This is a genomic window from Mycolicibacterium vulneris (assembly GCF_002104765.1).
Classification (GTDB): Bacteria; Actinomycetota; Actinomycetes; order Mycobacteriales; family Mycobacteriaceae; genus Mycobacterium; species Mycobacterium vulneris.
In genome coordinates this window covers 1-115343 of the sequence record NZ_NCXM01000007.1, presented here as the reverse complement: position 1 = coordinate 115343, position 115343 = coordinate 1, and the positions used below count along the sequence as shown (strand labels likewise).

General features: G+C 65.6%; 84 protein-coding genes and 2 pseudogenes (1 of these 86 running past the window's edge). 47 read left to right on the top strand and 39 right to left on the bottom strand.

The features are described from left to right. The 7 genes in view from B8W69_RS08725 to tkt are tightly spaced (at most 53 nt apart) and all read right to left on the bottom strand, a layout consistent with a single transcriptional unit that may run on beyond the window. Positions 1-412: the 5' end (the start) of a histone deacetylase family protein gene (locus tag B8W69_RS08725; RefSeq protein ID WP_085289436.1), read on the bottom strand. 518 nt of this gene lie to the left of the window's left edge; only the first 412 of its 930 coding nucleotides appear in the window; its start codon is at positions 410-412; its stop codon lies beyond the left edge, outside the window. A 20-nt stretch (positions 413-432) separates the two neighbouring features. Continuing rightward, a complete protein-coding gene (locus B8W69_RS08720; protein WP_085289435.1) occupies positions 433-831 on the bottom strand; it encodes an ATPase in 399 nt (132 codons plus the stop codon). A 53-nt stretch (positions 832-884) separates the two neighbouring features. Further along, the gene (gene pgl / locus B8W69_RS08715) at positions 885-1640 is read right to left on the bottom strand and encodes a 6-phosphogluconolactonase (RefSeq protein WP_085289434.1); all 756 of its coding nucleotides are present in this window, start codon (positions 1638-1640) and stop codon (positions 885-887) included. Beyond that, entirely contained in the window at positions 1637-2548 is a 912-nt protein-coding gene (opcA, locus tag B8W69_RS08710; protein ID WP_085289524.1) for a glucose-6-phosphate dehydrogenase assembly protein OpcA, read from the bottom strand. Before opcA ends, pgl begins: the two co-directional genes overlap by 4 nt. After that, entirely contained in the window at positions 2548-4092 is a 1545-nt protein-coding gene (zwf, locus tag B8W69_RS08705) for a glucose-6-phosphate dehydrogenase (protein WP_085289433.1), read from the bottom strand. Before zwf ends, opcA begins: the two co-directional genes overlap by 1 nt. After that, positions 4089-5207, bottom strand: coding sequence for a transaldolase (gene tal, locus B8W69_RS08700; RefSeq protein ID WP_085289432.1), 1119 nt, complete (start codon positions 5205-5207; stop codon positions 4089-4091). The genes zwf and tal overlap by 4 nt, the downstream gene beginning before the upstream one ends. A gap of 15 nt (positions 5208-5222) precedes the next feature. Then, positions 5223-7322, bottom strand: a complete 2100-nt coding sequence (tkt, locus tag B8W69_RS08695) for a transketolase (protein ID WP_085289431.1) — start codon at positions 7320-7322, stop codon at positions 5223-5225. 255 nt (positions 7323-7577) lie between these two features. Here tkt and B8W69_RS08690 point away from each other — a divergent pair, with 255 nt between their 5' ends. Then, positions 7578-8504, top strand: a complete 927-nt coding sequence (locus tag B8W69_RS08690) for a heme o synthase (RefSeq protein ID WP_085289430.1) — start codon at positions 7578-7580, stop codon at positions 8502-8504. Positions 8505-8553: 49 nt separating this feature from the next. Here the strand turns inward: B8W69_RS08690 and B8W69_RS08685 are convergent, their stop codons facing one another. Further along, a complete protein-coding gene (locus B8W69_RS08685; RefSeq protein ID WP_085289523.1) occupies positions 8554-9528 on the bottom strand; it encodes a quinone oxidoreductase family protein in 975 nt (324 codons plus the stop codon). Positions 9529-9547: 19 nt separating this feature from the next. Between B8W69_RS08685 and B8W69_RS08680 the strand changes: the two genes are divergently transcribed. Continuing rightward, positions 9548-10213 (top strand): DcsG N-terminal domain-containing protein, encoded by a 666-nt coding sequence (locus B8W69_RS08680; RefSeq protein ID WP_085289429.1) that lies wholly within the window; start codon positions 9548-9550, stop codon positions 10211-10213. On the opposite strand, the gene B8W69_RS08675 is transcribed toward B8W69_RS08680, so the two are convergent. The 4 genes from B8W69_RS08675 to mptB form a co-directional block, all read right to left on the bottom strand. Next, on the bottom strand, positions 10163-11116 hold the full coding sequence (locus B8W69_RS08675) for a COX15/CtaA family protein (RefSeq protein WP_085289428.1): 954 nt from the start codon (positions 11114-11116) through the stop codon (positions 10163-10165). The two genes, B8W69_RS08680 and B8W69_RS08675, sit on opposite strands and share 51 nt — an antisense overlap. Before the next feature lie 57 nt (positions 11117-11173). Next, a complete protein-coding gene (locus tag B8W69_RS08670) occupies positions 11174-11884 on the bottom strand; it encodes an ABC transporter permease (RefSeq protein ID WP_245843184.1) in 711 nt (236 codons plus the stop codon). 77 nt (positions 11885-11961) lie between these two features. Further along, entirely contained in the window at positions 11962-12882 is a 921-nt protein-coding gene (locus B8W69_RS08665; protein ID WP_085289522.1) for an ABC transporter ATP-binding protein, read from the bottom strand. 41 nt (positions 12883-12923) lie between these two features. Further along, positions 12924-14630, bottom strand: a complete 1707-nt coding sequence (gene mptB, locus B8W69_RS08660) for a polyprenol phosphomannose-dependent alpha 1,6 mannosyltransferase MptB (protein WP_085289426.1) — start codon at positions 14628-14630, stop codon at positions 12924-12926. A gap of 80 nt (positions 14631-14710) precedes the next feature. Here mptB and B8W69_RS08655 point away from each other — a divergent pair, with 80 nt between their 5' ends. The 7 genes from B8W69_RS08655 to B8W69_RS08625 are packed head-to-tail and all read left to right on the top strand — an operon-like array spanning position 14711 to position 21118. Further along, positions 14711-15565, top strand: a complete 855-nt coding sequence (locus B8W69_RS08655) for a helix-turn-helix transcriptional regulator (RefSeq protein WP_110881870.1) — start codon at positions 14711-14713, stop codon at positions 15563-15565. Further along, on the top strand, positions 15562-17010 hold the full coding sequence (gene sufB, locus B8W69_RS08650) for a Fe-S cluster assembly protein SufB (protein ID WP_085289424.1): 1449 nt from the start codon (positions 15562-15564) through the stop codon (positions 17008-17010). The genes B8W69_RS08655 and sufB overlap by 4 nt, the downstream gene beginning before the upstream one ends. A 46-nt stretch (positions 17011-17056) precedes the next feature. Next, a complete protein-coding gene (gene sufD, locus B8W69_RS08645) occupies positions 17057-18256 on the top strand; it encodes a Fe-S cluster assembly protein SufD (RefSeq protein WP_085289423.1) in 1200 nt (399 codons plus the stop codon). After that, positions 18253-19035 (top strand): Fe-S cluster assembly ATPase SufC, encoded by a 783-nt coding sequence (gene sufC / locus B8W69_RS08640; protein ID WP_085289422.1) that lies wholly within the window; start codon positions 18253-18255, stop codon positions 19033-19035. The genes sufD and sufC overlap by 4 nt, the downstream gene beginning before the upstream one ends. 1 nt (position 19036) lies before the next feature. Beyond that, positions 19037-20299, top strand: a complete 1263-nt coding sequence (locus B8W69_RS08635) for a cysteine desulfurase (RefSeq protein WP_085289421.1) — start codon at positions 19037-19039, stop codon at positions 20297-20299. Further along, complete coding sequence (sufU, locus tag B8W69_RS08630; RefSeq protein WP_110881869.1) at positions 20296-20796, top strand: Fe-S cluster assembly sulfur transfer protein SufU; 501 nt, start codon at positions 20296-20298, stop codon at positions 20794-20796. The genes B8W69_RS08635 and sufU overlap by 4 nt, the downstream gene beginning before the upstream one ends. Further along, complete coding sequence (locus B8W69_RS08625; RefSeq protein ID WP_085289419.1) at positions 20771-21118, top strand: metal-sulfur cluster assembly factor; 348 nt, start codon at positions 20771-20773, stop codon at positions 21116-21118. The genes sufU and B8W69_RS08625 overlap by 26 nt, the downstream gene beginning before the upstream one ends. Positions 21119-21170: 52 nt before the next feature. On the opposite strand, the gene B8W69_RS08620 is transcribed toward B8W69_RS08625, so the two are convergent. The 3 genes from B8W69_RS08620 to B8W69_RS08605 all read right to left on the bottom strand — a co-directional run bounded on the left by B8W69_RS08620 (position 21171) and on the right by B8W69_RS08605 (position 24754). Beyond that, positions 21171-21935, bottom strand: coding sequence for a DUF5666 domain-containing protein (locus B8W69_RS08620; RefSeq protein ID WP_085289521.1), 765 nt, complete (start codon positions 21933-21935; stop codon positions 21171-21173). 127 nt (positions 21936-22062) lie between these two features. After that, positions 22063-22845 (bottom strand): DUF5666 domain-containing protein, encoded by a 783-nt coding sequence (locus B8W69_RS08615; RefSeq protein WP_181447358.1) that lies wholly within the window; start codon positions 22843-22845, stop codon positions 22063-22065. An 82-nt stretch (positions 22846-22927) separates the two neighbouring features. Next, a complete protein-coding gene (locus B8W69_RS08605) occupies positions 22928-24754 on the bottom strand; it encodes an acyl-CoA dehydrogenase (protein ID WP_085289416.1) in 1827 nt (608 codons plus the stop codon). Between the two features lie 186 nt (positions 24755-24940). Between B8W69_RS08605 and trxA the strand changes: the two genes are divergently transcribed. The 4 genes from trxA (at position 24941) to B8W69_RS08585 (ending at position 28177) form a co-directional block, all read left to right on the top strand. Beyond that, complete coding sequence (gene trxA, locus B8W69_RS08600; protein ID WP_085289415.1) at positions 24941-25294, top strand: thioredoxin; 354 nt, start codon at positions 24941-24943, stop codon at positions 25292-25294. Between the two features lie 55 nt (positions 25295-25349). Continuing rightward, positions 25350-26159 (top strand): enoyl-CoA hydratase, encoded by an 810-nt coding sequence (locus B8W69_RS08595; protein ID WP_085289414.1) that lies wholly within the window; start codon positions 25350-25352, stop codon positions 26157-26159. 27 nt (positions 26160-26186) lie between these two features. Further along, entirely contained in the window at positions 26187-27824 is a 1638-nt protein-coding gene (locus tag B8W69_RS08590; RefSeq protein ID WP_085289413.1) for an ABC-F family ATP-binding cassette domain-containing protein, read from the top strand. Positions 27825-27979: 155 nt separating this feature from the next. After that, a complete protein-coding gene (locus B8W69_RS08585; protein ID WP_085289520.1) occupies positions 27980-28177 on the top strand; it encodes a helix-turn-helix domain-containing protein in 198 nt (65 codons plus the stop codon). 38 nt (positions 28178-28215) lie between these two features. Here the strand turns inward: B8W69_RS08585 and B8W69_RS08580 are convergent, their stop codons facing one another. After that, the gene (locus tag B8W69_RS08580) at positions 28216-28797 is read right to left on the bottom strand and encodes a TetR/AcrR family transcriptional regulator (RefSeq protein WP_085289412.1); all 582 of its coding nucleotides are present in this window, start codon (positions 28795-28797) and stop codon (positions 28216-28218) included. Between the two features lie 24 nt (positions 28798-28821). Then, a complete protein-coding gene (locus tag B8W69_RS08575) occupies positions 28822-31653 on the bottom strand; it encodes an aconitate hydratase (protein WP_085289411.1) in 2832 nt (943 codons plus the stop codon). A 203-nt stretch (positions 31654-31856) separates the two neighbouring features. On the opposite strand from B8W69_RS08575, the gene B8W69_RS08570 reads away from it, so the two are divergent. The 6 genes from B8W69_RS08570 (at position 31857) to B8W69_RS08545 (ending at position 38132) form a co-directional block, all read left to right on the top strand. Next, on the top strand, positions 31857-32444 hold the full coding sequence (locus tag B8W69_RS08570; protein WP_085289410.1) for an Rv1476 family membrane protein: 588 nt from the start codon (positions 31857-31859) through the stop codon (positions 32442-32444). 239 nt (positions 32445-32683) lie between these two features. Continuing rightward, complete coding sequence (ripA, locus tag B8W69_RS08565; RefSeq protein WP_085289409.1) at positions 32684-34129, top strand: NlpC/P60 family peptidoglycan endopeptidase RipA; 1446 nt, start codon at positions 32684-32686, stop codon at positions 34127-34129. 25 nt (positions 34130-34154) lie between these two features. Then, positions 34155-34886, top strand: a complete 732-nt coding sequence (gene ripB, locus B8W69_RS08560; protein ID WP_085289408.1) for an NlpC/P60 family peptidoglycan endopeptidase RipB — start codon at positions 34155-34157, stop codon at positions 34884-34886. Positions 34887-35050: 164 nt separating this feature from the next. Next, positions 35051-36181, top strand: coding sequence for a chaperone MoxR1 (gene moxR1 / locus B8W69_RS08555; RefSeq protein ID WP_085289407.1), 1131 nt, complete (start codon positions 35051-35053; stop codon positions 36179-36181). Then, positions 36178-37128: a DUF58 domain-containing protein gene (locus tag B8W69_RS08550; protein WP_085289406.1), complete on the top strand. Its 951-nt coding sequence runs from the start codon at positions 36178-36180 to the stop codon at positions 37126-37128. The genes moxR1 and B8W69_RS08550 overlap by 4 nt, the downstream gene beginning before the upstream one ends. Further along, complete coding sequence (locus B8W69_RS08545) at positions 37125-38132, top strand: VWA domain-containing protein (protein ID WP_085289405.1); 1008 nt, start codon at positions 37125-37127, stop codon at positions 38130-38132. The genes B8W69_RS08550 and B8W69_RS08545 overlap by 4 nt, the downstream gene beginning before the upstream one ends. A 19-nt stretch (positions 38133-38151) precedes the next feature. Here the strand turns inward: B8W69_RS08545 and B8W69_RS08540 are convergent, their stop codons facing one another. Further along, positions 38152-39702 (bottom strand): hypothetical protein, encoded by a 1551-nt coding sequence (locus B8W69_RS08540; protein WP_085289404.1) that lies wholly within the window; start codon positions 39700-39702, stop codon positions 38152-38154. A gap of 96 nt (positions 39703-39798) precedes the next feature. Here B8W69_RS08540 and fabG1 point away from each other — a divergent pair, with 96 nt between their 5' ends. Genes fabG1 through B8W69_RS08525 form a run of 3 tightly spaced genes read left to right on the top strand, consistent with a single transcriptional unit; the run spans position 39799 to position 42474 of the window. After that, positions 39799-40554, top strand: a complete 756-nt coding sequence (gene fabG1 / locus B8W69_RS08535; protein ID WP_085289403.1) for a 3-oxoacyl-ACP reductase FabG1 — start codon at positions 39799-39801, stop codon at positions 40552-40554. A gap of 43 nt (positions 40555-40597) precedes the next feature. Next, positions 40598-41407 (top strand): NADH-dependent enoyl-ACP reductase InhA, encoded by an 810-nt coding sequence (inhA, locus tag B8W69_RS08530; RefSeq protein WP_085289402.1) that lies wholly within the window; start codon positions 40598-40600, stop codon positions 41405-41407. 23 nt (positions 41408-41430) lie between these two features. Beyond that, positions 41431-42474, top strand: coding sequence for a ferrochelatase (locus B8W69_RS08525; protein ID WP_085289401.1), 1044 nt, complete (start codon positions 41431-41433; stop codon positions 42472-42474). Between the two features lie 52 nt (positions 42475-42526). On the opposite strand, the gene B8W69_RS08520 is transcribed toward B8W69_RS08525, so the two are convergent. Then, the gene (locus B8W69_RS08520; protein ID WP_085289400.1) at positions 42527-43471 is read right to left on the bottom strand and encodes an Rv1486c family protein; all 945 of its coding nucleotides are present in this window, start codon (positions 43469-43471) and stop codon (positions 42527-42529) included. A gap of 57 nt (positions 43472-43528) precedes the next feature. Here B8W69_RS08520 and B8W69_RS08515 point away from each other — a divergent pair, with 57 nt between their 5' ends. The 3 genes from B8W69_RS08515 to B8W69_RS08505 are packed head-to-tail and all read left to right on the top strand — an operon-like array spanning position 43529 to position 45520. Next, positions 43529-43966: an NfeD family protein gene (locus tag B8W69_RS08515; RefSeq protein WP_085289399.1), complete on the top strand. Its 438-nt coding sequence runs from the start codon at positions 43529-43531 to the stop codon at positions 43964-43966. 45 nt (positions 43967-44011) lie between these two features. Then, entirely contained in the window at positions 44012-45154 is a 1143-nt protein-coding gene (locus tag B8W69_RS08510; protein ID WP_085289398.1) for an SPFH domain-containing protein, read from the top strand. Positions 45155-45163: 9 nt separating this feature from the next. Then, complete coding sequence (locus B8W69_RS08505; RefSeq protein ID WP_085289397.1) at positions 45164-45520, top strand: DoxX family protein; 357 nt, start codon at positions 45164-45166, stop codon at positions 45518-45520. Here the strand turns inward: B8W69_RS08505 and B8W69_RS08500 are convergent. The 3 genes and pseudogenes from B8W69_RS08500 to B8W69_RS08490 all read right to left on the bottom strand — a co-directional run bounded on the left by B8W69_RS08500 (position 45517) and on the right by B8W69_RS08490 (position 56685). After that, on the bottom strand, positions 45517-45933 hold the full coding sequence (locus B8W69_RS08500) for a nitroreductase family deazaflavin-dependent oxidoreductase (protein WP_110881874.1): 417 nt from the start codon (positions 45931-45933) through the stop codon (positions 45517-45519). The two genes, B8W69_RS08505 and B8W69_RS08500, sit on opposite strands and share 4 nt — an antisense overlap. Positions 45934-46149: 216 nt before the next feature. After that, positions 46150-56430, bottom strand: coding sequence for a non-ribosomal peptide synthetase (locus B8W69_RS08495; RefSeq protein ID WP_085289519.1), 10281 nt, complete (start codon positions 56428-56430; stop codon positions 46150-46152). Positions 56431-56465: 35 nt separating this feature from the next. Continuing rightward, positions 56466-56685, bottom strand: a pseudogene (locus B8W69_RS08490) (MbtH family protein). A gap of 510 nt (positions 56686-57195) precedes the next feature. On the opposite strand from B8W69_RS08490, the gene B8W69_RS30550 reads away from it, so the two are divergent. After that, positions 57196-57948: a 1-aminocyclopropane-1-carboxylate synthase gene (locus tag B8W69_RS30550; protein ID WP_165762578.1), complete on the top strand. Its 753-nt coding sequence runs from the start codon at positions 57196-57198 to the stop codon at positions 57946-57948. A 359-nt stretch (positions 57949-58307) separates the two neighbouring features. Continuing rightward, on the top strand, positions 58308-59351 hold the full coding sequence (locus tag B8W69_RS08475; protein ID WP_245843174.1) for a fatty acid desaturase: 1044 nt from the start codon (positions 58308-58310) through the stop codon (positions 59349-59351). A gap of 21 nt (positions 59352-59372) precedes the next feature. Here the strand turns inward: B8W69_RS08475 and B8W69_RS08470 are convergent, their stop codons facing one another. Both B8W69_RS08470 and B8W69_RS08465 read right to left on the bottom strand, forming a co-directional pair. After that, positions 59373-60350, bottom strand: coding sequence for a chymotrypsin family serine protease (locus B8W69_RS08470; RefSeq protein ID WP_085289392.1), 978 nt, complete (start codon positions 60348-60350; stop codon positions 59373-59375). A gap of 65 nt (positions 60351-60415) precedes the next feature. After that, positions 60416-61183 carry a TVP38/TMEM64 family protein gene (locus B8W69_RS08465; protein WP_085289391.1) on the bottom strand — a complete coding sequence of 256 codons (768 nt, stop codon included), beginning with the start codon at positions 61181-61183 and terminating at the stop codon, positions 60416-60418. Positions 61184-61363: 180 nt separating this feature from the next. On the opposite strand from B8W69_RS08465, the gene mutA reads away from it, so the two are divergent. The 12 genes from mutA (at position 61364) to B8W69_RS08405 (ending at position 78088) form a co-directional block, all read left to right on the top strand. Further along, positions 61364-63241 (top strand): methylmalonyl-CoA mutase small subunit, encoded by a 1878-nt coding sequence (mutA, locus tag B8W69_RS08460; protein WP_085289390.1) that lies wholly within the window; start codon positions 61364-61366, stop codon positions 63239-63241. Positions 63242-63246: 5 nt separating this feature from the next. Continuing rightward, entirely contained in the window at positions 63247-65520 is a 2274-nt protein-coding gene (scpA, locus tag B8W69_RS08455) for a methylmalonyl-CoA mutase (RefSeq protein WP_085289389.1), read from the top strand. Next, complete coding sequence (gene meaB, locus B8W69_RS08450) at positions 65521-66510, top strand: methylmalonyl Co-A mutase-associated GTPase MeaB (protein ID WP_085289388.1); 990 nt, start codon at positions 65521-65523, stop codon at positions 66508-66510. A gap of 63 nt (positions 66511-66573) precedes the next feature. Further along, a complete protein-coding gene (gene lipL / locus B8W69_RS08445; protein ID WP_085289387.1) occupies positions 66574-67860 on the top strand; it encodes an esterase/beta-lactamase LipL in 1287 nt (428 codons plus the stop codon). Between the two features lie 349 nt (positions 67861-68209). Further along, complete coding sequence (locus B8W69_RS08440; protein WP_245843173.1) at positions 68210-69247, top strand: acyltransferase family protein; 1038 nt, start codon at positions 68210-68212, stop codon at positions 69245-69247. 609 nt (positions 69248-69856) lie between these two features. Next, positions 69857-70855: a sulfotransferase family protein gene (locus B8W69_RS08435; protein WP_085289385.1), complete on the top strand. Its 999-nt coding sequence runs from the start codon at positions 69857-69859 to the stop codon at positions 70853-70855. Between the two features lie 180 nt (positions 70856-71035). After that, the gene (locus B8W69_RS08430) at positions 71036-72145 is read left to right on the top strand and encodes an NAD-dependent epimerase/dehydratase family protein (protein WP_085289384.1); all 1110 of its coding nucleotides are present in this window, start codon (positions 71036-71038) and stop codon (positions 72143-72145) included. Positions 72146-72381: 236 nt separating this feature from the next. After that, on the top strand, positions 72382-73185 hold the full coding sequence (locus B8W69_RS08425; protein WP_085289383.1) for a TylF/MycF/NovP-related O-methyltransferase: 804 nt from the start codon (positions 72382-72384) through the stop codon (positions 73183-73185). A 122-nt stretch (positions 73186-73307) separates the two neighbouring features. Further along, positions 73308-74585 (top strand): glycosyltransferase, encoded by a 1278-nt coding sequence (locus B8W69_RS08420; protein WP_085289382.1) that lies wholly within the window; start codon positions 73308-73310, stop codon positions 74583-74585. Between the two features lie 404 nt (positions 74586-74989). Continuing rightward, positions 74990-76276, top strand: coding sequence for a glycosyltransferase (locus B8W69_RS08415; RefSeq protein ID WP_110881868.1), 1287 nt, complete (start codon positions 74990-74992; stop codon positions 76274-76276). 92 nt (positions 76277-76368) lie between these two features. Beyond that, a complete protein-coding gene (locus B8W69_RS08410) occupies positions 76369-77175 on the top strand; it encodes a TylF/MycF family methyltransferase (protein WP_085289380.1) in 807 nt (268 codons plus the stop codon). A 109-nt stretch (positions 77176-77284) separates the two neighbouring features. Beyond that, a complete protein-coding gene (locus tag B8W69_RS08405; protein WP_439330598.1) occupies positions 77285-78088 on the top strand; it encodes a class I SAM-dependent methyltransferase in 804 nt (267 codons plus the stop codon). Positions 78089-78118: 30 nt separating this feature from the next. Here B8W69_RS08405 and B8W69_RS08400 read toward each other — a convergent pair whose 3' ends face one another. The 7 genes and pseudogenes from B8W69_RS08400 to B8W69_RS08370 all read right to left on the bottom strand — a co-directional run bounded on the left by B8W69_RS08400 (position 78119) and on the right by B8W69_RS08370 (position 86490). Further along, positions 78119-79375 carry a glycosyltransferase gene (locus B8W69_RS08400; RefSeq protein ID WP_085289378.1) on the bottom strand — a complete coding sequence of 419 codons (1257 nt, stop codon included), beginning with the start codon at positions 79373-79375 and terminating at the stop codon, positions 78119-78121. A gap of 86 nt (positions 79376-79461) precedes the next feature. Then, complete coding sequence (locus tag B8W69_RS08395) at positions 79462-80064, bottom strand: O-methyltransferase (protein ID WP_245843172.1); 603 nt, start codon at positions 80062-80064, stop codon at positions 79462-79464. 71 nt (positions 80065-80135) lie between these two features. Further along, positions 80136-81185, bottom strand: a complete 1050-nt coding sequence (locus B8W69_RS08390) for a polysaccharide pyruvyl transferase family protein (protein WP_085289376.1) — start codon at positions 81183-81185, stop codon at positions 80136-80138. Beyond that, positions 81121-82228 (bottom strand): annotated as a pseudogene (locus tag B8W69_RS08385) (glycosyltransferase). The gene B8W69_RS08390 and the pseudogene B8W69_RS08385 overlap by 65 nt, the downstream one beginning before the upstream one ends. Before the next feature lie 355 nt (positions 82229-82583). Then, complete coding sequence (locus tag B8W69_RS08380; protein ID WP_085289374.1) at positions 82584-83822, bottom strand: glycosyltransferase; 1239 nt, start codon at positions 83820-83822, stop codon at positions 82584-82586. Positions 83823-84100: 278 nt separating this feature from the next. Then, positions 84101-85081 carry a methyltransferase type 11 gene (locus B8W69_RS08375; RefSeq protein WP_245843170.1) on the bottom strand — a complete coding sequence of 327 codons (981 nt, stop codon included), beginning with the start codon at positions 85079-85081 and terminating at the stop codon, positions 84101-84103. A gap of 455 nt (positions 85082-85536) precedes the next feature. After that, positions 85537-86490 (bottom strand): class I SAM-dependent methyltransferase, encoded by a 954-nt coding sequence (locus B8W69_RS08370; protein WP_085289373.1) that lies wholly within the window; start codon positions 86488-86490, stop codon positions 85537-85539. Between the two features lie 731 nt (positions 86491-87221). On the opposite strand from B8W69_RS08370, the gene gmd reads away from it, so the two are divergent. The 5 genes from gmd (at position 87222) to B8W69_RS08345 (ending at position 92173) form a co-directional block, all read left to right on the top strand. Further along, on the top strand, positions 87222-88256 hold the full coding sequence (gene gmd / locus B8W69_RS08365) for a GDP-mannose 4,6-dehydratase (RefSeq protein WP_085289517.1): 1035 nt from the start codon (positions 87222-87224) through the stop codon (positions 88254-88256). After that, complete coding sequence (locus B8W69_RS08360; RefSeq protein WP_085289372.1) at positions 88253-89215, top strand: GDP-L-fucose synthase family protein; 963 nt, start codon at positions 88253-88255, stop codon at positions 89213-89215. The genes gmd and B8W69_RS08360 overlap by 4 nt, the downstream gene beginning before the upstream one ends. 174 nt (positions 89216-89389) lie before the next feature. Then, positions 89390-90034, top strand: coding sequence for a class I SAM-dependent methyltransferase (locus B8W69_RS30270; RefSeq protein WP_133057983.1), 645 nt, complete (start codon positions 89390-89392; stop codon positions 90032-90034). A gap of 215 nt (positions 90035-90249) precedes the next feature. Continuing rightward, a complete protein-coding gene (locus tag B8W69_RS08350; RefSeq protein ID WP_085289370.1) occupies positions 90250-90975 on the top strand; it encodes an FkbM family methyltransferase in 726 nt (241 codons plus the stop codon). Positions 90976-91210: 235 nt separating this feature from the next. Further along, the gene (locus tag B8W69_RS08345; RefSeq protein ID WP_110881867.1) at positions 91211-92173 is read left to right on the top strand and encodes a class I SAM-dependent methyltransferase; all 963 of its coding nucleotides are present in this window, start codon (positions 91211-91213) and stop codon (positions 92171-92173) included. Here B8W69_RS08345 and B8W69_RS08340 read toward each other — a convergent pair. The 8 genes from B8W69_RS08340 to B8W69_RS08305 all read right to left on the bottom strand — a co-directional run bounded on the left by B8W69_RS08340 (position 92170) and on the right by B8W69_RS08305 (position 103269). Continuing rightward, on the bottom strand, positions 92170-93000 hold the full coding sequence (locus B8W69_RS08340) for a glycosyltransferase family 2 protein (RefSeq protein WP_085289516.1): 831 nt from the start codon (positions 92998-93000) through the stop codon (positions 92170-92172). The genes B8W69_RS08345 and B8W69_RS08340 overlap by 4 nt on opposite strands. Before the next feature lie 204 nt (positions 93001-93204). Further along, positions 93205-94218, bottom strand: a complete 1014-nt coding sequence (locus tag B8W69_RS08335) for a glycosyltransferase (RefSeq protein WP_085289368.1) — start codon at positions 94216-94218, stop codon at positions 93205-93207. A gap of 73 nt (positions 94219-94291) precedes the next feature. Next, positions 94292-95083 (bottom strand): ABC transporter permease, encoded by a 792-nt coding sequence (locus B8W69_RS08330; protein ID WP_085289367.1) that lies wholly within the window; start codon positions 95081-95083, stop codon positions 94292-94294. After that, positions 95083-95823: an ABC transporter permease gene (locus B8W69_RS08325; RefSeq protein WP_085289366.1), complete on the bottom strand. Its 741-nt coding sequence runs from the start codon at positions 95821-95823 to the stop codon at positions 95083-95085. The genes B8W69_RS08330 and B8W69_RS08325 overlap by 1 nt, the downstream gene beginning before the upstream one ends. Next, complete coding sequence (locus B8W69_RS08320) at positions 95820-96767, bottom strand: efflux ABC transporter ATPase subunit, DrrA-related (protein ID WP_085289365.1); 948 nt, start codon at positions 96765-96767, stop codon at positions 95820-95822. Before B8W69_RS08320 ends, B8W69_RS08325 begins: the two co-directional genes overlap by 4 nt. Positions 96768-96952: 185 nt before the next feature. Next, positions 96953-99871, bottom strand: coding sequence for an MMPL/RND family transporter (locus B8W69_RS08315; RefSeq protein ID WP_085289364.1), 2919 nt, complete (start codon positions 99869-99871; stop codon positions 96953-96955). A 90-nt stretch (positions 99872-99961) separates the two neighbouring features. Further along, positions 99962-102853: an MMPL/RND family transporter gene (locus B8W69_RS08310; protein WP_085289363.1), complete on the bottom strand. Its 2892-nt coding sequence runs from the start codon at positions 102851-102853 to the stop codon at positions 99962-99964. Continuing rightward, positions 102850-103269 (bottom strand): MmpS family transport accessory protein, encoded by a 420-nt coding sequence (locus tag B8W69_RS08305; RefSeq protein ID WP_085289515.1) that lies wholly within the window; start codon positions 103267-103269, stop codon positions 102850-102852. Before B8W69_RS08305 ends, B8W69_RS08310 begins: the two co-directional genes overlap by 4 nt. 831 nt (positions 103270-104100) lie before the next feature. On the opposite strand from B8W69_RS08305, the gene B8W69_RS08300 reads away from it, so the two are divergent. The 3 genes from B8W69_RS08300 to B8W69_RS08290 all read left to right on the top strand — a co-directional run. Further along, a complete protein-coding gene (locus tag B8W69_RS08300; RefSeq protein ID WP_085289362.1) occupies positions 104101-104331 on the top strand; it encodes an MbtH family protein in 231 nt (76 codons plus the stop codon). Between the two features lie 43 nt (positions 104332-104374). Next, positions 104375-114616, top strand: a complete 10242-nt coding sequence (locus B8W69_RS08295) for a non-ribosomal peptide synthetase (RefSeq protein WP_085289361.1) — start codon at positions 104375-104377, stop codon at positions 114614-114616. Further along, positions 114613-115343, top strand: a 731-nt coding sequence (locus tag B8W69_RS08290; RefSeq protein ID WP_133057982.1) for an AMP-binding protein, incomplete at its 3' end; no start/stop codon positions are given. The genes B8W69_RS08295 and B8W69_RS08290, both read left to right, overlap by 4 nt.

Here is a 115343-nt window from a genome sequence, read left to right as displayed (position 1 = left end):
ACAGGCAGAAGCCCATGGCCCGCTCGGTCTCGGCGTGATGACCCGGCGGGCGGCACGCGACGAAGGCATTCTGGGCGTCCCCGGCCAGCACCCGGTCCACAGCCTGCAGCGTGGCGCCCACCCCACGCAACGCCGTGTCCCAGGTCGAGGGCTCCATCATGGTGTCGCCGCCGTCGAGGTAGACGTAACCCTCGTCGGGTCGCGCGGCTTCCAGCGCGTCCACGTAGCGATTGGAGTGCACGTAGCGGGTCGTCGCCAGGTCGGCCGGCTCGGCCTGCTCGCGCACCAGGGCGTCGAACTGCGGCCGGCTCAGCGCCGCCTCCACCGCGCGGTACCGGTCGGGCCGCTCCGGATGGCCGGGAGCCGTCCGATGGTCGGCGAAGGCGGAGTGATGCAGCAGCAAGGTGGCCATCGAGGGTCCTGCCGAGGCGGCTACTGGATGGTCCGGTTGCGCAGCCTGTCCACGAAGCCGCGCACCGCATGCTCGGTGATCGCCAGCGGGGAGATCATGGTCTCGCCCACCCGCACCATGTCGTCGACCCGCGCGACGATGGCTTCCACCGGCTCGACCAGCACGATCAGCCGCTTGGCCAGGTCGTCCAGGCTGGTCATGGTGCCGTCCAGGTGATCCAGGCCCGCCTCCAGGCGCTCGACCGTGGCGTTCAGGGCGGAAAGGGAACTGCTGAGCTCCTTCATGGTGGTGCTCAAACCGTCGAGGACGTCTTCGACCTGCTCCACCGTCTTGTCGGCGTTCAACGCGGCCTGGGTGAGCGTCTTGATCCGGCTTCGCTCTTGCCCCCCGCGCACGGTTCTGTCTGCCATGTCCGTCATTATGACCCGGCCCGGGTCGGGCGGGAGCCCGAAGGCAGCTACCGCGTCGAACGCTAGCTTTGGCTCGAAGACCGCGACGGCAGCTTGGCCGCGGCGTCCTCGTCGAGCAGCCATCGCGTGGTTTCCTGCCCGACAGCCCCGGCGGCCGGCACGTTGACCGGTGCGGCGCCACCGATGGCGGCGGCCACCGCGTCGGCCTTGCCACCGCCGGAGACCATCAGCCAGACTTCGCGCGAACGTGCAATGGCGGGCAGCGTCAAGGTGATTCGTTGCGGCGGCGGCTTGGGGGAGTCGTCGACCGGCACCACCATGCGGGTGTTCTCGAGTACGGCCGGGGTATCGGGGAACAGCGAATTGATGTGACCCTCGGGTCCCATGCCCAGCAGGTGCACATCGAAGTTCGGAGCCGGCTCGCCGGGCGCGGCATTGGCGGCCAGCAGCTGCTCGTAGGCCAGCGCCGCGGCGGCCAGGTCGTTGCCGAATTCCCCGTCACTGGCCGGCATCGGGTGCACCTGGCTGGACGGTATGTCGACCTGGGAGAGCAACGCGGCGCGTGCCTGCTTGTCGTTGCGCTCGTCGTCGTCCTCGGGGACGTAGCGTTCGTCGCCCCAGAACAGATGCACCTTCGACCAGTCGATGTCTCGTCCCACCAACGACCGCAACAGGCCGATGCCGTTGCCGCCGCCGGTCAGCACGACGAGCGCTCGACCCCGCTCCGCCACGGCGTTCGCGATGGTGTCGGTCAGCCGCGCGGCGGCGGCTTCCACCATGGTCTGGCTGTCCGGGAAAATTTCGATGCTGGTGCTCACACGTATTGCACTTTCTCAATGCCTTCGAGCGCTGATTGGTAAATTTCGTCGGGATCCAGTCGACGCAGGTCTTCGGCCAGGCACTCACCGGTTTCCCTGCGCGCCAAGGGGAGTAGGGCGTCCGGCCGGGAGGTCCGGCTCAACGTGGCCGTCCTTCCCTCCTGCGGCCGGCTCAAGACGATGGTCTCGCTCCTGCGTTGCAGTTCGACCTTGAGCTCGCCGACCGCCCGGCGCACCGGGCCGTCGATCCGGCTCGCCAGCCATCCCGCCAGGACGTCCAGGGCAGGCTCGGTTGCCAGACCGGACACCAACGCCGACTCGATCGGTTCGTGCGGCGTCAGGTCGACGGCGGAGGTGAGCAGCGCACGCCAGTAGGTGATGCGCGCCCAGGCGAGGTCGGTGTCACCCGCGGTGTATCCGGGCAGCCTGCTCTTGATCGCCGACAACGGGTCGACGCCGTTGGTGGCGTCGGTGATGCGACGAATGGCCAACCGTCCCAACGGGTCTTGTGCGGGCACCGCGGGCGCAACATCGGGCCACCAGACCACCACCGGGATGTCGGGCAGCAGGAAGGGGGTGACCACGCTGGCGGCGTGACCGGCCAGCGCCCCGGACAGCCGCAGCACCACGACTTCGCCGGCTCCGGTGTCTCCGCCCGCGCGCAGCTGCGCATCCAGCCGCGGTTTGTCCGCGTACGGATTGCCCCGCATCGTCACGATGATCCGGCTGGGGTGCTCATGGCTGGCGTCGTTGGCCGCCTTCAGCGACTCTTCGAAGATTGCCTCGCTGTCCGGCGCGATGATCAGGGTCAGCACCCGGCCCATCGCGACGGCGCCGACCTTTTCCCGCAATTCGTCGAGCTTCTTGTTGACCGCCGTTGTGGCGGTGTCCGGCATGTCGATGATCATCAGGGCCGCCGCCATTCCCGGCCGGTGCGGCGCAGCATCTCGAAGGCCGATTCCGGGCCCCAGCTGCCCGCCTCATAGGGTTCGGGCTTACCGCCGGCCGCCCAATTTTTGAGCACGGGATCGAGTATTTCCCAAGCCAATTCGACCTCTTCGTTGACCGGGAACAACGACGGCTCGCCCAGCAGCACATCAAGGATCAACTGCTCGTAGGCCTCCGGCGATTCCTCGGCGAACGCCGAGCCGTAGGAGAAGTCCATGTTGACGTCCCGGACCTCCATCGCGGTGCCCGGCACCTTGGAGCCGAACCGCAGCGTGACGCCCTCGTCGGGCTGCACCCGGATCACCATGGCGTTGGCCCCCAGCTCGTCGGTCATGGTCGCATCGAACGGCAGGTGCGGCGCCCGCTTGAACACCAGGGCGATCTCGGTCACCCTGCGGCCCAGCCGTTTTCCGGTGCGCAGGTAGAAGGGCACCCCCGCCCAGCGGCGGGTGTCCACCTCGAGCGTGATGGCGGCGAACGTCTCGGTGGTCGAGTCCTTGGCGAACCCTTCTTCGTCCAGCAGCCCGACCACCTTCTCGCTGCCCTGCCAGCCCGCGGTGTACTGGCCGCGGCTGGTGGTCTCGTCGAGGGGTTCGGCGAGGTGGGTGGCCGAAAGCACCTTGATCTTCTCGGCTTGCAGCGCCGACGGGCTGAAGCTGACCGGCTCTTCCATCGCGGTGAGCGCCAGCAGCTGCATCAGATGGTTCTGGATGACGTCGCGCGCGGCGCCGATGCCGTCGTAGTAGCCGGCCCGGCCACCCAGACCGATGTCCTCGGCCATGGTGATCTGCACGTGATCGACGTAGTGCGCGTTCCAGATCGGGTCGAACAACTGGTTGGCGAACCGCAGCGCCAGGATGTTGCGGACCGTCTCCTTGCCCAGGTAGTGGTCGATCCGGAACACCGCCTCCTCGGGAAAGACCGCGTTGACCGCCTTGTTCAGGGCCTGCGCGCTTTCCAGGTCGTGACCGAACGGCTTCTCGATGACCACCCGGCTCCACCGCTCGCCCTGCGGGCGCGCTAAACCCGACTTGTGCAACTGCTCGCACACCACCGGGAAGGACTTGGGCGGAATGGCCAAATAGAAGGCGTGGTTGCCGCCGGTGCCGCGCTCGGCGTCCAGCTTGTCCAGCGTCTCGGCCAGCCGGCCGAACGCCTCGTCGTCGTCGAAAGCGCCTGGCACGAAACGGAATCCCTCGGCCAGCCGATCCCAGTTCTCCTGCCGGAAGGGGGTGCGGCAGTGTTCCTTGACCGCCTCGTACACCACGTCGCCGAAATCCTGCGTGCTCCAATCCCGGCGGGCGAAGCCCACCAGGGAGAAGCTGGGCGGCAGCAGCCCGCGATTGGCCAGATCGTAAATGGCCGGCATGACCTTCTTGCGGGCCAGGTCGCCGGTGACGCCGAAGATCACCATCCCGCACGGCCCCGCGATCCGCGGGAGCCGCTTGTCGCGCTTGTCCCGCAATGGGTTATGCCATTGTTGCGTGGTGCGGGCTGGACTCATTTGGAGGCGGAACCCAGCTGCTTCTGTGTTTCCTCAAGCAGCTCGTTCCAGGAATCCACGAACTTCTCCACGCCCTCCTTCTCCAGCACCTTGAAGACGTCGGTCAGGTCAATACCGATCTGCTCCAGTTTGTCGAACACCGCCTGCGCCTCCCCGGCGGTGCCGGTGACCGTGTCACCCCTGATCTCACCGTGGTCGGCGACGGCGTCAAGTGTCTTCTCCGGCATGGTGTTCACCGTGTTGGGCGCCACCAGCTCGGTGACGTAGAGGGTGTCGGAGTAATTGGGGTTCTTGACGCCGGTGGACGCCCACAGTGGTCGCTGCACCCGGGCGCCGTCGGCCTTGAGCGACTCGTAGCGATCGCCGCCCTCGAAGACCTCCTGGTAGGCCGCGTAGGCTAGGCGTGCGTTGGCCACTCCGGCCTGCCCCAGCAGCGACTTGGCGTCCTCCGAGCCGATCTTCTCCAGCCGCTTATCCACCTCGGTGTCCACCCGAGACACGAAAAACGATGCGACGGAATGGATTTTCGAAATGTCATGCCCTGCCTCGCGTGCCTTCTCCAGGCCGGCCAGGTAGGCGTCCATCACCTGGCGGTGCCGCTCGACGGAGAAGATCAACGTGACGTTGACCGAAATGCCTTCCGCGAGAACGGCGGTGATCGCGGGGATGCCGGCCTTGGTCGCTGGAATCTTGATGAACAGGTTCGGCCGGTCGACGATCTTCCACAGCTCGACGGCCTGGGCGATGGTCTTGTCGGTCTCGGCGGCCAGCCGCGGATCGACCTCGATGGAGACCCGTCCGTCGACGCCGTCGGAGGCCTCCCACTCCCGTTTGAGCACGTCGCACGCGTTGCGCACGTCGTCGGTGGTGACGGTGCGGATGGTGGCGTCCACATCAGCGCCCCGCTCGGCCAGCTCCGCGATCTGGTCCTCGTAGGCGTCGCCCTCGGCGAGCGCCTTCTGGAAGATCGACGGGTTGGTGGTCACGCCGACAACGCATTTAGTGTCGATCAGCTCCTGTAGGTTCCCGGACTGCAGCCGCTGGCGCGACAGGTCATCCAGCCAAACGGACACTCCCGCGGCGGACAGCGCCGCGAGGTTAGGGTTCTGAGTCATGTGAATCGCCCTCTCTCAGTTATCGACTACCTGTTCCGCGGCGGCCGCGACGGCTTCTGCGGTGAAACCGAATTCACGGAACAACGTTTTGTAGTCGGCGGATTCGCCGTAATGCTCGATCGAGACGATCCTGCCGGTGTCGCCCACGAGTTTGTGCCAGGATTGCGCGATGCCCGCCTCTACGGCCACCCGGGCCGACACGGTCGGCGGCAGCACACTGTCGCGGTAGTCCTCGGGCTGCGACTCGAACCATTCGACGCACGGCATGGAAACCACCCGCGCGACAATATCCTTGCCCGCCAACAACTTCTGCGCATCAACCGCGAGCTGGACCTCCGAGCCGGTGGCGATCAGTACCACGTCGGGGTCTTGGCCGGACTCCTCGCCGTCCGAGCCCAGGATGTAGCCGCCCCGGGCGACGCCCTCGGCGCTGGTGCCCTCGAGGGTCGGCACATTCTGGCGAGTCAGGATCAGGCCGACCGGGCCGCTGCCGTTGCCACGAGCCAGGACCGTGTGCCAGGCGTAGGCGGTCTCGTTCGCATCGGCCGGGCGCACCACCGACAGGTTTGGGATTGCCCGCAGCGCCGCCAGGTGCTCGATCGGCTGATGGGTCGGGCCGTCCTCGCCGAGACCGATGGAGTCGTGGGTCCACACGTAGATCGTGTCGATGTCCATCAACGACGCCAGGCGCACCGCGGGCCTCATGTAATCGGAGAACTGCAGGAACGTGCCACCGTAGGCGCGGGTTGGGCCGTGCAGCACGATGCCGGACAGGATGGCGCCCATCGCGTGTTCGCGAACACCGAAATGCAACGTACGGCCGTACCAGTGCGCGGTGTATTCCTTGGTTGAAATGGACGGCGGCCCAAAGGAATCGGCGCCCTTGATGGTGGTGTTGTTGCTGCCCGCCAGGTCGGCCGAACCGCCCCACAGCTCCGGCAGTTTCGGTCCGACCGCGTTGAGCACTTCATTGGAGGCCTTGCGGGTGGCGATCGGGTCGGAGCCTGGTTCCCAGTGCGGCAGGTCGGCGTCCCAGCCGTCGGGCAGCTCCTCGGCCGTCAACCGGTCCAGCAGCGCCTTGCGTTCGGGTTGCCCCTGCGCCCAGGCGTCGAAATCCGCCTGCCATTTCTCGTGCGCTTCCTTGCCGCGGTCCACCAGCTTGCGGGTGTGGGCGAGCACCTCGTCGCGCACCTCGAACGTCTTGTTGGGATCGAAGCCCAGGATCTCCTTGACGGCCGCGACTTCCTCGTCGCCCAGCGCCGCGCCGTGCGCCTTGCCGGTGTTCATCAGCTTGGGCGCGGGGTAGCCGATGATGGTGCGCAGCGAGATGAACGACGGCCGGTCGGTGGCCGCCTTGGCGTTGGCGATGGCCTCCTCGATCGCGACGACGTTCTCGCCGCCCTCCACCTCCTGTACGTGCCAGCCGTAGGCGCGGTAGCGGGCGGCGGTGTCTTCGCAGAGCGCGATGTTGGTGTCGTCCTCGATCGAGATCTGGTTGTGGTCGTAGAAGACGATGAGATTGCCCAGTTGCTGCACGCCCGCCAGTGACGACGCCTCGGAGGTGACGCCCTCTTCGATGTCGCCGTCGGAGGCGATCACGTAGATGAAGTGGTCGAACGGACTGGTGCCCGGGGCGGCGTCGGGATCGAACAGGCCGCGCTCGTAGCGCGCGGCCATTGCCATGCCCACCGCAGACGCCAGGCCCTGTCCGAGCGGGCCGGTGGTGATCTCAACGCCCTCGGTGTGCCGGAACTCCGGGTGCCCGGGTGTCTTGGATCCCCAGGTGCGCAGCGATTCGATGTCGGAGAGCTCTAACCCGAAACCACCCAGGTACAGCTGGATGTACAGCGTCAAACTGCTGTGCCCGGCCGACAGCACGAAGCGGTCGCGGCCTAGCCAGTGGGTGTCGCTGGGGTCGTGGCGCATTGCCCGCTGAAACAGGGTGTAGGCCAGCGGCGCCAGGCTCATCGCCGTCCCGGGATGGCCGTTGCCGACCTTTTGCACCGCGTCGGCGGCGAGCACCCGAATGGTGTCGACGGCAGCCGAGTCGAGTTCGGTCCAGTCGTCGGGAAGGTGCGGTTGGGTCAGCGTAGAGATCTCTTCGAGTGTCGTCACAGACTCAGTCCTTGGGTCATCGAGCTGATCAATCCCACCCTAGTGTGGGAGGGCCGGCTCTTGCAGCGCAGGATTTCGGGTACCCACGGCCGGCAGGTGTGAAAATTACGCGCCCGTCGAAAGCGCTTAACATTCAGTTCGGAAGTCTGCGAAAAATCGGCCGTGTTGGACCCGCGGGCGGGCCATCGCCATAACGCGGTCTACCATCTTGTGTAGTAGATGCTGCGCGCCGCTGCGACCCCAAGGAGTTATTGCGTGAGCGTTCGCGGGCGCGCCGCGCCGAGCCGATTGCCAAGCCGGATACAAGCCACCGTGCTGGCGTATCTGGCGCTGACCAAGCCGCGGGTCATCGAACTGCTGCTCGTCACCGCCATCCCGGCGATGCTGCTGGCCCAGCGCGGCACAGTGAACCCGCTGCTGATCTTCAACACCCTGATCGGCGGGATGCTGGCCGCCGGCGGCGCCAACACCCTCAACTGCGTGGCCGACGCGGACATCGACAAGGTGATGAAGCGCACTGCGCGGCGGCCGCTGGCCCGTGCGGCGGTGCCCACGCGCAACGCCCTGGTGCTCGGCCTGGTGCTGACGGTGGCTTCGTTCGTCTGGCTCTGGTGGACGACGAACCTGCTGTCCGGGCTGCTGGGCCTGGCGACGATCGCGTTCTACGTGTTCGTCTACACGCTGCTGCTCAAGCGCCGCACCTCGCAGAACGTGGTGTGGGGCGGCGCGGCCGGCTGCATGCCGGTGATGATCGGCTGGTCGGCAGTCACCGGCACCATTCAGTGGCCCGCGCTCGTGATGTTCGCCATCATTTTCTTCTGGACGCCGCCGCACACCTGGGCGTTGGCGATGCGCTACAAGGATGACTACAAGGCGGCGGGCGTGCCGATGCTGCCGGCCGTGGCGACCGAGCGTCAGGTGACCAAGCAGATCCTGATCTACACCTGGCTGACCGTGCTGGCCACGCTGGCGCTGGCGCTGGCGACGGGGTGGCTGTACGCGGCCGTCGCCGTGGTCGCCGGGGTGTGGTTCCTGACGATGGCCCACCAGCTCTACGCCGGGGTCCGCGCCGGCGAGCCGGTCAAGCCGCTGCGGCTGTTCCTGCAGTCGAACAACTATCTGGCCGTGGTGTTCTGCGCATTGGCCGTGGACTCGGCCATCGGGCTGCCGCACCTGTTCTGATCTTCGGCCACACGGGCCCCTCCGACGGGGCTCGCGTGACCATGCCGGTTCAGGGCAGCAGCACGATCGAGCCCGCCGTCTTGCGAGCCTGCAGATCCTGGTGGGCGCGGGCCGCCTCGGCCAGCGGGTAGCGCCCGCCGACCGCGACGGTGATGTCGCCACCGGCGATCGCGGCGAACAATTCCTCTGCCCGCCAACTGAATTCCTGGCCGGTGCGCACGAAGTGCGCCAGCGACGGCCGGGTCAAAAACACCGAGCCGGCGGCGTTGAGGCGCTGCGGGTCGATCGGCGGAACGGGCCCGCTGGCTGCGCCGAACAGCGCCAGCGTGCCCCGGATGGCCAGGCTGGCCAGGCTGGCGTCGAAGGTGGTCGCGCCCACGCCGTCGTACACCGCGGCCACGCCGGCGCCGTCGGTCAACGAGCGAATCCGCTCGCCGAACGCTTTCGCGTCGTCGGGGTAGGGGAGCACCTCGTCGGCGCCCGCCTGCCGGGACAGCCGCTCTTTGTCCGGGGTGGAAACCGTGGTGATCACCCGCACACCGAGCAGACGGGCCCACTGCGTCAGGATCAGGCCGACGCCGCCCGCCCCGGCGTGCACCAGCACCGTGTCGCCCGCCTGCACCGGATAGACCGACTTCAGCAGGTAATGGGCCGTCAGCCCCTTCAGCAGCGCGGAGGCCGCGACTTCGGCCGTCACGCCGTCGGGCACCTTGGCAGTCAAATGAGCTGGGGCCGTGGCATATTCGGCATATCCACCGGACGCCGCGGCGCTCACCACGCGGTCGCCGACGCGGAACCCCTCGACGCCGTCGCCGAGGGATTCGATGGTGCCGGCCAACTCCGAGCCGAGGATGAACGGCAACTCCCGCGGGTACTGCCCGGAGCGGAAGTAGATGTCGATGTAGTTGACGCCGATGGCCTCGGCCTTGATCAGCACCTCGCCCGGCCCGGGCGTGGGCGTGGGCGTATCGACGTAGCGCAGCACCTCGGGGCCGCCGGTCTCGCTGATCTCGATTGCGTGCATCTGCTTATCATGCCCGGGCATGAAACTCGCTCGTCCGGACGTCTTCCACCCCCACATCGTGCTGGCGGGGGCGGGCGACGGCGCGGGCGCGACGGCCGACGACGCCGGTCTGGTGGGCGCGCTGCGGCGGCGCGGCCTGCACGCGCGCTGGCTGTCCTGGGACGATCCGGACACCGCCGGAGCGGATCTGGTGATACTGCGGGCCGTCGGAAGCATCCGGGATCGGCGCGACGAATTCCTGGCCTGGACCCGGCGCGTCCGGCACCTGCTCAACCCGCCCGGCGCGGTGGGTTGGAACCTCGATGAGCGGTATTTGCGCGACCTCGAGCACGACGGGGTGCCGACGACCGATCCGGGCACGTCGCCCGACACGTCGCTCTTCTTCCTGGGCGGCGAGCGGTCGCACGCCTGGCCGGACGAGCCGGAATTCGAGTCGTGGGACCTCGGCCACGCCGCGCTCGCCGCGGCCGCCCAGCGCTCCGGCATCGCCGCCCGGGAGCTGCTCTGCGCGCGGGTCGACGTGGCCGGCGAACGGTTGGTGGGGCTCGACCTGGTCGCGCCGTCAATGGGCTGGCGCCGGCTGGACACCGCTGCCCGCGACCTCGCGCAGCACCGCTTCGCCCTGGCGGTGGAGTCAGCCTGCGAGCGGCTCGGGCTCGGCCCGCTCTCGCATCGACGCCCATAGCGCCGCGGTGGCCGCCGTGCACGCCGTGGCCCCGGCCACGTGCAGGGCGACCAGCACGGCGGGGACCCCGGTGTAGTACTGCGCGGTGCCGACGGCGGCCTGCGCGAACACCAGCACCAGCAGCACCGCGAGCCGCAGCAGCACAGGACGGGCGGCGCGCACCGCCAGCAGCCCGAAGCCCAGCCCCACCAGCAGCGCGAGGTAGGCGATCAGCAGCGACGAGTGCATATGCACCAGGGTGTCGACCTCGACATTCAGCCGCGGCACCGTCCGGGTGGGGCTGCGATCACCCGCGTGCGGGCCGGCGGCCGTCACCAGCGTGCCGGTGACCAGCACCGCGGCCAGGTCCAGGCCGGCCAGCGCGGTCAGCGCGCGCAGCGGCCTGACCACTCGCTCGCGGACCACACCGTCGTCGGGCTCGCCGACCTTCACGTAGAGCAGCACCGACAGCCACACCATGGTCATCGACGTCAGCAGGTGGATGGCGACCGTCCACCACAGCAGCCCGGTGCGCACGGTGATGCCGCCGATCACCGCCTGCACGACGGTGGATACCGGCATCAACCAGGCGTAGACCAGCACCTCGCGGCGTCGCCGCGCCCGGGTCACGGCCAGCACGGCCAGCGCCGCGGTGATCACCACGGCGAAAGTGACCATCCGATTGCCGAATTCGACGGCCTGGTGGATGCGCGGCACCTCGGCGTGGGCCACCGGAACGAAGCTGCCCGGAAAGCACTGCGGCCAGGTGGGGCAACCCAGCCCCGAGGCGGTGACCCGCACGATCGCGCCCGTGATGGCGATGCCGCCCTGGGTGAGGATGACGGCCGCGGCGATCAGGCGCTGCACCCCCACGCTGGGGGTGGGGAGCAGGTCCACCACGCGCAACAGCATCCGTCCAACCACGGCCCGATCCTAAGGCACCAAAACTACGACCTGTAGTACGGCCGGTCGCGCGGGGGGTCAGGTGAAGCGGAACCAGCGCAGCGCGCTCAGCGCGCCCGCCGCGCCCCACGCCACCAGGACGATTACGCCGAACCAGTCCACCGACATGGTCATCGCCTGCGAGAGCGCCTCGGTGAGCGCGCCGGACGGGGTCAGCCGGGCCGCGAGTTTGACCGCCGCCGGGGTGATCCCGGTTTCCAGGGTCAGCGCGCCCAACCCGGCGAAGACGAACCACAACAGGTTGGCGAGCGCGAGCACGATCTCGGCGCGGAGCGTCCCGCCGAGCAGCAGCCCGAGCGCCGCGAACACCACGGTGCCCAGCGCGATGACCGCCGCGCCCAGCGCCAGCGCCGTCGGCGCCGGCCGCCAGCCGAGCGCAAAACCGATGGCGCCCAACAGGATTGCTTGCAGGAACACCACGGTGACCACAGCCAGGGACTTGCCCGCGATGATGCCCCACACCGGAAGCGGGGTGGCGCCGAGCCGCTTGAGCGCGCCGTAGCGCCGATCGAAGGCGACCGCGATCGCCTGCCCGGTGAACGCCGTCGAGATCACCGCCAGCGCCATGATGACCGGGGTGAAGGTCGCCGCGCGGTGCTGGCCGAACGAACCGAGCGGCAGCAGCGTGAGGCCGACCAGCAGCGTGATCGGGATGAACATGGTCAGCAGCAGCTGTTCGCCGTTGCGCAGCAGCAGCTTGAGCTCCAAACCGAATTGCGCCGCAAGCATTTTCGGCACCGCGCTGGGCCGCGGATCGGGAGCGAAGGTGCCCGCGGGGAACAGGTTCGATTGAGTCTCGTTGTCCGTCAAGGCCGTAACTTCCTGCCGGTGAGGTCGAGGAACACATCTTCGAGGCTGCGTTGCTCGACGCGCATGTCGGTGGCCAGCACGTCGATCCGCGCGCACCAGGACGTGACGGTGGCCAGCACCTGGGGGTCGACGTGCCCCTCGACCAGGTACTCGCCCGGCGTCACCTCGGTGGCCTTGTAGTCCTCCGGCAGGGCGGCGGACAGCAACGACAGATCGAGGCGCGGCGGTGCGCTGAACCGCAACTGGTCCTTGGCCCCGCTGCGCATCAGCTCCGCGGGCGTGCCGGAGGCCACCGTCGCCCCGTGGTCGATGATCACCAGCCGGTCGGCGAGCTCCTCGGCCTCCTTGAGCTGGTGGGTGGTCAGCACCACCGTCACGCCGTCGCGGCGCAGCGCGTCGATCAGTTCCCAGACCAGCAGCCGGGCGTGGGCGTCCATGCCCGCGGTGGGCTCGTCGAGGAACACCAGTTCGGGACGACCCACCAACGCGCACGCCAGCGCCAGCCGCTGCTGCTGGCCGCCGGAGAGCCGCCGGTAGGTGGTGCGGGCGGCGTCGGTGAGGCCCAGCGTGTCCAGCAGCCAGGCCGGGTCCAGCGGGTCGGCGGCGTAGGCGGCCACCAGGTTGAGCATCTCGCCGGCCCGGGCCGCGGGGTAGCCGCCGCCGCCCTGCAGCATCACCCCGATCCGCGCCCGGAGCTGCGCGTTGTCGGCGATCGGGTCCAGGCCGAGCACCTCGATGGTGCCGGCGTCCGGACGGACGAAGCCCTCGCACATCTCGACCGTCGTCGTCTTGCCGGCGCCGTTGGGACCGAGCAGGGCCAGTACCTCGGCGGCGTAGACCTCGAGATCGAGATTGGAGACGGCCTCGACGGCCGTCGCGCCGGATCCGTATTTCTTGGTGACCCCGCGCAGCAGCACCACTGCGTCAGGGGATTCGCGCGATTCTGGAAAGGCCGAGCTCACGTGGAATCAGCGTAGGCGTCATGTGCCGGCGCCGGGCGGGGGGTCGGCGGAGTCGGCGGCGTTGCCGCCGTGTCGTTGGCCGGTTCGCCGTTGGATTCGGTGTCCTGGCCGGGCGGGCGGCGCCACGGCAGGCGCCTGTAGGTCAACGCGATGAGCGCGAGGACGATGACGGTGCTGGCCAGGGTCGCGTCGATGATCTGGAACAGCGCGAACCGGTCGCCGTTGGCCGTCGGGCCGAAGATCCCGACGACCAGGCTGATGACGATGGCCGCCACCCGGAAGCCGGTCCGCGTCGCCCAGGCGGCCAGCGGGATGACGGCCCAGAGCAGATACCAGGGCTGCACGACCGGGAACAGCAGCACCGTGATGCCCAGCGCGACGCCCAGCCCGCCGATCGGGTGCAGCCGGCCGCGGAAGACGGCCAGCAGCAACCAGGCCACCATGACCGTGATGATCAGCACGCCGATCGCACGGGTCAGCCCCAGCACCGCGGTGGTGTGATCGCCCAGGCCCAGCAGGATGCCGACCTGCCCGGTGCCGAGCGCCAGCAGCGTCGGGGGCGACATCCAGCTGCGCACCACGTTGGCGGTGCCCAGCGTGTAGATCCAGCCGAATCCCAGGCCGCTGGCCCAGCCCACCAGCGCCATCACCGCCAGCGACAACGCCGCCATGCCGCCGCCCGTCAGCAACAGGGCGCGCACGGTGCCCCCGCAGCGGTAGGCCAGCGCCATCGTGACGAAGCCCAGCGCCAGCAGCGACGGCAGCTTCACCTGCGACGACAATACGATCAGCACCGAACCGGTGACCAGCATCCCCAGCGGTTCCCAGTCCGGACCCAACCGCTTCCACGACGCCGGCAGCAACCGTGGTGCGTTGATGCCGCGCAGCGCGAATTCGGCCCCGGCCAGCATCAGGCCCAGCATCAGCGCCTCGTTGTGCACGCCGGCCACCAGATGCATGATCAGCAGCGGGTTGGCCGCCCCCAGCCACAGCGCGCTGACCTCGGCGACGCCGCAGCGCCGGGCCAGCCGCGGGGTCGCCCACACGATCAGGCCCACGCCCAGCAACTCCACCAGCCGGTGGCACAGCACGGCGGCGACGATGTTCTCCCCGGTGATCGCGGAGATGCCGCGCCCGATCCATAAGAACAGCGGCCCATAGGGCGCGGGCGTCTCGCGCCACAGCGTCGGCACCGACAGCGTGAAGATGTGGGACAGGCCCAGGCCCGACGCCGGGCCCACCCGGTAGGGGTCCAGACCCTCCAACGAGATCTGGCTCTGCGCCAGATAGGAGTAGACGTCCTTGCTGTACATCGGCGGGGCGATCAACAGCGGCAACACCCACAGCAGCAGGGTGCGGTCCAGGTCGCCGCGCGACATCCGCCGGTTTCCCAGGGCGAACCGGCCGAGCATCAACCAGGCCAGCGCCATCATCACCGCACCGGTGGTCGTCATGGTCAACGACACGGTCTGGATGCGCGACGGCAGGTTGAGTAGCCGCACGCCGAACGTCGGGTCCTGCACGACGGGCCGGGCGCCCGCGCCGAGCGCGCCGATCGCCATCACCACCGTGCCGGCCGCGCCGAACAGGCGGGTGCGGCGCAGCGCGGTGAGCTCGGTATCGTTCAGCGGCGAACCCACCGCTTGCTCGTCGCCGTGCAGACTCGCGATCGATGAGCTCAGCGTGTGGTGGCGGGCTGCCATCAGAGCAGCGTAACCGCCGGACGGGCGGCGTCACTGCGGCGCGGTGGCTGTGAGCAGCGCAACGCCAGGACAGGGGACCCTTGCTAGACCGATCCCCGGAATTGCGTCACACTGGTGTTGTGAAAATCCGAACCAGCCCCGATGGGCCCGCTGACGCCATTACCGGCGCGGTGGACGTCGGCGCGCCGGTAGCGGATGGTCACACCCGCCGCGCAATCGTGCGCCTGCTGCTGGAATCCGGATCGATCACCGCCGGCGAGATCGGTGACCGGCTGGGCCTGGCGGCTGCCGGCGTGCGACGCCACCTCGACGCCCTGATCGAGGCCGGTGACGCCGAGTCCACCGCGGCCGCGGCGTGGCAACAGGTGGGACGCGGGCGTCCCGCGAAGCGCTATCGGCTGACCGCGGCCGGGCGGGCGAAGCTCGACCACGCCTACGACGACCTGGCGGCGGCGGCCATGCGGCAACTCCGCGAGATCGGTGGTGAAGAGGCGGTGCAGGCCTTCGCCCGGCAGCGCATCGACACCATCCTGGCCGACGTTCCCGCTGCCGACAGCGCGGCGGACACCGACGTCGAGGCGGCGGCCGACCGGATCGCCACCGCGCTGACCAAGGCCGGTTACGTCACCACCACAACGCAGGTCGGCGGCCCGATCCACGGCGTGCAGATCTGCCAGCACCACTGCCCGGTGTCGCACGTCGCCGAGGAATTCCCCGAGCTGTGCGACGCCGAACAGCAGGCCATGGCCGAGGTGCTGGGCACCCACGTCCAGCGGTTGGCGACCATCGTCAACGGCGACTGCGCCTGCACCACGCACGTACCCCTGACTCAGGCGCCCAGCCCGCGCCACGCCGGCGACGATGCAGAGCGCGGCGATGAGCAGGAGCGGCGCCATATGACCGACACCACGAGCACCAAAGGAGCGTCTCGATGACACTCACACCCGAGGCCAGCAAGACGGCTACCGCGCCGCTGACTCAGGAAGAGGCGATCGCCTCCCTGGGCCGGTACGGCTATGGCTGGTCGGACTCCGACGTCGCGGGGGCCAGCGCCCAGCGTGGCCTGTCCGAAGCCGTCGTTCGCGACATCTCTGCGAAGAAGAACGAGCCCGACTGGATGCTGCAGACGCGGTTGAAGGCGCTGCGCATCTTCGACCGCAAGCCGATGCCGGGGTGGGGCTCGAACCTGGAGGGCATCGACTTCGACAACATCAAGTACTTCGTGCGTTCCAGCGAGAAGCAGGCAGCGACGTGGGACGACCTGCCCGAGGACATCCGTAACACCTATGACCGGCTGGGCATCCCGGAAGCCGAGAAGCAGCGGCTGGTCTCCGGCGTCGCGGCCCAGTACGAGTCGGAGGTCGTCTACCACTCCATCCGTGAAGATCTGGAAAAGCAGGGCGTCATCTTCCAGGACACCGACACGGCGTTGCGCGAACACCCCGAGATCTTCAAGGAGTACTTCGGCACCGTGATCCCGGCCGGGGACAACAAGTTCTCCGCGCTGAATACCGCGGTGTGGAGCGGCGGCTCGTTCATCTACGTCCCGAAGGGTGTGCACGTCGACATCCCGCTGCAGGCCTACTTCCGGATCAACACCGAGAACATGGGTCAGTTCGAGCGGACGCTGATCATCGCCGACGAGGGCTCCTACGTGCACTACGTCGAGGGCTGCACCGCGCCGATCTACAAGTCGGATTCGCTGCACTCGGCGGTGGTCGAAATCATCGTGAAACCCCATGCGCGCGTTCGCTACACGACGATTCAGAACTGGTCGGGCAACGTCTACAACCTGGTCACCAAGCGGGCCCGCGCCGAGGCCGGCGCCACCATGGAGTGGATCGACGGCAACATCGGGTCGAAGGTCACCATGAAGTACCCGGCGGTCTGGATGACCGGCGAGCACGCCAAGGGCGAGGTGCTCTCGGTCGCCTTCGCCGGCGAAGACCAGCACCAGGACACCGGCGCGAAGATGCTGCACCTGGCACCGAACACGTCGAGCAACATCGTGTCCAAGTCCGTGGCTCGCGGCGGCGGCCGCACCTCCTACCGCGGCCTGGTGCAGGTGAACAAGGGCGCGCACGGATCGCGCTCCAGCGTGAAATGTGATGCGCTGCTGGTCGATACGATCAGCCGCAGCGACACCTACCCCTACGTCGACATCCGCGAGGACGACGTCACCATGGGCCACGAGGCCACCGTGTCGAAGGTCAGCGAGAACCAGCTGTTCTACCTGATGAGCCGCGGCCTGACCGAGGACGAGGCGATGGCCATGGTGGTGCGCGGCTTCGTCGAGCCGATCGCCAAAGAGCTGCCGATGGAGTACGCGCTGGAGCTCAACCGGCTGATCGAGTTGCAGATGGAGGGCGCTGTCGGATGACCCGCGCCGGCAACGATGCAGAGCGAAGCGATGAGGAGCGGCGCTGATGACCGCGGACAATCTGACTTCGGCCGTCGAGGGGAGTTCGCTTACCGCATTGAATAAGGGGGAGTTGTTCTCCTCGTTCGATGTGGACGCGTTCGAGGTCCCGCACGGCCGCGACGAAATCTGGCGGTTCACCCCGCTGCGCCGGCTGCGTGGCCTGCACGACGGGTCGGCGCGCGCCACCGGCAAGGCCGGAATCAGCGTCAACGAGCAGCCCGGCCTGCGGGTCGAGACCGTCTCCCGCGGTGACGAGCGGCTCGGCCAGGGCGGTGTACCGACCGACCGTGTTGCCGCGCAAGCGTTTTCGTCGTTCAACTCCGCGACCGTGCTCACCGTCGAGCGTGACACCCGCATCGCCGAGCCGATCGGTGTCACCGTCACCGGCCCTGGCGAGGGAGCGGTGGCCTACGGGCACCTGCAGATCCGGGTCTCCGAGCTGGCCGAGGCCGTCGTCGTCATCGACCACCGGGGCAGCGGAACGCTGGCCGACAATGTCGAATTCGTCGTCGACGATGCCGCCCGGCTCACCGTGGTGTGGCTGGCCGACTGGGCCGACGACGCCGTGCACGTCAGCATGCAGCACGCCAAGCTGGGCAAGGACGCGGTGCTGCGCCACGTCGCCGTCACGCTCGGCGGCGAGGTGGTCCGGATGACGGCCAACGTGCGGTACCTGGGCCCCGGCGGCGACGCCGAGCTGCTCGGGCTGTACTTCGCCGACGACGGGCAGCACCTGGAGTCGCGGCTGCTGGTGGATCACGCCCAGCCCGACTGCAAGTCGAACGTGCTGTACAAGGGTGCGCTGCAAGGTGATCCGGACTCCTCGCTGCCCGACGCGCACACGGTCTGGATCGGCGACGTGCTGATCCGCGCCGACGCCGCCGGCACCGACACCTTCGAGGTGAACCGCAACCTGGTGCTCACCGACGGCGCGCGCGCCGACTCGGTGCCCAACCTGGAGATCGAGACGGGCGAGATCGTCGGCGCCGGGCACGCCAGTGCCACCGGGCGTTTCGACGACGAGCAACTGTTTTACCTACGCTCCCGCGGCATCCCCGAGGAGCAGGCGCGCCGCCTGGTCATCCGCGGCTTCTTCGCCGAAATCATCTCCAAGATCGCGGTGCCCGAAATACGGGAACGCCTGACCGCAGCCATCGAACACGAATTGGCCTTAACGGAAAAGACGGAAACAACAGCCTCATGACCACTCTGGAAATCAAAGATCTGCACGTCAGCGTCGTCAACCCGAACGCCGCCGAGTCCGAGCGGGAGATCCCCATCCTCAATGGCGTCGACCTGACGGTGAAGTCCGGTGAGACACACGCCTTGATGGGCCCCAACGGGTCGGGCAAGTCGACGCTGTCCTACGCCATCGCCGGTCACCCCAAGTACACGGTGACCTCGGGCTCCATCACGCTGGACGGCCAGGACGTGCTCGCGATGAGCATCGACGAGCGCGCGCGGGCCGGAATCTTCTTGGCCATGCAGTATCCCGTCGAGGTGCCCGGCGTCTCGGTGTCGAACTTCCTGCGCTCGGCGGCGACCGCCGTGCGGGGCGAGGCCCCGAAGCTGCGGCACTGGGTCAAAGAGGTCAAGGCGGCCATGGGCTCGCTGGAGATCGACCCGGCGTTCGCCGAGCGCAGCGTCAACGAGGGCTTCTCCGGCGGTGAGAAGAAGCGCCACGAGATCCTGCAGCTGGAACTGCTCAAGCCCAAGATCGCCATCCTCGACGAGACCGACTCCGGCCTCGACGTCGACGCACTGCGGGTGGTCAGCGAGGGCGTCAACCGCTATGCCGAGACCGAGCACGGTGGCATCTTGCTGATCACGCACTACACCCGCATCCTGCGCTACATCCGCCCCGAATACGTGCACGTGTTCGTCGGCGGCCGGATCGCCGAATCCGGCGGTCCTGAGCTCGCCGACGAACTCGAGCAGAACGGCTACGTCCGCTTCACCCAAGCGGCGGCAACCGGGGCCTGACATGGCTACACCTTCGGCGGCCGTCTCACCCCTGGATGTCGCGGCCATCCGTGCCGATTTCCCCATCCTCAAGCGCGTCATGCGCAGCGGAAAGCCGTTGGCGTACCTGGATTCCGGCGCCACGTCACAGCGGCCGCTGCAGGTGCTCGACGCCGAGCGGGAATTTCTGCTGACGTCCAACGGCGCCGTGCACCGCGGTGCGCACCAGCTGATGGAAGAGGCCACCGATGCCTACGAGCAGGGCCGTGCCGACGTCGCGGCCTTCGTGGGCGCCGACACCGACGAGCTGGTTTTCACCAAGAACGCCACCGAGGCGCTCAACCTGGTGTCATATGTGCTGGGGGACAAGCGTTTCGACCGTGCCGTCGGCCCCGGCGATGTCATCGTCACCACCGAGCTCGAGCACCACGCCAATTTGGTTCCCTGGCAGGAGCTCGCCCGGCGCACCGGGGCGACCCTGCACTGGTACGGCGTCACCGACGACGGCCGCATCGACCTCGACTCGCTGCAGCTCGACGAACGCGTCAAAGTCGTCGCCTTCACCCATCATTCGAACGTCACCGGCGCGGTGGCCCCGGTGGCCGAGCTGGTCGGCCGCGCCCGGGCCGTGGGCGCGCTCACCGTGCTCGACGCCTGCCAGTCGGTGCCACACCAGCCCGTCGACTTCCACGCCCTCGACGTGGACTTCGCCGCGTTCTCGGGACATAAGATGCTGGGCCCCAACGGCATCGGCGTTCTCTACGGCCGGCGCGAGCTGCTGTCTGCCCTGCCGCCGTTCCTGACCGGCGGCTCGATGATCGAGGCCGTGACCATGGAATCGTCCACCTATGCGGCGGTGCCGCAGCGGTTCGAGGCCGGCACCCCGATGACGTCACAGGTGGTCGGATTGGGCGCGGCCACGCGCTATCTCGGCGCCCTCGGCATGGAAGCCGTGCAGGCCCACGAGCACCAGCTGGTCGCCGCGGCCATCGACGGCCTGTCCGGCATCGACGCCGTGCGCATCGTCGGGCCGGTGTCGATGGAGAACCGCGCCTCGCCGGTGTCGTTCGTGGTCGACGGCGTGCACGCCCACGACGTCGGGCAGGTGCTCGACGACGAGGGCGTCGCGGTGCGGGTGGGGCACCACTGCGCCATGCCGCTGCATCGCCGGTTCGGCCTGGCGGCCACCGCTCGGGCATCCTTCGGGGTGTACAACACCGCCGAGGAGGTCGAGCGCTTGGTGGCGGGTGTGCGCCGCGCTCTGGATTTCTTTGGGAGAGGCTGACATTGCGTCTCGAGCAGATGTATCAGGACGTGATCCTGGATCACTACAAGCACCCGCAGCACCGGGGGCTGCGGGAGCCGTTCGGCGCCGAGGTGTTTCACGTCAACCCCGTCTGCGGTGACGAGGTCACCCTGCGGGTGGCGCTGTCCGAGGACGGCGAGACCGTCGCCGACGTGTCCTATGACGGGCAGGGCTGCTCCATCAGCCAGGCCGCGACCTCGGTGCTCACCCAGCAGGTGATCGGTCAAAGCGTCGGCGAGGCGCTCAAGACCATCACCGCGTTCACCGAGATGGTGTCCTCGCGCGGCACCGTCGAGGGTGACGAGGACGTGCTGGGCGACGGGATCGCGTTTGCCGGGGTGGCCAAATACCCGGCGCGGGTGAAATGCGCGCTATTGGGCTGGATGGCGTTCAAAGATGCTCTGGCCAAAGCGTGTTCGGACCAGGAAGCAGACTTCGAGGAGGTCACAGATGAGCGAAACCACCGCGCAGGGTGAAGAATTCCTTGCCGACCTCGAGGAGGCGATGCGTGACGTCGTCGACCCCGAACTCGGCATCAACGTCGTCGATCTGGGACTCGTCTACGGGCTGAACGTCGAAGACGGCGACGAGGGAACGGTCGCCCTGATCGACATGACGCTGACCTCGGCCGCCTGCCCGCTGACCGACGTCATCGAAGATCAGTCCCGCAGCGCGCTGGTGGGCGCCGGTCTGGTCGACGACCTGCGGATCAACTGGGTGTGGAACCCGCCGTGGGGTCCGGACAAGATCACCGAGGACGGCCGCGAGCAGCTGCGCGCCCTCGGTTTCACCGTCTGAGTCCGGCTTTTCGGCCTTTTAGCGCTTTGGCGCGCTGCGGCTTCCCGCGTCCCTAGAGGTGGATGTGCGGGAGGTGCGGCAGGTGCAGGTGCGGGTGCGGGCGCCCCATGGGTGGGCACGCCTCCACACTGATCATCGTCGCGTGCAGGGCCCCACCGTCTTGAGTGCCTTGGGCCCCAATGCATTTACCGTTCGTGATCGCCTCGGTGTCCGACGGCGTCTGCCGCTGGTATGAGGTCGAGTCGGCGACGGTCACGTTGGTAGCCGCGCCCTGGCCGCCGGGGCCCAGGCCGGTGACGGCGATCGTGTTGCCCGTCACCGAGGCCACGGTGCCGTAGAAGCCGGCCGGCGGCGGGCACTTACCGTCCGCGGACTGCGTGACCGTCACGGCCTGCGCGGTGATCGGGCCGGGAGGCGGCCCGCCGGGAGCTGGAGCCCCGGAGGGCGGTGCGCTCTGCGGGGTGGCTTTGACATTCACGCAACTGCCGGGCGTCACATCGGTCAGCTTCGCCGGGGTGACGTCCATGACCCTGGTCTGCGGTGTGTAGTCCACCGTCGCCGAGCCGGATCGCGTACGAAGCCCGATCGTGCCGTTCGAATTCGACTGCACCATGCCCTCGACATAGTCCTTGCCGACCGGAGGTGGCGCGGGCGCCGGCGGCGGTGCGGCGCGGGGGGCTGCGCTGGGCGGGACCGCCGTGACGGCCGGCGGGGCGCTGCTGGTCGACGTGTCGTGCGAGGGGCCGCACATGGCGACACACAGCGCGACGAAAGCCACAACGACGCCGAGCGCGATCTGCGTCCGCCGGGTTTTCAGCGATATGGCTGGCACAGAACTCATCTCCGATCAAACGTTTCGCCGCCCTGAGCACTTACTCCCGCCGGGCGCGGGTTCGCGCCGCGCCCGGCGGGAGTGACGGCATCTCAGGTGGCCCGAGCCAGAGTCAGTGCCCCTGGCCAGGCTCCTTGGGCTTGCCGCATTTGCCGTCGACGGCCGGTCGTAGGTTGATGCTCGTCGCTTGCAGCGCGCCGCCGTTGTCCTGAGTTCCGCGCGCGGACAGGCATTTGCCCGGCGTGATGGCGTCGGTGTTCGCGGACGACTGCTTGGTGTATTTGGTCTTGTCGTCGACCGTCACGGTCGTTTGCGTGGTATTGCCGCTGGGATCCGTGTTGGTCAGGTTGATGGTGTTGCCAGACACCGATGCCACCGAACCCCGGACCCAGGCCGGCTTCGCGGGCGCCTGCGACGGCGGCGTAGTGGTGGAAGCACCGGGTGAGTTCTGCGGCGGCTTGGGGCAGGCGCCGTTCACGGATTCGCTGATCTTCACCGACGCGGCGGTGACCGACTGCCCGGGCGCCGATTCCTTCGTCGGCTTCACACTGACGCAGCTGCCCGGGGTGACGTCGGGCAGGCCCGCCGGCACGGCCTCGGTGATCTTGGTGGTGGAGGTGAAGTTGACCGAGGCGGTCGCGTTGTCTTCTTTGGTGACCTGAATGGAGTTGCCCGCCACCGAGGCGATCAGGCCGCTGACCCGCGCTTCGGCGTTAGGGGTGGGCGACGTGGTTGTCGACGTGACGACGGACGTCGAGGTTGAGGTGGACGTGGACGTGGACGGGGGATTGGACTTGTTCGAAGAGCCGCAGGCGGACAGGGACAATGCGGTGGCCCCCGCGACGGCGAATACCGCAAAGCGAGTGAGCCGGGGCAGGTGACAGCTGGCAGAGATCAACGTTTTCTCCATTCGTCGGTTGAAGACAACGTCATGGTTTACCCGTTTAACCTGTGCCTAACCTGTGTATCTGCCGCGTTCAGAACGACTCTTCGGCCACCTTCATGATGTCGTCGTCGATGGCCTCGATGACGCCGCGCAGCGAGGTGAGCTTCGGCAGCATGTTTTTGGCGAAGAACCCCGCGGTCGCGATCTTGCCCCGATAGAAGGCTTCGTCATTCCCGGCGCCCTCGGCCAGCGCGCGCGCCGCGATGCCGGCCTGCACCAGCAACAGCCAGCCGATCAGCAGATCGCCGACCGCGAGCAGATAGCGCACCGAGCCCAGCCCCACCTTGTAGATCTCTTCTGCGTGTTGGGCCGCCGACATCAGATAGCCGGTCAGCGCGCCCGTCATCGCCGTGACATCGTCATACGCGGTCTGCACCAGCTGGGCAATGGGCTTGAGCGCCTCGTCGCAGTCGTCGATGGTCGCGGTGATCTGAGTCGTCAAGAACTGCAGGGCCTGGCCCCGGTCCCGCACGATCTTGCGGAAGAAGAAGTCGAGCGCCTGGATGGCGGTGGTGCCCTCGTAGAGCGAGTCGATCTTGGAATCGCGGATGTACTGCTCGAGTGGATAGTCCTGGAGAAACCCCGAACCACCCAGCGTCTGCAGCGACTCGGTCAGCACCTCATAGGCCCGCTCCGAGCTGACCCCCTTGACGATCGGCAGCAGCAGATCGTCGATGCGGTGCGCCATCTCGGGATCGGCACCCGAAACGCTTTGGGCCACAGCGTCATCCTGATGTGCGGCGGCGTACATGTACAGCGCGCGCAGCCCCTCCGCGTATGCCTTCTGGGTCATCAGGCTGCGGCGCACGTCGGGATGGTGGATGATCGTGACCCGCGGCGCGGTCTTGTCGGACATCTGCGTCAGGTCCGCACCCTGCACCCGCTCCTTGGCGAAGGCCAGCGCGTTCAGGTAACCGGTGGACAGCGTGCCGGCGGCTTTGACGCCAATCGTCATGCGCGCCTGCTCGATCACGGTGAACATCTGCGCGATGCCCCGGTGCACATCGCCGACCAGGTATCCGACGGCGGGCACATCCGTTGCGCCGAAAGTCAATTCGCACGTGGGGGAGGACTTGATGCCCATCTTGTGTTCCACCCCGGTGACGTAAACGCCGTTGCGGGGGCCGAGTTCGAAGGTGTCGGGGTCGAACAGGAAGTTGGGTACGTAGAACAGGCTCAGCCCCTTGGTGCCCGGTCCGGCGCCCTCCGGGCGGGCCAGCACCAGATGGAAGATGTTCTCGGCGGTATCGCCCACGTCGCCGCCGGAGATGAAGCGTTTCACGCCCTCGATGTGCCAGGTGCCGTCGGGTTGTTGGATGGCTTTGGCGCGGCCGGCGCCGACGTCGGAGCCCGCGTCGGGTTCGGTGAGCACCATGGTGGCCGCCCAGCCCCGCTCCACGCCCTGCGCGGCCCATTGCCGCTGCTGCTCGTTGCCCTCGACATACAACGCCTGAGACATGAACGGGCCCAGGCAAAAGAAGTTCGCCGACGGGTTGGCGCAGATGAGCATTTCGTTGACCGCCCACGCCAGCGGCGGCGGGGCGGGCATCCCGCCGATCTCTTCGGCCATGCCCAGCCGCCACCAGCCGGCCTCCTTGAGCGCCGCCACCGTCTTGGCCAACTCGTCGGGCACCGTGATTTTGTGCTCGGCCGGATCGAACACCGGCGGATTGCGGTCGGCGAAGGCGAAGGATTCGGCCACCGGACCTTCGGCGAGGCGAGCGGCTTCGGCCAATATCGTTTTGACCGTGTCCGCGTCGAGGTCGCTGTAGCCGCCGGTGCCCAAAACGGCGCCGACATCGAGCACTTCGAAAAGGTTGAACTCGATATCACGAACGTTTGCGATGTAGTGGCCCAACGCGATTCCTTCACTGGTCCTCGAGGCGGCGGATCGTCAGGCCCAGTCTGTCGGACGCGGGAAAACGTACGCAACCGTAACCAGCGCCGGTCCGGCAGGCGGTAGTTGCTCCGCGCGTCGACAGCCGGCTTCCGAAGTCCTGGTGTACCGGGGAACATCGGGTCGGCGCCGGGCGTTACGGCAAATGTGACAACACTTGATCTCACAGCTGAGAAGTTCAACGAAACCATCGAGGGCAACGACATCGTGCTCGTCGACTTCTGGGCGTCCTGGTGCGGCCCATGCCGCCAGTTCGGTCCCACTTTCCAGGCGTCGGCGGAGAAACACCCCGACATCGTGCACGCCAAAGTCGACACCGAGGCCGAACAACAGCTGGCCGCGGCGGCCCAGATCCGGTCCATCCCGACGCTGATGGCGTTCAAGAAGGGCAAACTGCTGTTCAACCAGCCCGGTGCCCTGCCGCCTGCCGCCCTGGAGGACCTGGTCCAGCAAGTTCGCGCCTTCGACGTCGAGGCCGCCGAGGCCGAGCAAGCCGAATAGGCCCGACGCCGCGCTGCGCGCAGAACCATGGTTAGCTACGCGCTAGGTTGCATGGGTGAGTTTGGTACTGGTAGATCACCCGCGGCCCGGCGTCGCGCTGATAACCCTGAATCGGCCCGAGCGGATGAATTCCATGGCGTTCGACGTCATGCTCCCGCTCAAGGAGGCCCTGGAAAAGGTCACCTACGACAATTCGGTGCGGGTGGTCGTGCTGACCGGGGCCGGTCGAGGCTTCTCCTCCGGCGCCGATCACAAGTCCGCGGGCTCCGTGCCCCACGTCGAAGGGCTGACCCGCCCGACCTACGCGCTGCGCTCCATGGAGATCCTCGACGAGGTCATCCTGGCGCTGCGCCGGCTGCACCAACCGGTGATCGCCGCGGTCAACGGCCCCGCCATCGGCGGCGGCCTGTGTCTGGCCCTGGCCGCCGACATCCGGGTGGCCTCGACCAGCGCGTACTTCCGCGCCGCCGGCATCAACAACGGGCTGACCGCCAGCGAGCTGGGGTTGTCCTATCTGCTGCCGCGGGCCATCGGCTCGTCGCGCGCCTTCGAGATCATGCTGACTGGTCGCGACATCACCGCCGAAGAGGCCGAGCGCATCGGGCTGGTGTCCTGCCAGGTGCCCGAGGAGCAGCTGCTGGACACCTGCTACGCCATCGCCGCGCGCATAGCGGCCTTCTCGCGGCCGGGCATCGAGTTGACCAAGCGCACGCTGTGGAGTGGACTGGACGCCGGTAGCCTGGAAGGGCACATGCAAGCCGAAGGCTTGGGACAGCTTTTCGTCCGCCTGCTCACCGCCAACTTCGAAGAAGCGGTTGCCGCGCGCGCAGAACGACGACCACCGGTGTTCACCGACGACAAATAGGCGTCTTTTCACACAAGGAGAGCGATCGTGATCACGGCCACGGACCTCGAGGTCCGCGCTGGTGCGCGCATCCTGCTCTCCCCGGACGGTCCCGACCTGCGCGTGCAGCCCGGTGACCGCATCGGGCTGGTGGGCCGCAACGGCGCCGGTAAGACCACCACGCTGCGCATCCTGGCGGGCGAGACCGAGCCCTACGCGGGCGCGATCAACCGTGCCGGCGAAATCGGTTATCTGCCACAGGATCCCAAAGAGGGCGACCTCGACGTGCTGGCCCGCGACCGGGTGCTGTCAGCGCGCGGGCTCGACGTGTTGCTGACCGACCTGGAAAAGCAGCAGGCGTTGATGGCCGAGGTCGCCGACGACGACGCCCGCGACCGCGCGATCCGCCGGTACGGGCAGCTGGAGGAGCGTTTCGTCGCCCTGGGCGGCTATGGGGCGGAAAGTGAAGCGAGCCGCATCTGCGCGAGTCTCGGCCTGCCCGAACGGGTGCTGACGCAGCAGCTGCGGACGCTGTCCGGTGGGCAGCGCCGCCGGGTGGAGCTGGCCCGCATCTTGTTCGCCGCATCCGAGGGCGGCGCGGGGATGTCGGGTTCGTCGACCACGTTGCTGCTCGACGAGCCCACCAACCACCTGGACGCGGACTCCATCGGCTGGCTGCGCGACTTCCTGCGCGCGCACACCGGCGGGCTGGTGATCATCAGCCACAACGTCGAACTGCTCGCCGACGTCGTCAACCGGGTGTGGTTCCTGGACGCGGTGCGCGGCGAGGTCGACGTCTACAACATGACGTGGCAGAAATACCTCGACGCGCGGTCCACCGACGAGCAGCGCCGGCGCCGCGAACGCGCCAACGCCGAACGCAAGGCCACCGCGCTGCGCTCGCAGGCTGCCAAGCTCGGCGCGAAGGCCACCAAAGCCGTTGCCGCGCAAAACATGTTGCGCCGTGCCGACCGGATGATGGCCGCGCTCGACGACGAGCGGGTGGCCGACAAGGTGGCCCGCATCAAGTTCCCCAACCCGGCCGCGTGCGGGCGCACGCCGCTGGTGGCGACCGGGCTGAGCAAGTCCTACGGGTCGCTGGAGGTGTTCACCGGTGTCGACCTGGCGATCGACCGCGGCTCGCGGGTGGTGGTGCTGGGCCTCAACGGCGCGGGAAAGACCACCCTGCTGAGAATCCTGGCCGGCACCGAGGCGCCCGACACCGGGGGACTCGAGCCCGGGCACGGGCTGCGGATCGGCTACTTCGCCCAGGAGCACGACACGCTCGACAACGACGCGACCGTGTGGGAGAACATCCGCCACGCCGCACCGGATTCGGGCGAGCAGGACCTGCGCGGCCTGTTGGGCGCGTTCATGTTCAGCGGCCCCCAGCTCGACCAGCCGGCGGGCACCCTGTCCGGCGGCGAGAAGACTCGGCTCGCGCTGGCCGGTTTGGTGGCCTCGACCGCCAACGTGCTGCTGCTCGACGAGCCGACGAACAACCTCGACCCGGCCTCGCGCGAGCAGGTGCTCGACGCGCTGCGCACTTACCAGGGCGCGGTGGTGTTGGTGACGCACGACCCGGGTGCCGCCGAGGCGCTCGACCCGCAGCGCGTCGTGCTGTTGCCCGACGGCACCGAGGACTTCTGGTCCGACGAATACCGGGATCTCATCGAGCTCGCCTGAGTTAATGGCGGCGACCCGCTTCGCCCGGCTGCGCCGCGCTCGCGATCGCCACGACTTCGCAGGCGATTTGGCGAAATCGGCCCGCTACTGACAGCGGCTTCTTACTCTGGGTGCTTGCGATCGTGTCCCGCGTCGGAGGAGCCATGAAGAGAGCACTGCAAAGGTCGGCCAAGACGCGCGACCAGTTGTTGGACGAGCTGCGCCACGCCTACGAAGGCGGCGCCAGCATCCGCAGCCTCGTTGCGAAGACCGGCAGGTCGTACGGGTCGATTCATAGCTTGCTGCGGGAGTCGGGCACCACGATGCGCAGCCGCGGCGGGCCCAACCGGACCGCCAAGGTCGCGCCGGCGTAGCGTCACTGCGAAATCACGTCCCCTTGTTCGCAGTGACGTTACGATCGCTTCTCAGAGTCGTTGCGGCGTACCGAGTTTTCCACCAGGTCCAGGACCGCGGATAGGCGCTGCGGGTCCTCGCCGGACGCCGACCGGGCCACCAGGCCGTCGAGCACCAGTTCCAGATAGCACTGCAGCACGTCGCCGGGCACGTCGTCGCGCACCCGGTGCGCCTCCGTCTGCCGGCGCAACCGATCGGTGGTCGCCGCCGCCAGCTCGGCCGAACGTTCCGCCCATCCCCGGCTGAACGCGGAATCGTTGCGCAGCTTGCGCGCGATCTCCAATCTGGTGGCCAGCCAGTCGAACTGGTCCGGCGCGGCCAGCATGTCGCGCATCACCTGGATGAGTCCCGCGCGGGAAGCCACGTCGGCCATCCGCTCGGCGTCCTCGTGGGCAAGGGCGAAAAACAGCGCGTCCTTGTCCCGGAAGTGGTGGAAGATCGCGCCGCGCGACATCCCGATCGCCTTCTCCAGCCGGCGCACCGTCGCTTGCTCGTAGCCGTATTCGGCGAAGCATCGGCGGGCGCCGTCGAGGATCTGGCGGCGTCGAGCCGCCAGATGGTCCTCGCTGACCTTGGGCACTGGGTGACTGGATTCGGGCCGGGACTAGCCGGACTTGAGCATGTTGCGCAGCACGTACTGCAGGATGCCGCCGTTGCGGTAGTAGTCGGCCTCGCCGGGGGTGTCGATGCGCACCACCGCGTCGAACTCGATGTCGTCCCCACCGTCCTTGCTGGCCTTGACGTGCACCGTCTTTGGCGTCTTGCCGTTGTTGAGCTCTTCGATCCCGGTGATGTCGAACACCTCGGTGCCGTCCAGGCCCAGGTCGGTGGCCGACTTGCCGTCGGGGAACTGCAACGGGATCACGCCCATGCCGATCAGGTTGGAGCGGTGGATCCGCTCGAACGATTCGGTGATCACTGCGCGGACGCCCAGCAGCCGCGTTCCCTTGGCGGCCCAGTCTCGGGACGAACCCGATCCGTATTCCTTACCGCCCAGCACCACCAGCGGAATATTCTGTGCCGCATAGTTTTGCGCGGCGTCGTAGATGAACGCCTGCGGAGCGCCGTCCTGGGTGAAGTCGCGGGTGTAGCCACCCGAGACGCCATCGAGTAATTGGTTGCGCAGCCGGATGTTGGCGAACGTGCCGCGGATCATCACCTCATGATTGCCGCGCCGCGAACCATAGGAGTTGTAGTCCTTGCGATCCACGCCGTGCTCGTCGAGGTACTGCGCGGCCGGGGTGCCCGGCTTGATGGCGCCGGCGGGGGAGATGTGGTCGGTGGTGACCGAATCGCCCAGCAGCGCCAGCACCCGGGCGCCGGTGATGTCGGCGACCGGCTCGGGCTTGGCCGGCATGCCGTCGAAGTACGGGGGCTTGCGGACGTAGGTCGAATCCGGGTTCCACTCAAAGGTATTGCCGCTCGGGGTGGGCAGGTTGCGCCACCGCTCGTCGCCCTTGAACACGTCGCGGTAGTTCTTGGTGAACATCTCGGAATTGATCGCCGAGGCGATGGTGTCGGAGACGTCCTGCTGCGACGGCCAGATGTCTTTCAGGAAGACGTCGTTGCCCTCTTTGTCCTTACCGAGCGGCTGGGATTCGAAGTCGAAGTCCATGGTGCCGGCCAGCGCGTAGGCGACCACCAGCGGTGGCGACGCCAGGTAGTTCATCTTGACGTCGGGGTTGATGCGGCCCTCGAAGTTCCGGTTGCCCGATAGCACGGCGGTCACCGACAGGTCGTTGTCGTTGATGGCCTTCGAGATTTCGTCGGGCAGCGGACCGGAGTTGCCGATGCAGGTGGTGCAGCCGTAGCCGACCAGGTAGAAGCCGAGCTTCTCCAGATACGGCCAGAGGCCGGCTTTGTCGTAGTAGTCGTTGACCACCTGCGAGCCGGGCGCCATAGTGGTCTTCACCCACGGCTTGGACGCCAGTCCCTTTTCGACGGCGTTGCGGGCCAGCAGCGCGGCGCCCAGCATCACCTCGGGGTTGGAGGTGTTGGTGCACGACGTGACCGCGGCGATCACCACCGCGCCGTGGTCGAGCACGAATTCGCCTCGCTCGTCGGACTTTACAGTCACCGGGTTGCTCGGGCGGCCCTTGGCATGTGCGGCCGCCGAGTGCACCTCGGGGACGTCGTCGGCGTGTCCGTTCGACACCGCGCCGGGATCGCTGGCCGGGAAGGTCTCCTCGACCGCCTCGTCCAGCTTCGAGTAGCCCTGGTGGCCGTCCGCGTCGCCGTCGACGTAACTGAGGATCTGGTCGCGGAAGGTGGACTTGGCCGCCGACAAGGCAATTCGGTCCTGCGGACGCTTCGGTCCGGCGATCGACGGCACCACCGTGGAGAGGTCGAGCTCGAGGTACTCAGAGAAGGCGGGCTCGTGGTCGGGGTCGTGCCACAGCCCCTGCTCTTTGGCGTAGGTCTCCACCAGTGCCAGTTGCTGTTCGGGGCGGCCGGTGAACCTGAGGTAAGAGATGGTCTCCTCGTCGATGGGGAAAATGGCTGCGGTGGAACCGAATTCGGGGCTCATGTTGCCCAGCGTGGCGCGGTTGGCCAGCGGCACCTCGGAAACACCCTTGCCGTAGAACTCGACGAACTTGCCGACGACACCGTGCTTGCGCAGCATCTCGGTGACGGTCAGCACGACGTCGGTGGCGGTGACGCCGGCCTGAATCTCACCGGTCAGCTTGAAGCCGACCACGCGCGGGATCAGCATCGACACCGGCTGGCCCAGCATCGCGGCCTCGGCCTCGATGCCGCCTACGCCCCAGCCCAGCACGCCCAGGCCGTTGACCATCGTGGTGTGCGAGTCGGTTCCCACACAGGTGTCGGGGTAGGCGGTCAGATTTCCCGCGTCATCCGCTCGGGACATCACGACACTGGCCAGGTACTCGATGTTGACCTGGTGCACGATGCCGGTGCCCGGGGGCACCACCTTGAAGTCCTTAAAAGCTCCCTGGCCCCAGCGCAGGAACTGGTAGCGCTCGCCGTTGCGCTGGTACTCGATCTCGACGTTGCGCTCGAACGCGTCGGGGGTGCCGAACAGGTCGGCGATCACCGAGTGGTCGATCACCAAGTCGGCGGGCGCGAGCGGGTTGACCTTCTCCGCGTCGCCGCCGAGGTCGACGATGGCCTCACGCATGGTGGCCAGGTCGACGATGCAGGGCACCCCGGTGAAGTCCTGCATCACCACGCGGGCGGGCGTGTACTGGATCTCAATGCTGGGTTCCGCCTTGGGATCCCAGTTCGCGATGGCCTCGATGTGGTCTTTGGTGATGTTCGCGCCGTCCTCGTTGCGCAACAGGTTCTCGGCCAGCACCTTGAGGCTGTAGGGGAGCTTTTCGGTGTTGGGGACGGCGTCGAGACGATAGATCTGGTAACTCTGGTCGCCGACCTTGAGGGTGTCGCGGGCTTCGAACGAATTCACAGAATCAGTCACTTCAAACTCCAGAGTCTTTAGTTCTCCCACCGCGACGGGCTGGCGTCGGCGGGTCGTCCAAACGATGAGGCCAACTTTAACAGTACGCTTGTCCTGCATTACGACGGCACTCGTGACTTCAGTCTTATCGCCGCGGCCGCCGGTTTAAACCCCCGACGGTGAAGTCGCGTACGGTGCCTCTAGCACTACCGCAGGAGGCGCAGATGACCGGGCACGATTCGTTCGTTGCACCGCTACCGCAGGACACCGTGTTCTCGCACTCGACGCTGCCGCTCTACATTCCGGTGGACGTCGACATGACCTTGGTGAAGGCTCAGGTCGCCGCCACCGGGGTCAGCGCCCCGCCGTCGGCGATGCCGGGACTGCTCGACGTGGTCAACCGGGCGCACGCCGACGGCATCAACCTCAAGATCGTGCTGCTCGACCACAACCCCCCGAACGACACCCCGTTGCGCGACATCTCGACGGTGGTCGGCGCGGACTATCACGACGCGACGGTGCTGACGCTCAGCCCGAGCTACGTCGGCAGCTACAGCACGCAGTTCCCCCGCGTCACGCTCGAGGCCGGCGAGGACATCGCCAAGACCGGCAACCCGGTGGTCTCCGCGCAGCATTTCCTGCATGAGTTGGAGACGCCCGAGTTTCCCTGGACCGGGCTGACGATTTTCCTCTTGATCGCCGTCTTCGCGGCGGCGGTCGGCACCCGGTTGTTGCAGCTGCGTAGCAAGCGCACAGCAACGACCGACGACACCGCGGCCACCCCGGCCGCCGACACCAATACCGCGGTGTAATCACCGGTATTCGCTTCTTCGGGTTCCGTCGACGAACCCTCGCGGCCGACTGCGGCAAACCGGGCAGGTCACTGTTCGGTCACATTAAACGCACGTAGAGAGTGCGATTTCGGTGGAGCGTTTGCACGCCCACCGGTGTGACGTACGGTGCAAATGATGCTGGTGTTGTCTTTGGCGCCTTTCGGGGAACCTGTGGCTGGCGCCACCCGTCGTGTTGAGCCGTAGGAGACCTGAGTCGAATGAGACGCACACGCTGGGGGTCTTCTGCGCGACCGGCCGCAAGGCTGGTGCGGCCCGTCGTCCCATTCGTTTTGAGCCTGGCGCTGCTGATCGCGACGCCGGGCCTCGCGGAGGCCGACCCCACCGCCGACAACCTGGCCGCACTCATCGCCGACGTCGCCAAGGCCAACCAGCGGCTGCAGAACCTGAGCGCCGAAATCCAGACCGAGCAGGAAAGCGTCAACAAGGCTCTGGTCGACGTGGAGACCGCGCGGGACAACGCGGCCACCGCCCAGCACGATGTGGAGACCAGCCAGCAGGCGGTCAAAGACGCCAACATCGCCATCGCCGGGGCGCAGCGCCGCTTCGACACGTTCGCCGCGGCCACCTATATGAACGGTCCGTCGAACAGCTACCTGACGGCGAGCAGTCCCGACGACATCATCGCGACCGAAGCGGCCGCCAAGAACCTGACGACGAGCTCGCAGACCGTGATGGCCAAGCTGCAGCAGGCCCGCACCGAGCAGGTGAACAAGGAATCGGCGGCGCGGCTGGCCAAGCAGAATGCCGATAAGGCCGCCGCCGACGCCAAGTCCAGTCAGGACGCGGCGGTGGCGGCGCTGACCAACTCCAAGCAGAAGTTCGACCAGCAACGCGAAGACATCATTCGCCTTGCCGCCGAACGGGATCAGGCTCAGGTCAAGCTCGAAGCGGCCAAGCGCGAGGCCGCACGTCTTTGGGCCGCCGGTGCGGGCGGGCCCGGAGCGCCCGCGTCGGGTGACCGGTGGGAGACCGGATCGGGCGCGCCGGCGCCGTCGTCCGGGGGCCGTCAGTGGGATGGCGCCTGGGACCCGACGTTGCCGATGATCCCGAGCGCCAACGTTCCCGGCGACCCGATCGCGGTGATCAACCAGGTGCTCGGCATCTCGGCCACCTCGACTCAGGTCACCGCCGGTCTGGGCCGTAACTTCCTGCAGCAGATGGGCATCCTCAAGCCCGACGACACCGGCATCACCAACGCGGCGCCCGGTGGCGTCGGCGGGCGCATCCCCCGGGTGTACGGCCGGCAGGCCACCGAATACGTGATCCGGCGCGGCATGTCGCAGATCGGCGTGCCCTACTCCTGGGGCGGCGGCAACGCGGCCGGCCCGAGCAAAGGCATCGACTCCGGGGCCGGCATCACCGGCTTCGACTGTTCGGGTCTGGTGCTGTACTCGTTCGCCGGGGTGGGCATCAAGCTGCCGCATTACTCGGGCTCGCAGTACAACCTGGGCCGCAAGATCCCGTCCTCACAGATGCGCCGCGGCGACGTCATCTTCTACGGGCCGGGCGGCAGCCAGCACGTCACGATCTACCTCGGCGACGGCCAGATGCTCGAGGCCCCCGACATCGGGTTGAAGGTCCGCGTCGCCCCGGTGCGCACCAGCGGCATGACGCCCTACGTGATCCGATACATCGAGTGGTGATCGCGTGAGTACTGAACGAGGAGCCATGCCCCGCAATCGGTTTCGTCTCATCAACTTCGCCTGGATCACCGCGGTGGTGTCCGGGCTGATGTTTTCTGCGGCGCCGGCCCCTCTCGCCGGTGCCGACCCGGGCCAGTGGGACCCCACCCTGCCGGCCCAGATCAGCGCCGGTGCGCCCGGCGACCCGCTCGCGGTCGCCAACGCCTCGCTGCAGGCCACTGCTCAGGCCACCCAGACCACGATGGATCTGGGCAAGCAGTTCTTGAGCGGCCTCGGGATCAATCTCGGTGGCGATCCTCCCGCCGCGGCGGCCACTCCCAGCAATCCCGGCGCCAAGATTCCGCGGGCGAACGGCAGGCAGGCCATCGAGTACGTGATCCGCCGGATGGGCTCGCAGATGGGCGTGCCGTATTCGTGGGGCGGTGGCTCGCTGGACGGTCCGAGCAAGGGCGTCGGCGACGGCGCCAACATCACCGGCTTCGACTGCTCGGGCCTGATGCGGTACGGGTTCGCCGGCGTCGGCGTGCTGATCCCGCGGTTCTCCGGTGACCAGTACAACGCCGGGCGCCACATCCCGCCGGATCAGGCCCGGCGCGGCGACCTGATCTTCTACGGCCCGGGCGGCAGCCAGCACGTCACCATGTACCTGGGCAACGGCCAGATGCTCGAGGCGTCGGGCAGCGCCGCCAAGGTTACGGTCAGTCCCGTTCGTAAGCCCGGGATGACCCCGTTCCTGACCAGGATCATCGAGTACTGACCCCACCTGCGGTTGGGCGGGCCACCCCCGGGCCGGTGCACCAGCGTCGACGGAATTCGGCGGGCCTGGAATAGTTGGACGCGGACACGTCGCCACGACGTCGGTCGTGCCAGCAGTCGTGTCCGAATGAGCTTTGTCGGTTGAGCGGTGGAAGGTAGCAGTTCATGACAGCAGCAGGTGGGCCGCCGCTAGGCGCCAGCGGTTACTCGGGCCCGGGCGGGCAAACCGGCCCGGCTCACGAAGCACCGACGGGCGGTGGCAACGGACTGGCCGCCGAGGTGCAGACCCTGGAACGGGCCATCTTCGAGGTCAAACGCATCATCGTCGGCCAGGACCAACTGGTGGAGCGGATGCTGGTCGGCCTGTTGTCCAAGGGGCACGTGCTGCTCGAGGGTGTGCCCGGTGTGGCCAAGACGCTGGCCGTCGAGACGTTCGCCAAGGTGGTCGGCGGGACGTTCGCGCGCATCCAGTTCACGCCCGACCTGGTGCCCACCGACATCATCGGTACCCGCATCTACCGGCAGGGCAAGGAAGAGTTCGACACCGAGCTCGGCCCGGTCGTGGTCAACTTCCTGCTCGCCGACGAGATCAACCGTGCCCCGGCGAAGGTGCAGTCGGCGCTGCTGGAGGTCATGCAGGAGCGCCACGTGTCGATCGGCGGCAAGACCTTCCCGCTGCCCAACCCGTTCCTGGTGATGGCGACGCAGAACCCGATCGAGCACGAGGGTGTGTACCCGCTACCCGAAGCGCAGCGCGACCGCTTCCTGTTCAAGATCAACGTCGGCTACCCGTCGCCGGAGGAGGAGCGGGAGATCATCTACCGGATGGGCGTGCGCCCGCCGGAGCCCAAGCAGATCCTGAACACCGGCGACCTGCTGCGGCTGCAGGACATCGCGGCCAACGTTTTCGTCCACCACGCGCTGGTCGACTACGTGGTGCGCGTGGTCACCGCCACGCGGCACCCCGAACAGCTCGGCATGAACGACGTCAAGACGTGGATCTCGTTCGGGGCGTCCCCGCGTGCCTCGCTGGGCATCATCGCGGCGTCCCGGTCGCTGGCGCTGGTCCGCGGTCGTGACTACGTGATCCCGCAGGACGTGGTGGACGTCATCCCCGACGTGCTGCGCCACCGGCTGGTGCTCACCTACGACGCGCTGGCCGACGAGATCTCACCGGAGATCGTCATCAACCGGGTGCTGCAGACGGTTGCCCTGCCTCAGGTGAATGCCGTGCCGCAGCAAGGTCATTCGGTGCCCCCGGTGATGCAACCCGCCGGCGCGGCCAGCGGTCGGTGACCGACCCCAAGCGGCCGGTGGTCCATCCGCCATCGATGCAGCGGGGTCAGATCGTTGACCCCAAGCTGGCGGCGGCGCTGCGCACGCTCGAACTCACCGTCAAACGCAAGCTCGACGGTGTGCTGCACGGCGATCACCTCGGCCTGATCCCGGGGCCGGGCTCGGAGCCGGGGGAGTCGCGCGAGTACCAGCCAGGCGACGACGTCCGCCGGATGGACTGGGCCGTCACCGCGCGCACGATGCACCCGCACGTGCGGCAGATGATCGCCGACCGCGAGCTGGAAACCTGGCTGGTGGTCGACATGTCGGCCAGCCTGGACTTCGGTACCACCGTGTGCGAAAAGCGGGACCTGGCCGTCGCGGCCGCGGCCGCGATCACCTTCCTCAACAGCGGGGGCGGCAACCGGCTCGGCGCGATCGTCTCCACCGGCGCCAACATCACCCGGGTGCCCGCCCGCTCCGGGCGCCAGCACGAGCAGACGCTGCTGCGCACCATCGCCACCACGCCCCGGGCCCCGGTCGGGGTGCGCGGCGATCTGGCGACGGCGATCGACGCGTTGCGCCGTCCGGAACGCCGCCGCGGCATGGCGGTGATCATCAGCGACTTCCTGGGGCCGATCAACTGGATGCGGCCACTGCGGGCCGTCGCCGCCCGGCACGAGGTGCTGGCCGTCGAGGTGCTGGACCCCCGTGACGTCGAGCTGCCCGACATCGGCGACGTGGTGCTGCAGGACGCCGAGTCCGGCGTCACCCGCGAGTTCACCATCGACGCTCAGCTGCGCGACGATTTCGCCAAGGCCGCCGCGGCGCACCGTGCCGACGTGGCGCGCACCATCCGCAGCTGCGGGGCCCCGATCCTGACGCTGCGCACCGACCGTGACTGGATCGCCGACATCGTGCGCTTTGTCGAATCCCGCCGGCGCGGTGCATTGGCAGGGCGGCAGTGACATTGCCGCTACTCGGCCCAATGTCATTGTCGGGCTTTGAACATTCGTGGTTCTTTCTGTTCCTGCTTGTCGTTGTCGGACTGGCCGCGCTCTACATCCTGATGCAGCTGGCGCGACAGCGGCGCATGCTGCGGTTCGCCAACATGGAGCTGCTGGAAAGCGTCGCCCCCAAACGGCCACCCAAGTGGCGGCATGTGCCGGCGATTCTGCTCATCGCGTCGCTGGTGCTGTTCACCATCGCGATGGCTGGCCCGACGAACGACGTCCGGATTCCCCGCAACCGCGCGGTGGTGATGCTGGTCATCGACGTCTCGCAATCCATGCGCGCTACCGACGTGCAGCCCACCCGGATGGCGGCCGCCCAGGAAGCCGCCAAGCAGTTCGCCGACGAGCTGACCCCGGGCATCAACCTCGGGCTGATCGCCTACGCCGGGACCGCGACGGTGTTGGTGTCGCCGACGACCAACCGCGAATCGACCAAGACCGCGCTGGACAAGCTGCAGTACGCCGATCGCACCGCGACCGGGGAGGGCATCTTCACCGCCCTGCAGGCCATCGCGACGGTGGGAGCGGTGATCGGCGGCGGCGACAAACCGCCGCCGGCGCGCGTCGTGCTGTTCTCCGACGGCAAGGAGACGATGCCGACCAACCCGGACAACCCGAAGGGTGCCTTCACCGCCGCGCGCACCGCCAAGGACCAGGGCGTGCCGATCTCGACCATCTCCTTCGGCACCCCGTACGGCTTCGTCGAGATCAACGACCAGCGCCAGCCGGTGCCCGTCGACGACGAGACGCTGAAGAAGGTCGCCCAGCTCTCGGGTGGAAACGCTTACAACGCAGCGTCATTGCAGGAACTGAAATCCGTGTACGCGACGCTGCAGCAGCAGATCGGCTACGAGACCATCAAGGGCGACGCCAGCGTGGGCTGGGTGCGGCTGGGTGCGGTGGTGCTGGCGCTCGCCGCACTGGCGGCGTTGCTGATCAACCGGCGCCTACCGACCTAGCGTTCGGCCGAGGTGACCGTCAGCCGGCGGCAATGATCGCCGAGGGCGGGTAAGACGCGGGGATCGGATTGAGATTCGGCACCACGGGGACGCCCGGCGCCACCGGGTCGACGCGACTGAGCGTGAAGCGCGCCCCGCCGGCCAGTTCCTGCGGCGTGCACATGAACTCCGGGGTGGCCTGGAGCCGCCAGCGTTCCTGCGCCAGGCAGGCGCGCTGTCCTTCCCGGGTGGCGGCGTCGAGGAGCGCGAGCGCGTCGGCCCAGGATTCGTCGGTGCGTGTCTGCAGCACGAGCGGCTTACCGTGGGCGTGCGCGACCAGGTAGTCGAGTGCGACCGGCACGCCCGCCAGCTCGTCGCGGTCTCGGCGCAGGGAGTCCGTGGTGAGCGCGAGCACCACCCCGACCGCCAGGCTGACAGCCGCGACGCCGGCCGTCAGGCGGCGGGCGACCAGCACTTGCCGCGACATTGCCAACACCACCAGCGCCGACGAGCCAAGGATGAGCAAAACCAGCGGCAACGCGTAAGAAAAGACGCCGATGTACGACTGCCAGAGATGGTCCACGCCGTACCAGCAGTAGAAGGCGAACAGCGCGGTGGCCAATGCGGTGACCCGAAACAGCCGGCGGGAGAAGTCACACACCGCCTCGTCGATGCCGGGGTGTGACAGCTTGCGGACCAGCGCCAGATCCGCCGCGAACAACGCCACCAGGAACACCGCGCCGAGGGCGGGACTCGGGCCCCAGAACTGCACGAGAAATCGCGCGGCCGCGACCGGCGGATTCGGGGCCCGGTGGCCGTAGGCCAGGTACTGCGGAATCTCGCCCGGCCAGTGCAGGGTCACGTTGAGCACCATCGGAAGCAGGAACAACGCCAACACCGCTGAGGCGACCAGCACGTCGCGGCGGTGCGTGAGCAACTGGCGCCGCCGGGGGACGAGCGCCACCAGCGCAAGCAGGGGAACCACGGCCAGGAATTCCGCGTGCCCGTGCACCAGCAGGCCGCCGGCGAGCACCATGATCCACAGGTGGCGCAGCCGTCCGGCCGCCACCGACGCGACCGCGACGAGGTAGAGGAAGAAGGGCGCGAAGCAGGCGTGCGGCATCCAGGTGGAGCAGACCAGCTGGGGGTGCTCGGCGAGGAAGATGAGGGTGATGCCGGCCGCCGTGAGCACTGCCGGTGCCGAGCGCACCCACGAATAGAGGATGGTCAACGCGAGTGCGATCAGCGTCGCGTTGAGTGCCATGATCGCGATCGCCTGACCGTTGTAGGCCGCCGGAACGACGCGGGTCACGTCGTGCAGCAACCATTCGCCGGCGGCCTGCACGTAGAAGAAAGCCGGACCGGGATGGTGGAAACCGACCCTGGAGTAGTGCCCGGTCAGCAGGGCGAAATGCTTGGCTTGCATGGTGAGAATCGAGTTGGCCGCCGGATCTCCGGCCTCGTAGACAGGGTGGCCGAAGAGCCCGTGGTTGCGCACCAGCAGCAGGATGAGCAAGCCGCCGCAGCAAACCGCGAAGAGCGCCGCGGCTCGGGCGTCGATCCGGAAGAGACGGGTCGGGGCTGCGGCCATGAGGCTCAGATCCTAGGGGAGCCACCCCGGGTTCTCGCGTTGCGTCCGCGCTGAGCCGATTGCAGCCCTGGCAGGCCGAGGCGATAAGTTGGCCGGGTGACTGAAGCAGCCACCGAACTCGCCGCCAACGGCGTCAAACCGGCATTCGTATCCCGTTCAGTCCTGGTCACCGGCGGAAACCGGGGGATCGGGCTGGCGATCGCACAGCGGCTGGCCGCCGACGGTCACAAGGTGGCCATCACGCACCGCGGATCCGGGGCGCCCGAGGGACTGTTCGGTGTCGAGTGCGACGTGACCGACAACGACGCCGTCGACCGCGCCTTCAAAGAGGTCGAGGAGCACCAGGGCTCGGTCGAGGTGCTGGTGTCCAACGCCGGCGTCTCCGCGGACGCGTTCCTCATCCGGATGACCGAGGAGAGGTTCGAGAAGGTCATCAACGCCAACCTCACCGGCGCGTTCCGGGTTGCCCAGCGTGCGTCGCGCAGCATGCAGAAGAAGCGGTTCGGGCGGATGATCTTCGTGGGCTCGGTCTCCGGCAGTTGGGGCATCGGTAACCAGTCCAACTACGCGGCCTCCAAGGCCGGTCTCATCGGCATGGCCCGTTCGATCTCCCGGGAGCTGTCCAAGGCCGGGGTGACCGCGAACGTGGTGGCCCCCGGCTACATCGACACCGAGATGACGCGTGCGCTCGACGAGCGGATTCAGGCAGGGGCGCTGGAATTCATTCCGGCGAAGCGGGTCGGCACCGCCGCGGAGGTCGCCGGGGTGGTCAGCTTCCTGGCATCCGAGGACGCGAGTTACATCGCCGGCGCGGTCATCCCGGTCGACGGCGGCATGGGCATGGGCCACTAACTTCAACCCCCACAACGGATTTCGATCAGATTTAAGGACGGACATGGCAGGACTGCTCGACGGCAAACGGATTCTGGTCTCCGGGATCATCACCGATTCGTCGATTGCTTTTCACATCGCCAAGGCGGCCCAGGAGGCGGGTGCGCAGTTGGTGCTCACCGGGTTTGACCGGTTGCGCCTGATTCAGCGCATCGCCGACCGGCTGCCGGAGAAGGCGCCGCTGATCGAACTCGACGTGCAAAACGAGGAACACCTGAACTCGCTCGCCGAGCGGGTGTCGGCCGAGATCGGCGAGGGCAACAAGCTCGACGGTGTGGTGCACTCGATCGGTTTCATGCCGCAGACGGGGATGGGCATCAACCCGTTCTTCGACGCGCCGTACGAGGACGTCTCCAAAGGCATTCACATCTCGGCGTATTCGTATGCCTCGCTGGCCAAGGCGGTGCTGCCGATCATGAATCCCGGCGGCTCCATCGTGGGCATGGACTTCGACCCTAGCCGGGCGATGCCGGCCTACAACTGGATGACGGTGGCCAAGAGCGCGCTCGAATCGGTCAACCGATTCGTGGCGCGCGAGGCGGGCAAGTCCGGTGTGCGCTCCAATCTTGTTGCCGCGGGCCCCATCCGGACGCTGGCCATGAGCGCCATCGTCGGCGGCGCGCTCGGCGACGAGGCCGGTGCGCAGATGCAGCTCCTCGAAGAGGGGTGGGACCAGCGCGCCCCCCTCGGCTGGAACATGAAGGACCCGACGCCGGTCGCCAAGACGGTGTGCGCGTTGCTCTCGGACTGGCTGCCGGCGACGACGGGGACCATCATCTACGCCGACGGCGGCGCAAGCACCCAATTATTGTAAAAGCGGAATTGCTTTAAAGCCTAATGGAATTCGACGCCGTCCTGCTGCTGTCCTTCGGTGGGCCGGAAGGTCCCGAGCAGGTTCGGCCGTTTTTGGAGAACGTCACCCGGGGCCGCAACGTGCCCCCGGAACGTCTCGACAACGTCGCCGAGCACTATATGCATTTCGGCGGGGTGTCGCCGATCAACCGGATCAACCTGGCGCTGATCCAGCAGCTGCGCGCCGAGCTCGAAGGCCGCGGCCTGGACCTGCCGGTCTACTTCGGCAACCGCAACTGGGAACCCTACGTCGAAGACACCGTCGCGACGATGCGGGACAACGGAATTCGGCGGGCCGCGGTATTCACCACATCGGCATGGAGCGGCTATTCCAGCTGCACGCAATACGTCGAGGACATCGCGCGGGCGCGCGAGGCGGCCGGGCCGGATGCGCCCGAATTGGTCAAGCTGCGGCCCTATTTCGACCACCCGCTGTTCGTGCAGATCTTCGCCGACACCATCGGTGCGGCGTCGGGCGCGCTGACCGCCGAACAACAGGCCGGCGCGCGTCTGGTGTTCACCGCGCATTCCATCCCGGTGGCCGCCGACGACCGGCTGGGCCCGCAGCTGTACAGCCGCCAAGTCGCCTATGCCGCAAGCCTTGTGGCGGCCGCCGCCGGATACCCCGAGTACGACCTGGCGTGGCAGTCCCGGTCGGGGCCGCCCCAGGTTCCGTGGCTGGAGCCCGACGTCGCCGACCACCTCGCTGCCTTGGCGCAGGCCGGCACCGAGGCCGTCATCGTCTGCCCGATCGGGTTCGTGGCCGACCACATCGAGGTGGTGTGGGACCTCGATAACGAGCTGGCGGCCCAGGCGGAGGCGGCGGGCGTGACGATGGTGCGGGCCTCGACGCCCAACGCCCACCCGCGTTTCGCGCAACTGGCCGCCGACCTGATCGACGAACTGCGCTACGACCGGCCGCCCGAGAGGGTGGCCGGGCCGGACCCGGTGCCGGGCTGCCTGGCCAGCGCCAATGGCGCACCGTGCCGCCCGCCGCACTGCGCGGCCGGCACCGGCCCTCGGGACTAGCGGCGATCGCGAGCGCGGCGGAGCCGGGCGAAGCGGGTCGGTGCCATCAGGATCAATCGCCCCAGGCGGAATGCAGGATCGCGGTCACGGCCGCCATCCGCGCCGTACGCACCACGGCGGTCAGCGGTCGCAGCGCATCGCTGGCGATGCGCGCCTCCGACGATGACTGCGTTCCCAGCGGTTCCGGGCCGGCGGCGACGGGCGCGGTGAAACGGTCCGGAGAGTCGGATCGGCTCAGCCCCGCGCTGACCGCGATGATGGCGTCGACGTGCGCGGCGTTCTCCAGCACCCGCAGCGCACGCGTCGGCGCGTGGTCGGGAATGCGGTGTTGCCGTGCGGATTCCAGTAGCTGCTCGACCAGCCCGCGCGGGTCGTCCACGTCGGAGGCCGCGGCACCCAGCCCGATCGCGCCCAGCGCGTCGGCGGCCGAGCGCACGGCCGAGCGCAGCGTGTACTCGGCGTCGCCGAGCTCGTGGTGGTCCAGCACCGGCGCGGCGGGCAGCGAGTACACCGTCCAGGTCAGCGCGCACAACTCCGCCAGCCGCGTCTCGTAGTCGTCGGGCGCGTCCTCGTCGTCCTCGTAGGAGAATTCGGGCACCAGACCGACGGCGGCGGCGGGGTTGCGGGGATTGGCGATGATGACCGCCTCGCCGGCGGCCAGGGCGTCGCGCTCGAATTGCGTTCCGGGGGTTAGCCCGCGCACATCGCCGGGCACCGGCAAAACCACGTTGATCGTCCCGCGCATCAGGCTGATCGCATCCGGCGTCGAGGTCGGCCGGCCGATCGCGGCACGCAATGTCTGCAGCAACGTGACCGTCCCGGCGTCGTGCACGTCGGGCCAGGGCAGCCCGGTATGGCCCGCGGCGACGGCATCATACGCGGTCACCGATTGCTTTGGCGCCCAAACGGATAACGCGTCCAGGACATCGTCGGGCGCGGCCTTTCCGGCGAGCCAGGCATTGGCCCACAGGGACAGCGAAACACTGGGACACCACACGAGAACGCAGTGTAGTTGTTTTGCCCGGCAAAGGCGGATCACGCGTATTCTTGCCGCATGGCCGCCGCGGTGCTTTGGCTAATATTCGCGCTGGTGCTGGCCGGTGCGGAGGCACTTACCGGCCATTTGTTTTTGGTGATGCTCGGTGGGGGCGCACTGGCCGCCTCGCTAACCAGTTGGCTGACCGGCTGGCCGGTGTGGGCGAACGGCGCGGTGTTTCTGGTCGTCTCGGTGCTGCTGCTGGTGCTGGTTCGTCCGCCGCTGAAGCGACGGCTGACGCCGGCCGGGATGCCGCGCTTGGGAATCGAGGCGCTGCAGGGCAAGACCGCGCTGGTGCTCGAGCGGGTCGCACGCGACGAGGGCCAGGTGAAACTCGACGGCCAGGTGTGGACGGCGCGCCCGCTCAACGACGGCGAGGTCTACGAACCCGGTGAGCCGGTCACCGTCATGCAGATCGACGGGGCCACCGCGGTGGTGTTCAAGAGCAGTCTGTAGCGGCGGCGAGACAAAGCTGCCAAGGACTGAGAGAGAGGAAGTCCGATGCAAGGTGCGGTTGCTGGTTTGGTGCTGCTGGCCGTCTTGGTGATCTTCGCCATCGTGGTGGTGGCCAAGTCGGTGGCACTGATACCTCAGGCAGAGGCGGCGGTGATCGAACGGCTGGGGCGATACAGCCGCACGGTCAGTGGGCAACTGACGCTGTTGGTGCCGTTCATCGATCGGGTTCGCGCCCGGGTTGATCTGCGCGAGCGGGTGGTGTCGTTCCCGCCGCAGCCGGTGATCACCGAGGACAACCTGACCCTCAACATCGACACGGTTGTCTACTTCCAGGTCACCGTGCCCCAGGCGGCCGTCTACGAGATCAGCAACTACATCGTCGGCGTGGAGCAGCTCACCACCACGACGCTGCGCAACGTCGTCGGCGGCATGACGCTCGAGCAGACGCTGACGTCGCGCGACCAGATCAACGGGCAGCTGCGCGGCGTGCTCGACGAGGCGACCGGCCGCTGGGGATTGCGGGTCGCCCGCGTCGAATTGCGCAGCATCGACCCGCCGCCGTCGATCCAGGCGTCGATGGAAAAGCAGATGAAGGCCGACCGTGAGAAGCGGGCGATGATCCTGACCGCCGAAGGTATGCGCGAGGCGGCGATCAAGGAGGCCGAGGGCCAGAAGCAGGCGCAGATTCTGGCCGCCGAGGGCGCCAAGCAGGCCGCGATCCTGGCCGCCGAGGCCGAGCGGCAGTCCCGGATGCTGCGCGCGCAGGGGGAACGCGCCGCGGCCTACCTGCAGGCGCAGGGGCAGGCCAAGGCGATCGAGAAGACGTTCGCCGCGATCAAGGCCGGCCGGCCCACCCCCGAGATGCTGGCCTACCAGTATTTGCAGACGCTGCCGGAGATGGCGCGCGGCGACGCCAACAAGGTGTGGGTGGTGCCCAGCGACTTCAACGCGGCGTTGCAGGGGTTCACCAAGCTGTTGGGAACCCCGGGCCAGGACGGGGTGTTCCGCTTCCAGCCGTCACCCGTCGACCCGGCTGACCAGGCGCCGAGGCACCAGGCTGACGACGACGCCGATGTCGCCGACTGGTTCTCCACCGAAACCGACCCCGCCATCGCCCAGGCGGTGGCCAAGGCGGAGGCGATAGCGCGCCAGCCCGCGGACGGCGCGGCGGGGGAGCTGACTCCCTAGGATTAGTGCATGAGTGTGTTGACTTCCCCGAAGACCTACGTGGCGCTCGGCGTGTTCCACGCCGTCGACGCGGTGGCGTGCGGTGTCCAGGTGGCCCCGATCAAGAAGGTCCTTGATGACGTGGGCGTCCCGGAGAACATCCGGCCCGTGCTGCCGGCGGTGAAGGCGGCCGCCGCGGTCGGTCTGCTGTCGGTCCACCGCTTTCCTGCGCTGGCGCGGCTGACGACGGCGATGCTGACGTTGTACTTCGTGCTGGCGGTCGGCGCGCACGTTCGGGTGCGCGACAAGGTCGTCAACGGCCTTCCGGCCGCGCTGTTTTTGGCGCTGGTCGCCGCGATGACGATCAAGGGGCCGGACCAGAACTAATCGAGGCGCAACTCGACCAGCGGCAGCGGGGTATCGGTGTCGGTGATCGGGACGCCGAGCGTCTGCTCCAGCACCGGGCGCATGCGTTCCCACGCCTTGGGGTGACGTGTTCGGTAGGCGGCCAGGGTGCGATCGGCCTCCGGTGTGGTCAGCACCCGCGCGACGGCGGTTCTGGGCGCGTGGCTGCCGGCGTACACCCGCACCCGCGGGTTGGCTTCAATGTTGCGGAACCACTGGGCTTTTCGACCGAAACCCGAGGCGACGACGTAGGTGCCGGGCGGGGAGTGGTCGACGACCTCCAGCGCCGCGTAACGCGGCAGTCCCGACTTGCGGCCGACGTGCTCGAGCAACAGGATGCGCGAACCGAACAACGCGCCCGCGCGGGCTTTGTAGATCCATATCGGGGCGCGCATGAGGCGGCGGGACCGCAGCAGCCGTCCGGCCAGGCTGGCGACGCCGGTGGGGAACCGGCGGGCTCCGCTGTTGTCCGATGTCATGCGGTCTCCACGGGCGTCGGGATAACGGAGACGGTACTGGGGCGACAGGCTCAGTTGTCAGGGATGCGGCGTGGGGGACGCGGGCGCTGGCGTGTGGCCACGGCGGCGCCATCGGCCGTCCCGCGCGGACGGTCATGATTGCTCGTCCAGATCTGCGGTCATGGCTACCAGCACGCGCCGGAACCGTTCGACCAGCTTTTCGATTCTGGCTGCAGTGAACACTTCAGTGTCGAATTCGACGCGTAGAACCAGTTCGTGGCCTGGCACGGCTTGTACCGAAAGCGGGTAGTGATTGTATTCGCGACTGGTGAAGCCTTTTATGTTCAACTCGTCGACGGCCGATAACGCGGCGGTGGCCATCGGGTAGTTCTCGTATACGAACAATGTGTCGAATAACTGGTCGTGCCCCGTCACCCGGTGGATCTCGTTCAGGGCCAGGTGCTGGTGGTCAAGAGTCTTGGCGTAGGCGCTTTGCAGCTGGTCAAGCAGGATGGCGGTGGTCGTCTCCGCGCCGATGGTCGCCCGCACCGGGACCGTGTTGATCAACAGACCGACCATCGATTCCGCGCCCGCCAAGTCGGGTGGCCGCCCCGACACCGCTGTGCCGAACACCACATCGTGCTGGCCGGTCAGCCATGTCAGCAGCAGCGCCCACGCGGCCTGCAAGACGGTGCTGACCGTGGTGCGGTACGAGCGCGCCAGCTCGCCCAACGCCTGCGTGGTCTCCGCGGACACCTGGAACGACTCCGTACCGCGCAGACCGAGCGCTGGGCGCCCAACGGGTCCCACCAGGCTGGGAGTGTCGAACCCGTCGAGGACCTCACGCCATGCTGTCCGAGCAGCGCCACGATCTTGTTCGGACAGCCACGTGACAAAGCTGCGATAGGACGGGGCGGCGGGCAACTGCACGCCGTAATAGCTGGCGAAGATTTCCTGCAGCAGGATCGGCTTCGACCAACCGTCGAGCACGATGTGGTGGTTGGTGAGCACGAACCGATACAGATCGTCTGCGGTGCGGATCAGGGCAGCCCGGAAGGGCGGCTGGCCGGCAAGGTCGCAGACCGCGACGCGTTCGGCGGTGCACAGCTGCTGTACCTGTTCCTCGACATCAGCATCTGCCGAGCTCAGCTCGACGTACTGCCACGCCGGCGCCGGATCGGCCGGCATGACCTGCACCGGTTCACCGAAGTCTTCGCAGAAACCGGCCACCACGTTCGGGTGGCGGGCGACGACGGCGTGCACCGCCTCGCGCAAGCGCTGCGGGTCAAGGGCACCACTCACGGTGATGTCGAGCTGCACCGCATACAAGTCGGCACTGCCCTGCCCGCTGCCGGTGTAGTACAGCAGGCCCTGCTGCAGCGGGGTGAGGGGCAACACATCGGCGATACGGTACTGCCGCGCCAGCTTGTCGAGGTCCTGCTGAGTGACACGGGCCGGTGCGATGTCGGACGGGGTCAAGCCGCCCCCGCCGCGGCGCACGTGCGCGCAGATGCCGGTCAGCGCGTCGAACCACAGCTCGCTGAGCCGGCTGACCTGCTTGTCATGCAGCGCCGAGCGCGCCCAGGTCCAGTTGGCCTGCAGCTGGGGGCCGGCCTCGGTGTCCATGGTGCCGGCATTGAGCTCCACGGTATGCGCCAGCGGCATCTGCACTGCACCCGCGGCGCCGCCCAGCGAGAAACTGTTCTCGCTGAGCCGCCACAACTCACTGCCGAGCTCGGCCGCACCACCCAGACGGCCTAGGTAGTTGAAGCCGATCACGGGGTCGGACCCACCCAGATCAAAGTCAGAGGCGAGGTAGCGCAGCAGCCCGTAGGTCAGACCGTCGGGCAGGGCGCGCAGCTGCTCCTTGGCGTCCTTGATCAGAGCGCCCAGTGCATCCTCACCCGCCGTCACCTGTTCCCAGGACAGGCCGCCGACCGGCCCCCCGAATTTGAGGGCCACCGGGTACTTGGTGGTGAACCAGCCCACCGTGCGCGACAAGTCGACGTGCGGGGCCAGCTCCTCCTGGCGGCCGTGGCCCTCCACGTCGATGCCGATAGGGGTGCTGGTGCTCAAGAGTTGCGTCCATGCCAGGCCGAACGCGATCAGCAATATGTCTTGAACCCCGGCACGAAATGCCGCCGGGGCCTCACCAAGCAGCTGGCGGGTCGTCTCGACATCCAGCGATACCGACAGTTGGCCCGCGCTGACGTAGGTGTCCTCCGGCTGTACCGGCGGTAACGCGGCCGGGATTGCCGCCACCTGACGCCACGCCTCGGCCTGGGCCATCACGTCTGCGCTCTGCGCGTACTCGGCCAACAGCGACGACCACCGGGCAAACGACGTCCCGGGCGCCGGCAGCGCCACCGGCTGGCCACTGCGATGCTGGGCCCACGCGATATTGATGTCTTCCAACAGGATTCGCCACGACACGCCATCGATGGACAGGTGGTGAATGATCAACGCCAACTGGCTCGTCGACTCGGCCCACACCGCGCGCAGCATTGCCCCGACGCCCGGGTTGAGCCGTGACCGGGCCGCCACCAACGCTTCTGCCGACAGCGTGTCGACGGTATCCACGCAGCCGGCGGCATCTACTGTCCCCACTTCGGACGCCCACAACAACCAGCCGCCGGCGCCGTCATCGTCGACGCGCAGCCGCAACGTGGCGTGCCGGTCCAGCAACGACTGCAGGACCACCACCGCGTCGGCCTGCGCGACACCTGCGGGAGCTTGCAACACCATCGTCTGGTTGAACTGCTCGACCGCACCCTCGACGCTGTGCAGCCAGCGCATGATCGGGGTGGCCACCACTGACCCGGTGCCTTCGTCGACCAGGCCGCCCTCGCCATCGACGACCACCGTGGCGACCTGCGCGAGGCGCGCCACCGTCTGTTCGACGAAAACGTCACGCGGACGGCACATTACGCCGGCAGCGCGGGCACGGGCCACGACTTGCATCGACAGGATGCTGTCCCCGCCCAGATCGAAGAACGAGTCATCGACACCGATCCGCTGCACACCCAATACCTGGGCATAGATGCCGGCCAGGATTTCCTCGACCGCGCTGGATGGAGCGCGGTAATGGTCCACATCCCGGTATTCGGGTGCCGGCAGGGCGCGGACGTCGAGTTTGCCGTTGACCGTCAATGGCAGCGCCTCGAGCACGACGACCGCGACCGGCACCATGTAGGTCGGCAACCGGTCACCCAATTGGGTGCGGATCTCAGCCGGGTCGGCGGTCCCGGTGATGTAGCCCACCAGCCGCTTGTCGCCGGGACGGTCCTCGCGCGCGATCACCGCCGCATGATCGACACCGTCCAGCCCGGTGAGGGCCGCCTGGATCTCACCGAGCTCGATGCGATACCCGCGGATCTTGACCTGCTCATCAGCACGCCCGACGTAACGCAGCTGACCATCGGCGCCCCACGACACCAAATCCCCGGTGCGATACATGCGTGAACCCGGTTGTCCGAACGGGCACGCCACAAACCGCGTCGAGCTCAACCCGGGCCTGCCCACATACCCGGCGGCCAGCCCGCCACCGGCCACATACAGCTCGCCGACCAGCCCGGTGGGCACCTGACGCAGCCACCCGTCGAGCACGTAGAAGGCAAGGTGGGCCAACGGCACCCCGATGGGGCTGGCATTGCTGTCGAGGTCGCCGTCGACGATCTCGCGGAACGAGGCGTGCACCGTCGTCTCGGTGATGCCATACATATTGATCAGACGCGGCAGTCCCGGGTGGTGGTTCAGCCAGGTCGCCAGACGGTTGGGTTCGAGCGCCTCGCCACCGAACACCACCGACTGCAACTTCAGCTGCTGTCCCAGTTCCGGGGAGAGCCCATCGGCGGCCTGTAGCGCATAAAACGCTGACGGCGTCTGGCTCAACACACTGACCTGTTCACGAACCAGCAAGGCGTGCAACTCCTCTGGCGAACGCACCACCGAATCGGGCACCACCACCAACCGCCCGCCATACAACAGTGCGCCAAAGATTTCCCACACCGAGAAGTCAAACGCCAACGAATGACACTGCGTCCACACCTGGCCCAACGTCAACTGGGCGTCCAACGAATCCAGCAACCAGGTGACGTTGTGATGAGACACTGCAACGCCTTTGGGCGTTCCGGTGGTACCCGATGTATAAATGACGTAAGCGATGTTCTCGGTCGCCACCGCAGGCAGCGCGGTCTCGGGCTGAGTCGTCAGCGCGGGGTCGTCGATGTCGATGAGGGGCAAGCCAGACCGCTCCAGCCGTGACCGCACGTCCGCGGTGGTGACCACCGCGATAGGCGCGCAATCGCCCAACACGAACTCCATCCGCGCCGCGGGTACCGTCGGATCGATCGGCACGTACGCCGCCCCGGTCTTGAGCACCGCCAAGATCGCCATCACCGCTTCGGCCGACCGCGGGATCACCACCGCCACCCGCTGACCGGGACCCGCGCCCCGCCCAGTAAGCATGTGCGCCAACCGGTTTGCCGATTCCTCAACGTCGCGGTAGGTCCACGAGCGCTCGCCGCAGGTGATTGCGACCGCCTCCGCGGCGCGAGCCACCTGTGCGGCGAACAACTCCGGAATCGATGCCTGTCCGCTTGGCCGTTGGGCCAACACCGCCCGGTTCCCCCACGCATCGAGTCGCTCATGCTCGGCAGCGTCGAGCAGATCGAGAGACGACAACCGCCGCGCGGGATCGGCGATCATTGCCACCAGCACCCGCTGTAACCGGTCGATCAGCGTGGCAATGGCCGCACGGTTAAAAGCGGCTGTGTCGAATTCGACGCGAAGGCTCAGTTCGTGGCCGGGCGTCGCTACCACCGAAAGCGGGTAGTGGTTGAACTCGCGGACGTCAAACTCGGTAACTGTCAGGTCATTCGCGCCCAACAGGGCGGCGGGGTCGACCGGATAGTTCTCGTACAGGAAGAGCGTGTCGAACAGCTGATCGTGACCGGTGACGCGGTGGATCTCGGGCAGAGCCAGATGCTCGTGTTCGAGCGTGTCGTTATGGATGCGCTGCAGCTGCTCCAGCAGATCGACGACTGTGGTCCCGGCGGTGGTGGTGGCCCGCACCGGCACGGTATTGATCATCAGGCCCACAATGGATTCCGAGCCGATCAGCTCGCTCGGCCTACCCGAGACCGCGGTGCCGAACGCCACATCATGCTGACCGGTCAACCACATCAGCAGCTGCGCCCATGCGCCCTGCAGGACGGTGCTCACGGTGGTGTGGCATGAGCGGGCCAGCTCGGTGAGGGCCGCTGTGGTGTCGTCGGACACCCGGAAGGATGCGACGTCTCGCCGCGCTATCTGGCCAGGAGTGCCCACCAATGTCGGGGACTCGAAACCCGCCATTACGCCGCGCCAAACCCCTTGCGCCACAATGTGATCCTGCCCGTGCAGCCAGGTGACAAAGCTGCGGTACGACGGAGCCGCGGGCAGCCGCTCGCCGTGGTAACTGCCGAACATCTCCTGCATCAGGATTGGCAGCGACCAGCCATCGGCCACGATGTGGTGAATGGTGAGCACGAAGCGGTACCGGTCTGCTGCGGTGCGGATCAACGCCACCCGGAACGTCGGCTGCTTGTCAACCAGGTCGCAGACCGCGGCGCGCTCCGCGGCACACAGTCGCTGGACCTGCTGATCTGGGTCGCCGTCCGCTGGGTCCAATTCAACGTCCTGCCACGCGAGCACCGGGTTGGCGGGGATGACCTGCACCGGCTCATCGAAGTCTTGGCAGAACCGGGCCACCAGGTTGGGATGCCGGTTGACGACCGTCTGCACGGCCTCGCGCAGGCGGTGCGCATCGAGGGCGCCGTTGACCGTGATAACGAGCTGCACGGTGTACAGGTCGTCCAGACCCGGAGCGAAGCTGGTGTGGAACAGCAGACCCTGCTGCACCGGGGTGAGCGGCAGCACGTCCAAGACGTCGCCCTGCGAGCAGAGTTCGTCGATCTGCTGCTGGCTGAGGCGGGCGGGGGCGATATCGGACGGAGTGAGCCCACCCCCACCGGCTTTCACGTGCGCGCAGATGCCGGCCAGAGCCTCAAACCACAATTGGCTCAGCCGGCTGACCTGCTCGTCATTCAGCGCCGAGGGCGCCCATGTCCAGTTCGCCTGCAGGTGCGGCCCGGCCTCGGTGTCGATGGTGCCGGCATTGAGCTCCACCGTGTGCGCCAACTGAAGGGGCACCGCCGCAGCCACGCCCGCAAACGACAGACTCTCGTCGTTGATCCGCCACAAGTCGCCGGGCAGGTCGGCTCCCGCACCCAGACGGCCCAGGTAGTTGAACCCGATCGTCGGGTCAGGCCCACCGAGATCGACCTCGGGGTTCAGGTAGCGCAACAGACCATAGGTCAGCGGATCGGGCAGGGCGCGCAGCTGCTCCTTAGCGTCCTTGATCAGAGCGCCCAGTGCGGCCTCACCGGCGACCACCTCCGCCCACGACAGGGCACCGACCGTCAACGCGACCGGATATTTGGTGGTGAACCAGCCCACCGTGCGCGACAGGTCCACATAGGGAGCGAGCTCCTCGTGGCGACCGTGGCCCTCGACGGCGATGCCGATCGGCGCACCCACGCCCAGACCGAGAAACTCCGCGAACGCCAGCCCGAAGGCGATCAGCAATATGTCGCCGACCCCGGCGTGGAACGCGGCCGGCACCTCACCCAGCAGCAGGCGGGTTGTCTCGACATCCAGCGACGCCGACGTCTGCCCGGCGGTCTGAAAAGTATCCACCCCGGGTTGCACCGTCGGCAGCGCGGCCGGTATTGCCGCCACCTTTCCCCACGTCTCGGCCTGCGCCACTACCTCGGCGCGGCGCGCATGCGCAGCAAGCAGCGCCGACCACCGCGCAAACGACGTCCCGCCGGCGGGCAATGCCACGGGCTGGCCGGCGTGGTGCTGTGCCCAGGCGATGTTGAGGTCCTCCAATAGGATTCGCCACGACACCCCGTCCACGGCCAGGTGATGAATGATCAGTGCCAGCTGGCCGGTGGAAGTCGCCCACACCGCGCTGAGCATCAGTCCCTCCGCCGGGTTCAACTGCGTCCGGGCCTGCACCAGCGCCTCATCCGACAACACATCGACGCTATGCAGGCATCCGCCCGCGTCCACCGACCCAGCTTCGGGTGCCTCCAGCGACCAGCCGTCGGCGCCGTCATCATCGATGCGCAGCCGCAACGCGGCATGCCGATCGAGCAACGCCTGCAGGACGACCGCAACGTCGGCCTCAGTCACCCCCGCCGGGGCGGCCACCACCAAGGTCTGGTTGAACTCGTCGATCGGGCCCTCGAGGCTGTGCAACCAACGCATGATCGGGGTGGCCACCACCGGGCCGATGCCCTCGTCGACGACGCCGGCCTCACCATCGGCCACCGTCGCGACCCGCGCGAGTCGCGCCACCGTTTGTTGGACGAAAAGATCACGCGGACGGAACATCACGCCGGCCGCCCGGGCGCGGGCCACGACTTGCATCGACAAGATGCTGTCGCCGCCGAGGTCAAGGAACGAGTCGTCGACTCCGACTCGCTCCATCCCGAGGACTTGGGCGTAGATGTCGGCCAGGATTTCTTCGACCGCGTCGGCCGGGGCCCGGTACTCACCGGCGGTGTACTCCGGTGCGGGCAAGGCGCGCTTGTGGAGCTTTCCGCTGGCCGTCAGTGGGATTGCCGGCAGCACCACCACCGCGGCGGGGACCATGTAGGCCGGCATCCGATCGGCCAATGCGGTGCGGATCTCGGTCGGGTCGGCGGTGCCTGTGATGTAACCCACCAGCCGCTTGTCGCCGGGGCGGTCCTCGCGGACGATGACCGCCGCCTGCGCCACGCCGTCCAGCGCGGCGAGAGCCGACTGGATCTCCCCGAGTTCGATGCGGTACCCGCGGATCTTGACCTGCTCATCGGCGCGGCCCAGGTGTCGCAGCTGCCCATCCGCACCCCAGGACACCAGGTCGCCGGTGCGATACATGCGTGTCCCGGCGGCCCCGAACGGGCACGCCACGAACCGCGACGCGGTCAAACCCGCGCGACGCACATATCCGAGGCCCACGCCGCGGCCGGCCAGATACAGTTCGCCGACCACACCGGGAGGCACCCGCTGTAACCAGTTGTCCAGCACAAACATCGCCGCCCCGGGTATCGGCGACCCGATCGGCACCAGCCCTGGCCCCGGCGTCAGGGGCGTACTCAGCGACGCACACACCGTCGCCTCGGTCGGACCGTAGGCATTGATCATCACCCGCCCGGGTGCCGCCCACCGATCTACCAAGTTGGGCGGGCAGACCTCACCGCCCACCACCAACGCCGTCTTCTCCAACCCCTCCGGTGACAGCATCGCCACGGCCGACGGCGTTTGAGTCAGCACGCTGACCTGTTCCGCGAGAAGCAACGCGTGGAAATCTTCCGGGAAGCCCACCACCGACTCGGGCACCACCAACAGTCGCCTGCCCCGCAGCAGCGCCCCCCAGATATCCCACACCGACAAGTCGAAGGCGGAGGAGTGGCACTGCGCCCACACCCCCCCGGGCGGCAGGCGCTCGTCGAGCGCCTCGATCAGCCAGGTGACGTTGTGGTGCGCGATGGCTACGCCTTTGGGTGTCCCGGTGGTGCCCGAGGTGTAGATGATGTAAGCGACGTTTTCGGGGGCCGGCATTGGAAGGGCGGTGCCGGGTTGGGCCTCGATGGCGGGATCGTGGGCATCGACGACCATCAGAGCGGAGCCGTCCAGCCGCGAGCGCAGTTCGGCCGTGGTGATCACAGCGGCCGGTGCGGCGTCGGCAAGCATGAACTTGGTCCGCGACGACGCGTGCGCCGGGTCGATCGGCACATACGCCGCCCCGGTCTTGAGCACCGCCAGCATCGCCACGATCGCGTCCGCACACCGGGGGAAAAACAGCGCCACACACTGTCCCGGGCCAACCCCATGACCGACCAGAAAATGCGCCAGCCGGTTCGCGGCCTCATCGAGTCCCCGATACGTCAGGGAGCGGCCGTCGAAGGTCACCGCTACCGCGTCGGGAGCGCGCTCGGCATGCTCGGCGAACACCACCGGAATCGACACCGGCGCGGTTTCCGGCTGGGTTAACGCCGCGCGATGCGACCACCCGTCCAGCCGGGCGTTCTCCTCCTCATCGAGGATTTCGATCGACGAGATCGGCCGCTTCGGATCGGCGGCCATTTTGACCAGCACCTGCTCCAGACGTGCCGCCAGGTAGGAGACGTCAAAGCTCGCAAACGGCTGTCCGGCGCCCGCCGTGCTGAGAAACAGCTGGTCACCGACCCCAAGGAGGAAGAGCGCGAAGTGCCCGACGGGGCCGTTGGCGGTGTATGTCGCCGTTGCCGGAACGCCACCAAGCTCCAGGGTCAACCGGGCCGGGATGAAATTGACACCTACCCGATTCGCTGCCTGTCTCAGGCCGCGAACGCCGCCTTCACCGTCGAGCTGATGCACCGGAAACCGCTGATGCTTCAGCAATTCCCGTATCTGTGTGTCAACGTGCTGACAAAAATCGGCGACCGTCGTCTCCGGTGGTGTCTGCAGGACCAGCGGCACAACCCCGGCGAGCATCCCCGGCAGCGTCTTCGACTCGGGGCGCACTCGCCGGCTGACCGGGAAATCGAGCGCCACCTCCGAGCCGCCTCCCGACCATGCATGCACCAAGAGCGCGCATGCCGCTGTGGTGACCGAATAGCGGCGGATACGCAGCCTTTTCGACAGCTGTTGCATGCTGCCGATGGCGGACGGATCCAACTGAACTGACGCCGACGGCGCACACGGATCCCGGTCGAAGTTGGTTTGCGGCGGCACGTACTCCTGTCCGCCGTCCGGCGGAAGGTTCTTGTGCCAGTACGCTTCGTCTTCCAGATAATCGGTGGACGCTTCGTACCCCGACTCGAGATCAACCAGATCCTGCACCGACCCGAAATAGGCGTCAGTAACCGGAGATCCAGCGACCATCGCCGAATAGATGGCTGCCACCCGACGGCTCACCAGCGCCATGCCCAATCCGTCTATGGCGATGTGGTGGCAGCAGGCGAATAAATAGAATTCCTCGGCCTGCGTTCGGAACAGGACGAAGTTGAATAACTGGCCGTTCAACGCCATCGGCGTGCGCTGCACGGAGGAAGCCCTCCGTCGGACTTCCTCCACCGGATCGGGTGAGCCGGTCAGGTCATGAAACCCGACCTCGAGATGCGGGCAGTCGATCGGCCTTTGGACCACCTGGCCATCAATCTCAAAGAATGAAGCCCTGGCCGGTTCGGCCTCCGTCACCGCTTGGCGGATCGCCCGCTCCAGGACATCACGGCGTATGGCGCCCTCGATCTTTATCAACAGGCCGAGCTGCCACTGCGTACCGGCATAGCCGGATTCCTGCGAGAGCCAGATGTCTCGTTGTCCGCGTGTCAGCGGCAGCGCCAGGTCCTCACGCCCCATCGACTCCACCCACACCCCCATGCCCCGAGTGGTTACTAGATCACAACCCTGCCCCGTCGCCAGCTGTCGCGCAGGCACTTCGGCGGAATGTCCGGCCAACCCTGCTCGATGTAATCCAGGCATGCAGCGGGGTCGGCTTCCCCATTGGCCACCCCCCACGCAACTGCAACATCGGCGAAGGCCGGCCAAAGGCCGTGTAGCTCTTCATCGTTCACCAAGACGAAAGGTGCCGTTCTCGTCGTCGAATGGACTGATGCTCCAAACGAATCTTCAAGGTACTAGTGGACATGCGCCCTCAATTCGGTTTTCGCGACGCTTGGCAGGCGTGAAAATTTGGGTCGGGTCGCGTGCCGACACAGATGTTTTCTGGCCTCCGACATCCTGGGAGCCTCCGGGCACCGCGGCCAACGCCGAACCGTCAGCACGCATCGAGGGTGCAATACGCCTGATTTCCCGCCAGATTGAGTACCTCGCAACGGTTTTGTGCGTGACCCCGGGTTAATCGGCTCGTCGTCGCGTCGAGCATCGCCGCGATGGCCGCGCCCGCACGCAAAGGCACCACCTGCGGTGCCGGGCCAGACTGGGAAGCAACACCGCCCGCCACATATCGCTCTTTGCCAGCGCGCGGCGCGGCGCACGGTTAAACTGTTTCGATTTGGAGGGGTTTACACACTGCCAGCTACGCGCATGATCTCGGGCGATCAACGTAAGCGGGGTGCCGGTAGGACGCGAGTGTCGAGTTTTTCCTTTGGGGGAGGTGCGACAATGAAACGACGATCGGACTACGTTTTCACTGAACTGAGCCATCACACGGATGACTGCGTGGGGGTAGTACAACAGTACCTTGATTTCCTTGTCCAAGGCGACGGCCGAAAAGCTCATTGTCCATTCACCAAGACGATGCTGGAAAAGCGCCAGTTCTTCTATGACATAAGCGATCTGCTCCTGCAGAAAGAGGAATTCTTCCGGGCAATCGCGGAGATGCGTGAATTTCATGCTCGGCATTCTGACCGTTATTTGGTTGTCGGGGTCGCATATCAGAATGAGGAAAACTTCATAGAAGCGGTCGCCAAACAAGGCGAAGTGTGGCGGCAGGAATTGAGGCTTGAGCTCATATCTGCTGGTCTGACGATCGCTTGGACGCATCCGAAAAATCCAATCGGCACCCATACGGATCGGGACAAACCTCTCGAACCTCTCTGGGTAAGCGATATTCCGCTTCTCATGCTCCGAAACCTCGACAAGGGTGATGAGCCGTTCATGCTGAGCACTGACTCCAAGCGAGCGTTCGTGCTGGGTATGAGGTATCACGAAACGATACCAATCGAAATACATCCTGACACGACAAGTCCGCAGCTGGAACCACACTATAAGCTGAGCGCTCTGGCGAATGTGATGAATGATGTTCGGCTTTCCACCGTCAGGTCGGTGACCGCCGATTTGACCGGAAACCTTATGACGGTATTGAAAAGCGGAAAAACCTGCGAGCATGCGTGGAATCCCGAACTACCGGTGTAGGAGGTAGCGCAAGATGCCCGACCTTCCGAGGCCCGGGCCTGTCAAGCGACCAGTCGTCGAAGTCTACCCCCGGTGAACATCCTGTTAATCCAGGCGAACAATTTACGGCATTGCAACTTTCAGGAGCTGGAGAGGGACCCGACAAGGCCGCGGCTGCAAGCAGGTTGAAAGCGCACCGGCGCTTAACCGCGTGGGTTCGCATGCATGGACGAGCGCACAACCGCATCAATCCGTCCACCACAGGGGGAAATCGACAAATAGGCTTAACGCTAAATGCGTATTGATAAGCGCAGGCAAACAGGGGGATGCCACATGGTTTTCTATGGAGTGTGTGGGCGTCGCGGTCGTAGCCGGGGGCCGTGGTGACAAGTATCGAAATGCCTGCCGCCACCGAGCAAAGGTCACAGGGCGCCTGCAAGGTGGCCGCAATCCCGAGAGGCTTCCCAGCTCCCAGGTTCGCCCGGCCGACCATAGCGGTGCCGACGGTGCTGGTCTGGCTTGGATCGTTCGTTGCGTGGTGCGCGGCGACGGCAGCGGTCGTCTGCGGAGTGAGTCATTGGTGGTTGGTGGTCACCATCGTCGTTCAAAGTCTCGTAACGTTTTTCATCTTCAGCGTGTTGCACGAATCGATTCACTACAACGTCGGCCGGCCAAAGTGGATCAACCAGGTCTTCGGCCGCTTGTCGATGCCGTTCGTCTCGCTGTTCGGAACCTTTCCCATGCTCGCGTATGCGCATCTCGCGCACCACCGCAATACCAACGAAAGCATCCACGACGATCCGGACGCGTGGAGTATCACGGGCCCGCGTTGGCAGCTTCCGTTGCGCTGGTTGACGATCGATGCCTGGTATTGCCGCTTTTACCTAGTGCGCCTGCGTCGGCGTCCGCGTAAGGAGGCCGTGGGATTTGGCATACACCTCACACTGGCCCTTGCCTTCGTAACCGCCATCCTGATTCTCGGCTATGGGCGAGAGCTGGTGCTCATCTATTTCATCCCACAGCGGATCGGCATGGGCATCCTCGCGTGGTGGTTTGACTGGCTGCCTCATCACGGCCTTGCTACGGCAAAGACCGACCGATTCCGGGTCACCCGAGTTCGGGTTGGCTGGGAGCGCGTTCTATGTGTGTTGTTGATGTATCAGAACTATCACTTGGTCCACCACACCCGTCCGGGGATCCCGTTTTACCTTTACACCAAGGCATGGAGGGCCGGAGAAGCCGGCTATCTGGACCGAAACGTGCCGATCAGCACCGCGTGGGGCCGGGAAATGACGCCTTCGGAGTACCGCACCTGGCGGGAGGGCAGGTCGCCGCAACGTGAATGCGGATCGCAGCGTTCGCATCGCGGAGATCGGTGGGTAGCGGTTCGGCAGCGGTCAGGGGTTGCCTCAAGCCGTTTCTGACGACATCGCGAGGCAAGGTTGTCAGCGCGGGGAAGCCGGCGCGGTCACGGCCGTCAGGCGCCACTTGTCCAGCCAGGGCCGCACCAACTCGGCGACGGAGAATTTCGCCCGCGCCGCGCACCCGGCTTTGGGAATCTTGGGGTCGCCGCCGCGGATGAGGATGCCGACGGCGCTGACGGTGCCGTCCTTTTCGTACAGATACACCGGGCCGCCCGAATCGCCGCACTGGCCGCTCGCCAGGAACACGACCTTGCTGCCGGTGATCTGCACGATCTGTCCGCAGGCGTCCGCGCCGGAGCCCATGCCGAATTTGCACAGCTGCTGGCCGAGCCGCAGGTTGGTGGCGACACCGCTGACCGCCAACGACGAGGCGATCGCCGAGGACTGGGGAACGTTGTCACCGTCCAGCGTGATCAGGCCGATGTCGTGCTGTTCGTCGTGGACTCCCTCGCTGACCGTCTCGGTGAACGTGCCCAGGGTCGCGTAGGGCAACACGCCGCCCAGGTTCATCGTCACCTTGCTGCGTTCCCCGGGGCGGTTGCAGTGCCCGGCGGTGAGGATCCCGGCCCTGCCGCCGCTGGTGTGCACCAAAAACCCTGCGGTACAGCCCATTCCGCCGGAGCCGTCAGCGTAGTCGACGTAGATTCCGGCACCGGGGCCCGCGGCGCTGGCGGCGGGCAGATCGATGGGCGCCAGGACGGGCGGCGGAGACGGCGCCGCCTGCTGCGCCGGAGTGGCGGTCTCGGGGAACAAGCAGACCGCCGCCACCAGGGCGGCGATGCTGCACACCAGCGCAAGGCCGAGCAACGAGGTGTGGATCTTGGCGCGGCGTGGCTGCACGGCCAAGCCGGCGAACAGGCTCCTCTTCGGCTTGCGACGCCGCTCGCCCGGACCGGGCAGGAAGCCCATCACGGCCAGCACCGCCAACACCAGGGCGCTCAGCGGCAGCGCGACGGCACGAGTTGGCGGGTACGGCGTCCCCCAGCTCGCGATCTCCATCGCGTACACCTCTCCATTAGACCGATCTTTGGCGCACCGCGCGGCGGTCTGAACGAAGTTGGTGATCAGCTGATGGCGGCCGGTTCGGGGGAGTGCTCGTCGTCGAGGTGACGGTGCGCGCGGCGGTGGTGCCGGCGGAAGTGCCGGATCTCGATGATCAGCCCCGCCAGTCCCAGCGCGCTCGTGACCGCCGACACCAGATACAGCAGTGCGCTGATGTGTCCGGCGAGCGCATCGCCGAGAACCACCACGGCGGTGGTGCCGGGCAGCAACCCGACCAGAGTCGCCACCGCGTAGGGCAGCACCCGCACGCTCGACGCGCCCGCGGCGTAGTTGAGCGCGGAGAACGGCACCGCGGGAATCAGCCGCAGCGAGAGGATGGCCAGCCAGCCCCGTTGTCGCAGGCGCTCTTCCACGGTTTCGATGGATCGGTGGCGCACCAGGCGGTTCAGCCGCCACCCGGCCGCTCGCACCAACAGCAGGGCGATCATCGCGCTGGCGGTGCTGGCGACCACCGCGATGGCGACGCCCAGCAGCGGGCCGAACAGCAGCCCGGCCGCCAGTGTGAATGCCGTGCGCGGAATGGGCACCACCGTCACGACGATGTGGGCGACCAAGAACGCCAGCGGAAACCACGGTCCGACGGACTGCGCCCAGTCGCGCATCTGCACCGGCGAGGGCAGCGGCAGCCACGACGCCAGCACCACCAACGCTGTGATGCCCACCACTGTCCAGACGATCCGCGACCGGGACACGCCTCGCGCGGCGACGCCGATGGCGCAGCCGAGATCGCGGAGCGTGTCGGTGATTTTGCTGGTGGCGGAACCCGTCACGCCTTCCTAGGGTACGGGGCGCAGACGAATAAGCCGTTTCCCGAGGCTGGCGTTTCACCGGGAATCGGGCCTGCTCGCCGCACCTGGCGGTTTTTAGCGACGAGCGGTCATCAATTAGCCTCAGTAGCTAAGTGGTATCCCCAGAGCTGTAGCCCAAATGCTGGGAAAAGGGAGCAATCGGTGTCCATTGATGTACCCGAGCTCGACGACCTGGAGCAGGTTCGCGGGCGTTGGCGCAGTGCGGTCGCCGGAGTGCTGGCTAAAAGCACCCGGAAGGACCCCGAGCAGTTGGGGGACGCGCCCGAGCGGCTGCTGGAAACCCCGACGTATGACGGGATTGCGGTCCGCGCGCTCTACACCGCGCTCGATGAACTGCCGGAACCGCCGCTGCCGGGCGAGTGGCCTTTTGTGCGCGGCGGCGACGCGCTGCGCGACGTCAAGTCCGGCTGGAAGGTCGCCGAGGCCTTCCCGGCCACCCCGGTGCCCGGCGTCGCGGCCAAGGACGTCAACTCCGCGGTGCTCGACGCGCTCGGCAACGGGGCCGGCGCCCTGGTCCTGCGGATCGGGGAGTCGGGCGTGGCGCCCGATCAGCTCGCGGACACGCTCGAGGGTGTCTACCTGAGCATGGCGCCGCTGATCCTCGAGGCCGGTGCCGATTACCCGGCGGCCAGCGACGCGATGCTGGCGGTGGCGGACGGTGTGGAACCCGACCAGCGCGCCACGCTGTCGATCGACCTGGGCGGCGACCCGCTGAGCGCGGCCCTGAGCGAGCGGCCCGCGCCGAACATCGACGACGTGGTCGCCGTGGCCAAGCGGGCCGCCGAGCACACCGGCGTGCGCGCGATCACCGTCGACGGGCCCGCGTTCCACAACCTCGGTGCCAACGCGACGTGGGAGCTGGCGGCCAGTGTCGCGGCCGCGGTGAGTTACCTGCGGGTGCTCACCGAATCGGGGTTGTCGATCGGCCAGGCGTTGCGGCAGATCAGCTTCCGGTTCGCCGCCGATGACGACCAGTTCATGACCATCGCCAAGTTCCGTGCGGCGCGCAACCTGTGGGCGCGGGTCGCCGAGGTCGTCGGCGACCCGGATGCCGGCGCGGCCGTCATCCATGCCGAGACATCGCTACCGATGATGACTCAGCGTGACCCGTGGGTGAACATGCTGCGCTGCACCCTGGCCGCCTTCGGCGCCGGTGTCGGTGGCGCCGACTCCCTGCTGGTGTTCCCGTTCGACGTCGCGATCGACGGCGGATTCCCAGACGTCGCAACGAGTTTCGCCCGCCGCATCGCCCGCAACACGCAACTGCTGCTTCTCGAGGAGTCGCACGTGGGCCGCGTGCTGGACCCGGCCGGTGGCTCGTGGTTCGTCGAGGACCTCACTCAACGCCTGGCCGAGCAGGCCTGGGAACAGTTCCAGGCCATCGAGAAGCACGGCGGATTCACGCAAGCCCGCGACTTCATCGCCGGGCAGATCGCCGAGGTGGCCGCACGCCGCACCGACGACATCGCGCACCGTAGGACCGCGATCACCGGCGTCAACGAATTCCCGAACCTCACCGAAGCGCCGCTGCCGCAAAGCGACTCGACGTATTCGCCGCTCGCCGCCGGGAAACTGGTGCGCTACGCCGCGGAGTTCGAGGCGCTGCGGGACCGGTCGGACGCCTACCTGGCCCGCACCGGCTCCCGCCCGCAGGTGCTGTTGTTGCCGCTGGGGCCGTTGGCCGAGAACAACATCCGCGCCACGTTCGCCTCGAACCTGCTGGCGTCCGGCGGCATCGAGGCGATCAACCCCGGAACCGTCGACGCCGACGGCATCGCGTCGGCGGTGGCCGACGCGGGGTCACCATCGGCGGCGGTCATCTGTGGCACCGACAAGCGCTACCAGGATGAGGCGTCCGACGTCGTACAGGCGGCCCGCGGCGCCGGAATCACGCGGGTCTATCTGGCCGGCCCCGACAAGGCCGTTGCCGACGCCGAGCACCAACCGGACCAATTCCTGACCGCGAAAATCAATGCGGTCGAAGCTTTGTCGGATCTCCTCACGAGGCTGGGGGCGTAGACACGATGACGACCACTGCACCTGCTGTCGGCAGCTTCGCCGATGTACCGCTGCACAGCGAGCGGACCGTTGCGCCGGCGACCGAAGCCGCCGTCGACGCACACGTGGCCGCGGCCGCGGCCGCACACCTGTACACACCCGACCAATTGCAATGGCAGACACCGGAAGACATCGATGTCAAACCGGTCTACATCGCCGCGGACCGCGCGGCGGTCGAAGCCGACGGGTATCCGCTGCACAGTTTCCCCGGCGAACCGCCGTTCGTGCGCGGGCCCTACCCGACGATGTATGTCAACCAGCCGTGGACCATCCGGCAGTACGCCGGCTTCTCCACCGCCGCGGAGTCCAACGCCTTCTATCGGCGCAACCTGGCCGCGGGCCAGAAGGGACTGTCGGTGGCCTTCGACCTGGCCACCCACCGCGGGTACGACTCGGATCACCCACGCGTGCAGGGTGACGTCGGAATGGCTGGTGTGGCAATCGATTCCATCCTCGACATGCGCCAGCTGTTCGACGGCATCGACCTGTCGACGGTGTCGGTGTCGATGACGATGAACGGCGCGGTGCTGCCGATCCTGGCGCTGTACGTGGTGGCCGCCGAGGAGCAGGGCGTTCCGCCGGAGAAGCTGGCCGGCACCATTCAGAACGACATCCTCAAAGAGTTCATGGTGCGCAACACCTACATCTATCCGCCCAAGCCGTCGATGCGCATCATCTCCGACATCTTCGCCTACACCAGCGCGAAGATGCCGAAGTTCAATTCCATCTCGATCTCCGGCTACCACATCCAGGAAGCCGGTGCCACAGCCGATTTGGAGCTGGCCTACACGCTGGCCGACGGGGTCGACTACATCAAGGCCGGCCTGGATGCCGAGCTGGACATCGACAAGTTCGCGCCGCGGCTGTCCTTCTTCTGGGGCATCGGGATGAACTTCTTCATGGAGGTTGCCAAGCTGCGGGCGGGCCGGCTGTTGTGGAGCGAGCTGGTCTCCCAGTTCGGCCCGAAGAACGCCAAATCGCTGTCGCTGCGCACACATTCGCAGACGTCGGGCTGGTCGCTGACCGCGCAGGACGCCTTCAACAACGTCGCGCGCACCTGCATCGAGGCGATGGCCGCAACGCAGGGGCACACGCAGTCGCTGCACACCAACGCGCTCGACGAGGCGCTGGCATTGCCCACCGACTTCTCGGCTCGCATCGCGCGCAACACCCAGCTGGTGCTGCAGCAGGAGTCGGGCACCACGCGGCCGATCGACCCATGGGCCGGCTCGTACTACGTCGAATGGCTGACCCACCAACTCGCGCAGAAGGCCCGCGCCCACATCGCCGAGGTCGCCGAGCACGGCGGCATGGCGCAGGCCATCAGCGACGGCATCCCCAAGCTGCGCATCGAGGAGGCGGCCGCGCGCACCCAGGCCCGCATCGACTCCGGGATCCAGCCGGTGATCGGCGTCAACAAGTACCAGGTCGAAGAGGACCAGGAGGTCGAGGTCCTCAAGGTCGAGAACAGTCGGGTGCGCGCCGAGCAGTTGGCCAAGCTGAAGGAGCTGCGGGAAAGCCGCGACCAGTCGGCGGTGGACGCGGCGCTGGCGGAACTGTCGCGCGCGGCGGCAGCGCATTCCGGCGGAGCCGGCAAGGGGGAACGAGACGGGCTGGGCAACAACCTGCTCGCGCTGGCCATCGACGCGGCCCGCCACAAGGCCACCGTCGGCGAGATCTCCGACGCCCTGGAGAAGGTGTATGGCCGTCACCAGGCGGAGATCCGTACTATCGCCGGGGTCTACCGCGAAGAAGCGCAAGGAGGCGGAAACATGACTTCCTTCTCCGACGCGACCGAACTGGTCGAGAAGTTCGCGGAAGCCGACGGTCGCCGCCCCAGGATTCTGGTCGCGAAGATGGGCCAGGACGGCCACGACCGCGGCCAGAAGGTGATCGCGACGGCGTTCGCCGACATCGGATTCGACGTCGACGTCGGGTCGTTGTTCTCCACGCCCGAGGAGGTGGCCCGCCAGGCCGCCGACAACGACGTGCACGTGGTCGGGGTGTCCTCGCTGGCTGCCGGCCACCTGACGCTGGTGCCCGCACTGCGCGAGGCGATGGCCGAAGTGGGGCGGCCCGACATCATGATTGTGGTCGGCGGCGTCATCCCGCCGGGCGACTTCGACGAGCTGTACGAGGCCGGGGCCGCCGCCATCTTCCCACCCGGGACGGTGATCTCCGACGCCGCAATCGGCTTGCTGCACAAGCTCGCCGACCGGCTGGGTTACACGCTCGACTAAATGGCTTCCCAACGGAACGACTCCGTCGAGGATTTGGCCGAGGCGGTCCGCAGCGGTGACCGCGCGGCGCTGCCGCGCGCCATCACGCTGATGGAGTCCACCCGCGCCGACCACCGCGAGAAGGCGCAGCGGCTGCTGCTGGAGCTGACGCCGGACTCGGGTAACGCGTTTCGGGTCGGCATCACCGGGATCCCGGGGGTGGGGAAGTCCACCAGCATCGAGGCCCTCGGCATGCATCTGATCGAGCTGGGCCATCGGGTGGCGGTGCTGGCCGTCGACCCGTCGTCGACGCGCACCGGCGGCTCGATCCTCGGCGACAAGACCCGGATGGCCCGCCTGGCAATGCATCCGGATGCCTACATTCGGCCCTCGCCCACCTCGGGCACCCTGGGCGGGGTGGCCAAGGCGACGCGCGAAACGGCGGTGCTGCTGGAGGCCGCCGGCTTCGACGTGATCCTGATCGAGACCGTCGGGGTCGGTCAGTCCGAGGTGACGGTGGCCAACATGGTCGACACCTTCGTGCTGCTCACCCTGGCCCGCGGCGGTGATCAGCTGCAGGGCATCAAAAAGGGTGTGCTGGAGCTGGCCGACATCGTCGTGGTGAACAAGGCCGACGGCGATCATCTCGCCGAGGCTCGCTCGGCCGCCCGCGAGCTGTCCGGGGCGATCCGGCTGATACATCCGCGCGAAACGCTGTGGCGGCCGCCCGTTCTCACGATGAGCGCGGCCGAGGGGACGGGCCTGAAGGAATTGTGGGACACCGTCGAACGTCATCGGCAGGTCCTCAGCGAGGCGGGGCAGTTCGAGGCGCGCCGCCGGGCCCAGCTGGTCGACTGGACCTGGCAGATGGTGCGCGACACGGTGCTGGACCGGCTGTTGACCAGCCCGGCGGTGCGCGAGATCCGCGCCGACGTGGAGCGAAAGGTCAAGGCGGGGGAGCTAACTCCCGCGCTGGCGGCCGAGCAAATATTAACGGCCGCGTCGAGCTAACGGATAGGTAAATTATTTCGATTCCGCTCCGGCGGGGTGTGTGACCCAACTAAATTCCAAAGTGTGACGGTGGATACCCGAGTCGATCGACGCGCGGTCCGTGTCCACGATGACCTTGACGCAGGTCATCGTGTGTCCGGCGCGGCGGACTCACACTTCGGTTGCGTCGTTCGTAGCTTCGCCGGCATGTTTCCGGCTCGCCGGTTCGGGGGCGGGGCGCTGGCCGTCTATGTGGACGGCCAGCCCGTCGTCGACGTCTGGACAGGTTGGGCCGACCGGGGTGGCCAGCGGCCGTGGACGGAAAACACCGCGCCCATGGTGTTTTCGGCGACCAAGGGGATGGCCGCGACTGTCATCCATCGCCTTGTTGACCGGGGGCTGATCGACTACGACGCGCCCGTCGCCGAATACTGGCCCGAATTCGCGGCCAACGGCAAGGCCGACATGACCGTGCGCCAGGTGATGCGGCACCAGGCCGGCCTGTCGGGCCTGCGCGGCGCCACCAAGGAAGAACTGCTCGATCACGTCGTGATGGAGCAGAAGCTGGCCGCGGCGGCTCCGGGACGGCTGTTGGGCAAATCGGCGTATCACGCGCTGACGTTCGGGTGGCTAATGTCGGGCCTCGGTCGGGCCGTCACCGGTAAGGGCATGGCCAGGCTGATCCGCGAGGAACTCGCCGAGCCACTGGGCACCGACGGCCTGCACCTCGGCCGGCCGCCGGCTGAGGCGCCGACGCGGGTCGCCGAGATCATCTGCCCGCAGAACCTGATCGGTAATCCGGTCCTCAGCTATGTGACCCGCAAGGTCGCCAATGAGATGTCCGGGGCGTACCGGTCGATGTATTTCAAGGGCCTGGTCGGCGCCGTCCAAGGCGACATTCCGCTGCTGGACGCGGAGATCCCGGCCGCCAACGGGGTGGCCACGGCGCGCGGCCTGGCTCGGATGTACGGCGCCATCGCCAACGGCGGCGAGGTTGACGGCTTCCGATTCCTCTCTCGCAACCTGGTCGCGGGTCTGACCGGCGAGCGCAGCCTGCGGCCGGATCGAAACCTCTACGTGCCCTTGGCTTTCCACCTGGGTTACCACAGTCTGCCGATCGGCGGCGTGATGCCCGGCTTCGGTCACGTCGGGATGGGCGGTTCGCTCGGGTGGGCCGACCCCGACTCGGGAGTGGCGTTCTCGCTGGTGCACAACCGACTGCTGACGCCCCTGGTGATGTCCGATCACGCGGCGTTCGTGGGCATTTACGCGCTGATCCGCAGGGCCGCGGAGAAGGCACGCAAACGCGGATTCCGGGCGGTCACCGAGTTCGGGGCGCCGTTCTACGAGCAGGGAGCCGTCGCCGGCTGACGCGCTCGGCAAGCAAACGAGCGGCGAGCCTGCCATTGCAAGCAGTTGGGACGGTAGGCCGACAACACGGCGGTTTTGGCTAAAAATTTACGGCTGGCTCTGGGTGTAGCCTGATCCGGATGTTCTCGGGCGTAGTCCACACTGGTGTGCATGCGGGCGCATTGCGGGCGGGCAAGGGCGGGCTGCCCGGTCTAATGTGCAGCGGGAGACTCCGATGAGTGCGGACCCCAAACTCCGTGAGGCTAGGTCCGTTGGAAACGGCCGGCCTCAGCGGCCACGCACGCAAGGGCCGACACTCGCGCAGGTATTCGACGCCCGGAACAACGCCCTGAACGTCTGGCGATTGGTGATGGCGTCCGGTGTCATCCTGGAACACTCCTGGCCACTCACCGGCCGCAAGTTGCACCCTCCGGTTGAACAGCTGCTCACGCAAGGGTGGGTCGACGGTTTTTTCGTAGTCTCGGGCTTCCTCATCACCTCGAGCTGGGTCCGCAACCCCCAACTCCGCGAGTACTTCGTCGCCCGGGTGCTGCGCATCTTTCCTGGACTATGGGTGTGCCTGGCGCTCGTGGCCTTCGTCATCGCCCCGATCGGTGTGGCGATCCAAGGGGGTTCGGCACTCAAGTTGCTGCTGTCACCCGCGCCGGTCACGTACTGGCTGAACAACGCAGTGTTGAACGTCTACCACGCCGGCATCGACGGAACGCCGAGCAATGTCCCGTTTCCGCATGTCTGGGACGGGGTCCTGTGGACCCTGATATTCGAGTTGTTCTGCTACATCGCCGTTGCCGTCGCCGGCACAGCCGGCCTACTCAATCGCCGCTGGCCCGCGCCGGTGGTGTTCGCGCTCTTCCTCGGGGCCGCGGTGCTGGTGTCCTACCCGGTCTCGGCGGTGCCGACGTTTGCCCAGATGATTACGCGTTTCGCGCTGGTGTTTGCGGCAGGCGCCGTACTGCACGAGTTTCGGGACGTGATACCCGCCCGGTGGTCCCTGGTGGCCTTGAGCGCTGTCATCGTCGTGGTGGCCGGTTTGCTAATGCCCAACTATCGGATACTCGCCGCGCTTCCGCTGGCCTACGCCGTCGTTGTTTCGGGCGCGCTGATCCACAACAGGCGCCTGCGGTTGCGTACCGACCTTTCTTATGGCGTCTACATCTACGCATGGCCGATGCAACAGCTGCTGGTCATCTGCGGGCTGGGCTTCCTGCATCCGCTGGCATTCGCGGTCGTCGCCGCCGTCGCCACGCTCCCGCTGGCAGCACTCAGCTGGTTCCTGGTGGAAAAGCGCGCGCTTTCGCTCAAATCGCGCTTCAAGCGCAGGTCCCGCGGGCTGGGCGACCCCCGCGTGGATGCACAACCGGTCGCGGACGCCGTCTCGCCCGAATAGGGCGCTGACGAGTTCCCGCATTTCACGCGCTCGGCTCCCGGGGGACGGGGTCGCACTGGTCAGCTCCGTCGTCACCACCAAAACTTGTTTCGGCGTGGTTGGCGCCCGGTGGCCGAGAATGTTGTTAGAGTAACCATGCTGCATTCGTGGAATGCGCGGCCGATCTGTCGAAGGCTGCCGCATAAGTCTGCGGATATGGCTTGCCGGGTTGCTCCTCCAATTGCGCACCGGGCATAACAACTGATGCCGTCGTGGACGATCTGCACGACCGTCGTTCAAATGTTAAGTAAGCGAAACGGATTCGTAAAAATGGTGTCCCATTCTGTTGCTCCCGGCTATAGTCCTTAGCGGGCGTAATGATCCGACGAAACGGACCCGGGGGGCGCAGTTGACGGTCGCAAGTCAGACCTGACTCCGCATGAGGAGTTCGGTAAAGAGTCTCCTTCTTTCGCCAAAGATGTTGAGAGATCTGAGGTTGTGTGCACTCGGGTTAGCTCCGGTGATTGCTGCGCGTCCGTCGAGTGGGCCTGCATCAAGTCGGAAAGGCATGAATAACAACCGAATTCCGGAAGTCGGCCAGACGTACGAGGAGTGAAAGGTTCCGATGAGATGAGATTGGCCAGGACGAACAAACCCGCCGGACACGCCGCCATTTACTTCGGCGCCCGTCCGGTTGTGTTGTTCGTGCTCGGGCCGCAACGGTCCGGAACCTCGGCGCTCACCCGGGTGCTCTCGCTGTGCGGTGGCGCGCTTCCGGCTGCGATGTTGGGCGCCGACGCGAACAATCCGCTTGGCTACTGGGAGCCGCGGGCTGCCATATCGCTCAACGAGACGATCCTGCGCCGACTCGGAACCAATTGGTATGACCCGTCATTGCGGTTTCTGGACGACGGCGCGGTCGATCCCGGCGAGAGCAAAGCCTGCGTCGCGAAGATCGCTGCGTATATGTCCACCCTGCCCGCGGCGCCGCTGGTGGTGATCAAGGAGCCCAGGATCACGACTCTGTCCGACCTGTGGTTCGAGGCGGCGCGTCAGGCGGGTTTCGACATCGCGTCGGTCATCGCCGTACGGCATCCGCAAGAGGTCATTTCGTCGATTGTGAAGTCCTGGCACGTCTCTCCTGCGCTCGCGAGCGCCTTGTGGCTGAAATGCAACATCCTCGCCGAGCGAAACACTCGCGGCGTGCCCCGCGTATTCGTCGACTACGCGAACCTTCTCGATGACTGGCGCCGGGAAATGAAGCGAATCTCCACCGAGTTGCCGGTCGAGCTGCACACCCAGAACGATGGCGCTGTCGAGGAGTTCCTCAATCCCGGTCTCCATCGCCAACGGCACCGCGGGCCGGTAACGGACCTCTTCGGCACGGATTGGATTTCCGTGGTCCACGAAGCGTTCCGTGAGGCCGCGCAGGACGATCCTCTCGACATGTCAACGTTGGACCGCGTTTTCGCGTCTTACCGGGAAAGTGAGCGGGATTTCCGTAAGGCGTTCGAGGACTTTGACGGTCTGTCGAACAGTGTGCTCTTTCGTATCCTCCGCCCCGCCGTCGCGCGGCCGGTGATGGAGGCCTTTGCCATGGCACATCGACACCGGGGGACTTGGGCCTAGAGCCATTCGCGGGCCTTTCGCGCGTTTCGGGCCATTTTCGCCGTGCCTCGTTCCGCTTCACACAATCCTCTGATGCCGCGCAGAGTGCCCGTTATGATCGACCGGACCGCGCGGCGACGCGTGCCGGTTGTCTGAGTTCCTCGGCATACGAAAGAAAGGCGTCGATTCTTGTCAGCGTCCGTGCTCATCAGTGGTGGGGCAGGATTCATCGGGTCGGCGCTCTCACACCGCCTCGTCGAGGCCGGATACGACGTCGCGGTGATGGACGTCTTGCACCCGCAGGTGCACGGCGGTGGCCGGCCGATCGAGCTGCCGCCAACCGTGCGGCTGTTCACCGGCGACGTCACCCATGCGCCCGATTGGGACGCCGTGTTGCGGTTGTTCCGCCCGTCGCAAATCATCCATCTGGCGGCCGAGACCGGAACCGCGCAGTCGCTCTCCGAGGCGACGCGCCACGGCTCGGTGAACGTCGTGGGAACCACTCAACTTCTCGACGCCCTGAGCCGTTCGGGGATCGTGCCCGAGCAACTGGTCCTGGCGTCGTCCAGGGCGGTCTATGGCGAGGGCGCGTGGCAGTCCGGCGCGCACATCTTTTATCCGAAACCCCGCAGCCACGCGCAGTTGGTGGCGGGTATCTGGGATCCGCAGGGACCGGCGGGCGAACAGGCGGTGCCGTTGCCCAGCCGCGCGGACCGGACGGAGCCCCGGCCCACCAACGTGTACGCCGCGACCAAACTGGCCCAGGAGCACCTGTTGGCCGCCTGGACGGCCGCGCACGACACCAACCTCAGCGTGCTGCGCCTGCAGAATGTCTATGGCCCCGGCCAGTCATTGACCAATTCGTACACCGGGATCGTCGCGTTGTTCGCGCGGCTGGCGCGGCAGGGGCTGGCGCTCGAGGTCTACGAGGACGGCCGGATCGTGCGCGACTTCGTCTACATCGACGCCGTCGTCGACGCGCTGTTCGCGGCCGTGCAGCGGCCGGCAACCCGGCCGCGCTGCCTGGACATCGGCTCCGGCGAGGCGACAACCATTCATGAGCTGGCCAACAAGGTCGCCGCCATGTGTGGCGCGCCCGAACCGGTCGTCGTCGCGAAGTTCCGCGACGGCGATGTGCGCGCGGCGAGTTGCGACATCGAGCCGGCGCAGACCGAGCTCGGCTGGCAGCCCAAGTCCACGCTCGACGAGGGCCTGGGCGCCCTGCTCGAGTGGATCGGCCGGCAACCCGACGCCACGGGCATATCGAACGAATCGGGCCGTCCCGTCGTTGAAAATGTCGGGCGCCGCTGAGGGCGGTCGCCCCCCGGAGTCCGGTGCCGAGGCCGCCGCAAATTTACGCTTATGATGGTTGCTGCTATTCGGTAGGGCAGGGATGGTCAGCCGGTAGACGGGGGTAGGTCAAGGAGGCCGGTCGGGCATGCTCGTTGGAAATGCGATGCGCCCTGACCGTCTCGGCGTTGTCGCGGCCCCACCGCCAGTACTTCATTTGAACTAAGGGGCCAGCTTTGACCGTTGCCGATCGTGACATGCGATCTCCTTTCCTCGACACCCGATCCGCATATCTTGACCTGCTGCGACGTAACCTCACCCGGTACGGCAGCGACGAGTTGGTGCCGGTGGGCTGGAATTACTTCGGGCGGCCCCTTTTCAGCACCCGCAACCTGATGCTGGTGCGCAAGCGTCCGTTCAACAAGCAGGCGCGTGATCTCGGTCTGGACTGGCCGGCCGATGCCTTGACGATGATCGGCATGCAGCGGCTGACCAGTTTGCAGAACTGCGTGGAGGCGATTCTGAAAGAAGACGTTCCCGGCGATCTGGTCGAGTGCGGCGTGTGGCGCGGTGGTGCGTCGATCTTGATGCGCGCGGTGCTGTCGGCTTACGGAGACGAGAAGCGATCGGTGTGGCTGTGCGATTCGTTCGAAGGGGTGCCACCGCCGGACACCGCAAACTACGGGGCGGACAAAGGCATCAGATTGCATACGGCTGCCGTCTTGGCGGTGCCCCAGGAGCAGGTCAGGGCGAACTTCGAGGGCTACGGACTGCTCGATGACCGGGTTCGATTTGTGCCAGGTTGGTTCAAGGACACACTGCAGGATGCCCCGATTGATCGCATTGCCGTGTTGCGGCTGGACGGCGATCTCTATGAGTCGACGATTCAGGCGCTCGATGCCCTCTACCCGCGGCTGTCGTCCGGGGGCTACTGCATCATCGACGACTACCACGCCATCGATGCCTGTCGCCAGGCGGTGACGGACTACCGTACGCAGCATGGCGTGACCGCAGAGATCGAGGAGATCGACGGCACCGGCGTGCTGTGGCGCAAGCCATGAGGCTCACCTGCGCTTAGTTCGTCCTAGGCGCAGTCGCGCAAACCGGTGCTGTGGAGTTTCGTCGATATTTACAGTGATGTCGGTGCTTCAGTGATAGCGCAACCGAAGGGCGTGGATACGCGATGAAATGTGTGCTGGCCAGTTATGGAACGCGCGGTGATATCGAGCCTTCCTTGGTTGTGGCGCGCGAACTGCAACGCCGGGGCCATGACATGGTCATGGCCGTCCCGCCCGACTCCGTTGGCTTCACCGAGGCCGCGGGACTGACCGCCGTCCCGTACGGGCTGGAATCGCAGGCCTGGCTCGACGTGTACCGCGACTTCTGGACATCGTTCTTCCGCGGCTTCTGGAAGATCCAGGAAATGCGCGGCATGTGGCGCGAGATGTGGGATCTCAGCGACCAGTGTTGGGCGCAGATGAACACCACGCTGATGTCGCTGGCGGCCGGAGCCGACCTGGTGTTCGCGGGGCAGAGTTACCAGGAGCCGGCCGCCAATGTCGCGGAGTACTACGACCTTCCGTTGGCCACGCTGCATCACGTCCCCATGCGGCCCAACGGCCAGGTTGTCTCGATGCTGCCGTCGCCGCTGGCCCGCTCGGCGATGACGACGTTCGACTGGTTCTGTTGGCGCCTGAACAAGAAGGTCGAGGACACCCAGCGTCGAGAACTGGGGCTGCCGAAGGCGAAAGGACCATCACCGCGACGCATCGCCGACCGTGAATCGCTGGAAATCCAGGCTTACGACGAGGTTTGCTTTCCCGGCCTGGCCGACGAGTGGGAAAAATGGGATGGCCTGCGGCCCTTCGTCGGCCCGCTGACGATGGAGTTGACCACCGAAGCCGACGACGAGGTGATGTCCTGGATTCGGAAGGGAACCCCGCCGATCTTTTTCGGCTTCGGCAGCATGCCGGTCGAATCCCCGGCCGACACCGTCGAAATGATCAGCTCGGCGTCCGCGCAGCTGGGGCAGCGGGCGTTGATCGCCGCCGGCCGTAGCGACTTCAGCGGCGTCGCCCTTGCCGATCACGTCAAGGTGGTGGGCCCGGTGAACTACGCGACGATATTTCCCGTCTGCCGCGCGGTGGTTCACCACGGCGGTTCGGGCACCACCGCCGCGAGCCTACGTGCCGGAGTTCCCACGCTGATTCTGTCGATGGACGCCAATCAGACGATCTGGGGAGCTCAGCTCAAACGTCTGAAAGTTGGTACCACACGCCGGTTTTCGGCAACCGACCGGGAATCGTTGGTGGGAGACCTGCGCCGGATCCTGGCCCCGGACTACGCTGCGCGCGCCCGCGAGATCGCTGCCCGGATGACCAAGCCGGCCGACAGCGTGGTCAAGGCCGCCGACGTTGTGGAAACTTTCGTCAGCTCGCGGAGTCGCACCCGCTCCAGCTAGCCCCCGTCACAGCGATTGTGCAGGGCGAATGGCTGATTCAGCTATTGAATTGGGGCATGCGGAGCTATCCGGACCGAGTTCTCATTTTCCTGAGACACGATGTAGATCGTCTGGCAGACTTACGTACGATCAGGCGACACCTGGGGTTCAGCCAAACCACCCGGGGTTGTCATACTTCTACGGTCGGGGGGAAAGGCCGATGGGGTTGGGTTTTTCGCACTCGACTGCACCGGTGCGCTCTCGCGATCGTTTCTGGCCTCGGGCTGCCAAATCCGTTGCGAAACAACTACATCCAATGTCTCAGACCACATCGCAGGGCCACTGGCGGGCCGCAGGTTACCGAGCGAAAACGCCGCAGTCAATGTTGCCCCTGCCGTCGGAGATTGATTAAGGTATTAGTCGCGATGAAATTTGCTGTGGCAAGCTATGGAACGCGTGGGGATATAGAACCTTGCCTCACCATCGGCCGTGAGCTGATGCGACGGGGACATTCGGTTCGGATGGCCGTCCCGCCCAATCTTGTCGCCCTGGCCGAAGCTGCCGGACTCCCGGCCATCGGTTATGGCCCCGATATGCATGACTTTTGGAGCGACGAGTTCATTCGGGACTTCTGGAAGAGTTTCGTCAAGGGACCGATCAGCCTGATGCGCGAAGCCTGGGAACCGGTTCTGCGGAACTGGCAGGAAATGAGCTCGGCGCTGATGTCGGTGGGCGCCGGTGCCGATTTGCTCTTCACCGGCCAGCTCTACCAGGACCTGGCCATCAACGTCGCCGACTACTACGGCATTCCGATGGCCACGCTGCATTACATCCCGATGCGTCCCAATGGTGAGCTCCTTCCGGGGGTGCCCAGGCCTCTGGTTCGCACCGGCATGTCGATCTACGACTGGATGTGTTGGCGGATGAACAAGAAGGCCGAGGATCGGCAGCGCCGTGAACTCGGCCTGCCGACCGCCACGGTTGCCTCACCGCGACGCATCGCCGAACGCGGATCGCTGGAAATCCAGGCCTACGACGACGTCTGCTTCCCCGGACTGGCCGAAGAATGGGCGAAGTGGGGCGCGCAGCGGCCATTCGTGGGTTCGCTGACTATGGAACTGACGACGGACTCCGACGACGAGACCTTGTCGTGGATTGCCCAGGGAACGCCGCCGATTTGTTTCGGTTTCGGCAGCATGCCGGTCGCCGAGACACCCGCCGATACGGTCCGAATGATTGGCGCCGCCTGCGCGGAGCTGGGGGAGCGGGCGTTGATCTGTTCCGGTTGGAGCGACTTCAGCGACGTCCCCCAGTTGGATCACGTCAAGGTTGTCGGCGTGGTCAACTACACGAAGATCTTCCCCGCCTGCCGCGCCGTCGTGCACCACGGCGGATCGGGCACCACGGCGGCGGGCATGCGTGCCGGCATTCCCACGCTGATCCTCTGGACGGCGGGCGACCAGCCTATGTGGGGGTCTCGCGTCAAGCGGTTGAAGGTCGGCACGTCTCGGCGGTTCTCGGCCACTACGCCCGAGTCGCTGGTCGCGGACCTGCGAAAGATCCTCGCCCCGGACTACCTCACCCGTGCGCGTGAGCTCTCCACCCGGATGAGTAAACCGGCCGAGAGCGCAGGCCATGCCGTTGACCTGCTGGAAGAGTTCGCGCGCTCGGGGCGTTGCGTCCCCGGCGTTCCGGCAGAGGGAAGTCGCTGAGCGGGTGACGGATACACTGCTAAACGCTTTAACGGCGTCCACGGGCGTCTAGGCTCTACCGGTACTAATGGCTTGCGGAGTAAGGGGCAGCTTTGTCTGTGACCGATCACGACACGCGGATTGCATACCTCGATCTGCTTCGGCGTGACCTCACCAGGTATGGCAGCGACGAGCTGGTGCCGGTCGGGTTGTACCGGCTGGGCCGTCCCCTTTTCAGTACCCGCAATTTGTTGCTGGTACGGAAACGTCCATTCAACAAACAGGCGCGTGATCTCGGTCTGGACTGGCCGGCCGATGCCTTGACGATGATCGGCATGAAGCGGCTGACCAGTTTGCAGCATTGCGTCGAGACGGTGCTGGAAGAGGACGTGCCCGGCGACCTCGTCGAGTGTGGTGTGTGGCGCGGTGGCGCCTCTATCCTGATGCGCGCCGTTCTGGCGGCCCACGGGGACGAGAAGCGAACGGTGTGGCTATGCGACTCGTTTGCCGGAGTGCCGCCGCCGGACACCGTCAATTACAAAGCGGATAAAGGGATTAGGCTGCACCGCCACGCACGGATCCTGGGCGTGCCGCAGGAGCACGTTGAAGCGAATTTCGAGCGCTACGGGTTGCTCGATGACCAGGTTCGTTTCGTGCCGGGTTGGTTCAAGGACACCTTGCAGGACGCCCCGATTGAGCGCATTTCGGTGTTGCGGCTGGACGGCGATCTTTACGAGTCGACGATTCAGGCGCTCGATGCGCTCTACCCGCGGCTGTCGCCCGGGGGCTTCTGCATCGTCGACGACTACCACGCGATCGAGGCGTGCGCGCAAGCAGTGACGGACTACCGTGCCCAACACGGCGTGACCTCGGAGATCGTGGAGATCGACGGTACGGGCGTGCTGTGGCGCAAGTCGTGAGATAGCTGAAACTCTAGGTGTACGAAACGGTTTGCCCTCGCACAAGGGATGGTAAAAGCACGACCATGGCGCACCCGTCGCGTTTCGTCGGGGCGCCGTGCGCGATGTTATGGTTGCCGCCGTGGCAACAGGGCTGACAGCTGGCACTCGCCTCAGGATGTGGTGGGTGCGCACCGAATACTGGCTCGCGCGTACGTTACTGCCCGATGTGTATGCCAACGACGCGTTGATCACCTTCAACAATTTTCACGGGTTCCTCGACGATCCCGACTTCCAGCGTGCCTACCAGCGGGGTGCCAAATCTCTCGGCAACGAGGACTGGTACCAGTGGCAGTGGCGCGTGCACGTGGGTCTGTGGGCGGCGGCGAGCGCCAGCCAGCTCGAGGGCGATTTCGTCGAGTGTGGCGTCAGCTACGGCTTTTTGAGCAGCGCCATCATGGAATACCTCGACTGGGATCGGCTGGGCAAGACGTTTTACCTGCTCGACACCTTCGCAGGACTAGACCCGCGGTTCGTCAGCGCCAACGAACGCAAGGCCGGGGCGCTGCAAACGAGCGAAGATCACCTGCGCAACGGGATGTACGCCAACGGGGTTGACAGCGTCCGCGCGAATTTCGCGCAGTGGAAGAACCAGCGCATTATCGTCGGCGCCGTCCCGGAGACACTCGAGCAGGTGGATGCGCCGACGGTCGCCTACCTGCACATCGACATGAACTGTGCGCCCCCCGAAGTCGCTGCGCTGCGGTTCTTTTGGCCACGCCTCACGCCCGGTGCCTTTGTGCTGCTGGACGACTACGCAAATCGTGGGCGCGACGAGCAGCGCATCGCCATGGATGAGGTTGCCGGCGAGCTTGGTGTGAAGATCTGCTCATTGCCCACTGGCCAGGGTCTGCTCATCAAACCGGCGCGCTGAGGCGTCGGTGGTGGAAGCCTAACCCCCGTCTCATCCGAGCGCCTTTCGGCGAGCGGCGTCTTCCAGCAGGTCGGCGGTGCGCTCGATGCTGGCGGCGGGTTTGGTCGTCCGAGCGGCGAACTCCCGGGTCCGGGTGGCGTAGTCAGGGGCGAGAATTTGGCGCAGGTCCGCGACCAGTGTTTCTCGTGACGTGGCCGAAAAGCGCCGGGACGTGCCCAACTTCAGGCGTTTGATCGAAGCGGCCCAATACGGTTGATCGGCCGAACTCCACAGGGCCAGGGTAGGGATGCCCGCACGCAGACTTGCGGCCGTGGTGCCCGAACCGCCGTGATGAACGATGGCACGGCAAAGGGGAAAGGTCGTCGCGTAATTCACCGGACCCACCACTTTGATGTGGTCGAAGTGCGGCACGTCGCTGAACTCGGTGCCGCCGAAGCAAATCAGAGCCCGCTCACCCAAGCGCGCACACGCCGCGGCAATCATGTTGACTGTGTCGGAGGCGGATTCGAGCGCGATGCTGCCGGACCCGAAGCAGATCGGCGGTGTCCCCGAGGCAATCCATGATGCGACGTCGTCGTCGGCGTCCGTCGGCAGCTGCATTGTCAGTGCACCGACAAAGGGGCGACGGTCGCCCCATCGCGCCCATTCGGCTGCCAGTCCGGGAAAGAAGATCTGGTCGTAAGCCTGGATCTCCAGCGACCGTCGGTCGGCGATTCGCCGCTGCGACCGATGCGTTGCCTTCGGCAGGCCGAGTGCACCGCGCTGCGCATTGTCGGCTTCCTTCGTCGACTGCCAAAACAGCCATTCGATCACCGTCATCGTCGAGCGCATCAGCGGCGCCGGCACGCTCGGCACGAGCCGGCCATTGGCCCGCATGGGAAAGTGATGCAGCGAGGCCAGCGGGATGTCGTAATACTCGGCGACGTTGGCCGCGGCCTGCTCGAAATTCAGGCCCGTGGAAAGCAGGTCGGCGCCGTCCGCCAGCGACTTCAACGTCGTGCTGACGTCGCCCCAGTACTTGATCAGCGGATCCCAGACTTTGGGAATCTGCCGGATCGGGTTGCGGAAGAAGTCCGTCCACATGTTGCGAAGGAATTCCTCGTCCAAGAATTCCTGTACTTTCGGCCCGTACGGAACCGCAGCGAGACCGGCAGACTCGACGAAACCGACCAGCTCGGGCGGGACGGCCAAGCGAACGTCATGCCCTCGGCGCAGCAGTTCCAGCCCAACGGCAGCGGACGGTTCGATGTCGCCGCGAGTCCCGTAACTCGCCAGGGCAAACTTCACGGGGCCATTATTGCCGGTTGTGTGGACCGGCCGTCAGGGGATCGCCATTGTGCGCGGGTCGGCTGGTCGGCCGACAGGGCTAGCAGCTAGGAAGCCAATTCGATGAGGCCCAGCCGTTTGGACACCTCGACCGCCCCCACCACTTCGGGATCGGCGCAGATGTCGTGCCAGGCTTCGCCCATCCCGGGATTGAAGTCGATGTCATCGAAAAGGACCCAGCCGCCCCGGGCCATGCGGGGCTTCAAGATCTGCCACTGCCGGGTCACGAAATCTTGGGTGTGTATCCCATCCACCAAGGCCAGATCGATCGAGTCGGGGATGTCGCCGACGTGGTCTTCGAAGGCACCGCGCGTCAGGGTGTAGCGATCGGTGACGGATTTGATGTTCCTCTCCGCGATGTCGGCCCAGGAGGGGTTGATCTCGAACGAATACATCCAGCCCCGCCGAAGCGCCGAGGACAGGTACATCCCGGACACCCCGAACGCGGATCCGAACTCCACGACGATCTTGGGGTCGTGCCAGTCCACCAGGTAGGCGTACAAGTCGCCCTGCCACGACGCGGCCCGGACCTGCTTGGGTTTCCGGGTCGCACCGGGCTGTCCGTAGGCGTCGGCCAGGGGTAGGGCGCCGAGCTTCTGTGTTGCCCGTGCGGAAGATTCGATCTCGGTTTTGCGCGCCGCGGGCGGCAATCGTCGGGGAAGACTGTCGATACACCCGCCGCGTTTGACCCACTTCAGCTCCAATGCTTTTCGCAGCGTTATCACGAGGCGAGACCCAACTGGCGTGCCAGATCCGCGTACTCGCCCTCGAGGCGCTGTTTTAGGTGCGCGACGGCGGTGCGCTTCCTGCTCCGGATGTTTGACGAGTTCGCGATCGCGTCGAGCACCCGGTCGACCACGGCGGCGCTGCTCACCTCGTCGGTGCGAACCAGTGACTGCTCATCATCGATCGCGAGCGCGAAGTCTCGGCATTTCGGTTGATACTCAAGCGAAACGACGGGTGTGTCGGACAGAGAAGCCAGGACGCTCGCGTGAAGGCGGGTGACGATGGCGGCCGAACAGCGGGCCAATTCGCCCGCGGCCACATCGGGGTCGGCCGGAAGCACCATCTCTGCTTCCGGAATGTCTCTCAGCGCCACGTCGGTCCAGCGTCTGTCTTCTGGATTCATCAGTATCCCGACGAAGCGGTAGCCGTGTGATGACAGTTGCTTGACGGCGCCGGCTATCTCTTCCGCCAGCTGCTTCGGGTCGTGTCCCCAAAGGTCGTCGCCGAAGCCGAGATTCACTCCGATCAGCCCGTCTTCGGGAGCGACGTCGGGCCGGGGGAGAAGCAGCGCCGGGTCGCCCGAAACCTCGACGTCCAACCCGATGTCGGCCAGAAGTTCGGCGCTGCGCGGCCCCCGCACGGACACGGTACGGAACTTGGAAAGTATCGGCGCCCAGCGCTTCAGCTCGCCTTTGCCCGAGCCGCTATTGCGTCCGCCGAATACCGGATCTTCGACGCCGACACCGATCGCATAGCTTCCGTTGTCTTTGGTGAGTGCCAACCCTCGATTGATCAAGAGCCGCCACTGGCTCCGTCCGACGAGCGTGCCGCCACCAACGACCTGCCTGCTGCGCCGCAGCGATCGGTTCAAACCCATTGCCGCCGTGGCGGTTGCATAGATCAGTTGGTGCGGCAGGCGCGGCAGATCGAGAAAGGTTGCCCCCCGTAACTGGCCCCGAACCGCGTCGTAGATCGCGTCGTCACCAAGGTTGCCCAGCCCATGCCAGCCCAGGTACGCGACGGTCGGGTCGTCGGTGACATTCATCATCACGCGCTTTGTCGTTCCTCGACTCGGTGTCCAGCAGCGTCCTTCGGTTGGGCGGCGTTGCGGGTGAGCTTGCGCCGCAGCCTTTTAACGCGCCCTCCGAGGGTTTTGGTCCAGCGATTCTGCAGCGCCAGCGTCGCGATGCGCGGGTGCTCGGCCGCGGTTTGCACCAAGAGTTCATGCCCCTCTGGATCTGGCACCTGTTTGGCGATCGCGCCGAGCACCCAGTTGGCGTTTTTGGCCACGATCGATTCGTGTAGGGGGTCACCCGAGACGACATCGAGCATGGCGTCCAACGTCGCCGCATGCGCAGGACCCTGCGTTCGCCAGAAGGTTGCGGGATCGGTGATCGACTTGTACCACATGCCGCGCGGGTGGCGGCGGTAGACGGCCATCGTCTCCGGCAGCATCGCGATGTCGCCTTCGGCGGCGTGACGGACGTGCAGGTACCAATCCAGCGGCATGACATCGGCCGGGATGTCGTCGTAGCGGGGGAGGCGGCGGTACATCACCGAGTTGGTCTGGATGAAGTTTCGCGAAATCAACGTCTCGAAGCTGAGGTCGCCGGCCCGAAAGGGCGGTGGGAACGTCGGAAGGAAGACCTCTTCGAACTTGCGGTAGACGCTGTATATGAGTTTCTCGTCCTCATCGCGGTCCTGGGTCCAGACGACGTCCACCGGGTGGAAACACACTGCGGTGTCAGGGTTCTGGTCGAGTAAAGCGACTTGTTTGCCCAATTTCAACGGATCGACCCAGTAGTCGTCGCCCTCACATAGCGCGATGTACTCACCACGGGCGGCGGACAGGGCGCCGGTCAGGTTCAGGTTGAGGCCGACGTTCTTGGACCGCAGGATGGGCCGGAACAGGTGCGGGTGGCGGTCGGCGTACTCCTGGATTATCTCGGGCGTGGCGTCGGTCGAGGCATCGTCGGCGACGATGACCTCCATCGGAAAGTCGGTCTGCTGGGCGAGGAAGCCGTCCAGCGTGTCGCGGACGTAGGCCTGTTGGTTGTGGGTGGTCGACACGACGCTGACCTTGGGCAGGTCAGTTGTTCTCCGTGTGGTCAATGCGAGCCTCTCTGTTGCGCGGCGGCTGCGACGCAGTCGAAAAGCACCCTGCCATTGACCGGTGAAGGAAGTACTTCCGAAGGGATGCCGTTCTTCCACAGCGGTTGCGTACCGGGCGACCCTGGGGTGCGACGTAGTACGGTTACTGACACTGCTGTTAATTATAGCCAGCGCGAAATTCGAATTTCCTGTCGAGCGAGCGGCCCTATGCGTGGTCTGCGGGTTTGGCGGGGGGATTCGGCAAATGGCCGAGAATGTTTCTGACGCCGAAAACGGCTGGTGAAGTTAGACTTTGCAGTTTGCGGTGATGCGCGCGGCAATCACAGTCACCTCACGCGGCAAATTTCTCCAAAAGGTTGGCGGTGGTCGCGACGCTCTCGGCGGGTTTGGTCATTCGCGCCGCGATCTCGCGGGCACGGAGGGCGTACTCCGGAGCCAGGATCTGTCCTAGGTCGGCGACCAACGACTCGAGTGTGGTGTTCGAAAAGTGCCGCGCTAGACCAACGTTCAATCGTTGAACCTGGCCGGCCCAGATCTTTTGATCGCTCAGACTCCAGAGGCTCAAGGTCGGGACTCCCGCGCGCAGTCCTGCCGCAGTGGTGCCGGCTCCGCTGTGGTGGACCACCGCGCGGCAGGCGGGAAAGACCGCTGCGTAATTCACCGGGCCCACCACTTTGACATGGTCGAACCGTGCGGCAGCACTGAAATCCGTTTTGCCGGAGCACACCAGCGCCCGCTCACCGAGCTGCGCGCAGGCCTTAGCAATCATGTTGATTGTATTGGCCGGAGATTCAACCGATGTGCTGCCGAAGCCGAAGCAGATCGGAGGCGTTCCCGCGGCGATCCAGGACGCGACGTCCTCGTCGGAATCCGTCGTCAACTCCATCGTCAACGTGCCGACAAAGGGCCGCTGGCCGTTCCATTTGGCCCATTCGGCGGCCAGCCCGGGAAAGCACACCTCGTCGTAGGCCTGGATCTCCAGTGCGCCGCGGGCCGCCATCCGTTGTGGCGCAGGGCCTTTCGCTTTCGATAGGCCGAGTTCACGGCGCTGGGCGTCCTCGGCCTTCTTCGTCCCCCGCCACTGTGTCCAGTCCAGCGCCGTCATCACGGTGCGCACCGCCGGCGCCGGCAGATGAGGCGCGAGCTGCCCGTTGGGCCGCATGGGGAAGTAATGCATCGTGGCCAACGGCACGTCGAGGAATTCCGCCACGTTCGCCGCGACCCCCGGAAAGCCAGGGCCCGTGAACACCAGGTCGGCACCCTCGGAGAGCGATACCAGGGTCGCGCTCATGTCCGCCCAGGACTGGGTAAGCAGGTCCTGCGCTTCCCGCCACCGCCTCCTCACCTCGGGGACATTCCAGAACTTGCCGAGGAAGTCGGTGTCCCAAAAGCCGTCCTGCTGATCGGGCCCGTAGCCTGCCGCGGAAAGGCCGGCCGACCCGACGAGCGGCACCAGGTTGGGCGGAACGGCCATGCGGACCTCGTGCCCGCGGCGCTGCAGTTCGCGACCCACAGCCGTACAGGGCTCGACGTCGCCGCGAGTTCCATAGCTGGCCAGGGCGAATTTCACGACGAATCCTTTCGGTGGTCGTGCGTGTGCGTGCATTCGCAGAGGTCATTATCTCTGGTTTTCGACCGCCAGTTCGGCTTTCGGTCAAGTCTGTCTACCTCGGTAATAGATGGGTACCCCCTGTCGCCGCCAGGCTCTTTGGATCGACGACATCGTTGTAGTCAGCCCCTGACTCGCTGCCCTGTGTCAGCGGCTTCTTCGCGTACAACTTGCCCGAATGATTCCGCGCCTCGTTGTAGCTCTGGCAAGCGTGAACGCACAATCTGACTACAAGAGTTTCACGCATTCCGTACTAGCAGCCCCGGGTCAGGCCACTGACCACGTCCCGTCGCCCTTTTGACCAGCATCTTGAGCACCGAAATTTGCTTATTCAACGCGTATAACAAGCCGGTCAAACCCTTGTGACGAGCATCAGCAAGCCTCGCCTCGAGTTGATCAATGTCAGAGCTGACTAGGAGGGTCGTCGGGTGAATTAGCGGCAAGTCCAGCTCATCGATACCCAGTGAAGAGAAGATGCTCGACTTCGTGTGCAGTGCATCGGGATGGAAGCCAATATTCTGTACTAGATTGCGGGCAGGCGTGGCGCAAATACCGGAGTTCGCCCATATACTGTAAAACCACTGATAATCCCAAGTACCAATCTTTCCCTCGTAAGTGTGCTGAAATATCGATTCCCACAAGTATCGGTCAATTCTTTTCCGAAAATACTGATCGAAAAGCCTCTTATCTCTGATCTCAGGCCAGTAAGTCATATCGAGATCGTATTGCGCCCATGCCCGCCTCCAAGTAGCCCACCCCCATATGTGCGGGTATCTCGAGAAGTAATAGCTATCCGCTGTCGCGGTATGTCCGAACAGACGATTTTGTCCATTGATCATCATAACGCGCTCGTCCCTTTCGTAGCGATCGAGGAGCTCAGCGCAGTAATGGAAGAATGAGAGATTGGGCATGCAGTCATGTTCGAGTATTATCGCCTTGTCTACGATCTCGAAGGCCCACGTTATGCCGGACGAGATGCGAAGGCGGGGCCCCATATTGATTTCCGAGAAATTCTTATGGACCTCGCAGTCCCAGTCGACTTCATCGACGATCATGCGTGTCGCGGCGCACTTCTCAGCCTCTCCCGGTCTATTCGGGCGGGGCCCGTCGGCGATAACCAGCAGCTTCGTTGGTCTCGCGGTCCTGATGGCCTTGAAGACCTCCATGGTGCGATCCAGCTGGTCGAAGATGATGAAGATGACCGGGGGTGTCGTTGTCACTGTTCCCATCCTTGCGACGGCCGTTAAGCGAGCAGCGGAACATGTTGTTCTAAAGGTGATAAAGAGCGACTTGCGAGATCATATATCTGGCGCAGAAAATGTCAAGGATTTTAGCGCTGTTATTCGGCAGTCAGTTGCGGTCATATTTAAGTCATTAACGCTTAAAACCTTTCAGGCCTTCTGCTTTTCGCGAAACACTGCGCTTTGTAACTGTCATCCCGCGGATGAGAGCCTGATTCTACCGGGCAAAAAACGGCAACATCACTGCGAATTCCGTAGTGATCGCGCGCCTTAGCCCCTGCGCCAGAATCGCCAGGTGGGTAAGCCCGGTCCGCAGCTCAAGCCTGTGCATTGGCAGTGGCGTCGAATGCAGGCTGGATGTCGAGAAAATTGCGGAACCCAACGTCATGCAGTGTCGAAGGGCCTAAACTCGAGCCTGATGCTCAGCACGGTTTCTAGCAAGCTGAATCGGGCATCGGGTGGTCGATTCCTGACTGTGCTTTAGCTTGCCGGCTTCCCAAATACGGGCGTACCCACGCCTGATTGAAAACGTCTCTCAACCGGGGGGCGGCGGGGTGTTTTCTCCAAGGCGCTGGTATCACAATGACAATTTTGACTGTTCCCCACGGGGTCGGAAGATCCATGACAAGCTTGTACTTTTTCCAGGGCGCTGGACTCTGGATGAGTAAGACACTCGCGCCGGCTACATCTTGCATACCATAATTTATGGCATCCCCTTGCGTAGCAACCCACTGCATCAAATTCAAGCTTGTCACGCGGGCTATTTCCGAATTCCATGAACCATAAAACTTCTGCTCCGAGATGCAGATAGGTATAAGGCCTTCGTTGGAAACAGCGTCCCACACGGCAGCCGCTACCCCCGGAGTGTGCAGTGCGCGAAAATCATCCATCACCACCACGCCGCTGTCATTCAAGATACTGCGCGTATTGGCGATATCCATCCGGACGACGTTGTACAAATGACTGCCATCCACATGGGCAAAACGCAGCGAACGGGGCTCAACCCTGTTGACAATGTGCTGGGATAATTCAGCAATCACAACCGGTGGCCGGTCGACCCATCGCTTGTAATTGTCTTCGAATCTTCCACGATTGAGACCGCGATAGGATTGAGTATTTTCGGCGACGTTCTCATCATCGCCCTCGACGTTGTCGAATACGTCGCAAACGATCACTTTCTCTTCAGGCCTGGCATGGCAACCTAATAAAATTGCGCTCTTACCGTAGAGGGCTCCGATTTCAAGTAAATCACCTTGAACTCCTGACTCAAATTGCCCTGTCAAGATGCGATCGAATAACAGAAAATCAATGTCCCAAAATGCTCCAACGACCGACTTACGCTCTCGCCAGTACTTCTGTGCACACGGAGATATGTTCTCGAGCATCATGCATTAACGCTCGTAATCGTGCGGTAATGGGGCAGCAGACGGTTCAACGTTGCCAACAGAAGAGAAGGAATCATGTGCGGGTAAGCGCACTTAGGGGATGTGCCCCGGAGCGGCCGATGGACGGGTTTGAGCTCCTCGACTCCATATCTGCTGAGCCTGTGGACCAAGTGAGAGTACGGTGGTTGGATATCGCGATCGGTCAAAACCGGGCCCTCATTTCGCATTTCAATATTGCGTTCGATTTTCCGCCGACGAGCTTACACCTTTCACTGGATTTGCCGCACCGACACGAGGATTAAGGCACGAGAAGAAGCGCTTAGGCCTGACGTCTATCCGAATGTGGATCGGTGCTCCGCGCTCGAACGCGGGAGGGAGCGTTGGCGGCAAGCTGGTGGGCCTGGTGCGGGGGCCTGCTCTTCTATCCGAGACCGCGCCGTCTGAGGAGCGCCATGGCCGCCGAGGGCAAGGTGACGGTTTTTGCTTCAAGGCTTTACCCAGTGTCGACGGATGCAAGCAAGGTACTTCCAGGATTTTCTCCTTTGAGCTGCTCGCCGCGATCGCGTGTATAGAACGGACGATTAGCACGCTGCGCTCCATGTTCGGTTGCCGTCACATCTACTATGAAGCGCAAGCGACGCCCGCCGGTGCAGTACAACGAGGAGTGAGACGGCCGCAATGACGAGACGCCGTATGCATGGCGACCAGGATGCATGGACAAACGTAGGGATCCGATGAAGCGAGCGCTCATAACTGGAATCACCGGGCAGGACGGTTCTTATCTTGCGGAATTGCTGCTGAGGAAGGGCTACGAAGTCCATGGGCTTATTCGTCGGGCGTCGACGTTCAACACTTCGAGGATCGATCACCTCTACATTGATCCACACCAACCAGACGCACGACTGTTCTTGCACTACGGCGACCTTACCGACGGCACCCGCTTGGTGACCTTGCTCAGCACCATCGACCCCGACGAGGTCTACAACCTTGCGGCTCAGTCGCATGTGCGCGTTAGCTTTGACGAACCGGTTCATACGGGCGACACGACCGGCATGGGATCGATCCGGTTGCTTGAAGCGGTTCGACTGTCCGGGGTAGACTGCCGCTTTTATCAGGCGTCCTCATCGGAGATGTTCGGCGCCTCTCCGCCGCCTCAAAATGAAGAGACGCCGTTCTACCCTCGCTCACCCTACGGCGCGGCGAAGGTCTACTCGTACTGGGCGACCCGCAATTATCGCGAGGCCTACGGGTTGTTCGCGGTGAACGGCATCCTGTTCAATCACGAATCACCCAGGCGCGGTGAGACCTTCGTAACCCGAAAGATCACTCGAGCTGCGGCACGGATTAAAGCCGGGCTCCAATCAGCCGTCTACATGGGCAATCTGGATGCTGTCCGTGACTGGGGGTATGCGCCCGAGTACGTCGAGGGGATGTGGAGGATGCTGCAGGCCGCCCAGCCCGAGGATTTCGTTCTCGCTACTGGGCGCGGTTACACCGTGCGCGAGTTTACCCAGACAGCGTTCGACCACGCCGGCTTGGACTGGCAGAAGCATGTGAGATTCGACGACCGCTATCTGCGACCCACGGAAGTGGATTCGCTGGTTGGCGACCCGATCAAGGCAGCCCAATCGCTCGGGTGGAAGGCTTCTGTCCATACTGGCGAGTTGGCCCGGATCATGGTCGACGCAGATGTTGCTGCGCTGGAGTGTGAAGGCAAACCGTGGATCGATAAGCCCGCGCTGCCGGGTTGGAACTCAACACCAGGATGAACAACTTCGTCGGGGTCCTTGACCGGACGGTGCCGGTGTACATTGCCGGGCACCGCGGATTGGCAGGGTCGGCCCTCTTGCGCAGGTTTCGGGCCGAGGGGTTCACCAATCTGCTGGTGCGCTCGCACAATGAATTGGACTTGACGGATCGAGCCGCGACGTTCGAGTTCTTGGCCGACTCAAAGCCTCACGTCTTGATCGATGCCGCCGCGAAGGTTGGCGGTATCATGGCCAACGACACTTATCCGGTCGATTTCCTGTCACAGAACCTGCAAATCCAGGTCAATCTCCTGGATGCCGCTGTCGCCGCGCGGGTGCCGCGGTTGCTGTTTCTGGGTTCTTCCTGCATATATCCCAAGAACGCCGCCCAACCCATCAAGGAAAGCGCACTCCTCACTGGGCCGTTGGAGCCGACTAACGACGCATACGCGATCGCGAAAATCACTGGTATTCTTCAGGTCCAGGCGGTCAGGCGTCAATACGGTCTGGCGTGGATCTCAGCGATGCCGACTAATCTGTACGGACCAGGGGACAACTTTTCCCCATCCGGCTCGCATCTGCTGCCGGCGCTCATCCGTAGATACGAAGAGGCCGAAGCTAAAGGCGTTCCGCAGGTAACAAACTGGGGTACGGGGACTCCGCGGCGTGAACTGCTGCATGTCGATGATCTGGCGAGCGCATGCCTGTTCCTTCTGGAACACTTTGACGGTCCCGCTCACGTCAACGTCGGCACTGGCATCGACCACACCATCAGTGAGATCGCCGATATGGTTGCCGCGGCGGTGGGCTACAGTGGTGAAACACGTTGGGACCGAGGCAAACCCGATGGAACTCCACGTAAGTTGCTGGACGTCTCCACCTTGCGCGAGGCGGGTTGGCGCCCTGAGATCGAGCTCCGGGACGGCATCGCCGCAACGGTAGAGTGGTATCGCGCAAACGCCAGCACGGTGAGGAAATGAGTCAGCTTGAGACGATCAAGCTCCGGTGACGTGTGCTGAAGCGTTGGACGGGTCATGGCCGTGGCGCGGCAACCCGGGGATGAGGAATCTACGCCGCCCCGGCTGGAAGTTGTGCCGCCACTACTGTGGTCCAATAGCTGGAACTGCCGCGCCCGGCCGGTTACTGTCACCAATATGTCAAGGATCGCCCGCAATCTGGCAGAGATCACTCTAAATCCAGGTCGTCGCAGAAAGTCCCTAGAACCCACACGTTGGACAGCAGCGTACGGCTGGTTTAACGGTAAGCACCTTGTTTCCCCGCCAGCAATTGCGAAGCACCGCCATTTACTCCACACTTTCAAGTCCCGCGGGCACCGCATCTTCGTCGAGGCGGGGACCTTCCGGGGTGAGACGACCGCGTTCTTGATCCCGCACGCAGACCAAGTGATCTCGGTTGAGCTGCACGATGGCCTTTTCGCCGCAGCCAAAAAGCGTTTCGCGAAGCACCCGAGTGTCACTCTCATCCACGGCGACTCGCTTATCGAGATCCCGAAGATAGTTGCGAACTGTTCGACCCCTCCCCTTGTGTTTCTTGACGGGCACTTTTCTGGCGATGGCACAGCCATGGGTGAGGAGATGGAACCAGCAGAGTCAACGCTTGGGCTACTCGCCGACATAACCCCGGCAGGTACCACGATCGTGATCGACGATTTGCGACTCTTCGGCTCTGGGCTTGCGGGATTCCCACAACTCGACGCCATCACGGCCGCGGCACGTGCTGCTTTCCCCGCCGCAGTGATTCGTGCTGGCCTGGACTCCATCGTTGTTGAAATTCCGTAACGACAGCCCGGTTACGCCTCAGCCACTCGACATCGTAGGGATCATGCCTGCTGTATCACGACCAGTACGGACGCCGCGGCACGATGAGGGGCATTCACTGCATGGCTGGACGTTGTGAGCTGGCGCCGCGTCGTGGCAACCCGACATTGGTCCAGCCGCCAGGTTTTCCTGCGGCCCGGAGAATCCTGCAGACGATCTCGTGTTAACGTTACGCCGTGGATTTGTTCCGCCGTGGTGGGTTGATTGCGCGTAGCACAACCTTCGAGATATTACGCCCGTATTGGGAGGGCGGCTCGAAGCGCCAATTTGCGAAGCAACTCGAAATGCACGACGTAAATGTCGTTTTGGATATCGGTGCCAACTCGGGACAATACGCGACCGATCTACGCATGGCGGCATACAAGGGCCGCATTGTCTCGTTCGAGCCTTTGTCCGGCCCGTTTTCACTACTCGAAAGCAAGGCATCGAAGGATCCGCTTTGGGACTGCCGACAATGTGCGCTGGGTGATGTCGATGGGACGATTTCGATAAACGTCGCCGGCAATTCCGGTGCGAGCAGTTCTGTCTTGCCGATGTTGAAAAGCCATCAGGAAGCTTTTCCGCCTGCCAACTATATTGGCACCGAGGATGTGCCGGTTTACAGACTTGATTCCGTCGCGGCAGACTGCATAATGCCGACGGATGTGACTTTCCTCAAGATCGATGTTCAAGGGTTCGAGCGGCAGGTGATCGCCGGCGGCAGATCGACCGTGGCTGACCGGGCCGTTGGCATGCAACTCGAATTATCTTTTCAGCCCCTGTATGACGGTGGGATGCTCATCCGTGAGGCGCTCGACCTTGTATATTCTTTGGGCTTCACATTGACGGGGTTACTGCCCGGATTCACCGATGTCCGCAATGGCCAGATGTTACAGGCCGACGGCATCTTCTTTCGTGATTAGATCGGCGCGAGATGATCAACTAGCGCGCGGAAATCGGTGCCCGACAGGCAGCGGTCGGTGTCCTTGGTGCGCAGCAGCGGCCGGACTGCGGTGGCGAGTCGCTGGTGATGTTAAGCTCGCCGAGTAATCTAGATGTTCTGAAAATCCGTGATAAGTCGGAGGATTCGCCTTTGTCGGTAGATCGTGGCGATCTTGGTTTCGTCGCCTTCGTGGTGCCCGGGCGGGTCAGCTGACGATGCCGAAGCTGCTGAACTTAAGTTTTCGGGTAATCGACGTGCTGTTGGTTCCGGTCACTGTGGCGGCTTCGGCAGCCCTGCGGCTGATCCGTTCCACTGGGTTTGGGCGCATGCCCATTACCTTGCGGGTCTTCCGGAAAGTGGGAGTCTTCCCGCTTCTCGACCATTACTACGAGCCGCTGTTTAACCCGGCCCATCTGAGGAAACCATTGTCCGACGATCGCGAATTACCTGGCATCGATTGGAATGTCGCTGAACAGCTCGATCTGCTCACAAATTTTCATTTCAACGACGAATTAGTTAGATTTCCAGTCGAGCAGCCTGAGAACACTGGATTTTTCTATCGAAACGGCTTCTTCGAATCGGGGGATGCTGAATTTCTCTATAACATGATTCGGCTGCATAGACCTAAGCGGATTTATGAGATCGGAAGTGGTCAGTCAACGCGTTTGGCGGCGAGCGCGGTGGAAGCCAACCGCGATGAGCAGGCTGGCTATCGATGCGAGCACCTGTGCATAGAACCCTACGAAGCTGACTGGCTCGAAGAACTCGATGTTACAGTGGTGCGCAAGCCGGTGGAGCTGATCGATACGTCACTGTTTCGTCAATTGGACAAGAATGATATCTTGTTTATTGACTCGTCGCACATTATCCGGCCGCAGGGCGATGTTCTCTGCGAATACCTTGAGATTCTGCCCATCCTCAAGCCTGGCGTCCTGATTCATATTCATGACATCTTTACTCCGAAAGATTACCTAGAGGAGTGGATACGCTCTGTGTGCTTTTGGAATGAGCAGTATCTGCTGGAAGCATTCCTTAGTTATAATCCAGAATTCGAAATCATTGGGGCGCTTAACTTTTTGAAGCATCACTACCCAGACGAGCTGTCAAAGGTCTGCCCAGTCCTCCGTCAGCAATTAGAGTTCCGCGAGCCGGGCTCGTTCTGGCTTAGGCGTGTCTAGCTATTCTCGACTGACGCTGCTCGTTTGGGCCGCCGCCAACGTGCCGACGCTTTTGTTGCCTGGGTAAAGACGGTTTCCAAGCAGCGAAGGTAGAACTCCCAGGCCCACAGGTAACCTAGTGACGTTCGCCGCCCACCCAGCGGATAGCGCCCATGCAAGTCCCACATGCGGCGCAGGTCGCGAAAGACCACACTCGGATGCCGGTTGGTACCGACTCCGGTGGTGTCGAAGTCGCATAGCACCCTGCGGATCGTGATTGGCTCCCGAAGCAGCGCCGCCCGCAAGATGAATTCCTGGTCGGCAGCAACCCCGAAATCAAGGTCATACCCGCCCAATTTCCTCACCAGCGACGACCCAAAGAATGACGCTTGGTGTGGAACCACCTGCCAACCGGCGAGAAACTTCCGGAGGCTAAAAGGAATCGGGCCGCGCACGCGCCCGAGTCCGATGAGGTTGTCCATGCCGAAACCCCACACATCTTGGGCCGGTCCGCGGCCCGAGATCGCCTCTACGACCTGACCTATAGCGTCGGGATCAGAGAACCGATCGCCAGAATGCATGAACCACAACAGATCGCCTGATGCATGAGCGATGCCCTGGTTCATCGCGTCGTAGCGTCCGCCGTCGGGCTCCGACTGCCAATATGCGAAGCCCGGCTCGCAGCGCGACAGGTATGCCTCCACCTCGTCACCGGACCCGCCATCGATCACGATGTGCTCGATGCCTCCCTCATAGCGCTGTGCCCGGACACTGTCCACCGTTCGCTTGAGGCCTTCGAGATCCTGGAAGGAGATGGTTATCACCGAGACGGTCGGGGTTGATTTCACCGAATTGCCCCTCGCATCGCTGCGGCTGCTCGACACGGATGAGCACAGGTGCCCGTCCGCCTGGTGCTGCTCGTGTCGCAGGGCCTCATCACCGATCTCCTCGTAGTTCAATGCTCGTCCAAGACCATCACCGCAGCAGCGCCGTCGACGAGCCGTATCCCGGTATCGATCACCTTAGACGCTGGTCGACGCCCGGTGGCTCGCTCACTGGCGTTTGCGACGGGAGGGCCAGACGTCCACGAGTCCGCGCCGCCTCGGTGCAATGGCAGCGAGCCGACGCTTCAAAGTCCTGAGCCGACGGTTAGGCCTCGCCCAGCGGTGCTGCAGCGCCAGCATGGCGAATCGCGGGTGCTGCTCGATGGTGCTCTGCAGCGCAGCACGACCCTCAGGGCTTGGGACCTTTGCGATCTGATGCAGGATCCAGTCGGCCATTAAAGCGATGAGTTCCTCACGCTCGGGTTCGCCCGGAAACAGGTCGAGCATTGCGTCGAACGTCGCCGCATGCCCGGGACCTTGCGCCAACCAGAATTTGGGCGGATCCACCGCCTGGTTGTGCCACATGCCCTCGGCATGCCGGCGATAGACGGCCATCGTTTCCGGCAACATCGCAATATCACCATGGGCTGCATGCAAGACATGCAAGTACCAGTCCAACGGCATGACGTCGGCGGGGATATCCGCGTAACGCTCAAGGCGGCGATACACAACGGAGTTAGTTTGGATGAAATTCATCAAAAGGAGGGCCTCGACGCTGAGGTCGCCGCGCAAGTAGAGCGGCGGGAACTTCGAGTCTTCAGCCCGGCCGTCGTCCCACATCACGCGGACTGGATGGAAGCACACTGAGGTGCCTGGGTGTTGTTCGAGGAATGCGATCTGTTTGCTGAGCTTGCGTGGATCGGTCCAGAAATCATCGCCCTCGCATAGGGCGATGTACTCGCCGCGAGCAACCGACAGCGCCCCCACGAGATTTCTATTCAGCCCGACATTCTCGGGTCGGAAGATTGGCCGGAAGATGTGGGGATAGCGTTCGGAATACTCGCAAATGATCGCTGGCGTCGCATCGACTGAGGCATCATCAGCAACGATGACCTCGATGGGGAATTCGGCCTGCTGAGCAATAAAGCTGTCGAAAGCTTGGCGGACGTAGGCCTCTTGGTTGTGGGTGGTCGTTACGATGCTCACCTTGGGTGAGCTCGCTGCCGCCTCTTCGGTCAGCATCTATCTCCTTTTTCGGCGGCTACGGCCCGAGCGACATCGAAGTGACTACTAAGATCTTTCATCCCGCAACGTCTTACGCGCTCAACTCGGCGGCCAACCGATAGCCGCGCACGGCGACCGGGATGGACACCGCGAGTAGCACGACCGTCCACGTCATGGTTATCGCCAGGGGTTGCAGCAGCGGTCCGCCGTGGGCCAGTGACCGCATCGCCTCGATGGGCGGCGAGATCGGTTGCATGCGGATTAATGGTTGAGCCCAAGCCGGGAACAGCTTGATTGGACTGGCACCGGTATTCACGAACGCCAGGGCGAATGTTGCGCTCAGCAGCCAGGTCATTGCGGTGCGGCCATTGTTGCGGATCGCCATCGCCATCACCAGAGACGTAAACCCGGTCACCGCGATCGACGGAATCAGAAGGAAGACGAGTGCGGCCAGCCACCCCTGCGTGAAGCGCAGCCCCATCGCCAACCCGATTGCGGTGATCAGGATGGTGCCGAGCAATGCGCGCACCACCTCGGCGATGATCCAGCCGGTGATCGCGCTCGCCCGGTGAATCGGCAGCACCCACATCCGGCTGAGCATGCGCGACTCGCGGTCCATGGTGATGCCGACCGAGTTGCCCAAAGACCCGAACAACGCGGATATCACTGCACACATGGGGACTACGCCGTAAACGCTCTCGACACCGGTGACCTTGCGCACCTGCTCGCCCAGCACAATCTGGTAGCAGAATAAGAGGAAGACTGGAAGCAACAGCGACCCCATCAAGACCGCTTCGTCACGCCGCCACCGGAGCAAGAGCCGGCCGGCCTGCACCCAGCTCTGGGTCCACAGCGATCCGTGTGGCTCGAGGCGATGCGTCACTAGCCGCGCCTCTGCATCCGCAGCGTGATTGCGCCGAAGACCAGAACCATGGCCAGACACCAAGCCAGGGTGGCCGCCAGATTGCTAAGGATCACGTGGCCAGTGGCCAGCCCGCGTAGTGTTTCGGCGAACTGTGAAATTGGCTGGTTACGAACATATGGGCGCAACCAATCCGGGAAGGTTTTTTCCGGCGCGATTCCGGTGGACAGCATGAAAAGCAGCAGCTGGGGGACGAACAAGAAGTGGCTGGCGCCCTGAACCGTCTTGGCGCTCGATCCCAGCGCGTCGGCGCCCAGCGTCACCGCCAGGCACAGCAGCAACGAGATCAGCAGGAAAGCCGCTGCGTAGCCCAACCCACCGGTGATCCGGAAACCGAAGGCATAGCCGGCAATCAGCGCCACCACCAGGGAGAGCAGTCCCCTCATCAAGGTGGCCACCGTGCGGGCGGTTACGGTGGCTGCCGCGGCGACGGGCAGCGTGCGCATCCGCTCGCCGATCCCATACAGGTGATCACGCGCCGCCCGATCCGCGGTCATCAGCCCAACGAAAATCATCGATTGGGCGACCACCGCGGGTAGGAAATATTGCGTATAGCTGATGCGCCCGGTGTCGATCAGGCCGTGCAGTGCCACACTGAATCCCGCCAAATACAATGCGGGTGAAAGCATTTCGACGACCATCTCGCCGTCGCGCGCCGCAGACTTCAGCGAACGCTCGGTGAGGGCGGACAGGGCACTCATGACCGGGCGGCGGTCCGTTCGGTGAGGTGCAGGAAAGCCTCGTCGAGCGAGGGCTTGCGCAGCGAGATATCGGCGAGCTCGAGTCCCAGCGCGTCGACCCGCCGGAACACCTCGACCAGCGAGGCCACCCCATCGGGTGCGAACACCGACACCGAATTCGCGTCGCTGTCGATGTCGACGCCCTCGAGGCCGTTCAGCGCCGCCGCGACCTGAGCCAGGTCGGCGGGATTGGAAGGGGTCACCTGGCAGTAGCTGGTACCCACCGCGCGCTTGAGCTCTTCTGCAGTGCCGCTGGCGATTACCTGCCCGTGATCGATCACGACGATCGAATCGCTGAGCACGTCGGCCTCTTCCAGGTACTGCGTGGTCAGCAGCACGGTCATGCCCTGCACCGTCAGCGAACTCACCAGGGCCCACACGTCGCGGCGGCTGCGTGGGTCCAGCCCGGTGGTCGGCTCATCGAGGAAGAGCACCTGCGGCGGCACCACCAGGGCGCTGGCCAAATCGACGCGCCGGAACATGCCTCCGGAGTAGGTCGACAGCCGGCGGTCGGCGGCGGCGACCAGATCGAACTGTTCGAGCAGCTCATCGGCGCGGGCCTTCGCGCGCTTGCGATTCAATCCGCGCAGCCTGCCGAACAGGACCAGGTTCTCCCGGCCGGTCAGCATGGGGTCCATCCCGGTGAACTGTCCGGCCATCCCGATGCTGGCACGTACCTCGGACGGCTGGCGGATGATGTCGTAGCCGGCGACGCTGGCACGTCCCGAGCTGGGACGGATCAGCGTGGAAAGAATGTTGATCGTGGTGGTCTTGCCGGCTCCGTTATGGCCGAGCACCCCGCACACCGTCCCGGCCGGAACCGAGAAGTCGATGCCGCTCAGCGCGACCGTGTCTCGCCCGAATGTCTTTGTGAGGCCTTCGACCTCGATCGCCAGAGCGCTCACGATAGGAGTATTTCACGGTGCGGAGTGGCGTGCGGACGGTATAGGCAGATAGCAATAGGGGAGATGGCGCAGGCCTTTCCGTCGGGCAAAATCATTGGCGTCCAATCTTTCTCGTCGCGCTTCTCGCGGAGGGCATTGACCGCCTCGCTCTCCAGCTATCCGGGCAACGAAACGACGAGCACCACCTAGACGGTCGGCCTGGCGACGGGGATCTCGGCCGTGGGGGCGTCCATGTCGACCTCGTCCTCGTGGAGCAAGGTGCGTACCGACTTACGCGTTCCCACGGAGCGAAGCAGCAGGCTGGCCGGCCTCGGCCGCACCAATTGCGGCCACCAGAACCACCGGCCGAGCAGCGCAGCGATGGTAGGCGTCATGAACGAGCGCACGATCAAGGTGTCGAACATCAGGCCCAGGCCGATCGTGGTACCGACCTGGCCGATGATGCGCAGGTCGCTGACCACCATCGAAGCCATGGTGAATGCGAACACCAGGCCGGCGTTCGTCACGACCTTGCCGGTGCCGCCCATCGCGCGAATGATGCCCGTATTGATGCCGCCCGCTAATTCCTCTTTCATACGGGACACCAACAGCAGGTTGTAGTCGGAACCGACCGCCAACAAGACGATCACCGACATCGGCAGCACCATCCAGTACAACTTGATGCCGAAGATGTATTGCCAGATCAGCACCGAGATCCCGAACGATGCACCCAATGAAAGCGTCACCGTGCCCACGATGACCAGGGCGGCAATGAAACTTCGGGTCAGGATCAGCATGATGATGAAAATCAGGCACAGCGCACCAATGCCGGCGATAAAGAGGTCGTACGTGGAGCCGTCCCGGAAGTCCTTGAACGTCGACGCGGTACCCGCGATGTAGATCTTGGCGTTCTCCAACGGGGTGTTCTTGAGGGCCTCTTCGGCCGCCAGCCGGATCTTGTCGATGCGGTTGACGCTTTCGGACGTCGCGGGGTCGCCCCGGTGCGAAATGATGAAGCGAGCGGCCTTCCCGTCCGGCGACAAGAACTGGGCCATCGCTTTCTGGAAGTCCGCGTTGTCGAAAATCTCGGGCGGCAGATAGAACGAATCATCGTTCTTCGAATCGTCGAACGCCTGCCCCATGGCGGTGGCGTCCTTGTCGTTGCTGTCCATCTGGCCGATGATGCCGGCCATGGTGCTGTGGTTCGTCAGCATCATGTTCCGCATGTCCTCGGACATCGCGATCATCGGCGGATACTGCTCGAGCAGCTGAGGCATCAGCTTGTCCATGTGATCGAGGTCTTGGAGCAGATATGTCAATTTGTCGCTGAGCGTGTCGACGCCGTCGAGGACTTCGAAGATCTGTCGCAACGACCAGCAGATCGGGATGTCATAGCAGTGCTTTTCCCAATAGAAATAGCTGCGTAGCGGCCGGAAGAAATCCTCGAAATCGGCCATTTTGCCATTTAGTTCATACAGAACGGCGGCCATTTCTTTGGTCTCCGTGATTGATTCGTGCGTGATGTCGGTCATACGCTTTTGCAGCGAGTAGATGCGCTTCATGATCTCGATCTGCTTGGCCATCATGTCCGCTTGGACAAGCATGTCGTCCATGCGCGCGCGCATGTACTTCATGTCCTGACCCATTATCGACTGTTGCATGCTGAGCAGGAAGGGAATCGAGGTGTGCTGGATCGGTGTTCCCTCGGGCCGCGTTATGCCCTGCACGCGAGAGATCCCGTGAACCGCGAAGACTGCCTTCGCAAGTCGGTGCAGCAACAGAAAATCTGCGGAGTTCCGCATGTCGTGATCGGATTCGATCATCAAAATCTCGGGCATCATCCGCGACTGATTGAAGTGGCGGTCTGCCGCCGCGTAACCGACGTTGGCGGGAACGTTGTCGGGCATGTAGAGCCGGTTGTTGTAGCTCGTCTGGTAGCCGGGCAAGGTCACCAGGCCCACCACGGCGACCGCGATCGTCGCGCACAGAATCGGCGCGGGCCAACGGACGATCGCCGTGCCGATCCGCCGCCACCGGCCGAACCCGATCGCGCGCCTCGGATCGAACAACCCGAAGCCACTGCCTACGGTCAGCACCGCCGGAACCAGGGTCAGGGCGATCACCACCGAGATGAGCATGCCCACGGAGCAGGGCATGCCCATGGTCTGGAAGATGGGCATACGGGTGAAGCTCAGGCACAACATCGCCCCGGCGATCGTCAGACCGGAACCCAAGACGACGGGGGCGACGCTGCGATAGGTGGTGAAATACGCCATCTTCCGGTCTTCGCCGGCTTGGCGCGCCTCCTGATAGCGGCCGAAGAAGAAGATCGCGTAGTCCGTGCCGGCGGCCATTGCCAGGGCCACCAGCAGGTTGACGGCAAACGTGGACAGCGCCATCCAATTGTTGTTGGCGATAAAGGCGATGACACCGCGAGCGGCGAAGACCTCGATCCCGACGGTGATCAACAACAAAATGACGGTCGTGATCGAGCGGTACACCAGGAGCAGCACGACGAAGATGATCAAGGCGCCGATCATCGTCATTTTCAGTATGGATCGGTCGCCGGCGAGCTGCATATCGGAGAACAGCGCCGACGGACCGGTGACGTAGGCCTTGACCCCGGGGGGCGGTGGTGTCCGCGCGATCACGTCGCGGATCGAGGCCACGGATTCCTGGCCCAGGGTCGTGCCCTGGTTGCCCGCCAGATTCAACTGCACATAGACAGCCTTGCCGTCCGGGCTCTGGGCGCCCGCCGCGGTGAGGCGATCGCCCCACAGATCCTGCACATGCTCGATATGCTTTGTGTCGCTTTTTAATTCAGCAACCAGTTTGTCGTAGTAGGCATGTGCCTGGTCGCCAAGCGGCTGCTGCCCCTCCAGGACCAGCATCGCGAAGCTGTCCGAATCGGATTCCTTGAAGTCCCGGCCCATGCGCTGCATGGCCTGCACCGCCGGCGCGTCTTGAGGGGCGAGTGGCACCGAATGCTGTTGGCCCACAATCTCGAGCCGTGGCACGCCGAACGTCACCAGCAGGGTCAGCGCCACCCACCCGATGATGATGAACACCGCAAGGTGGCGAATGGACCGGGCAAAGCGCGACGGCCGGGTGTGATGCGTGGTCATAACGCCCTCGACAGGCCGACGACGCTATTGCCCTGTGTCACAGTGTTCCCCACGGTTGCTGTTCCCATCCCTGAAGTGGAAAGCCGCCACTTATTGCGGCTGCTTCAGGAGCAGTGAACGCACCAACGGACGGGGGCCGGTGGGCCGCAGCATCGTGCTGGCCGGGCGGGGGCGCACCAACTGTGGCCACCAGAACCAGCGTCCCAGCAATGCGGCGACCGACGGCGTCATGAATGCCCGCACGATCAGCGTGTCGAAGATCAAGCCGATGCCGATCGTCGTGCCCACCTGGCCGATGCTGCGCAGCTCGCTGACTCCCATCGAGGCCATGGTGAAGGCGAACACCAGGCCGGCGTTCGTCACGACCTTTCCGGTACCTGCCATGGCGCGGATGATGCCCGTGTGGATCCCGGCAGCCAACTCCTCCTTCATTCGGGAGACCAATAGCAAGTTGTAGTCGGAGCCCACCGCCAACAGCACGATCACGGAGGTGGAAAGCACACTCCAGTGCAGTTGCATGTGCAACAAGTACTGCCAGACCAGCACGGACAACCCGAAGGACGCGCCGAGCGAAAGCAGAACCGTGCCGACGATGACCATGGCGGCGATGAAGCTTCGCGTCATGATCAGCATGATGATGAAAATGAGACAGATCGCGGATACGCCGGCGATCAAGAGGTCGAACATGGATCCGTCCACCAGATCTTTGGTAATTGCCGCGGTACCGGTCAAATAGATCTTGGCGTTTTCCAGGGGAGTGCCCTTGAGCGATTCCTCGGCCGCCGTCTTGATCTGCTCGACCCGGTTAAGGCCGTCGGGCGTCGACGGGTCGCCCCGCTGGGAGATCAGCAGACGGACGTCCTTGCCGTCCGGCGACATGAACACCTTCTCGATCCGCTTGAACGACTCGGACCCGTTGATGATCCCGGGCGGCAGATAGAAGGAGTCGTCATTCTTGGAGGCATCGAACGCCTGCCCCATGGCGCTGGGATCCTTTGCGCTCGAATCCATTTGGCCCATGACGCCGGACATGGTGCTGTGCATGGTCAGCATCATGGTGCGCATGCCCGACATGGTTTCGATCATGGGCGGGATCTGCATGACCAGCTGCGGCAGAATTGCATCCAGCTCGTCCAGGTTCTTCACCAGGTCGCCCAATTTGTCGCTGATCTCGTCGACGCCGTCGATCGCGTCGAAGATGGATCGCAGGGAGAAGCAGATCGGGATGTCGTAGCAGTGCTTTTCCCAGTAGAAATAGCTGCGGATCGGGCGCCAGAAGTCCTCGAAATCCGAAACTTTGTCCCGCAAATCCGAAGTGATGTCCTGCATTTCATGCGTCGTCCCGACCATGTGGTGCGTTGTGGCGACGAGTTCTTTCATCAGGTCCAGCATGTGCTGCATGAGGCCGATCATCTTCCCCAGCTCATTGGCTTGGGTGAGCATGTCGTTCATGCGGTCTTTTTGGAAAGCCATGTTCTGCATCTGGCTGGCCTGACCCATGCTGATGATCCAGGGAATCGTCGTGTGTTGCAGTGGCGTGCCCTCAGGGCGGGTCACGGTCTGCACCGTCGCGATTCCGGGCACCGCCAGAACGCCCTTGGCGAGTTTGTTGATGACGAGCATGTCCGTCGGATTACGCAAGTCATGATCGGTCTCGATCAACAGAATTTCGGGCATCGACATGCGCTGGCCGGGGAAGTGCCTGGCCGCGGCCGCATACCCCACGTTGGCGGGAATGCGGTCCGGAATGAATTTCTGGTCGTCATAGCTGGGCTTGTAATTCGGCAGCGTCAACAGCCCGATCAGCGAGACGGCCAACGAGGCGATGAGGATAGGCGCCGGCCACCGCACAACGGCCGTACCGATCCGTCGCCACCTGCGGGTCGAGAGTGCACGCCGTGGGTCGAACAGACCGAACCGGGCTCCGGCGGCCAGAAGGGCCGGGCCCAGCGTTATCGCGACCAGGACCGCGACGGAGATACCGACGGCGCAGGGGATACCTAGCGGCTGGAAAAAAGGCAGCCGGGTGAAACTGAGGCAGAGCACCGCACCGGCGATGGTCAAACCAGAGGCCAAAACGACCTTGGCCACACCGTTGAATGTGGTGTAAAAGGCCTCTTCTCGGCTTTCGCCCGCGTGCCGCGCCTCTTGATATCGGCCGACGAAGAAAATGCCGTAGTCGGTACCCGTCGCAATAACAGCCGCGACCAGCAGGTTGACGGCAAAAGTGGTAAGGCCGACCAGCCCGAGATGGCCGAGCAGCGCGACCATTCCGCGCGCTATCTGCAGTTCAAGGCCGACGATCAACAACAAAAGAATGACCGTGACAATCGACCGATAGACGAGCAGCAACGTCAGGAAAATCACGGCAAGGCTGACCAGCGTAACCAGCATGATGCTCTGCTGACCGGCGATATTCATGTCCGCGACGATGGGTGCGGGCCCGGTCACATAGACCTTTAATCCCGGTGGCGGCGAAGCCTCCTGCACGATCTTTCGAACGGCCGCCACTGACGCGTCACCCGCGGCCGCGCCCTGGTTACCGTTCAGGTTCACCTGTACGTATGCGGCCTTACCGTCCTGGCTCTGCGCGGCGCCGCGGGTCAGCGGGTCGCCCCAGAAGTTCTGGACGTGCTGCACGTGCGCGTGATCGGCTTCCAAGAGGTTGACCAAGCGGTCGTAATACTTGTGCGCGTCGTCGCCGAGTTGCTGCTGGCCCTCCAGCAGGATCATCGCCAACGCGCCGGAGTTGGTCTCGTTGAAGTCCTTGCCGAGCCGCTCCATGGCCTTGAAGGACGGTGCGCCCAACGGGCTCAGCGAGACCGCATTCTCCGCCTCGACCTTGTCCAGCGAAGGGACGGCGACGCTGAGCAGCACGGCGATCCCGAGCCAGCCCAAGATGATGGGAACCGACAGGCGGTGGATGATCCGCGCGATACGTGGTCGCGCGGCCGGCTGGGTCCCCAGTTGCGGCGCACTCATGTGGCGGTCAACACGCAGTAGGTGAATGCGTTCAATTCGTGCGAGATCCTCTCGGCTTTGACGACACCGTCGACCACGATGCGGCAGCCGAGACTATCGCTGTTGCCCTGCGCGACCACATTTCCCACGATCGATGGCAGCGTCGTCGAGATGTCGAAAGTCCACGGCAGCTCGACACCGTTGATGTGGTTCGGCTCGCCGTTGGCGTCAAAGTAGCTGATGTCGGCCGTCGACCCGGCGGGGCCGAAGACCTCATACTTCACGTGTTTGGGGTTGAACGGTTTGGTGTCCTGCTGCCTGGATTCGGCATAAGTCGGGCGCTTCTCGGAGCCGAAGACGCCGTGCAACCGCGAGACTGTCATACCTCCGGCCACAACAACGGCCACGATGACCAGCGGGATCCACAGCCGACCCAGGAAGCCGAACACCCCCGGACCCCTTTTCGTGCGCGTCGTGTGAGGTCCCCTTTGCTGCACGGGTTCAGTTGAAGATCGACGACCAAAGCCCAGGAAACGACGTTGGCTAATCTCTCGTCCTTCCGCGCTGGTTTTGTCGGGCCGCGCCCGGACATCCGATTCGACCACTGCACCCCCTTCAGCCGTGTTCAAGCCCGGGCAGTCCTCGTCGTTCGCACATGCAACTACACACCGGTCGCGACACGCCAGACTGCAGCGCTGCGAATGTGCCTCGGACACCTCATGCAAGCCCCGCCCCAGGGAGCGCGACCAGGTCTGTTGAGTAAACCACGCCAGTCGCTCCCGTTTCAGTGCTTTGCCAACGCGATACGGGATCGTAATGCCTATCGCCTGCGCACACGGCATTTTGCTGAGCGACGAATCCGCCCGTTGCTTCGTCGCAGCCGACACCACCTAAGCACAGCGGCCGCACGGTGTCACCGGCTGGGCGACGGCGGGCAGTCTTGCCAGGACCCTGCCAGGTTTCGCCTCTTGGTGATTTTCCTGCCCCCAACGACTTCGGCTAGGCTGTGGGACGACAAGCACAATAACTTCATCGGGCCTGAAGGACGTGCCTGCTCCAATAGCGATATCTCGCAGTCGACGCCATTGATGCAGGTTACTGATGCGAATTCCGGGGCATCGGGGCCCCGCCGCAGACAAATCACTAGATGGCGTCAACAGCCTTCTGGGCCGCACCAGCAACTTTGTCCAAACCACGGGCGAGCGCTCTAGGGCTCAACTATGGTTTGGACCTGTTCCACTCATGTCCACTATGCATCCTGGAGAATTGTGAGCATCAATCCATTCGACGACGACAACGGCAGCTTTTTCGTCTTGGTGAACGACGAGGAGCAACACAGCTTGTGGCCGGCCTTCGCCGATGTTCCAACCGGCTGGCGAGTGGTCTACGGGGAATCCGACCGAGCTGCGTGCTTGGAGTACATCGAGCAGCACTGGCCTGACATTCGGCCAAAGAGCCTGCGCGACAAGCTCGCAACGGGTCGGGGTTTTGACCAGTAACGAGTCAGGGTATGGGGCGGGTAGCGAAGACTTGGGGGAGTCGATGGAGAGGGAAGACCGGGGACTTCCGCTAACCCGCGGGCAACTGGACATCTGGTTGTCCCAAGAAGCCGGCTTCGCCGGCACGCAGTGGCAGCTCGGTCTTCTGGTCAAAATCGACGGCTTCGTCGATCGTGACGTCTTCGAGCAGGCAATCACCCAGGCGGTCGCCGAGGCCGAGCCCGGCAGGGCCTCGTTCATCGAGGCCGACGGCCAGGTGGTGCAGAAGCCGGTCGATTACCCGCTCGTCGAGCTGACGTTCGACGACCTGAGAGACCGCCCCGACCCAGTACAGGAAGCCCGGGAACGGGCTTCCTCCATTCAGCGCACGCCGATGGCGCTGAACGGCCAGCTGTTCAAATTCGTGCTCTTTCAAACAGGGCACGAGGAATTCTATTTGTTCGGTTGCTGCCACCACATCGCCATCGACGGTCTGGGCATGGCCCTTGTTTGCCGACGGGTTGCGACCGTTTACTCGGCGATGGTGGCCGAAAAGCCGATTCCGGACGCCTACTTCGGTTCGGTGCAGGACTTGGTGGACCTCGAGTCGGCATACGAAGCCTCCGAGGACTACGCCGAGGACAAGGCTTATTGGAGCGAGCACCTGCCGCCGGAGAGCGGGCCGGTTGACCGCCTGCCCGAGGCCGCCGGCGAGCGCGATCATTACTCGCCATCCGCGTCCGTCCAGTTGGACCCCTCGGTTGCCAACCGGATCAAAGAGCTGTCCAAGAAGCTGGCCATCCGCCGGTTTTCGGTCACCACCGCCGCGTGCGCCTTGCTGGTGCGCGGGTGGTCCGGTAGCGGCTCGGAGGTGGCGCTCGACTTCCCGGTCAGCCGGCGCGTGCGTCCGGAGTCGAAGACGCTGCCCGCGATGCTCGCGGGCGTGGTGCCGCTGGTCCTGGCGACCGAGCCGCAATCGACCGTCGCCGATTTCTGCAAGCACGTCGACAAGCGCATCCGCGAGCTGTTGCAGCATCAGCGGTTCCCGGTGCACACCCTGGAGGGTGACGGGCTGCGGCAAGCGCCGAATCGAGTCGGAATCAACTTTCTCCCGATGAGATTGACCTTGGACCTCGCCGGCTCTCCGGCGACCGCGTCGTACACGAACCACGGCCCGGTCGGGCACTTCGGACTGTTCTTCCTCGGCGCCGGTGACCAGCTGCACCTCAGCACCGCGGGCCCGGGCCAACCGTTCGCCAGCTTCGGCGTCGCCGACCTGGCGGGCCGGTTGCAGCAGATCCTGGAAGAGATGACCGCCGACCCGGAACGGCCGCTGTCGTCGATCGACCTTCTGACCCCCGACGAGCCCGCCCTGCTGGCCGAGTGGAGCAACCGGCCGGCACTGCACGAGCCCGTGCCCGCACCCGTGTCGATCCCCCAGGCGTTCGCCGAGCACGTGCAGAGCACGCCCGAGGCGGTCGCGGTGACATTCGACGGCCACTCCATGACGTACGCGGAACTCGACGCGGCCTCCAACCGGTTGGGCAACCTGCTCGCCGACCGCGGAGTCGGCCCGGGGGACTGCGTGGCGGTGCTGTTCCCCAGGTGCGCCGACGCCATCGTTTCGATGATGGCGGTGCTCAAGACCGGCGCGGCCTACGTGCCGATCGATCCGGCGCACGCGTCGTCGCGGATGGATTTCGTGCTCGAAGACGCGGCACCCAGCGCGGTGATCACCACGGCGGAACTCCGCGCGCGCCTGGACGGCCACGACGTTCTGGTCGTCGACGTGCACGACCCTACCATCGACAGCCAGCCCAGCACCGCCCTGCCGCTGCCGGCGCCCGAGAACACCGCGTACATCATCTACACCTCCGGAACCACCGGAACCCCCAAAGGCGTTGCGATTCCTCACCTCAACGTCGCGTGGCTGATCGAGTCGCTCGACGCCGGATTGCCGAAGGGGAACGTGTGGACGCAATGCCACTCCTCGGCCTTCGACTTCTCGGTGTGGGAGATCTTCGGCGCCCTGCTGCGCGGTAGGCGGCTGCTGATCGTGCCCGAATCGGTGGCGTCCTCGCCGGCGGATCTGCACGACCTGCTGGTCGCGGAGAAAGTCAGCGTGCTGACCCAGACCCCGTCGGCGGTGGCGATGCTGCCGGCCGAGGGCCTGGAGGCCACGGCGCTGGTGGTGGCCGGCGAGGCCTGCCCGACCGACATCGTTGATCGGTGGGCGGCGCCCGGGCGGGTGATGCTCGACGCCTACGGTCCGACCGAGACCACGGTGTGCGCGTCGATCAGCACGCCGCTGACGCCCGGATCCCCGGTGGTGCCGATCGGCTCCCCGATAGCCGGCGCGGCGATGTTCGTGCTCGACAAGTGGCTACAGCCGGTGCCCGCCGGTGTGGTCGGCGAGTTGTACCTGGCGGGTCGCGGCGTCGGGCACGGCTATGTGCGCCGGGCCGGGCTGACCGCATCCCGCTTCGTGGCCAACCCCTTCGGCGGTCCCGGCGCGCGGATGTACCGCACCGGCGACCTGGTGTGCTGGGGCCCCGATGGGCAGCTGCAGTACCTCGGCCGCGCCGACGAGCAGGTGAAGATCCGCGGCTACCGCATCGAACTCGGCGAAATCCAGGCCGTGCTGGCCGGACTCGACGGAGTGGACCAGGCCGCGGTGATCGCCCGCGAGGACCGCCCCGGCGACAAGCGCCTCGTCGGTTACGTCACCGGAACCGCCGACCCGGCGGCGCTGCGCGCCGCGCTGGCCGACAAGCTCCCGCCGTACATGGTCCCGACCGCGGTGATGGTGCTGGACACCCTGCCGCTGACCGGCAACGGCAAGCTCGACAAGCGCGCCCTGCCCTCGCCCGAGTACGCCGCGAGCGAGTACCGAGCCCCGGCCGACGCGATCGAGGAGATACTGGCCGACATCTACGCCCAGGTGCTGGGGGTGGAGCGGGTCGGCGTCGACGACTCCTTCTTCGACCTCGGCGGCGACAGCATCCTGTCGATGCAGGTGGTGTCCCGGGCCCGCGCGGCCGGCGTGATCTGCCGCCCGCGGGACGTTTTCGTCGAGCAGACGGTCGCTCGCCTGGCACGGGTGTCTGAGGTTGCGGCCGACGGTGAGTTCGGTGCGGCCGATGAGGGGATAGGGCCGGTGGTGGCCACCCCGATCATGCGCTGGCTGCAGACCATCGACGGCCCGATCGACGAGTTCAACCAGACCATGGTGCTGGCGGCTCCCGCCGGCGTGAGCGAAGCCGACGTCGCGGCGGTGCTGCAGGCGCTGCTGGATCGTCATCCCATGCTGCGGCTGCGCGTGCAGGACGACGGCGCCGGCGGCTGGTCCCTGGAGGCGCCCGAGGTGGGCTCGGTGCAGGCCGGCGACTGCCTGCGCGTGGTCGACGCGTTGTCCGACGCGGCGCTGATCGAGGCCCGCGGCCGGCTCAACGTGGCCGACGGGGCGCTGCTGAGCGCGGTATGGGCAAGTGCGACAAGCCAATTGGCGTTGGTCATTCACCACCTTGCCGTCGACGGCGTCTCGTGGCGGACCCTGATCGAAGACCTCAACATCGCCTGGGCCCAGCTTCACAACGCCCAGCCGGTGGCCTTGCCGGCGCCCGGAACGTCTTTTGCCCGTTGGTCTTCGCTGCTCGCCGACTACGCGCAGAGCCCGGCGGTGACCGCGCAGGCCGACGCGTGGCGGCAGGTGGCCGCCACCCCGGCGGCACTGCCGGCGGTGCAGGCCGAGGACACCTACGCGACCGCCGGGCAGTTGACGGCGTCGCTGGATGTCGACACCACCCGGCTGCTGCTGGGGGAGGTGCCCGCGGCGTTTCACGCTGGGGTACAAGACATTCTGCTGATCGCGTTCGGGCTGGCATTCACCGAATTCCTGGGTGAAGCCCTTCCGATCGGCATCGACATCGAAGGCCACGGCCGCCACGAAGAGGTGGCGTCCCGCGTGGACCTGTCGCGCACCGTGGGCTGGTTCACCACCAAATATCCGGCGGCGCTGAAGATCAACGGCACGCTGAACTGGTCGCAGGTGCTGGCCGGTGACGCCGCGCTGGGTGCGGTGATCAAGGACGCCAAGGAGCAACTGCGCGCCCTGCCCGACGGCCTGACCTACGGGCTGTTGCGCTACCTGAACACCGAAGTCGACCTGGCCGGCCCCGACCCGGTGATCGGGTTCAACTACCTGGGTCGGTTGGCCGCGGGAGCCGATCTCTCCGACGACCTGTGGCGCGTCAGCGAGGACAGCCTGTCGTCGGCGGCCGTGGCCACCGCGGTGGCGATGCCCTTGGCGCACACCGTGGAACTCAACGCGGGCACCATGGACACCGAGGCCGGGCCGAACCTGCACGCCAACTGGCGGTGGGCACCGTCGGCGCTGACCGACGAGCAGGTTAACCGGTTGAGCCAGTTGTGGTTTGAGGCCCTCAACGGTATCTGCGCGCACGTGCGCAGCGGTGGCGGCGGGTTGACCCCGTCCGATATCGCCCCCGCCCGCCTGGACCAGCAGCAGATCGACGAGCTCTGCGAGCAGCACCAGATCGCCGACGTGCTGCCGCTCAGCCCGGTCCAGCAGGGGCTGCTCTTCCACACCAGCTTCGCGCAGGAACTCGAAGACCTCTACGCGGTGCAGCTCGGCATCACGGTGAGCGGTTCCCTTGACCCGCAACGACTTCGCGACGCGGTGCAGACCGTCGTCAACCGCCACCCCAACCTGGCGGCGCGGTTCATCGACGAATTCGGCGAGCCGGTGCAGATCATTCCGGCCGAGCCGGTGATGGCGTGGAACTACGTCGAGCCCACCGGCGGTGATGTCGACGAACAGGTCGAGCAGCTGTCCGCGGCCGAGCGCACGGCCGTCTGCGACCTGGCCGGCCAGCCCGCCTTCCGGGCCGCGTTGATCCGCACCGCGCCCGACCGGCACCGGTTCCTGCTCACCATTCACCACATCGTCATCGACGGCTGGTCGCTGCCGGTCCTGATGCGCGAGGTGTTCGCCGGCTACTACGGCGAGCGGCTGCCCTCGCCACCCTCGTATCGCAGCTACCTGACGTGGCTGGCCGCTCAGGATCGAGCCGGCGCCCAAGCGGCCTGGGCCGAGGCGCTCGACGGATTCGAGGCACCCACGCTGGTGGCGCCGCCGGGCAAGATCGGCCGGCGCGCCGTTGCCACCTATACGGTGTCGGCGGACACCACCCGCGCCCTGGGCGAATTGGCCCGCTCCAGCCGCACCACCGTCAGCACCGTGCTGCAGGGTGCGTGGGCGCAACTGCTGACCTGGCTGACCGGCCAGCACGACGTGGCCTTCGGCACCGCGGTCTCGGGCCGGCCCACCGAGCTGCCCGGCGCAGACGCCATGGTCGGTTTGTTGATCAACACCGTGCCGGTGCGGGCCGACATCGCCGCCGCGACCACCGTCGCCGACCTGCTCGAGCAGCTGCAACGCGTCCACGCCGAGACTCTCGAGCATGAACACTTGGCGCTCAACGAGATTCACCGCGTCACCGGCCACGACCAACTGTTCGACACGCTCTTCTTGTACGAGAACTACCCGATCGATGCCGGTGCACTGCTGGGCGTTCAGGAGTTGGCCGTCACCGAATTCAGCAGCCGCGAATTCAACCACTACCCGCTTTCCGTGGTGGCGACGCCGGGACACGAACTGAGCCTGCGCGTCGAGTACGACACCGAGGTGTTCGATGCGTCCGGCGTCGAAACGCTGATCGAGCGGTTGCGTCAGGTGATGGTGGCCATGACCGCCGATCCCGCACAACGGCTTTCGTCGATCGATCTGCTCGACGCCGCCGAGCACGAGCGGCTCGACGCCTGGGGCAACCGGGCGATGTTGGCGCGCCGGCCGGGGGAGCAGGCGTCGATTCCGGCGATGTTCGCCGCGCAGGTGGCCCGCGCCGCCGACGCGGTGGCGATCACCTGCGGCGAGCGGTCGTGGACCTACCGTGAGGTCGAAGATTCGGCAAACCAGTTGGCGCATCTGCTCACTGAGCAGGGGGCCGGCCCGGGGCAGCGCGTGGCGGTGGTGATCCCACGGTCCGCCGAAGCGGTGGTGGCGATCTTCGCCGTCCTCAAGACCGGGGCGGCCTACGTGCCGATCGACCCGGGCGTGCCGGAGGCCCGGCTGCAATTCGTGCTCGGCGACGCCGCACCGGTCGCGGCGGTGACCACCGCCGAGGTGCGCTCCCGGCTGGACGGTTTCGACGGCCTGATCGTCGACATCGATGACCCCGCCGTGCGCACCCAGCCGACGACGGCCCTGCCGGTGCCGGCTCCAGAAAACATCGCCTACATCATCTACACCTCGGGCACCACGGGCACGCCCAAAGGCGTCGCCATCCCGCATTACAACGTGACGTTGTTGCTGGAGACACTTGATGCTCAACTCGGGTTAGGCCAAGTGTGGACTCAATGTCACTCGCTGGCGTTTGACTTTTCGGTATGGGAGGTTTTCGGGTCACTGCTATACGGCGGACGCCTGGTGGTGGTGCCGGATGCGGTGGTGCGCTCGGCTGAAGACCTGCATGCGTTGCTGGTTCGCGAGCAGGTCAGCGTCCTGAGCCAGACCCCGTCGGCGTTCTACGCGTTGCAGAGCGCCGATGCGTTGGCGCCCGAATTGGGTGAGCAGCTGAAGTTGCAGACGGTGGTCTTCGGTGGTGAGGCGCTGGAGCCACACCGGTTGTCGGCGTGGCTGCACCGCCACCCGGGCCTGCCCCGCATGATCAACATGTACGGCATCACCGAGACGACGGTGCACGCCTCGTTCCGCGAGATCGTCGACGACGACGTCGACACCAACGTCAGCCCGATCGGGGGGCCGCTGGGCAACCTCGCCTTCTTCGTGCTCGACGGCTGGCTGCGCCAGGTGCCCGTCGGCGTGGTCGGTGAGCTGTACGTCGCCGGTGGCGGCTTGGCCACCGGTTACGTCGGCCGCCCGGGCCTGTCGTCGACGCGATTCGTGGCCTGCCCGTACGGGGCCCCGGGTGCGCGGATGTACCGCACGGGTGACCTGGTCCGCTGGGGCGCCGACGGTCAGCTGCAGTACATGGGCCGCGCCGACGAGCAGGTCAAGATCCGCGGCTACCGCATCGAACTCGGCGAAATCCAGGCCGCCCTCGCCTCGCTGTCCGGGGTCGAGCACGCGGCGGTGATCGCCCGCGAGGACCGCCCCGGCGACAAGCGCCTGGTGGGCTACGTGACCGGAACCGCCGACCCGGCCGAGGTACGCGCCCAGCTCGGCGAGCGGTTGCCGAGCTACATGGTGCCCTCGGCGGTGGTGGTGCTCGACGCGTTGCCACTGACGGTCAACGGCAAGCTGGACATCCGCGCGCTGCCGGCGCCGGAATACCAGGACGCCGACCGCTACCGGGCGCCGGTGAGCGCCATCGAGGAGATCCTGGCCGGCATCTACGCCCAGGTGCTGGGGGTGGAGCGCGTCGGTGTCGACGACTCCTTCTTCGACCTCGGCGGCGACAGCATCCTGTCGATGCAGGTGGTGGCGCGCGCCCGGGCGGCCGGAGTGGTGTGCCGCCCGCGGGACGTCTTCGTCGAGCAGACGGTGGCCAAGTTGGCGCGAGTCGCCACGGTGGCCAGCGGCGACGACGACGTGGTCGACGAGGGGCTGGGCGCCGTGGTGGCCACCCCGATCATGCGCTGGCTGCAGAACATGGACGGCCCGGTCGAGCAGTTCAACCAGACCATGGTGCTGGCGGCGCCGGCTGAGGTCACGTTCGACGACGTGCCGGTGGTGGTGCAGGCGCTGCTGGATCGGCACGCGATGTTGCGGATGCGCGTCGAGGACGACGGCGTCGGCGGCTGGTCGCTCGACGTGCCCGAGGCGGGCTCGGTGCAGGCCGGCGACTGCGTGGAGTCGGTCGACGTGTTGTCCGAAGCGGCGCTGGTCGACGCCCGGTCGCGGCTGAACCTGGCCGACGGTGTGTTGCTGCGTGCCGTATGGGCCAGTGCGACAAACCAATTGGCGTTGATCATCCACCACCTGGCCGTCGACGGGGTGTCCTGGCGGACCCTGATCGAAGACCTCAACATCGCCTGGGCCCAGCATCACAGCGGCCAGCCGGTGGCGCTGCCGGTGGGCGGCACCTCGTTCGCGCGGTGGTCGTCGCTGTTGGATGAATACGCGCGCAGGCCCGAGGTGGTCGAGCGGCTGGAGGAGTGGCGGCAGGTAGCCGCCATCCCGGCGGTGCTGCCGGAGGCGCAGCCCGACGACACCTACGTGACGGCCGGGCAGCTCTCAGCGTCGTTGGACGTCGAGACGACCCGGCTGCTGCTGGGTGAGGTGCCCGCGGCGTTCCACGCTGGCGTGCAAGACATTCTGTTGATCGCGTTCGGCTTGGCCTGGACCCAGTTCGTGGGCACCGGTGCGCCGATCGCCATCGACGTGGAGGGCCACGGACGCAACGAAGAGCTGGGCCCGCAGGTGGATTTGTCCCGCACGGTCGGCTGGTTCACCGCGAAGTATCCGGTGTCGTTGCGGGTCGGTGGACTGTCCTGGGGCCAGGTGGTCGGCGGTGACGCGGCCCTGGGCGGCCTGATCAAGGACGCCAAGGAACAGCTGCGCGCGTTGCCCGACGGCTTGACCTACGGGCTGCTTCGCTACCTGAATCCCGAAGCGGCACTGGATGCTTCGGATCCAGTCATCGGATTCAACTACCTGGGTCGACTCGGCGGCGGGGCCGCCGAACTATCGGCCGATCTGTGGCAGCTGGATCCGGACAGCTTCGCGCTGGCCGGTGCGGCCGGCGCCGTGGCGCTGCCGTTGCCGCACACGGTGGAGCTCAACGCCGGCACCATGGACACCGCGGACGGCCCGCACCTGCAGGCCAACTGGACGTGGGCGCTCTCGGCGCTGGACGAGAAGCAGATCGGCCGGCTCAGCGAATTGTGGTTCGACGCCCTGGCCGGCATCTGCGCGCACGTGCGAAACGGTGGCGGCGGCCTGACCCCGTCCGACATCGCGCCCGCCCGCCTCAGCCAGCGGGACCTCGACGAACTGCAGCAGCAGTACCAGATCGCGGACGTGCTGCCGCTGACCCCGCTGCAGCAGGGACTGTTGTTCCACACCGGCACCGCCCAGGGCGGCGAGGACCTCTATGCGGTGCAGCTCGACATCTCCGTGACGGGCGCCGTCGATCCGGAGCGGCTGCGGGAGGCGGTGCACACCGTCATCACCCGCCACCCCAACGTGGTGGCCAGCTTCTCCGAGGACTTCGGGGAGCCGGTGCAGGTCATGACGACCGATCCGGTGCTGGCCTGGCAGTACGTCGAACTGGACACCGACCGCGACATCGCGAACCAGATCGAGCGGCTGTCCACCGCCGAACGCATCGCCGTCTGCGATCTGGCCGGGCAGCCGCCGTTCCGGGGTGCCCTGATCCGCACGGCGGAGAACACGTACCGGTTCGTGCTCACCAACCACCACATCGTGCTCGACGGCTGGTCCAAGCCCGTGCTGCTGCAAGAGATCTTCGCCAGCTACTTCGGGGTGCGGCTGCCCGCGCCGGTGCCGTACCGCAGCTTCATCACCTGGCTGTCCGAGCAGGATCGTGCCGCGGCTCAGGCGGCGTGGCGCGAGGTGCTCGAGGGTTTCGACACCCCCACGCTGGTGGGTCCGTCGGGGCGCATGGCGCTCGGACCGCGCGGTGTTGCGGAGTTCCACGTGTCCGCGGAGACCAGCCGTCTACTCGGGGAATTGGCCCGATCATGCCGCACCACCGTCAGCACGGTGCTGCAGGCGGCTTGGGCGCAGCTCTTGATGTGGCTGACCGGACAGCACGATGTGGTGTTTGGCACAGCGGTTTCGGGCCGTCCGACCGAATTGGCCGGATCCGAGGCCATGGTGGGCCTTTTAATCAACACCGTTCCGGTGCGGGCGACTATTGGCGCCGAAACCACCATCGCCGACCTGCTTGACCAGCTGCAACGCACCTACACCAACACCCTGGACCACCAGCATTTAGCACTGAATGACATCCATCGTGTAACGGGACATGACCAAATTTTCGACACAATGTTCGTGTACGAGAACTATCCCATCGATACTGCCGCGCTATCGGCCGTCGACGAGTTAACTATTACTAGATTCACCAATCGGGAATACAACCACTACCCGCTTTCGGTACAAGCCGTGCCAGGCCACGAAATAGGCCTTCGCGTCGAGTTCGATACAGACGTATTTGGCGAGGCGAGGATCGACAAGCTCGTAGATCGGTTTAAGCGGGTGCTGGAAGCCATGACCGTGGACTTGGAGGAGCAGTCATGACCGTCGGTGCTGGACGGCGCTTGTTGTCGATCGATCTGCTGGATGGCGGCGAGCACGATCGACTCGACGAGTGGGGCAACCGGGCGGTACTGACCAAGCCGGTCAAGTCCTCGTTGTCGATTCCCGAGATGTTCGCCATCCAGGTGGCGCGTGCTCCGCAGTCGGTGGCGCTGACCTTCGGCGATCGCTCCCTGACCTACCGCGAGCTCGACGAGGCGGCGAACCGGTTGGCGCACCTGCTGGCCGAACAGGGCGCGCGCCCGGGCGAATGCGTTGCGCTGCTGTTCTCCCGTTCTGCCGAGGCGATCGTCTCGATTCTTGCGGTGCTGAAGACCGGCGCGGCCTATCTGCCGATTGACCCGGCGCTGCCGTCGGCGCGGATGGAGTTCATGCTCGGCGATGCCACGCCGATCGCGGTGGTGACCACGGCCAGCCTGCGCACCCGGCTGGACGGGTTCGACCTGCCCGTCATCGACGTCGACGAAGCCGCGGCGGACGGCCAGCCCAGCAGTGAGCTGGAGGGGCCGGCGCCCGAGGACATCGCGTACATGATCTACACCTCGGGCACCACCGGAACGCCCAAGGGCGTCGCGGTCACGCACCGCAACGTCACCGAATTTTTGCGGACGCTGCACGCCGATCTGCCGACCGGGCCGGGGAAGGTCTGGTCGCAGTGGCACTCGCTCGTCTTCGACGTCTCCGTCTGGGAGATCTGGGGCGCGCTGCT

Coding starts and splice junctions, on each gene's coding strand:
- B8W69_RS08425 (WP_085289383.1), top strand. CDS start 72,382: ATGCGATCTCCTTTCCTCGACACCCGATCCGCATATCTTGACCTGCTG.
- B8W69_RS08325 (WP_085289366.1), bottom strand. CDS start 95,823: ATGAGTGCCCTGTCCGCCCTCACCGAGCGTTCGCTGAAGTCTGCGGCG.
- opcA (WP_085289524.1), bottom strand. CDS start 2,548: ATGATCATCGACATGCCGGACACCGCCACAACGGCGGTCAACAAGAAG.
- moxR1 (WP_085289407.1), top strand. CDS start 35,051: ATGACAGCAGCAGGTGGGCCGCCGCTAGGCGCCAGCGGTTACTCGGGC.
- B8W69_RS08420 (WP_085289382.1), top strand. CDS start 73,308: ATGAAATGTGTGCTGGCCAGTTATGGAACGCGCGGTGATATCGAGCCT.
- gmd (WP_085289517.1), top strand. CDS start 87,222: ATGAAGCGAGCGCTCATAACTGGAATCACCGGGCAGGACGGTTCTTAT.
- B8W69_RS08525 (WP_085289401.1), top strand. CDS start 41,431: ATGGAATTCGACGCCGTCCTGCTGCTGTCCTTCGGTGGGCCGGAAGGT.
- B8W69_RS08315 (WP_085289364.1), bottom strand. CDS start 99,871: ATGACCACGCATCACACCCGGCCGTCGCGCTTTGCCCGGTCCATTCGC.
- B8W69_RS08390 (WP_085289376.1), bottom strand. CDS start 81,185: ATGAATGTCACCGACGACCCGACCGTCGCGTACCTGGGCTGGCATGGG.
- B8W69_RS08635 (WP_085289421.1), top strand. CDS start 19,037: ATGGCTACACCTTCGGCGGCCGTCTCACCCCTGGATGTCGCGGCCATC.
- sufC (WP_085289422.1), top strand. CDS start 18,253: ATGACCACTCTGGAAATCAAAGATCTGCACGTCAGCGTCGTCAACCCG.
- B8W69_RS08680 (WP_085289429.1), top strand. CDS start 9,548: ATGAAACTCGCTCGTCCGGACGTCTTCCACCCCCACATCGTGCTGGCG.
- B8W69_RS08510 (WP_085289398.1), top strand. CDS start 44,012: ATGCAAGGTGCGGTTGCTGGTTTGGTGCTGCTGGCCGTCTTGGTGATC.
- B8W69_RS08415 (WP_110881868.1), top strand. CDS start 74,990: ATGAAATTTGCTGTGGCAAGCTATGGAACGCGTGGGGATATAGAACCT.
- scpA (WP_085289389.1), top strand. CDS start 63,247: ATGACGACCACTGCACCTGCTGTCGGCAGCTTCGCCGATGTACCGCTG.
- B8W69_RS30550 (WP_165762578.1), top strand. CDS start 57,196: ATGAAACGACGATCGGACTACGTTTTCACTGAACTGAGCCATCACACG.
- B8W69_RS08295 (WP_085289361.1), top strand. CDS start 104,375: ATGGAGAGGGAAGACCGGGGACTTCCGCTAACCCGCGGGCAACTGGAC.
- B8W69_RS08625 (WP_085289419.1), top strand. CDS start 20,771: ATGAGCGAAACCACCGCGCAGGGTGAAGAATTCCTTGCCGACCTCGAG.
- ripA (WP_085289409.1), top strand. CDS start 32,684: ATGAGACGCACACGCTGGGGGTCTTCTGCGCGACCGGCCGCAAGGCTG.
- B8W69_RS08470 (WP_085289392.1), bottom strand. CDS start 60,350: ATGGAGATCGCGAGCTGGGGGACGCCGTACCCGCCAACTCGTGCCGTC.
- B8W69_RS08360 (WP_085289372.1), top strand. CDS start 88,253: ATGAACAACTTCGTCGGGGTCCTTGACCGGACGGTGCCGGTGTACATT.
- B8W69_RS08670 (WP_245843184.1), bottom strand. CDS start 11,884: ATGCTTGCGGCGCAATTCGGTTTGGAGCTCAAGCTGCTGCTGCGCAAC.
- zwf (WP_085289433.1), bottom strand. CDS start 4,092: ATGAGTCCAGCCCGCACCACGCAACAATGGCATAACCCATTGCGGGAC.
- B8W69_RS08310 (WP_085289363.1), bottom strand. CDS start 102,853: ATGAGTGCGCCGCAACTGGGGACCCAGCCGGCCGCGCGACCACGTATC.
- tal (WP_085289432.1), bottom strand. CDS start 5,207: ATGACTCAGAACCCTAACCTCGCGGCGCTGTCCGCCGCGGGAGTGTCC.
- B8W69_RS08335 (WP_085289368.1), bottom strand. CDS start 94,218: ATGCTGACCGAAGAGGCGGCAGCGAGCTCACCCAAGGTGAGCATCGTA.
- sufD (WP_085289423.1), top strand. CDS start 17,057: ATGACCGCGGACAATCTGACTTCGGCCGTCGAGGGGAGTTCGCTTACC.
- meaB (WP_085289388.1), top strand. CDS start 65,521: ATGGCTTCCCAACGGAACGACTCCGTCGAGGATTTGGCCGAGGCGGTC.
- B8W69_RS08685 (WP_085289523.1), bottom strand. CDS start 9,528: ATGCACGCAATCGAGATCAGCGAGACCGGCGGCCCCGAGGTGCTGCGC.
- B8W69_RS08540 (WP_085289404.1), bottom strand. CDS start 39,702: ATGGCCGCAGCCCCGACCCGTCTCTTCCGGATCGACGCCCGAGCCGCG.
- B8W69_RS08505 (WP_085289397.1), top strand. CDS start 45,164: ATGAGTGTGTTGACTTCCCCGAAGACCTACGTGGCGCTCGGCGTGTTC.
- B8W69_RS08500 (WP_110881874.1), bottom strand. CDS start 45,933: ATGCGCGCCCCGATATGGATCTACAAAGCCCGCGCGGGCGCGTTGTTC.
- B8W69_RS08435 (WP_085289385.1), top strand. CDS start 69,857: ATGAGATTGGCCAGGACGAACAAACCCGCCGGACACGCCGCCATTTAC.
- B8W69_RS08440 (WP_245843173.1), top strand. CDS start 68,210: ATGGCGTCCGGTGTCATCCTGGAACACTCCTGGCCACTCACCGGCCGC.
- B8W69_RS08345 (WP_110881867.1), top strand. CDS start 91,211: ATGCCGAAGCTGCTGAACTTAAGTTTTCGGGTAATCGACGTGCTGTTG.
- mptB (WP_085289426.1), bottom strand. CDS start 14,630: ATGGCAGCCCGCCACCACACGCTGAGCTCATCGATCGCGAGTCTGCAC.
- inhA (WP_085289402.1), top strand. CDS start 40,598: ATGGCAGGACTGCTCGACGGCAAACGGATTCTGGTCTCCGGGATCATC.
- ripB (WP_085289408.1), top strand. CDS start 34,155: ATGCCCCGCAATCGGTTTCGTCTCATCAACTTCGCCTGGATCACCGCG.
- B8W69_RS08495 (WP_085289519.1), bottom strand. CDS start 56,430: ATGGGGCGTGAGGACCTGGCGCTGCCGCTGACACGCGGACAACGAGAC.
- sufB (WP_085289424.1), top strand. CDS start 15,562: ATGACACTCACACCCGAGGCCAGCAAGACGGCTACCGCGCCGCTGACT.
- B8W69_RS08570 (WP_085289410.1), top strand. CDS start 31,857: ATGACCGGGCACGATTCGTTCGTTGCACCGCTACCGCAGGACACCGTG.
- B8W69_RS08370 (WP_085289373.1), bottom strand. CDS start 86,490: ATGATGCTCGAGAACATATCTCCGTGTGCACAGAAGTACTGGCGAGAG.
- B8W69_RS08405 (WP_439330598.1), top strand. CDS start 77,285: ATGGTTGCCGCCGTGGCAACAGGGCTGACAGCTGGCACTCGCCTCAGG.
- B8W69_RS30270 (WP_133057983.1), top strand. CDS start 89,390: ATGTCAAGGATCGCCCGCAATCTGGCAGAGATCACTCTAAATCCAGGT.
- B8W69_RS08720 (WP_085289435.1), bottom strand. CDS start 831: ATGACGGACATGGCAGACAGAACCGTGCGCGGGGGGCAAGAGCGAAGC.
- B8W69_RS08515 (WP_085289399.1), top strand. CDS start 43,529: ATGGCCGCCGCGGTGCTTTGGCTAATATTCGCGCTGGTGCTGGCCGGT.